The 110043-nt window shown below is 70.4% G+C and carries 117 protein-coding genes and 2 pseudogenes (1 of these 119 only partly in view); 67 read left to right on the forward strand and 52 right to left on the reverse strand.

The window, feature by feature from the left end:
* Positions 1–59 precede the first annotated feature (59 nt).
* From AB0E90_RS23480 to AB0E90_RS23510, 7 genes and pseudogenes are all read right to left on the reverse strand, one after another.
* Positions 60–1130, reverse strand: a complete 1071-nt coding sequence (locus AB0E90_RS23480) for an FAD-dependent monooxygenase (RefSeq protein WP_360409297.1) — start codon at positions 1128–1130, stop codon at positions 60–62.
* A 153-nt stretch (positions 1131–1283) separates the two neighbouring features.
* Positions 1284–1916 carry a helix-turn-helix transcriptional regulator gene (locus AB0E90_RS23485; RefSeq protein ID WP_360409300.1) on the reverse strand — a complete coding sequence of 211 codons (633 nt, stop codon included), beginning with the start codon at positions 1914–1916 and terminating at the stop codon, positions 1284–1286.
* Positions 1917–1959: 43 nt separating this feature from the next.
* Positions 1960–2172: pseudogene (locus AB0E90_RS23490) on the reverse strand (glycoside hydrolase family 15 protein); the annotation flags it as partial.
* 192 nt (positions 2173–2364) lie between these two features.
* A complete protein-coding gene (locus AB0E90_RS23495) occupies positions 2365–2946 on the reverse strand; it encodes a dihydrofolate reductase family protein (RefSeq protein ID WP_360409303.1) in 582 nt (193 codons plus the stop codon).
* A gap of 19 nt (positions 2947–2965) precedes the next feature.
* Entirely contained in the window at positions 2966–3955 is a 990-nt protein-coding gene (gene alc / locus AB0E90_RS23500) for an allantoicase (RefSeq protein ID WP_360409306.1), read from the reverse strand.
* A gap of 3 nt (positions 3956–3958) precedes the next feature.
* Positions 3959–5257 carry an allantoinase AllB gene (gene allB, locus AB0E90_RS23505; RefSeq protein ID WP_360409309.1) on the reverse strand — a complete coding sequence of 433 codons (1299 nt, stop codon included), beginning with the start codon at positions 5255–5257 and terminating at the stop codon, positions 3959–3961.
* Positions 5258–5290: 33 nt separating this feature from the next.
* Positions 5291–6058 carry a transglutaminase family protein gene (locus tag AB0E90_RS23510; protein WP_360409312.1) on the reverse strand — a complete coding sequence of 256 codons (768 nt, stop codon included), beginning with the start codon at positions 6056–6058 and terminating at the stop codon, positions 5291–5293.
* 38 nt (positions 6059–6096) lie between these two features.
* Here AB0E90_RS23510 and AB0E90_RS23515 point away from each other — a divergent pair, with 38 nt between their 5' ends.
* Together AB0E90_RS23515 and AB0E90_RS23520 are read left to right on the forward strand one after the other, a co-directional pair.
* A complete protein-coding gene (locus AB0E90_RS23515; RefSeq protein WP_360409315.1) occupies positions 6097–7200 on the forward strand; it encodes an aminoglycoside phosphotransferase family protein in 1104 nt (367 codons plus the stop codon).
* A gap of 4 nt (positions 7201–7204) precedes the next feature.
* Positions 7205–8284, forward strand: coding sequence for a methyltransferase domain-containing protein (locus tag AB0E90_RS23520; RefSeq protein ID WP_360409318.1), 1080 nt, complete (start codon positions 7205–7207; stop codon positions 8282–8284).
* 32 nt (positions 8285–8316) lie between these two features.
* Here the strand turns inward: AB0E90_RS23520 and AB0E90_RS23525 are convergent, their stop codons facing one another.
* Positions 8317–9870 (reverse strand): phospholipase D-like domain-containing protein, encoded by a 1554-nt coding sequence (locus AB0E90_RS23525; RefSeq protein WP_360409321.1) that lies wholly within the window; start codon positions 9868–9870, stop codon positions 8317–8319.
* A 107-nt stretch (positions 9871–9977) separates the two neighbouring features.
* Between AB0E90_RS23525 and AB0E90_RS23530 the strand changes: the two genes are divergently transcribed.
* Positions 9978–10112, forward strand: a complete 135-nt coding sequence (locus tag AB0E90_RS23530) for a hypothetical protein (protein ID WP_360409324.1) — start codon at positions 9978–9980, stop codon at positions 10110–10112.
* Here the strand turns inward: AB0E90_RS23530 and AB0E90_RS23535 are convergent.
* The 3 genes from AB0E90_RS23535 to AB0E90_RS23545 all read right to left on the reverse strand — a co-directional run bounded on the left by AB0E90_RS23535 (position 10102) and on the right by AB0E90_RS23545 (position 12590).
* On the reverse strand, positions 10102–10785 hold the full coding sequence (locus tag AB0E90_RS23535) for a class I SAM-dependent methyltransferase (RefSeq protein ID WP_360409327.1): 684 nt from the start codon (positions 10783–10785) through the stop codon (positions 10102–10104). The genes AB0E90_RS23530 and AB0E90_RS23535 overlap by 11 nt on opposite strands.
* 43 nt (positions 10786–10828) lie before the next feature.
* Positions 10829–12025 (reverse strand): aminopeptidase, encoded by a 1197-nt coding sequence (locus tag AB0E90_RS23540; RefSeq protein ID WP_360409330.1) that lies wholly within the window; start codon positions 12023–12025, stop codon positions 10829–10831.
* A gap of 103 nt (positions 12026–12128) precedes the next feature.
* Positions 12129–12590 (reverse strand): GNAT family N-acetyltransferase, encoded by a 462-nt coding sequence (locus AB0E90_RS23545; RefSeq protein ID WP_360409333.1) that lies wholly within the window; start codon positions 12588–12590, stop codon positions 12129–12131.
* Between the two features lie 60 nt (positions 12591–12650).
* On the opposite strand from AB0E90_RS23545, the gene AB0E90_RS23550 reads away from it, so the two are divergent.
* From AB0E90_RS23550 to AB0E90_RS23560, 3 genes are read left to right on the forward strand one after another with little or no spacing between them, the layout of a single operon-like run.
* Entirely contained in the window at positions 12651–14069 is a 1419-nt protein-coding gene (locus AB0E90_RS23550) for an alpha/beta hydrolase (protein WP_360409336.1), read from the forward strand.
* Positions 14070–14115: 46 nt separating this feature from the next.
* Positions 14116–14556 (forward strand): MarR family transcriptional regulator, encoded by a 441-nt coding sequence (locus tag AB0E90_RS23555; RefSeq protein ID WP_360409339.1) that lies wholly within the window; start codon positions 14116–14118, stop codon positions 14554–14556.
* 1 nt (position 14557) lies between these two features.
* A complete protein-coding gene (locus tag AB0E90_RS23560; protein ID WP_360409342.1) occupies positions 14558–15526 on the forward strand; it encodes a pirin family protein in 969 nt (322 codons plus the stop codon).
* Here AB0E90_RS23560 and AB0E90_RS23565 read toward each other — a convergent pair.
* Positions 15523–16332 (reverse strand): hypothetical protein, encoded by an 810-nt coding sequence (locus tag AB0E90_RS23565; protein ID WP_360409345.1) that lies wholly within the window; start codon positions 16330–16332, stop codon positions 15523–15525. The genes AB0E90_RS23560 and AB0E90_RS23565 overlap by 4 nt on opposite strands.
* A gap of 212 nt (positions 16333–16544) precedes the next feature.
* Here AB0E90_RS23565 and AB0E90_RS23570 point away from each other — a divergent pair, with 212 nt between their 5' ends.
* Positions 16545–16943, forward strand: a complete 399-nt coding sequence (locus tag AB0E90_RS23570) for a hypothetical protein (RefSeq protein ID WP_360409348.1) — start codon at positions 16545–16547, stop codon at positions 16941–16943.
* Here the strand turns inward: AB0E90_RS23570 and AB0E90_RS23575 are convergent.
* From AB0E90_RS23575 to AB0E90_RS23590, 4 genes are all read right to left on the reverse strand, one after another.
* On the reverse strand, positions 16940–17590 hold the full coding sequence (locus AB0E90_RS23575) for a Clp protease N-terminal domain-containing protein (RefSeq protein WP_360409351.1): 651 nt from the start codon (positions 17588–17590) through the stop codon (positions 16940–16942). The two genes, AB0E90_RS23570 and AB0E90_RS23575, sit on opposite strands and share 4 nt — an antisense overlap.
* A gap of 1 nt (position 17591) precedes the next feature.
* A complete protein-coding gene (locus tag AB0E90_RS23580; protein WP_360409354.1) occupies positions 17592–17828 on the reverse strand; it encodes a helix-turn-helix domain-containing protein in 237 nt (78 codons plus the stop codon).
* A 99-nt stretch (positions 17829–17927) separates the two neighbouring features.
* Positions 17928–18698, reverse strand: coding sequence for a VOC family protein (locus AB0E90_RS23585; protein WP_360409357.1), 771 nt, complete (start codon positions 18696–18698; stop codon positions 17928–17930).
* Positions 18699–18856: 158 nt separating this feature from the next.
* Complete coding sequence (locus tag AB0E90_RS23590; protein ID WP_360409360.1) at positions 18857–21007, reverse strand: SpoIIE family protein phosphatase; 2151 nt, start codon at positions 21005–21007, stop codon at positions 18857–18859.
* A 146-nt stretch (positions 21008–21153) separates the two neighbouring features.
* Here AB0E90_RS23590 and AB0E90_RS23595 point away from each other — a divergent pair, with 146 nt between their 5' ends.
* The 3 genes and pseudogenes from AB0E90_RS23595 to AB0E90_RS23605 all read left to right on the forward strand — a co-directional run bounded on the left by AB0E90_RS23595 (position 21154) and on the right by AB0E90_RS23605 (position 24065).
* Positions 21154–21441 (forward strand): hypothetical protein, encoded by a 288-nt coding sequence (locus AB0E90_RS23595; RefSeq protein WP_360409363.1) that lies wholly within the window; start codon positions 21154–21156, stop codon positions 21439–21441.
* Between the two features lie 470 nt (positions 21442–21911).
* Positions 21912–22629, forward strand: a pseudogene (locus tag AB0E90_RS23600) (hypothetical protein); the annotation flags it as partial.
* An 878-nt stretch (positions 22630–23507) separates the two neighbouring features.
* A complete protein-coding gene (locus tag AB0E90_RS23605; RefSeq protein ID WP_360409366.1) occupies positions 23508–24065 on the forward strand; it encodes a hypothetical protein in 558 nt (185 codons plus the stop codon).
* A 210-nt stretch (positions 24066–24275) separates the two neighbouring features.
* Here AB0E90_RS23605 and AB0E90_RS23610 read toward each other — a convergent pair whose 3' ends face one another.
* Complete coding sequence (locus tag AB0E90_RS23610; RefSeq protein ID WP_360409369.1) at positions 24276–24635, reverse strand: DUF6401 family natural product biosynthesis protein; 360 nt, start codon at positions 24633–24635, stop codon at positions 24276–24278.
* Between the two features lie 91 nt (positions 24636–24726).
* On the opposite strand from AB0E90_RS23610, the gene AB0E90_RS23615 reads away from it, so the two are divergent.
* On the forward strand, positions 24727–25152 hold the full coding sequence (locus AB0E90_RS23615; protein ID WP_360409372.1) for a hypothetical protein: 426 nt from the start codon (positions 24727–24729) through the stop codon (positions 25150–25152).
* A 4-nt stretch (positions 25153–25156) separates the two neighbouring features.
* Here AB0E90_RS23615 and AB0E90_RS23620 read toward each other — a convergent pair whose 3' ends face one another.
* Positions 25157–25357: a hypothetical protein gene (locus AB0E90_RS23620; protein ID WP_360409375.1), complete on the reverse strand. Its 201-nt coding sequence runs from the start codon at positions 25355–25357 to the stop codon at positions 25157–25159.
* A 262-nt stretch (positions 25358–25619) separates the two neighbouring features.
* Here AB0E90_RS23620 and AB0E90_RS23625 point away from each other — a divergent pair, with 262 nt between their 5' ends.
* The gene (locus tag AB0E90_RS23625; protein WP_360409378.1) at positions 25620–26174 is read left to right on the forward strand and encodes a hypothetical protein; all 555 of its coding nucleotides are present in this window, start codon (positions 25620–25622) and stop codon (positions 26172–26174) included.
* On the opposite strand, the gene AB0E90_RS23630 is transcribed toward AB0E90_RS23625, so the two are convergent.
* Entirely contained in the window at positions 26162–26536 is a 375-nt protein-coding gene (locus AB0E90_RS23630) for a DoxX family protein (protein ID WP_360409381.1), read from the reverse strand. The two genes, AB0E90_RS23625 and AB0E90_RS23630, sit on opposite strands and share 13 nt — an antisense overlap.
* Before the next feature lie 99 nt (positions 26537–26635).
* Here AB0E90_RS23630 and AB0E90_RS23635 point away from each other — a divergent pair, with 99 nt between their 5' ends.
* Together AB0E90_RS23635 and AB0E90_RS23640 are read left to right on the forward strand one after the other, a co-directional pair.
* Positions 26636–27136 (forward strand): MarR family transcriptional regulator, encoded by a 501-nt coding sequence (locus tag AB0E90_RS23635; RefSeq protein WP_360409384.1) that lies wholly within the window; start codon positions 26636–26638, stop codon positions 27134–27136.
* Positions 27133–28011 (forward strand): class III extradiol ring-cleavage dioxygenase, encoded by an 879-nt coding sequence (locus AB0E90_RS23640; RefSeq protein ID WP_360409387.1) that lies wholly within the window; start codon positions 27133–27135, stop codon positions 28009–28011. Before AB0E90_RS23635 ends, AB0E90_RS23640 begins: the two co-directional genes overlap by 4 nt.
* A gap of 67 nt (positions 28012–28078) precedes the next feature.
* On the opposite strand, the gene AB0E90_RS23645 is transcribed toward AB0E90_RS23640, so the two are convergent.
* Both AB0E90_RS23645 and AB0E90_RS23650 read right to left on the reverse strand, forming a co-directional pair.
* A complete protein-coding gene (locus AB0E90_RS23645) occupies positions 28079–28261 on the reverse strand; it encodes a hypothetical protein (protein ID WP_360409390.1) in 183 nt (60 codons plus the stop codon).
* Positions 28262–28402: 141 nt separating this feature from the next.
* Positions 28403–28867, reverse strand: a complete 465-nt coding sequence (locus AB0E90_RS23650; RefSeq protein ID WP_360409393.1) for an SRPBCC family protein — start codon at positions 28865–28867, stop codon at positions 28403–28405.
* An 82-nt stretch (positions 28868–28949) separates the two neighbouring features.
* On the opposite strand from AB0E90_RS23650, the gene AB0E90_RS23655 reads away from it, so the two are divergent.
* The 6 genes from AB0E90_RS23655 (at position 28950) to AB0E90_RS23680 (ending at position 35482) form a co-directional block, all read left to right on the forward strand.
* Positions 28950–30530 carry an NAD(P)/FAD-dependent oxidoreductase gene (locus AB0E90_RS23655; protein ID WP_360409396.1) on the forward strand — a complete coding sequence of 527 codons (1581 nt, stop codon included), beginning with the start codon at positions 28950–28952 and terminating at the stop codon, positions 30528–30530.
* A 105-nt stretch (positions 30531–30635) separates the two neighbouring features.
* Entirely contained in the window at positions 30636–31838 is a 1203-nt protein-coding gene (locus AB0E90_RS23660; protein WP_360409399.1) for a glycosyltransferase, read from the forward strand.
* Positions 31839–31919: 81 nt separating this feature from the next.
* On the forward strand, positions 31920–32822 hold the full coding sequence (locus AB0E90_RS23665) for an ABC transporter ATP-binding protein (RefSeq protein WP_360409401.1): 903 nt from the start codon (positions 31920–31922) through the stop codon (positions 32820–32822).
* A 3-nt stretch (positions 32823–32825) separates the two neighbouring features.
* Positions 32826–33563: an ABC transporter permease gene (locus AB0E90_RS23670; RefSeq protein ID WP_360409404.1), complete on the forward strand. Its 738-nt coding sequence runs from the start codon at positions 32826–32828 to the stop codon at positions 33561–33563.
* A 12-nt stretch (positions 33564–33575) separates the two neighbouring features.
* Complete coding sequence (locus tag AB0E90_RS23675; protein WP_360409407.1) at positions 33576–34859, forward strand: sensor histidine kinase; 1284 nt, start codon at positions 33576–33578, stop codon at positions 34857–34859.
* Complete coding sequence (locus AB0E90_RS23680) at positions 34856–35482, forward strand: response regulator transcription factor (protein ID WP_360409410.1); 627 nt, start codon at positions 34856–34858, stop codon at positions 35480–35482. The genes AB0E90_RS23675 and AB0E90_RS23680 overlap by 4 nt, the downstream gene beginning before the upstream one ends.
* A 187-nt stretch (positions 35483–35669) precedes the next feature.
* Here the strand turns inward: AB0E90_RS23680 and AB0E90_RS23685 are convergent, their stop codons facing one another.
* From AB0E90_RS23685 to AB0E90_RS23695, 3 genes are read right to left on the reverse strand one after another with little or no spacing between them, the layout of a single operon-like run.
* On the reverse strand, positions 35670–36083 hold the full coding sequence (locus AB0E90_RS23685) for a VOC family protein (protein WP_360409413.1): 414 nt from the start codon (positions 36081–36083) through the stop codon (positions 35670–35672).
* Positions 36080–36940 carry a helix-turn-helix domain-containing protein gene (locus AB0E90_RS23690; RefSeq protein WP_360409416.1) on the reverse strand — a complete coding sequence of 287 codons (861 nt, stop codon included), beginning with the start codon at positions 36938–36940 and terminating at the stop codon, positions 36080–36082. Before AB0E90_RS23690 ends, AB0E90_RS23685 begins: the two co-directional genes overlap by 4 nt.
* Before the next feature lie 41 nt (positions 36941–36981).
* The gene (locus AB0E90_RS23695; RefSeq protein ID WP_360409419.1) at positions 36982–37485 is read right to left on the reverse strand and encodes a hypothetical protein; all 504 of its coding nucleotides are present in this window, start codon (positions 37483–37485) and stop codon (positions 36982–36984) included.
* Positions 37486–38158: 673 nt separating this feature from the next.
* Here AB0E90_RS23695 and cysK point away from each other — a divergent pair.
* The 4 genes from cysK to AB0E90_RS23715 all read left to right on the forward strand — a co-directional run bounded on the left by cysK (position 38159) and on the right by AB0E90_RS23715 (position 42789).
* Entirely contained in the window at positions 38159–38941 is a 783-nt protein-coding gene (gene cysK, locus AB0E90_RS23700; RefSeq protein ID WP_360409422.1) for a cysteine synthase A, read from the forward strand.
* A 295-nt stretch (positions 38942–39236) separates the two neighbouring features.
* Positions 39237–39845: a class I SAM-dependent methyltransferase gene (locus tag AB0E90_RS23705; RefSeq protein ID WP_360409425.1), complete on the forward strand. Its 609-nt coding sequence runs from the start codon at positions 39237–39239 to the stop codon at positions 39843–39845.
* Between the two features lie 374 nt (positions 39846–40219).
* Positions 40220–42310, forward strand: a complete 2091-nt coding sequence (locus tag AB0E90_RS23710) for a hypothetical protein (protein WP_360409428.1) — start codon at positions 40220–40222, stop codon at positions 42308–42310.
* A gap of 17 nt (positions 42311–42327) precedes the next feature.
* Positions 42328–42789, forward strand: coding sequence for a hypothetical protein (locus tag AB0E90_RS23715; RefSeq protein ID WP_360409431.1), 462 nt, complete (start codon positions 42328–42330; stop codon positions 42787–42789).
* A 1-nt stretch (position 42790) separates the two neighbouring features.
* On the opposite strand, the gene AB0E90_RS23720 is transcribed toward AB0E90_RS23715, so the two are convergent.
* Both AB0E90_RS23720 and AB0E90_RS23725 read right to left on the reverse strand, forming a co-directional pair.
* Complete coding sequence (locus tag AB0E90_RS23720) at positions 42791–44428, reverse strand: RecQ family ATP-dependent DNA helicase (RefSeq protein ID WP_360409434.1); 1638 nt, start codon at positions 44426–44428, stop codon at positions 42791–42793.
* Positions 44429–44468: 40 nt separating this feature from the next.
* Positions 44469–44600, reverse strand: a complete 132-nt coding sequence (locus AB0E90_RS23725) for a hypothetical protein (RefSeq protein WP_275407494.1) — start codon at positions 44598–44600, stop codon at positions 44469–44471.
* A 135-nt stretch (positions 44601–44735) separates the two neighbouring features.
* Here AB0E90_RS23725 and AB0E90_RS23730 point away from each other — a divergent pair, with 135 nt between their 5' ends.
* On the forward strand, positions 44736–46256 hold the full coding sequence (locus tag AB0E90_RS23730; RefSeq protein ID WP_360409437.1) for a glycoside hydrolase family 3 N-terminal domain-containing protein: 1521 nt from the start codon (positions 44736–44738) through the stop codon (positions 46254–46256).
* 24 nt (positions 46257–46280) lie between these two features.
* Here AB0E90_RS23730 and AB0E90_RS23735 read toward each other — a convergent pair whose 3' ends face one another.
* Entirely contained in the window at positions 46281–46565 is a 285-nt protein-coding gene (locus tag AB0E90_RS23735; protein ID WP_360409440.1) for a GNAT family N-acetyltransferase, read from the reverse strand.
* Positions 46566–46604: 39 nt separating this feature from the next.
* Between AB0E90_RS23735 and AB0E90_RS23740 the strand changes: the two genes are divergently transcribed.
* The 7 genes from AB0E90_RS23740 (at position 46605) to AB0E90_RS23770 (ending at position 50617) form a co-directional block, all read left to right on the forward strand.
* A complete protein-coding gene (locus tag AB0E90_RS23740; protein ID WP_360410143.1) occupies positions 46605–46934 on the forward strand; it encodes a hypothetical protein in 330 nt (109 codons plus the stop codon).
* Positions 46935–46972: 38 nt separating this feature from the next.
* Positions 46973–47797, forward strand: coding sequence for a DUF1206 domain-containing protein (locus tag AB0E90_RS23745; RefSeq protein ID WP_360409443.1), 825 nt, complete (start codon positions 46973–46975; stop codon positions 47795–47797).
* A 93-nt stretch (positions 47798–47890) separates the two neighbouring features.
* The gene (locus tag AB0E90_RS23750) at positions 47891–49060 is read left to right on the forward strand and encodes a mechanosensitive ion channel family protein (RefSeq protein WP_360409446.1); all 1170 of its coding nucleotides are present in this window, start codon (positions 47891–47893) and stop codon (positions 49058–49060) included.
* Between the two features lie 72 nt (positions 49061–49132).
* A complete protein-coding gene (locus AB0E90_RS23755) occupies positions 49133–49558 on the forward strand; it encodes a phage holin family protein (protein ID WP_360409449.1) in 426 nt (141 codons plus the stop codon).
* Positions 49555–49824: a DUF3618 domain-containing protein gene (locus AB0E90_RS23760; protein ID WP_360409452.1), complete on the forward strand. Its 270-nt coding sequence runs from the start codon at positions 49555–49557 to the stop codon at positions 49822–49824. Before AB0E90_RS23755 ends, AB0E90_RS23760 begins: the two co-directional genes overlap by 4 nt.
* Complete coding sequence (locus AB0E90_RS23765; RefSeq protein ID WP_360409455.1) at positions 49821–50090, forward strand: DUF4235 domain-containing protein; 270 nt, start codon at positions 49821–49823, stop codon at positions 50088–50090. Before AB0E90_RS23760 ends, AB0E90_RS23765 begins: the two co-directional genes overlap by 4 nt.
* Before the next feature lie 323 nt (positions 50091–50413).
* Complete coding sequence (locus tag AB0E90_RS23770; RefSeq protein WP_030440218.1) at positions 50414–50617, forward strand: cold-shock protein; 204 nt, start codon at positions 50414–50416, stop codon at positions 50615–50617.
* A 123-nt stretch (positions 50618–50740) separates the two neighbouring features.
* On the opposite strand, the gene AB0E90_RS23775 is transcribed toward AB0E90_RS23770, so the two are convergent.
* On the reverse strand, positions 50741–50971 hold the full coding sequence (locus tag AB0E90_RS23775) for a hypothetical protein (RefSeq protein WP_360409459.1): 231 nt from the start codon (positions 50969–50971) through the stop codon (positions 50741–50743).
* Positions 50965–51957 carry an aldo/keto reductase gene (locus tag AB0E90_RS23780; RefSeq protein WP_360409461.1) on the reverse strand — a complete coding sequence of 331 codons (993 nt, stop codon included), beginning with the start codon at positions 51955–51957 and terminating at the stop codon, positions 50965–50967. The genes AB0E90_RS23775 and AB0E90_RS23780 overlap by 7 nt, the downstream gene beginning before the upstream one ends.
* Before the next feature lie 75 nt (positions 51958–52032).
* On the opposite strand from AB0E90_RS23780, the gene AB0E90_RS23785 reads away from it, so the two are divergent.
* Both AB0E90_RS23785 and AB0E90_RS23790 read left to right on the forward strand, forming a co-directional pair.
* Entirely contained in the window at positions 52033–52794 is a 762-nt protein-coding gene (locus AB0E90_RS23785; RefSeq protein WP_360409464.1) for a trans-aconitate 2-methyltransferase, read from the forward strand.
* Positions 52795–52807: 13 nt separating this feature from the next.
* Positions 52808–53833 (forward strand): adenosine deaminase, encoded by a 1026-nt coding sequence (locus AB0E90_RS23790; protein WP_360409467.1) that lies wholly within the window; start codon positions 52808–52810, stop codon positions 53831–53833.
* On the opposite strand, the gene AB0E90_RS23795 is transcribed toward AB0E90_RS23790, so the two are convergent.
* From AB0E90_RS23795 to AB0E90_RS23810, 4 genes are all read right to left on the reverse strand, one after another.
* On the reverse strand, positions 53818–53970 hold the full coding sequence (locus AB0E90_RS23795) for a hypothetical protein (protein WP_360409470.1): 153 nt from the start codon (positions 53968–53970) through the stop codon (positions 53818–53820). The two genes, AB0E90_RS23790 and AB0E90_RS23795, sit on opposite strands and share 16 nt — an antisense overlap.
* A 17-nt stretch (positions 53971–53987) precedes the next feature.
* Positions 53988–56102: an RICIN domain-containing protein gene (locus AB0E90_RS23800; protein WP_360409473.1), complete on the reverse strand. Its 2115-nt coding sequence runs from the start codon at positions 56100–56102 to the stop codon at positions 53988–53990.
* Between the two features lie 219 nt (positions 56103–56321).
* The gene (locus AB0E90_RS23805; RefSeq protein ID WP_360409476.1) at positions 56322–57617 is read right to left on the reverse strand and encodes a HAMP domain-containing sensor histidine kinase; all 1296 of its coding nucleotides are present in this window, start codon (positions 57615–57617) and stop codon (positions 56322–56324) included.
* 104 nt (positions 57618–57721) lie between these two features.
* On the reverse strand, positions 57722–58411 hold the full coding sequence (locus tag AB0E90_RS23810) for a response regulator transcription factor (protein WP_360409479.1): 690 nt from the start codon (positions 58409–58411) through the stop codon (positions 57722–57724).
* Positions 58412–58507: 96 nt separating this feature from the next.
* Between AB0E90_RS23810 and AB0E90_RS23815 the strand changes: the two genes are divergently transcribed.
* Both AB0E90_RS23815 and AB0E90_RS23820 read left to right on the forward strand, forming a co-directional pair.
* Complete coding sequence (locus AB0E90_RS23815; protein ID WP_360409482.1) at positions 58508–59404, forward strand: ADP-ribosylglycohydrolase family protein; 897 nt, start codon at positions 58508–58510, stop codon at positions 59402–59404.
* An 82-nt stretch (positions 59405–59486) separates the two neighbouring features.
* Positions 59487–59942: an HIT domain-containing protein gene (locus AB0E90_RS23820; protein WP_360410145.1), complete on the forward strand. Its 456-nt coding sequence runs from the start codon at positions 59487–59489 to the stop codon at positions 59940–59942.
* On the opposite strand, the gene AB0E90_RS23825 is transcribed toward AB0E90_RS23820, so the two are convergent.
* Positions 59911–60483 (reverse strand): TetR/AcrR family transcriptional regulator, encoded by a 573-nt coding sequence (locus tag AB0E90_RS23825; protein WP_360409485.1) that lies wholly within the window; start codon positions 60481–60483, stop codon positions 59911–59913. The two genes, AB0E90_RS23820 and AB0E90_RS23825, sit on opposite strands and share 32 nt — an antisense overlap.
* Positions 60484–60537: 54 nt before the next feature.
* Between AB0E90_RS23825 and AB0E90_RS23830 the strand changes: the two genes are divergently transcribed.
* Positions 60538–61707, forward strand: coding sequence for an FAD-dependent monooxygenase (locus AB0E90_RS23830; protein WP_360409488.1), 1170 nt, complete (start codon positions 60538–60540; stop codon positions 61705–61707).
* Here the strand turns inward: AB0E90_RS23830 and AB0E90_RS23835 are convergent, their stop codons facing one another.
* Positions 61708–63867, reverse strand: coding sequence for an elongation factor G-like protein EF-G2 (locus tag AB0E90_RS23835; protein WP_360409491.1), 2160 nt, complete (start codon positions 63865–63867; stop codon positions 61708–61710).
* Between the two features lie 194 nt (positions 63868–64061).
* Here AB0E90_RS23835 and pgsA point away from each other — a divergent pair, with 194 nt between their 5' ends.
* Genes pgsA through AB0E90_RS23855 form a run of 4 tightly spaced genes read left to right on the forward strand, consistent with a single transcriptional unit; the run spans position 64062 to position 67289 of the window.
* Positions 64062–64703: a phosphatidylinositol phosphate synthase gene (pgsA, locus tag AB0E90_RS23840; RefSeq protein ID WP_360409494.1), complete on the forward strand. Its 642-nt coding sequence runs from the start codon at positions 64062–64064 to the stop codon at positions 64701–64703.
* Entirely contained in the window at positions 64700–65563 is an 864-nt protein-coding gene (locus AB0E90_RS23845) for a phosphatidylinositol mannoside acyltransferase (protein WP_360409497.1), read from the forward strand. The genes pgsA and AB0E90_RS23845 overlap by 4 nt, the downstream gene beginning before the upstream one ends.
* Before the next feature lie 9 nt (positions 65564–65572).
* Positions 65573–66727, forward strand: coding sequence for a glycosyltransferase family 4 protein (locus tag AB0E90_RS23850; RefSeq protein ID WP_360409500.1), 1155 nt, complete (start codon positions 65573–65575; stop codon positions 66725–66727).
* Between the two features lie 25 nt (positions 66728–66752).
* Positions 66753–67289, forward strand: coding sequence for a hypothetical protein (locus tag AB0E90_RS23855; protein ID WP_360409503.1), 537 nt, complete (start codon positions 66753–66755; stop codon positions 67287–67289).
* Position 67290: 1 nt separating this feature from the next.
* Here the strand turns inward: AB0E90_RS23855 and pdxS are convergent, their stop codons facing one another.
* The 3 genes from pdxS to AB0E90_RS23870 all read right to left on the reverse strand — a co-directional run bounded on the left by pdxS (position 67291) and on the right by AB0E90_RS23870 (position 69241).
* Complete coding sequence (gene pdxS, locus AB0E90_RS23860; protein ID WP_360409506.1) at positions 67291–68190, reverse strand: pyridoxal 5'-phosphate synthase lyase subunit PdxS; 900 nt, start codon at positions 68188–68190, stop codon at positions 67291–67293.
* 203 nt (positions 68191–68393) lie between these two features.
* The gene (locus tag AB0E90_RS23865; RefSeq protein WP_360409509.1) at positions 68394–68825 is read right to left on the reverse strand and encodes a VOC family protein; all 432 of its coding nucleotides are present in this window, start codon (positions 68823–68825) and stop codon (positions 68394–68396) included.
* Positions 68822–69241, reverse strand: a complete 420-nt coding sequence (locus AB0E90_RS23870; protein ID WP_360409512.1) for an AraC family transcriptional regulator — start codon at positions 69239–69241, stop codon at positions 68822–68824. Before AB0E90_RS23870 ends, AB0E90_RS23865 begins: the two co-directional genes overlap by 4 nt.
* 23 nt (positions 69242–69264) lie before the next feature.
* Here AB0E90_RS23870 and pdxT point away from each other — a divergent pair, with 23 nt between their 5' ends.
* From pdxT to AB0E90_RS23885, 3 genes are all read left to right on the forward strand, one after another.
* Positions 69265–69870, forward strand: a complete 606-nt coding sequence (pdxT, locus tag AB0E90_RS23875) for a pyridoxal 5'-phosphate synthase glutaminase subunit PdxT (protein WP_360409515.1) — start codon at positions 69265–69267, stop codon at positions 69868–69870.
* 16 nt (positions 69871–69886) lie between these two features.
* Positions 69887–70639, forward strand: a complete 753-nt coding sequence (locus AB0E90_RS23880; RefSeq protein ID WP_360409518.1) for a YebC/PmpR family DNA-binding transcriptional regulator — start codon at positions 69887–69889, stop codon at positions 70637–70639.
* A 187-nt stretch (positions 70640–70826) separates the two neighbouring features.
* Positions 70827–71384, forward strand: a complete 558-nt coding sequence (locus AB0E90_RS23885; RefSeq protein WP_360409521.1) for a Uma2 family endonuclease — start codon at positions 70827–70829, stop codon at positions 71382–71384.
* A 78-nt stretch (positions 71385–71462) separates the two neighbouring features.
* Here AB0E90_RS23885 and AB0E90_RS23890 read toward each other — a convergent pair whose 3' ends face one another.
* A complete protein-coding gene (locus AB0E90_RS23890) occupies positions 71463–71996 on the reverse strand; it encodes a hypothetical protein (protein ID WP_360409524.1) in 534 nt (177 codons plus the stop codon).
* A gap of 110 nt (positions 71997–72106) precedes the next feature.
* Here AB0E90_RS23890 and ruvC point away from each other — a divergent pair, with 110 nt between their 5' ends.
* The 8 genes from ruvC (at position 72107) to AB0E90_RS23930 (ending at position 81284) form a co-directional block, all read left to right on the forward strand.
* Positions 72107–72643: a crossover junction endodeoxyribonuclease RuvC gene (ruvC, locus tag AB0E90_RS23895; protein ID WP_360409527.1), complete on the forward strand. Its 537-nt coding sequence runs from the start codon at positions 72107–72109 to the stop codon at positions 72641–72643.
* Complete coding sequence (gene ruvA / locus AB0E90_RS23900; RefSeq protein ID WP_360409530.1) at positions 72640–73242, forward strand: Holliday junction branch migration protein RuvA; 603 nt, start codon at positions 72640–72642, stop codon at positions 73240–73242. The genes ruvC and ruvA overlap by 4 nt, the downstream gene beginning before the upstream one ends.
* Complete coding sequence (ruvB, locus tag AB0E90_RS23905; RefSeq protein WP_360409533.1) at positions 73239–74270, forward strand: Holliday junction branch migration DNA helicase RuvB; 1032 nt, start codon at positions 73239–73241, stop codon at positions 74268–74270. Before ruvA ends, ruvB begins: the two co-directional genes overlap by 4 nt.
* Positions 74271–74413: 143 nt before the next feature.
* The gene (gene yajC / locus AB0E90_RS23910; RefSeq protein WP_360409536.1) at positions 74414–74821 is read left to right on the forward strand and encodes a preprotein translocase subunit YajC; all 408 of its coding nucleotides are present in this window, start codon (positions 74414–74416) and stop codon (positions 74819–74821) included.
* Between the two features lie 152 nt (positions 74822–74973).
* Complete coding sequence (gene secD, locus AB0E90_RS23915; protein ID WP_360409539.1) at positions 74974–76848, forward strand: protein translocase subunit SecD; 1875 nt, start codon at positions 74974–74976, stop codon at positions 76846–76848.
* A gap of 1 nt (position 76849) precedes the next feature.
* Positions 76850–78052, forward strand: a complete 1203-nt coding sequence (secF, locus tag AB0E90_RS23920) for a protein translocase subunit SecF (protein WP_360409542.1) — start codon at positions 76850–76852, stop codon at positions 78050–78052.
* A 61-nt stretch (positions 78053–78113) separates the two neighbouring features.
* Positions 78114–78668: an adenine phosphoribosyltransferase gene (locus tag AB0E90_RS23925; RefSeq protein ID WP_360409545.1), complete on the forward strand. Its 555-nt coding sequence runs from the start codon at positions 78114–78116 to the stop codon at positions 78666–78668.
* 177 nt (positions 78669–78845) lie between these two features.
* Positions 78846–81284 (forward strand): bifunctional (p)ppGpp synthetase/guanosine-3',5'-bis(diphosphate) 3'-pyrophosphohydrolase, encoded by a 2439-nt coding sequence (locus AB0E90_RS23930; protein WP_360409548.1) that lies wholly within the window; start codon positions 78846–78848, stop codon positions 81282–81284.
* Positions 81285–82005: 721 nt separating this feature from the next.
* On the opposite strand, the gene AB0E90_RS23935 is transcribed toward AB0E90_RS23930, so the two are convergent.
* Positions 82006–82833, reverse strand: a complete 828-nt coding sequence (locus tag AB0E90_RS23935; RefSeq protein ID WP_360409551.1) for a peptidylprolyl isomerase — start codon at positions 82831–82833, stop codon at positions 82006–82008.
* Between the two features lie 33 nt (positions 82834–82866).
* Positions 82867–83721, reverse strand: coding sequence for a peptidylprolyl isomerase (locus AB0E90_RS23940; protein ID WP_360409555.1), 855 nt, complete (start codon positions 83719–83721; stop codon positions 82867–82869).
* A gap of 132 nt (positions 83722–83853) precedes the next feature.
* Between AB0E90_RS23940 and AB0E90_RS23945 the strand changes: the two genes are divergently transcribed.
* On the forward strand, positions 83854–84537 hold the full coding sequence (locus AB0E90_RS23945) for an MBL fold metallo-hydrolase (RefSeq protein ID WP_360409557.1): 684 nt from the start codon (positions 83854–83856) through the stop codon (positions 84535–84537).
* Positions 84538–84560: 23 nt separating this feature from the next.
* A complete protein-coding gene (hisS, locus tag AB0E90_RS23950) occupies positions 84561–85871 on the forward strand; it encodes a histidine--tRNA ligase (RefSeq protein ID WP_360409560.1) in 1311 nt (436 codons plus the stop codon).
* On the opposite strand, the gene AB0E90_RS23955 is transcribed toward hisS, so the two are convergent.
* Positions 85849–87027 (reverse strand): serine hydrolase domain-containing protein, encoded by a 1179-nt coding sequence (locus AB0E90_RS23955; RefSeq protein WP_360409563.1) that lies wholly within the window; start codon positions 87025–87027, stop codon positions 85849–85851. The two genes, hisS and AB0E90_RS23955, sit on opposite strands and share 23 nt — an antisense overlap.
* A gap of 136 nt (positions 87028–87163) precedes the next feature.
* Between AB0E90_RS23955 and AB0E90_RS23960 the strand changes: the two genes are divergently transcribed.
* From AB0E90_RS23960 to AB0E90_RS23970, 3 genes are all read left to right on the forward strand, one after another.
* A complete protein-coding gene (locus tag AB0E90_RS23960; RefSeq protein ID WP_360410148.1) occupies positions 87164–88105 on the forward strand; it encodes an acyl-ACP desaturase in 942 nt (313 codons plus the stop codon).
* Positions 88106–88230: 125 nt separating this feature from the next.
* The gene (locus AB0E90_RS23965) at positions 88231–88578 is read left to right on the forward strand and encodes a cupin domain-containing protein (RefSeq protein ID WP_360409566.1); all 348 of its coding nucleotides are present in this window, start codon (positions 88231–88233) and stop codon (positions 88576–88578) included.
* 29 nt (positions 88579–88607) lie between these two features.
* Positions 88608–89159 carry a cadmium resistance transporter gene (locus AB0E90_RS23970; RefSeq protein ID WP_360409569.1) on the forward strand — a complete coding sequence of 184 codons (552 nt, stop codon included), beginning with the start codon at positions 88608–88610 and terminating at the stop codon, positions 89157–89159.
* Between the two features lie 80 nt (positions 89160–89239).
* On the opposite strand, the gene AB0E90_RS23975 is transcribed toward AB0E90_RS23970, so the two are convergent.
* Positions 89240–89743, reverse strand: a complete 504-nt coding sequence (locus tag AB0E90_RS23975; protein WP_360410151.1) for a PaaI family thioesterase — start codon at positions 89741–89743, stop codon at positions 89240–89242.
* A gap of 55 nt (positions 89744–89798) precedes the next feature.
* Between AB0E90_RS23975 and AB0E90_RS23980 the strand changes: the two genes are divergently transcribed.
* The 7 genes from AB0E90_RS23980 (at position 89799) to AB0E90_RS24010 (ending at position 99540) form a co-directional block, all read left to right on the forward strand.
* Positions 89799–90281, forward strand: a complete 483-nt coding sequence (locus tag AB0E90_RS23980; protein WP_360409572.1) for a helix-turn-helix domain-containing protein — start codon at positions 89799–89801, stop codon at positions 90279–90281.
* Between the two features lie 9 nt (positions 90282–90290).
* Entirely contained in the window at positions 90291–91865 is a 1575-nt protein-coding gene (locus AB0E90_RS23985; RefSeq protein WP_360409575.1) for an MFS transporter, read from the forward strand.
* Positions 91866–91935: 70 nt separating this feature from the next.
* Positions 91936–92733 carry a cyanophycinase gene (locus tag AB0E90_RS23990; RefSeq protein ID WP_360409578.1) on the forward strand — a complete coding sequence of 266 codons (798 nt, stop codon included), beginning with the start codon at positions 91936–91938 and terminating at the stop codon, positions 92731–92733.
* Positions 92730–95528, forward strand: coding sequence for a cyanophycin synthetase (cphA, locus tag AB0E90_RS23995; protein ID WP_360409581.1), 2799 nt, complete (start codon positions 92730–92732; stop codon positions 95526–95528). Before AB0E90_RS23990 ends, cphA begins: the two co-directional genes overlap by 4 nt.
* 496 nt (positions 95529–96024) lie before the next feature.
* The gene (locus AB0E90_RS24000; protein WP_360409584.1) at positions 96025–98028 is read left to right on the forward strand and encodes a serine/threonine-protein kinase; all 2004 of its coding nucleotides are present in this window, start codon (positions 96025–96027) and stop codon (positions 98026–98028) included.
* A 236-nt stretch (positions 98029–98264) separates the two neighbouring features.
* A complete protein-coding gene (locus AB0E90_RS24005; protein WP_360409587.1) occupies positions 98265–98513 on the forward strand; it encodes a hypothetical protein in 249 nt (82 codons plus the stop codon).
* Positions 98514–98634: 121 nt separating this feature from the next.
* Complete coding sequence (locus AB0E90_RS24010; RefSeq protein WP_360409590.1) at positions 98635–99540, forward strand: sigma-70 family RNA polymerase sigma factor; 906 nt, start codon at positions 98635–98637, stop codon at positions 99538–99540.
* A gap of 190 nt (positions 99541–99730) precedes the next feature.
* On the opposite strand, the gene AB0E90_RS24015 is transcribed toward AB0E90_RS24010, so the two are convergent.
* From AB0E90_RS24015 to AB0E90_RS24040, 6 genes are all read right to left on the reverse strand, one after another.
* On the reverse strand, positions 99731–100495 hold the full coding sequence (locus AB0E90_RS24015; protein ID WP_360409593.1) for an urease accessory protein UreD: 765 nt from the start codon (positions 100493–100495) through the stop codon (positions 99731–99733).
* Positions 100495–101166, reverse strand: a complete 672-nt coding sequence (ureG, locus tag AB0E90_RS24020) for an urease accessory protein UreG (RefSeq protein WP_360410153.1) — start codon at positions 101164–101166, stop codon at positions 100495–100497. Before ureG ends, AB0E90_RS24015 begins: the two co-directional genes overlap by 1 nt.
* An 85-nt stretch (positions 101167–101251) precedes the next feature.
* Complete coding sequence (locus AB0E90_RS24025; protein ID WP_360409596.1) at positions 101252–101899, reverse strand: urease accessory UreF family protein; 648 nt, start codon at positions 101897–101899, stop codon at positions 101252–101254.
* Positions 101899–103617 carry an urease subunit alpha gene (locus AB0E90_RS24030; protein ID WP_360409599.1) on the reverse strand — a complete coding sequence of 573 codons (1719 nt, stop codon included), beginning with the start codon at positions 103615–103617 and terminating at the stop codon, positions 101899–101901. Before AB0E90_RS24030 ends, AB0E90_RS24025 begins: the two co-directional genes overlap by 1 nt.
* Entirely contained in the window at positions 103614–103988 is a 375-nt protein-coding gene (locus AB0E90_RS24035; RefSeq protein WP_360409602.1) for an urease subunit beta, read from the reverse strand. Before AB0E90_RS24035 ends, AB0E90_RS24030 begins: the two co-directional genes overlap by 4 nt.
* Positions 103985–104287 (reverse strand): urease subunit gamma, encoded by a 303-nt coding sequence (locus AB0E90_RS24040; protein WP_360409605.1) that lies wholly within the window; start codon positions 104285–104287, stop codon positions 103985–103987. The genes AB0E90_RS24035 and AB0E90_RS24040 overlap by 4 nt, the downstream gene beginning before the upstream one ends.
* 203 nt (positions 104288–104490) lie before the next feature.
* Here AB0E90_RS24040 and AB0E90_RS24045 point away from each other — a divergent pair, with 203 nt between their 5' ends.
* Both AB0E90_RS24045 and AB0E90_RS24050 read left to right on the forward strand, forming a co-directional pair.
* Positions 104491–105618, forward strand: coding sequence for an FAD-dependent monooxygenase (locus AB0E90_RS24045; RefSeq protein WP_360409608.1), 1128 nt, complete (start codon positions 104491–104493; stop codon positions 105616–105618).
* Complete coding sequence (locus tag AB0E90_RS24050; protein WP_360409611.1) at positions 105615–106181, forward strand: TetR/AcrR family transcriptional regulator; 567 nt, start codon at positions 105615–105617, stop codon at positions 106179–106181. The genes AB0E90_RS24045 and AB0E90_RS24050 overlap by 4 nt, the downstream gene beginning before the upstream one ends.
* Here AB0E90_RS24050 and AB0E90_RS24055 read toward each other — a convergent pair.
* Positions 106154–106498, reverse strand: a complete 345-nt coding sequence (locus tag AB0E90_RS24055) for a VOC family protein (protein WP_360409614.1) — start codon at positions 106496–106498, stop codon at positions 106154–106156. The two genes, AB0E90_RS24050 and AB0E90_RS24055, sit on opposite strands and share 28 nt — an antisense overlap.
* 113 nt (positions 106499–106611) lie before the next feature.
* Between AB0E90_RS24055 and AB0E90_RS24060 the strand changes: the two genes are divergently transcribed.
* Positions 106612–107790 (forward strand): hypothetical protein, encoded by a 1179-nt coding sequence (locus AB0E90_RS24060; protein WP_360409617.1) that lies wholly within the window; start codon positions 106612–106614, stop codon positions 107788–107790.
* On the opposite strand, the gene AB0E90_RS24065 is transcribed toward AB0E90_RS24060, so the two are convergent.
* Positions 107698–108621 carry an arylamine N-acetyltransferase gene (locus AB0E90_RS24065; protein ID WP_360409620.1) on the reverse strand — a complete coding sequence of 308 codons (924 nt, stop codon included), beginning with the start codon at positions 108619–108621 and terminating at the stop codon, positions 107698–107700. The genes AB0E90_RS24060 and AB0E90_RS24065 overlap by 93 nt on opposite strands.
* A 108-nt stretch (positions 108622–108729) precedes the next feature.
* Positions 108730–110043, reverse strand: the 3' portion of a protein-coding gene (locus AB0E90_RS24070; protein WP_360409623.1) for a hypothetical protein. It continues 489 nt past the right edge of the window; only the last 1314 of its 1803 coding nucleotides appear in the window; its start codon lies off the right edge, out of view; its stop codon occupies positions 108730–108732.

The following is a 110043-nucleotide window of genomic DNA, read 5'->3' on the forward strand; positions in this document are numbered from 1 at the left end:
GCTCCACGATGGACGGCATCTCAGGCACCCGGACATCCTGCCGAACAACCCCGGCAAGATCAAACCGGCCCGAAACAGCCGACCTGATTAGTTACGATGCCGTTTGTTTTGGCTGCCCTTGCTGCCACTTTTTCTACTCGGCGTCGGCGTAGGCGTTCGTAGGTGGTGAAGGCCGTTTCGGTGTCTTTGAAGTCGCGTAGGCATTGGGCTAGTTGGATGGCGCTTTCGATCGACAAGGAAGCGCCCTGGCCGGAGCTGTTTGACGGGGCGTGCACCGCATCGCCTACCAGGGCCATGCGGCCTCGGTGCCAGCGTGGGACCGGCGGCATGATGTGCAGGGCGCCGTTGACGGTCAGGTCCTCGGTGGGTAGTTGCCGGATCAGGTCGCCGCCCGGTGTGTCCTCGCCGTAGATGTCCAGCAGGGTGTTCTTCCACTGGGTGTTGGGGATTGCTCTGGCCTCGGCGATCGTCAGCGGGGTGTGCGGCAGGTTGATGCCGAACGTGGTGCCGCCGGCCGGTGCGGGGCCGTACAGGTAGAAGCCGCGCTTGCCGAACGTGAAGATCATCGTGCCCGGCTCCTCGGGCACCGGCAGTGGTGATTGGCCCTCGAAGGCCAACATTCCGGTGTATTTCGGGCCGGGGGCGGTCGGGTCGATCAGGCGGCGGACCGTGGAGTGGACGCCGTCGGCGCCGATCAGGATGTCGGCCTGGACCTCGTCGCCGTCGGCGAAGGTCGCGGTCACCCCGCCGGGGCCCTGGACCGCGTTGACCAGGCGTTTGCCGTATTCGATCGGTGCGTCGGCGGCGAGAATGCGGTAGAGGTCGCTGCGGTGGATCACGTGCAGTGGGCCGGCGCCGCGCAGGGCGGGGAGTTCCAGGCGCTTTCCGCCGACGGCCATCACCTGGCGGTGGACCGGCCACGAGACATCAGCGGTGGGCTCGGCGGCGCCGACTATGTCCAGGGCGGCCATGCCGTTCGGGGCGATGGCGATGGTGCCGCCGATGCCGTGTGCGGTGGTGGGATAGCTCTCGTAGACGGTGGCTTCGATGCCGGCCTTGCGTAGGGCCAGCGCCGTGACCGGGCCGGCGATGCCGCCGCCGATGATGGCGACGGTGCGTGGTCGTGCCATGAGGATCCTCCTGGGCAGTGTCGTGCTCGAACCGCCACCGGAACTGACCCCGGTATCCTGAGAATGCCGCCTTCGGACCGGGTCGTGGTTCCCATGCTCGGATCGAGGGTTGATCCCGGTGGTCTGTTGCAGCAGGCCGCCGGGATCGCTTTTTCAAGGGTTTTTGATGCTCTCCTCCGCGAGTCGGAGGATGTCTTCCGGCGCTGTGCCGGTTTCGTGGAACTGCCGCCAGTCGTCGATGCCGGGCAGCGTGCCCGATTCCAGCTCGGCGATCAGCGACCGCATCCAGGCCGCCTCGGCCGTCAACATCGCCCGGTCGTACTCGACCTCGAGCAGGAAGAGGCGCGGGACGTCGTATTCGACGAGGGTGGCGGCAATCGCCTGCCCGACCGCGTCGAGGCGCTGTTGCAGCAGCGTCACGACCTCGTCGGGGGACAGCACCGACATCACCGACAGACCGCTCCGGAAACGGGGGGTCTCCGGTTCGGCCGTCGACAGCAGCTCCCTGGTCCAGTCGAGCAGCTCGGCGCGACCGGTGTCGGTGATGCGGTAGACGGTGCGCTCGGGGCGGCGGCCCTCGCGGACGCTCTCCACCTCGGTGATCAGGTCGTTCTTGGCCAGGTTGCCGACGACGGTGTAGAGCGAGCCCCACTTGATCTGCAGGTCTCGGTCTTTGCCCCAGCCTTTGAGGGCGGAGGCGATCTCGTACGGGTGCATCTGGCGGAACGCGAGGACCGACAGCACGCCGAGCGCCATCGGGTTGCCGACCTTCCGCCGCTTGGCCACCGCGCCCTCCTCGTCCACGAATGCTCGTGGACGAGTATACGACCTACTTCAAGCCCTCCTGAGCCCGCGCTGCGGTCGGCGCGATCGACGAGCTCAGGGTGCGCGCGGTGTCGATCAGCGGCACGTGGCTGAACGCCTGCGGGAAGTTGCCGACCAGCCGGCCGGCGTCCGTGTCGTACTCCTCGGAGAGCAGGCCCACGTCGTTGCGCAGGGCGAGCAGCCGGGCGAACGTCTCCCGGGCGTCGTCGGTGCGGCCCATCGGTCGGGGCGTAGGTCAGCGCACAGAACCAATCGATCGACCCGATCCTCGATCGGGAGAGCCATGCAGTTCCTTTACCCGCTGTAGCCGAACAAAATCAGAACCATGCAGATGTACGGGCGCGGAAACGAACCCGGCACTCGGCCCACCCGGCCGGGCGGGTGGCCGAGGCCGCGGGGGCACATCCGCTTATGACTTGCGGACGTCGTAGGTCAGGTGGGTCACGCCCCGGCCCTGAACGACCGCGGGGTCGGAAAGGCGGATCGGGGCCATTTCGAGGTTGTCGAAGAAGCGGATCCCGTGGCCCAGCAGCACCGGGATCTGCGAGACGACGATCGTGTCGAGGACGCCGGCGTTCAGGAACTGCTGGGTGATCGACGGGGTGGCCACCGCGATGTCGCGGTCGCCGGCCGCGGTGCGCGCCTCGGCCAGAGCCTCGAGCGGGTCGGTGAAGAACGCGGCGCCGTGCTGGTCGTCCGGCACTGAGTGGCTGACCACGAAGACCGGGCAGCCGATCGGGTGCGTTCCGGCCCAGCCGTTGGTGAGGTCGAAGACGCGGCGGCCACAGATCAGCGCGCCGATCGCGCCCGCGAACGCCGGGCGCAGGTGCTCGGCGCTTTCCGGGCTCACCCGGAACGTCATGTGCTCGACCGCCGTGGGCACCGGCACGTCGCCATTGCCGTACCAGCCGAACAGCTCTTCGATTCCGTCCTTCTCATCGGCGATGAAGCCGTCGAGGGACATCGACATTTCCGCGATTACCTTTGTCATGCCCTACGGTCGGAGCGGCCTACCTGGTCTCGACATGGCGGCGGAAGTTTTCTTCGAGAACGGTGCGGTCGGGGCGGCCGATGACGCGCAGCCGGGCCATTCCGCCGTCCGGGAAGATGTCGAGGCGCACGCGGTCGGCGGGGCCGGCCGGGCTCACCGGGAAGCGGTGCGGAGTGTCCGGGTTCAGCGGCGCCTGCGGCAGGATGTCGAACCATTCGCCGCCGGCCAGGGAGCCGCGCACCGAGGCCGCCCCGGGCGCGTTTCCCTTGAAATGGGTGGTGTCCAGGTCGACGAACTCGACCACGGTCGGCGCGGCCAGGGTGATCTCGGCCCAGTCGTTGCCGGTGTCCCGGCGGCGGGACGTCTCCCAGCCCTCGCCCATGTGCCGGGCCAGGCCGGAGCTGAGCATGGCCTGCGGGTGGCCGTAGAACATGTTGCTGCACCCGGTCACCTGGGCGCCGCTGGCAAGCGCGGCCATGTCGAAGACCTCGGGCAGCAGCGACGGGTCGGGCACCACGTCGCCGTGCACGCGGAAGCGGGCCACGCCGCCGTCCGGATGGATGGTGAGGCGCACGTGGGTGAAGCGACGATTGTCGTGCACCGGGAACAGGTTGCGGGTGTCTCCGTCGAGCGCCGACTTTCCCACGATCGGCACCCAGCTGGCGGCCTGCAGCGCGGCGGGGGTGGGATAGCCGTCGACGGCCAGGGCGTCGACCGAGGCGTACGGCGGGTAGTTGCCGACGAAGAACGCGGTGTCGATGTCGACGCCGTGGATGACGCCGGGCGTGCCGAGCCGGACGATCGCCACGTCCTGACCGGGCGTGCGCCGCCGGCGGGTCTCCCAGCCGTCGTAGACCTGGCCCTTGTGGTCGAACGTCCGTGGGCTGAACTTCGGCGGCTCCGGCATCAGCAGATGGTCGGCGGAGACGTAGTACTCGTCGTTGGCGAAGACGACACCGCCGCCGAGGGCCCGGGAAGCGAGGTCGGGCTTGGTGCTGAAGTCCTCCATCGGTCAGTCCTCTCGAGTCAGGAAGCGTCCGCTGTTCTCCGACGAGCCGCGCAGCCAGGTCGTGCGAACCACCCCATGCAAAACCTTGCCCGCGTACGGCGTGACCGGGTTCTTGTGGTGCAGTTGGTGCGGGTCGACGGTGAACGTGGCGTCCGGGTCGAACGCCACCAGGTCGGCGTCCGCACCCACCTCGATGCGGCCCTTGGCGGACAGCCCGACCAGGTCGGCCGGGCGCCGTGCCATCCAGTCCACCACGTCGGCGAGGCCATAACCACGGTCCCGGGCTGCGGTCCAGATCACCGGCAGACCCAGTTGCACCGACGCGATGCCACCCCAGGCGGCCGCGAAGTCGCCGGTGTCCTGCCGCTTCAGCTCGGGCGTGCAGGGCGAGTGGTCGCTGACCACGCAGGTGATCAGCCCGTCGGCAAGCGCCTGCCACAGCTGGTCGGCGTTCGCCGAGTCACGGATGGGCGGGCAGCACTTGAACTCGGTGGCGCCGTCGGGGATGGTGCCGGCGTCCAGGGTCAGGTAGTGCGGACAGGTCTCGGCGGTGACGCGTACACCATCAGCTTTTGCCGCCGCGATCAGCGGAAGCGCGCCGGCCGCCGAGAGATGCAGGATGTGCACCCGCCGGCCGGAGGCGCGGGCCGCCGCGATCGCCGTGGCGATGGCGGCGTGCTCGGCCTCGGCGGGCCGGGAGGCGAGGAAGTCGGCGTACGCCGCGGACGAGGCCGCGTCGTGCAGGTGGCCGGGGTCCTCGGCGTGCACGACGAACAGCGCGTCCACGGCTTCCAGGGCGGTGGCCAGCTCCTCCGCGGAGACCGGCGGGAACTCGGGCACCCCGGAGTCGGCGAGGAACGACTTGAAGCCGAAGACACCGGCCTCGTGCAGGCCGGGCAGATCACCGGAGTTGCCGGGAATCGCGCCACCCCAGAAGCCGACGTCCACGCGGATCTGACCGGTCGCCGCCTTCTGTTTGATCTTCAGGGCATCGACCGAGACGGTCGGCGGCAGGCTGTTCAGCGGCATGTCGATGATCGTGGTCACGCCACCCGCCGCCGCGGCCCGGGTGGCGGTCGCGAACCCCTCCCACTCGGTGCGGCCCGGCTCGTTGACGTGCACGTGCGTGTCGACCAGGCCCGGCAGCAGCGCGAGATCACCGAGATCGACCTGGGAAGCGGCCTCGATCGGGGCGTCGTAGGGGCCGATCGCCACGATCTTCTCGCCCGAGATCGAGACGGCGGCCGGGGCGACCCCGGCCGGGGTGACGACGCGACGGGAGCGCAGCACGAGATCAACCATGCCTCGACCCTAACGGCCGTTGGTTTCAGAAAATCACGTGACGTTGCCGCCCAGCGACACCAGAGCGACGTGATCGTCGATCGGCAGATTGCCGTCGGCCACCGCGGTGACCATCATCTCCGGCATGGTGAGCACGCCCGAGATGGTGGTGGCCAGAGCGGTGTCGGCGGCGTCGCGACCGGTGGCGATGCGGATCAGCGACTGCCGCGGTGCCAGCCGGGTGGCGTCCCAGACCCGCCACTCGCCGTCCAGCGCGGTCTCGACGACCAGGTGGAAGTCCATCGGGGACAGGCCGGGAGCATAGACGGCGGCGACCCGGGCCGGGATGTCGAGCGATCGGCACAGGGTCGCGACCAGGTGGGCGTAGTCGCGGCAGACACCGGCGCCGGACAGCAACGTGTCGATCGCGTCGGTGGTCGGGCCGCTGCTGCCGACGGTGTAGTAGAGGTGGTCGTGCACGTAATCGGTGATCGCCCGCACGGTGGTGGCCGGGTCGCCGGCCCAGCCGAACTGCCGGGCGGCAAAACCGGCGAGCCGGTCGGACGGGCAGTAACGGCTCGGCCGCAGCGCCACGATGCGTTCCAGCTTGGTGACCGGCCCCGGCGCGGGCTGCGGCCCGACCGTGGCGCGGTATTCCACCCGCAGCTTGCCCGGCTCGGCACGCAGATAGTGCTGGCGGCCGGGCAACTCCACCGCCTCGACGGAGAGCGTCTCGGACAGGGGGGACGGCACCGCGATCTGCAGAACCAGTTCGGCCGGTTCGGTCACGTCGAAGCCGAGGAGGCAGGCGATCTCGCTCACGAGCCGCAGGCTATCGGCCGTAGGTTACGGTCTCGGTCGTGACCCGGATCGTGACGCTCGTGCTGGTCGACCCGGCCGGCCGGGTGCTCGGCGCGCTGCCGCCGTTCGAGGCCGCTTTGCCCTGGTGGCAGAACGTGGGCGAGTTCGCCCGCGCGGACCGGCAGGTGCTCCGGCTGCTGCACGGCGACCGCCCGGCCCCGCCCGGTGGGCACGTCACGTATCTGGCCGAGGTCAGTGATCATCGCGGCGACCTTTACCCGGTCGAGGTCGATCTCACTCCCGATCCGCGCCGGGCCGCCTATGCCGAGGTGGGTGGGCCGGCGGCGTCGCTCGCCTGGGCGCGGGAGGTGCTGGGCGGCCCGGCGCCGGCTCACCAGCAGCGCACCTGGAACCTGTCGGCGATCTGGCGGATCGGCGACGACGCCTGGCTCAAGCAGGTGCCGGCGTTCTTCGCGCACGAGCCCGCCGCCATCCGGCTGGTCGACGAGGTCGTGCCCGGCCTGGTTCCGGAGCTGATCGCGGACGGGCCGCAGGGGCGCATGCTGCTCGCGCACATCGAGGGGGAGGACCGCTACGGCGCGGGCGCCGACGTGTGCGACCGGATCGCCGCGGCGCTCCACCCGGTGCAGGTGGAGCTGGCCGGCCGGGTGCCGGCGGTGATCCCGGACGGGCGGCTCGACGCCGAGCGGATCCGGCGGGTGGCCGAGCCGTATTTCGGCCGGTTCGACGGCCTCGAGGAGCTGGTCGACGGGCTCCCGGCGCGGTTCTCGGCGGTCGCCGAGTGCGGGCTCCCGGACACCCTCGTGCACGGCGACCTGCATCCCGGCAACGTGCGGACCGGCCCGGACGGAAAGCTCACGATCATGGACTGGGGTGACTGCACGATCGGCCACCCGGCGTTCGACATCCTGCGACTCACCGAGGGCCTCGATGACCCGGAACCGGTGGTGCGGCAATGGGCGTACCGCTGGGTCAAGAGCCGGCCCGGCGCCGAGCCGATGCGTGCCGCCGAGCTGTTGCGGCCGGTCGCGGCGCTTCGTGCCGCCGTGACCTATTCCGGCTTCCTTGACCGGATCGACCCATCCGAATGGCCCTATCATGCCGCCGACGTGCCGGATCGCCTCGCCGCCGCCCTATCGTGAGGGGATGACAGGCCCGCGGGGCGAGTTTCTCGAGCGGATCCGGCAGGGCGGTGTCGAGCTCTCGCCGGAGCTGGCCGCGGCGTTCGCCCGGGTGCCGCGCGAGGCGTTCGTGCCGGACGGCTTCCAGCGTCGCGACGGCAGCTGGGTGCTGCCGGCCGATCCGGACTTCCTGCCGACCATCTACCACGACGACGTGCTGGTGACCAAGATGGACGGCAAGGTCCCGACGAGCTCGTCGAGCCAGCCGTCGCTGATGGCTCTCATGATCGAGGCCCTCGACGTGCGGCCGGGCCATCGGATTCTCGAGGTGGGCGCGGGGACCGGCTACAACGCCGCCCTCCTCGCTTCGCTCGGGGCGTCGGTCACGAGCATCGACGCGCAGGAGGACGTGGCGGTCCGGGCACGCACGGCGCTGGCCCGGGCCGGAATTGCGGGTGTACGCGTGGAGCACGCCGACGGCTACCCGGGTCGCCCGCGCGAGCGGTTCGACCGGGTGATCGTGACGGTCGGGATCGCCGGGGTCTCGCCGCACTGGCTCGAGCAGCTCGACCCGGACGGGTTCGTGCTGGCCCCGGTGGTGCACGCCGGCACCCACCCGGTGCTGCGGGTGGCCGGGCCGCCGGTGCGGGCCCGGGCGGTCTGCGGGTCCGGCTTCATGCAGGCGTCCGGCCCGCTGAACGCGCCCTTCCCGGACGCGTTCCCGAGCCCGGCCGCGGCGATGGCCGAGCTGACGCCGCACGCCCCGGCCCGTTACGACCCACCGCTGGACGAGTCCACCTACCGCGACCTCTGGTACGCGGCCGGCGCCTGGAACCGCCGCGCCTCGCACGCGGCCATCCCCGGGCGGCGGCAGAGCTGCCTGGCGTTGCTCGACGGCACCCGCTCCGGCGGCGCGGTGGTGCCACCGGACGGCAGCGTCTGGGCCGGTGGCGACGAGGCGGCCGGCTACGGCGCTGCGGCGGCAGCCGTCCTGGACCGGTGGGAGGCCGCGGGCCGGCCACCGATGGGGGCGTGGCGGATCAGCCTGGAGCTGGCCGGCGATCCGCACTCGCCGATCTGGGTGCCGCACCGCTGGCAGATCTGAGCCTGCTCACCACGTGCCCCTTCCGGCTCTGATCACCAGGTGCCCTTGCGCCGGGCGCGCCAGGGGCGGCCGTCCGGGTCGTAGGCCAGGCGGTAGGCGGGCAGGGCCCACATCCGCTGGTACCACGGCATGGTGCCGGTGCGGTGCTCGAAGATGCGGCCGGGCGGGCGTGGCCCGGTGCGGCCGCCGTCCTTCCAGGCCTGCAGGCGGTCGGCGGTCGTGGTCATCGCGCGCACGACGTCGAGCGGGTCGATCAGGCCCTCGTCGTCGTCCCGGTCGAGGTGCTCGCGAGTCAGCGCCAGGCGCAGGTCACGCGGGAAGCGGCGGGCGCCCCACCCGGTCGGGGCCCGTTCGTCGCTGGTCTCGTCGAGGATCGCGCAGGACAGCTCGCTGTCGTGGGTCCACGAGCGGCGGTTGAAGTTGTCGCTGCCGACGCTGCACCACACGTCGTCGATCACGCACACCTTGGCGTGCACGTACACCGGGGTGCCTTCGTGATTTTCCAGGTCGAAGATGTGCACCCGGTCGGGGGCGGTGCGGCGGCAGAGCTCGATCGCCTCCTCGCGGCCGATCTCGTTGGGCGGCAGCGCGAACCGGCCGTCCACGTCGGGGTGCCGGGGCACGACCGCGATCAGGTGCAGCCCGGGGTTGTCCTTGAGCGCCTGGGCGAACAGCTCGGCCACCTCGGTCGACCAAAGGTATTGGTCTTCCAGGTAGATGAGGTGGCGGGCGTTGCGGATGGCCTTGGTGTAGCCGCGGGCGACGGTGCGCTCGCCCTGCGGGGCAAAACCGTACGGTGGCCGCATTGCCGGATATGTCCGTAGAACTTGGACATTCAGCGGCCCGCACTCCGGCGGGTCGGGCGGTTGCGGCGGGAGCTTGTCCGCGTGCTGGTCGGCATGCTTGAGGTAGTCGATGGCGGTGGAGATCGGGCCGTGCTGGTCGAGCGGGACCCGATCGGTCCACCGCTCCCGGAAGCACAGATCGAGCGCGCCGACGACCGGCCCCTGCAAGGCCAGCTGCACGTCGTGCCATGGGGGATTTTTCCCATATGCGGAGGACATCTGCACCGCCTGCGGATCGCCGTGGTGCTCGGCGGTGTCCCGGCGGCTGTGGCACAGGTCGATGCCGCCGGCGAACGCGATGTCCAGCTCGGGGCGCCCCGGATGCCGTAAAACGACCAGTTTCTGGTGGTGTGAACCGCCGCGGCGGACCCGCTGGTCGAGCAGCACCTCGCCGCCGGCCGCGCGGATCTCGTCGCCGAGGTTGCGGTTCTCCTCCTCGCTGTAGGCGAATTTGTCCAGATGAGACCGCCACAGCAGGCCTTTGACCGCTACGCCGCGTTTGGCGGCTGAGGCGAAGAGTTCGGCCACCGTTGGGCCGTTCTCGCGCATCCGTTCATCCGGATCGCCGCGCCAGTCCGTAAAGAAGAGGTAGTCACCCTCGCGGAGGCTTTCCACCTCGGACACCAGCCGGTCAAAATACGTTATTCCGTGAATAAGCGGTTCGGCCGTGTTACCTGTGCACCACGTGGGTATGGACGAGTGCGGGTTGCCGCGCTCCTCCGTATTGAGGAACCAATCCACCGAAAACGCAGTCCCTTCGAGGTCGACGACGCCCTCGACCCTAAGCCGCTTGACGAGTGGATGCACCTTGAAGGGTGCTCCATCGCACTCCCGGGAGGGATCAGTTCATGAGCAGCGAGCCGCTCGCCACGACCCCCGTTGCCTCCGATGTCGCCGACGTTGCCTCCGCCGAGAAGGGGCTGCTCATCGCGCTCCTGCTGATGGTTCTGATGGGCGTGGCAGCGATGCTGTTCATGTTCTGACCGCTCGCACGGAGAGGGCGGTCGGCACCGGGTTGCCGCCCTCGGTGAAGCCGGTCAACTGCAGGCCGGCATCCAGGAACGCCTGCAACAGAGCCGGCAACGGCAGATGCGAGGCGCCGACCCGGTTGCGGACCCCCTTGGTCGTCCATGATGCTTTGGTCCAGTGGCTGTCCAGGTAGCCCGGGCGAATGACCACCGCCTCCGGATCGCTGCGGTCGGCGAAACCGCCGCAGAACGCCGGATGCACCCCGACATGCACGAACACCCCGCCCGGCCGCAGCACCCGGGCGACCTCCCGCAGCACGGCCGGATAATCCGGCATATCGGTATGCACCATCATCGCGACCACCGCGCCGAGCGCGCCGTCGGCAATGGGCAGGCGGGTCGCGTCACCCCGGGCGATCGGCAGGCGCTCCTTCGCGTACGCCAGCATGCGTGCCGAAAGATCGACGCCGATCGGAGCCCAGCCGAGCTCACGCAGCTGAGCGGCGTGCACCCCGGTGCCGCAGCCGATCTCCAGGCAACGCTCGGCGCCGGTGTCCAGGAACTCGGCCCGGCCGAGCAGCTCGGCCAGCGAGGCCTGGATGCCGATCGGGTCGCCGGGCGTCGAGGCCGGCAGGAACTGGTATTCGTACCAGTCGGCGATCTCGTCGTATGCCGCGATAGGTCCCATCAGGTCATGTTGCCGGTTTTCCGGCCGGCGCGCTGCCCCGCACCTACAGCACCCATGCGTCGTCGCGGATGATCTCGACCGTGCCGCCGGGGCCGGTGCCGGTCACCGTCATGCCGTCGCCGCCGATGATCACATCGGTGTGGATGCCCGAGGTGTTCAGGCCCACCTCGGTGCGCTGCTCGGGGGTCATCTTCATGCCGTCCTCGACAGTCCACGGGAAGCTCTGGCCCCACGCCACGTGGCAGCCGGCGTTCTCGTCGTAGAGGGTGTTGTGGAAGACGATGCCGGCCTTCGCGATCCGGCTCTCCCGGTCGACCAGCGACACCTCGCCCAGGTAGCGCGCACCCTCGTCGGTCTCGATCTGGGCGCGGATCACGTCGCCGCCCTCGTCCGCGGACACCTCGCTGATCCGGCCGTCCTTGAACGTCACCCGCAGCCCGGTGATCAGCTGCCCGGCGATCACCATCGGCCGGGTCACCCGGATCACGCCGTCGGCGCGCCGCCGGTCGGGGCTGGTGAACACCTCCTCGGTCGGGAGGTTGGGCAGGTAGGTGATGCCATCCGGGTCGACCAGACCGCCACCGGTCCAGCGCACCCGCGGCGGCAGGCCCACGGTCAGGTCGGTGCTCTCGTCGAGGTAGTGCACCTCGGTCAGCTCCAGCGCGTCGAGCTGCTTGGCCCGGGCGGCCAGCGTCGCCGAGCGGGCCTGCCACGCGGCGGCCGGGTCGGGGGAGTCGAGCCGCATCGCGGTGGTGACCGCCGCCCACAACCGGTCCATATCGGGCTCACCGAAGATCTGCTGGGCCCAGCCCGGGTTCGGCGCGGCCACCAGTGACCAGCGCATGCCGTTGAACAGGGCGTTGCGCCGGGCGCTCACCTCCTCGTGGCGGCGGGCCGCCACCCGGGCCGGGTCGGCGCCGTCGAACAGATGCGGGTCGGGGTCACCGACCAGGCCGATCGACACGACGCCGGTGGTCCGCCATTCCTCGATGCGGGCGAGCGCCCACGGCCGGCTGGCGGAGAGCGCCTCGACCGTGGCGTGGTCGACGCCGGAACGCTGGATCGGGCCGTCGACGAAGTTGACGTCCACCCAGCCCGCGCCGGCCCGGTAGGCGGCCTCGACCACGGCTCGCGCGATCTCCAGATGCGCGGTGTCGCTGTCGATGACCACGCCCTGACCAGGCTGGACGTTTACCCCGGCCCGGACCACCAGGTCCGCGAAGCGCTCGATCTGTCCCATGCCGGAAAGACTAGATCAGCGATGGTGTGCCAATCGCCCCTCGCACGCCGCGAGGGACAAATACGGGCATCTCAAACAGACCATCCGTTTGGTGCGATGGCTGTCACAGTCGCAGGCGCATCGCCGGGTCCGTGGTGCGGGCGAAGCCGAGCGAGCGGTGAAGCGGCTCGCCGTCGGTGGACGCGCGCAGATCGACCTTGTGGATGCCCTGCTGCCGGAACCACTCCAGCAGAGCCGTCATGCACGCTCGGCTGAAACCACGACGGCGCATGTCGGGGTCGGTGGCGACGCTGAAGACGTAGCCGCTGCGGCCGTCCGGGTTGCCCGGGCCGCCGAGCCGGGTCTCGATCGTGCCGAGCACGCAGGCGGCCAGGCCGTCGCCGCCGGGGCGGTCGACGACGAACGCGGTCATCGTCTTCGCGGTGGCCAGCTCATCGAGCAGCGCCTGCCGGGCCGGCTCGCGCCAGTCGTCGGACCAGTGCGGCTGATGCATGCTGCGCAGCAGCACCGCGCGGAGACGGACCAGCTCATCGGCATCCTCGGGACCGGCCTGACGCGCAACCATGGCACGCAACTTAACCAAAGGGGGCAGCGCGGGGCATCGAATTTCCACTACCGTCCCACCATGGTCCGCGGCGTGGGTCTGCTTCCGGCGCTGGTCTGGGGTGTCCTGGCCGGCTTCTGGCGGCCGCGTGGGCCGATCTTCCCGATCGACGCGGTGGCGATCCTGTTGATCAGTGTCGCGGTCGGCGTGTTCGCCGGGCGGTTCACCCGGGCCCGCTGGTCGATCTTCCTCGCGCCGGTTCTCTTCGCGGTGGCCGGCGAGATCACCCGGGTCGGCTTCACCGGGCCGACCGTCGACTATCCGCGGCCCACCTCGCTCGGCCTTCTCGCGCTGATCGTCGGGCGCGGCCTCTACATGTTGCTCGCGCTGCTGCCGATGGCGGTCGGCGCCGCCTACGGAGCTGGCTGGGCGCGTCGTCGCTCGGTTCGGTCGCGGTCGGTGGGCGCGGCGATCGGGCGGGGGATCGGGCGCTTCGTGGCGGTGGTCCTCGCGGCGGTCGTTCTCGTCACCGGGGCGGTGGTCGCGGTTCCGGGGCGGGTCACGGCGATTCCCGGCGGGATCTCCGAATTGGCGTGGGCGGGGAAGCTCGGCCTGATGATCCGGGGAGCCCGCGCCGACGCGCCGGTCCTGCTGTTCGTGCCCGGCGCGCCGGGCGGCTCCGAGCTGGCCGCCATGCGGCAGCGGCTCGCCGCGCTCGAGCAGACGTTCGTGGTGGTGACCATGGACCGGCGCGGTGGTGGCCGATCGTTCGGCGACCTCGACCCGACGCCGACGTTCACCGTCGACGACGAGCGGCGCAACGTGCTCGAGGTGACCGACTATCTGCGATCCCGGTTCCGGCGCGACAAGATCTATCTGGTGGCGCACTCGGGCGGCACGATCGGCGCGACCCTCGCGGTGCAGGACTCGCCCGAGCTGTTCGCCGCCTACGTGGGCGTCGGCCAGGTCGCCAACCCGACCGCCAGCGACCGCACGCAATACGACGACATGCTCGCCCGGGCGCGCTCGGCCGGCGACACCGCGCTGGTCAAACGGCTGACCGAGGTCGGCAAGCCGCCCTACGCGAACATCTACGGCTACGAGCCGATGATCCTCAACGAGGACGCGGTGTACGGGTCGGACAACGGTGACACGCTGCTGGCGAACGCGAAAGCGCCGGAGCTCGGGGTGCTCGACAAGATCCACGTGATCGCCGGGTTCCTGGACTCGTTCGACGCCTATTACCCACGGGTGCGCGATGTCGACTTCCGGACACAGGTGCCCACTCTTGCCGTACCGGTCTATTTTGTGGCCGGGGACCGTGAGGTGCCCGCGCGCGTGCGTGACCTCAATCTGTGGTTCGCGGTGCTGCAGGCGCCGCACAAGGAGATCGTGACCTTGGCGAACGCCGGTCACCGGTCGATGTTCGATCAGCCGGCGGAGTTCGTGACGGTGCTCAAGCGGGTGCTGGCGGATAACCCGGCGTCGCGTACACCGTGACCGAGAGCACTTGTTCTTTCAGATTTGAAAGAGTTAAGTTGTTTGCATGGCCGAACCGCTGAGCGATACCGAACAGCAGGCGTGGCGCACCTTCATCGAGAGCTCGTGGGCGCTGCACACCCACCTCGAGGACGAGCTGCGCGCGACGACCGGCCTCAGCATGAACGATTACCACGTGCTCGTGGTGCTCTCCGAGGCGCCGGGGCGCCGGCTGCGGATGGGCGAGCTGGCCGACCGGCTGGTCTTCTCACCGAGCCGGGTCACCTATCAGATCAACTCGATGGTCAAGCGCGGTCTCGTGCGCAAACAGCCCTGTCCGGAGGACGGCCGCGGCCAAGAAGCTGTCCTCACCGAGGAGGGCATGAGCTCCCTGGTCGAGGCCGCACCGATGCATCTGATCACCGTTCGGGACCGCTTCATCGACCGGCTCGAGCCGGGCGAGCTCGAAGTCATCGCCCGGGTTTTCGAGAAAGTAAGGAAGGCCTGAGATGCCCGCCATCACCGTCGACGACGTTCTGGTTCTGCCCCGGCTGCCGCTCCTCGAGCAGAGCGCCGTGGTCCGTCCGGTCCGGCGCCTCACCACCGCGCCCAGCGGCTACGAGGGCGAGGGCTTCCCGGTGCGCCGGGCCTTCGCCGGGGTGCCGATCAACGAGCTCGACCCGTTCATCCACCTCGACCAGATGGGCGAGGTCGACTACGCGCCGGGCGAGCCCAAGGGCACGCCGTGGCACCCGCACCGCGGCTTCGAGACGGTCACCTACATGATCGACGGGATCATGGACCACCAGGACTCGCTCGGTGGTGGCGGCACCATCACCAACGGCGACACCCAGTGGATGACCGCCGGCCAGGGCATCCTGCACATCGAGGCGCCGCCCGAGCACCTGGTCACCAGCGGCGGTCTGTTCCACGGTCTGCAGCTGTGGGTCAACCTGCCCCGTGCCGCCAAGATGATCACCCCGAAATACCAGGACATCCGCGGCCGCGAGTCGGCGCTGCTCACCTCGCCCGACGGCGGCAGCCTCATCCGCATCATCGCGGGCGAGGTCGCCGGGCACGCCGGCCCCGGTTCCACGTTCACCCCGATCAACCTGGCGCACGTCACCCTGCAGCCCGGCGCCCGGCTCGATCTGCCCTGGCAGCCCGACTACAACGCGCTGGTCTACGTGCTGGCCGGCCGCGGCACGGTCGGCGCCGAGCGCCGGCCGATCCAGATCGGACAGTTGGCCGCGCACGGCGCCGGCGACGCCATCCGGATCGAGGCCGACCCGGCGCAGGACTCGAACATCCCGGCGATGGAGCTGTTCGTGATGGGCGGCCGCCCGATCCGCGAGCCGGTGGCGCACTACGGCCCCTTCGTGATGAACACCCGCGAGGAACTGGCTCAGGCGTTCGAAGACTTCAAGAAGGGTCGCCTGGGCGTCGTCCCGGCCGGCCGGCTGCCCCACACGGACTAACCGTTCAGGAAGCTGTAGCTGGAGGCCGGCAGCTCCTTCACGGTGCCCGCCGGCTTCGTCAGCGCCTTCTGCTCGCCGTAACCGGAGATGGTGAAGGTCCACTTGCCGGCCGCGGTGTCGCCGGCGACCGGGGCGTCGATCTCCAGCTTGGTGATCCGGCCCTGGTCGTCGACCGTTGCGGTGAACGGCAGCTTCGCGGCGGCCGCGCCCATCTGCTTGATGGTGTCCGCGTCCAGGAACGCGTCGGCCGAGGTGACCTTGGTGCCGTCGAGCGTGCCGGTGAAGGTCTTGCCGTCACCCTTCACGTCGGTGACGGCGGGCAGCATCGCGTCGATGTCGACCACGTCCGGGTCGTCCACGTCGATGCCGAGGTCGGTGTCCTTGTCGAGCTTGCTCGAGTCGAAGTGGAACCACGTGTCCGCGCTCTCACCCTCGGCGAGCAGGCTCTTCTTGGTCCCGGTGCTCATCCGCGCCCAGCGGTCCGAGTCGGCGAGCACGATCTCGAACTTCATCTTGATCTGCTCGCTCTCGACGCCGAGCGAGAGCTTCGCGCTCTTGCTGGGCAGGTGCACGAGCCCCGACCCGGACGCGCCGGGCGAGGCGACGGCGAAGGCGTAGTTGCCCGTCTTCAGTTCCTTCGTCGAGGCGAGCAGGGCGGTCTTCGCGTCGGCCGGCGCCGAGGTGGCGGTGGTCGCGCCGGCGCCGTCCGCGCCGGAGGTGTTGGTGGAATCGGCACACCCGGTCAGGCCGAGACCGAGAAGGCCGGCAATCGTGGCCGTGACGACAGTTCCCCGCAGGTTGGTCATGGCGGGGGAGCCTAGATGAATCTCTAAACAGCCGTGGGGCGGGGTTCTACCGTTCTTGGACGGCAGTGTCTTGATCATCACGGGCGACGAACGGCGGGCTCTCCATTATCATCGTCCGGAGTTCGGCCGGGCCGACATCACCCAGGAGGGTGGCCACCTCCTGCGCTTGCCGGCCGGATCCGCATCGACTGTTGGTGCTGTCTGGGGGCGGCATGGCGTACCGGGTTGAGTACAACGGCGAGGACATCGAGCTCGCCACCTTGGAAGCCGCGCTGGACTGCGCCCGCAACGCGATCGCCAACGACGTCGACCGCTTCGACGGGTGGGCGGTCGAGCACGACGAGAACGTCGACGAGTGGTTTGTCCAGGCGGTGCGCAACGGCCGCCGGATCGGGCCGCTCGCCGTGGTCACCGGCCTCGGCAAGGTCGCGCCGGCACCGGTCGTCGAGGAGTGGGAGCGGCGGATCTCGTTCGTCGGCAAGACGCCGGCGGACGCGTTCGCGATGGCCGCCGACTGGCTGGAGCGCCGGCCCGACGTCGAGACCATCGGCGACGTCGGGTGGCACCACACCGCCAGCGGCCATCAGTTGCGTATTTATTACCGGGCTTAAGCGGCCTGGTCTTTCAGGGAGCGCTCCAACTCCGTACGCAAATCGGTGAAGTTGATCTGGTGGTCGGCGAGGATGCGGGCGGCCAGGCCGTTTCCCTCGCGCAGCAGGCCGAGCATGATGTGCTCGGGCGCGATGAAGTTCTGGTGCAGGCGGATCGCCTCGCGCAGGGACAGCTCGAGCAGCTTCTTGGCGCGCGGGGAGAACGGGATGCGGCCGCCCGAGGCGTAGAGCTTGCCGAAGAAACCGCGCTTCTTCGGCGTCGGCCGGGGCAGCCGCAGCGCGCCCGCGCCGAAGCTCTCCTCGATGGCGGCGCGCACCTTGTCGAGGTCGATGCCGATGGCCTTGAGGGCGGCCGTGTCCTCGGCGTCGGCCTCGGCGAACGACAGATCGGGCGGCTCGGTCGTGCCGACCAGTCGGGCTACGTCGCTCTGGGCGGTCTCGGCGTCGAGGCCGTGCTCGCGGAGAAGTCGGGCGACCGTGCCTCCGCGGTCGCTTTCGCCGCTTTTGCTGTCGCTGTCGCTTTTGCCGTCGCGCAGCATCGAGATCAGCACGTGTTCGGTGCCGATGTGCTGGTGGCCGAGTGTGCGTGCCTCCTCCTGAGCGCCGATCACGACGTTGCGCGCGGTAGAGGTGAACCTCTCGAACATGTCAGTCCTCCCGTGGGTCGTGCGCCGGCATGTGCTGCGCGTGCTTCTTGTGGACGCCCTGGCGGGTCACGTCGAGCGCGTCGGCGATCTCCTGCCAGGACCAGCCATTGCGGCGAGCGTTTGCCACCTGCAGATGCTCGAGGCCCTCGAGCAGGCGGCGCAGCGCCACGACCGCTCGCAGGCCGACACGTGGATCGGCACTGCCGGCGGCGGCGGCGAGGTCGGTTGCCTCAGTCATGCTGTCAACTTACGTTGACACCGGCCTTCTGTCAACTTCCGTTGACACAGAAATGGGGCCCGCACTCGACGAGTGCGGGCCCCATTGCTATGCGCTTGGCTAGCCGCCGTATGTCAGCTCCAGACCGGTGATGTCGTTGTAGGCCACCGACAGCTCGACCGGGCGCGGCACCGGCGCGGTGATCGCGAACGTGTTGCCGACCGGGTCGATGATCTCGGCGTACCGCCCGAGGCCCATCTCGACCGGGCCCACCGCCACCCGGCCGCCCAGCCGGGCGACGTTGTCGACCAGGTCGAGACAGTCGGCCACCTGGAACGACGGCTGCCAGCGGAAGTCGTACCGCCCGGTGATCAGCCCGGCCACCGAGTCGTGCGCTTCCGTCAGCCATTCGCCGCTGCCGAACTCGTGCGTCAGCGACCAGCCGAACACCGAACCGTAGAACGCGGTCGGCTGGCTGGCCACGTCGATCAGCAGGTCGGCCCAGGACATCGTGCCCGGCTCGCCGCGCAACTGGGCGCCGGCGAAACCGTTGGCCTGCCACAGGCCGAACACCGTGCCGGCCGAGTCGGAGACGATCGCGCTGCGCGCTCCCGGCCGCTCCTCCGGACGAACGAGCACTCGACCGTACGCCGCCTGGACGCGCTGGATCGTGCCCTCCAGATCGGGTGCGGCCAGGTACGTCAGCCAGCCCGCGGGCCGATCCGGCCGGGCCGGGACGATGCCGGCGATGGCCCGGCCGTCGAGCATGAACCGATTGCCGTCGATATCCCAGCCGAACAGGTCCGCGTAGAACCCGGCCGTACGGGTGGAGTCCGCAGTGGACAGTTCCGCCCAGCAGGGGGTCGATGGCGCAAAGCCTCTGATCCGCATGTCCGCTCCCACGTGGATGACCCGATTTGAATAACGACCTTACGGCACCCAATACGCTTCGTCACTACCCCGGGGTTCAATGTCCGTTTTAGCGCGTGTTTCAGCTACGCAAAGTAGTTGAGCGAAGGTGGGGCGTAACGCGTTCGTAAAGCTACTGATCAGTCCGATGTGGAAGGCAGCAGAATCTCGAACCACACCGTGGAGCCGCGCACCGACGGGTCGGTGCCCCAGGAATCGCTGAGTTCCTCGATCAGGCTCAGCCCCCGGCCCCGGCTGCTCATCGCGTCGGTGTGCGCCCGGATCACGCTGCCCCGGGTGCCGGTGTCGGCCACCGACACCAGCAGCCGCTCGGCGTTCAGGTCGATGTGCACCTGCGCCGGCGTGCCCGCGTGCAGCAGCGCGTTGGTGGTCAGCTCGCTCGTGCACAGGATCGCCGAGCCGATCACCGGATCGGGCACCGACCACTCACGCAGGCGGGTCGTCATCCACTGGCGAACCCGGCTCGGCCCGGTCGGCTCCGCCGCCACCAGCATCGTGGCCGACCGGCTCAACGCCACCGCCCGCTCCACCGCGAGCACCGCGACGTCGTCGTCGGTCGAGCCCGGCACCGCGGCCGTGGCGATCGAGCAGAGGTTTCGCGGATCGCCGCTGGACGCGGCCGCAGCCACCGCGACCAGCGCGTCCAACCCCTCGTTGAGGGCCTGGCCGCGCCGCTCCACCACGCCGTCACTGAACATCAGGATCGAGTCGCCCGGATCGAGGCGCACCTGCCCGGTCTGCCACCGGCCACCCAGGCCCAGCGGCGCGCCCGGCGGCACCTTGACCAGCTCGGCCGTCGGCGGCTCGCCGGCCAGCCCGGCCCGGCGCAGCACCGGCGGCGGATGACCCGCACTCGCCATCGTGATCGTGCCGGTGGCCGGATCGAGCACGCCGTAGACGACGGTTACGAAGATCTCCTCGTTGCGCGACTCGGCGCCCAGCGAGCCGACCAGCCGGTCGAGGCCGGCCAGCACCCCCGGCGGGTCGGCGTCGGTCAGCGCGAGCGCCCGCAACGCGGCCCGGACCTGACCCATCACCGCGGCGGCCCGTACGTCGTGACCGGCCACGTCGCCGAGCACCATGGCGAGCCGGCCGTCGGCGAGCCGGAACGCGTCGTAGAAGTCGCCGCCGGCCGCGTTGCCGTCCACGCCCACGTCGTAACGTGCCGCGATGCGGAACCGCTCCAGCTCGGGCAGGTGCTCCGGCAGCATGCTGCGCTGCAACAACTGGGCGGTGCCATGCTGCGCCTCGAACCGGCGGGCCCGCTCGGCCGCCTGCGCGACCAGTTGGGCCGCCGCGTTGAGCAGCGCACGCTCGGCGGGCAGCCAGGTGTGCGCAGCGCGGTAACCGATGCTCAGGGCGCCGTTCAGCGACGCAGTGCGCAGCGGCAGCACCGCCAGAGCGCGGATGCGCTGCTCGTGCCGGTCGGCCGCGACCGCCCGCAACGGCTCACCGTCGGGCACGAACGACGGCCGGCCCGACCGGGCCGCCGCCACCAGCGGAGCACGCGCGTCGTCGGCCAGCCGTTTCCACACCGGGGGCAGCCGCTCGTCGGCCTCGTCGAGCATCTCGCCGCGGATGCGCCGCACCGAGCGGAACGCGTTGCCGTCGTCGACGGCGAAGACACAGTGGTCGACGTCGAACGAGGCCATCGCATAACCCAGCACGACCCGGGCCACGTCGTCGATGGTCAGCGCGACCGCCAGCCGGGAGGTCAGCTCGCCGAGATTTTGCAGGCGGCGGGTCACCTGGGTGGTCTCGGCGGCCACCGTGAGGACACCCGCCCGCCGCCCGCGCGAGTCATGCACGATCGAATGGCCGCGGGTGAAGAACGCCTGCTCCGGGCGGGCGCCCTCGGCGCGCACCACGGTCAGCTGCGTCTCCGGCTCGAGGAACGGCTGGCCGCTGCGGAAGACATCCTCGATCACGCCGCCCAGGCCGGCCGACCGCCAGGCCTCGCCGAACGCCTCGGCGGCCGGGGTGCCGAGCGCGGCCGGATGAAGGGTGCCGATCAGATCCGCATAAGCATCGTTGTAGATCAGCACGAAGCTCTCGCCGAAGCAGAAAGCCATCGGCATCGGGGAGACCAGCACCAGGCCGACGATGGCGGCGACCGCCGGATCCCAGCGGTCACGCGGGCCCAGCGGGGTGTCCTCCCACGGGAAATCGCGGACCAGGTCGGCGAGGCCGGCGTGGGCAGACGGCATCGCACCCAGCTGCGAGGGCAGCGTGGGCAGATGCGAAGGGCTCACCCCACCCGTCCCGGCCATGCCCAAAAGCGTAGCCCGACTCGGCCATTCGGACGATGCCCCGCCGTCCGTCCGTCCGATTCTTGACGGCACGGGTAGGTGCGGTTTGTCCTCGGACACGGGCTGAGCTTGGCAAACGCATGTTTCGCTCACGTAAGGTCGCGGCCGTGACCGACGCGGAACCCTTGATCGACCTGTCCGCGCCCCGTCATTACGAGCAGGTGACCCCACGCGGGCGCCGCCGCCGCCGAGCCGCGATCGTCCTCGTGGCCGCGGCGGCCCTGGTCGTCACCGGCGGCGCGGGGTACGCCGTGGTGCAGCGCGCCGCGTCGCCGGAGATCGTGCCGGCGGTCGCTCCCGCGGCCCAGCCGTCCGGCTCAGCCGGCGCCCCGGTCGCCCCCGGCGGCCGCCCGTCACCGGGCCTCGACCCGATCAGGGCCTCGCCCGCCGATTGATCCCGGCCTCCACCTCCTCCCGGGTGCCTTCGCGGGCTGCGCCCTCCCGGGTGCCTTCGCGGGCTGCGCCCTCCCGGGTGCCTTCGCGGGCTGCGCCCTCCCGGGCGGCGCTCTTCTCGTGCTTTGCCTTTCTCCCGGGCGGGTTTTGCCTCTCTCCATTTGGAGGGCTTTACCTTCCCCCTGGGGGAGGGCCCAGACTCCTTGGCATGAGCCTTCCCGATGTCGCCGGCGCGTCCGTTCTCCTGGTCTGGCCTGATCGCTCCCTCGCGTGCGGAGCTCGCGGCCTTGTGTGCGGAGCTCGCGGCCTTGTGTGCGGAGCGAGCCGCTCGCGATCGCGCGGTCCGGATTGATGCTGTTCCCGGGCCGGACTCCGTCCGGAGGACCCGGTGCCTCGGCGGGCGGATTCGCTCGTTTCGTCCTATGGTCGCAATGCCGGTGAGGTGCCGGTCCGCCATAGAACCAGGGAGCGCATGATGACCGGGAACGGGCTGGGCCAAGGGCTCAGCGACATGTGGCGATCGGTGCTGTTGTTCCTGCCCGCCGCGCTGGCGTTCATCGTCATCCTGCTGGTCGGCTACGTGATCGCGCGGCTGCTGCGCACCGTGGTGGCCAAGGGGCTGCGCAAGGCCGGCTTCGACCGGGCGGTGTCCCGAGGAGCGGTGGGGCGCGCCCTGCAAGGCGCCAAGATCAGCGCCACCGACCTGTGCGCGCGGATCGTGTTCTGGGCGGTGATCCTCTTCGCGCTGCAGCTGGCCTTCGGCCTATGGGGGCCCAACCCGGTCAGCGACCTGCTCACCGGCTTGATCGCATGGCTGCCCCGAGCTCTTGTGGCGATCGTGATCGTGGTGGTGGCCGCGGCCATCGCCGGTGCGGTCCATGATCTGACCGTCAGTGCGCTGGGCGGCCTCGCCTACGGGCGGGTGCTGGCCCGTGCGGTGGCCATAGTGATCGTCGCGCTCGGCGTGATCGCGGCGCTCGACCAGGTGGAGATCGCCACGTCGGTGACGCAGCCGCTGCTGATCGCGGTGCTCGCCACGGTCGCCGGGGTGGTGATCGTCGGCGTCGGCGGCGGACTGGTCCGGCCCATGCAGCAGCGGTGGGACACGTGGCTGGAGCGGGCCGGGACGGAGTCGTCGGCCATCCGCGAGCACGCGAAGGCCTACGCGGAAGAGCGACGTGTCGCGGAGGAAGCCCGCAAGGCGGAAGAGGCCCGCGCCGAGGAGGCCCGCAAGGCCGAGGAAGCTCGGCTCGCCCGGGTCGAAGAGGTGCGCAAGGCCGAGGAGAAGCGGGTCGAGGAAGCACGGCGGGCGCAGGAGGCTTGGCAGGCCGAGGAGACCCGGCTCGCCGAGGAGCGGGAGCGGGCACAGGAAGCTCGCCGCGCCGAGGAAGCCCGCCGCGAGACGGACCGCATGGCCGCGACGACCCAGCCGGTGCGCGCGACGGACCGCGCGACTGCTGCGGACCGGGCGGCGGAGACGCAGCTGGTCCGCGACCCGGACCGGGCCGCCGACCCGACCGAGACGCAGGTGATTCGGGGCGGGGACCACCCGGCTGACGGTGCGGAGACGCAGGTGGTCCGTGCGGCAGGCGCGGACGAGACGCAGGTGGTTCGCGATGCTGGCCACGCGACTGCCGCGGAGGACACGCAGGTAGTCCGCGATGCGGGCCACGCGGCTGCCGCGGAGGAGACGCAGGCAGTCCGCGCGGCTGGCTCGGAGGAGACACAGGCGGTCCGGGACCCGGACCGGGCGGCTGATGCGGTGGACACGCAGGTGGTCCGAGATGCGGACCGGGCTGCCGACTCGACCGAGACGCAGGTAATTCGGGGTGCGGATCGGGAAGCTGCCACGCGGGCGGGCGCCGCCGATGAGGCGGAGGGCCCCTCTCGGGCGAACCTCGCCGCTGCGACTGACGGTGCTGCGACTGACGCCGCTCTGCCGGACGGTGCTCCGTCGGAGGGCGCTGCGTCGGAGGGCGCTGCGTCGGAGGGCGCTGCGGCGGAGGGCGCTGCGGCGGCTGATCGAACGCCGGCTGATGATGCCGCTCGGGGGGATGCGGATGCTCGGGTGGAGGCTGAGGCCGCGGCTACCCGGGCGGCGGATGAGGAGCGCATCGCGGAGGCGCGAGCGGAGGCTGCGCGGCGGGCCGCTGAGGCCGCTGCCAAGCGGAGCGTGCGGCCGGAGCCGGGTGCTCCGCCGGAGGAGACACAGCTCATCCCGCCGCCGCGGCGGGGGATGTCGGACACCACGGTCGACCTGGAGCCGGTGGATGATCGTCCGCATCTGATCCCGGGCTTCGACCGGGATGACGACGACTCGGACAGCACCACGGTGATCACGACGGGGACTGCCGACACCACCATCATCGACCCGGGGCCGAACGACACCCTGGTGATCGGCAGCGGCACCGAAGCGACGCGGACGATCCCGTCTCCGGACGACGATTTGGCCGCGGACGACGACTCCGCTGCGAACAACTACTCGGCCGCGGACGACGACTCGGCCGCGGACGACGACTCGGCTGCGGACAGCGACTCGGCTGCGGACAGCGACTCGGCTGCGGGCGATGGCCCGGGCGGGACCGTTCCGCTGAGGCGTGGCCGCCGGAAGCCACCACCGGCCTGACGGTGGTCTAAGTGAGCTGGCCGAGGTGACGGTGGCCTGACCCGGGCGGGATCCGAGGTGTGATGGCGGTCGGGTGCTCACGGCGTACGTCAAGCGGGATTTGATCTTTGGTTGGCGGTTTGGAAATAGGAGTGGGGCCGGCGCCAGGAGAACCTGGCGCCGGCCCCGGTGTGACGGAAAGCCTGTCGCGGTGTGGCTGGTGTGGTTGGGTCAGTTGGACGGCGGGAGCGTGCGGGCGAGTGCACACACCGCCAGCAGGCGCTGCATGACCCAGTCGTTGGCCGACCAGTCGATGATCGGGCCGACCGGCGGGCGCCAGCCGTGGGTGAAGGCGGCGTCGCGGACGCCCTCGGCGTAGGCGGCGAGGAGGACCGCGGTCAGCGGGCGTGTGTCAGCCGAGAGGCTGTCACGGACCCCGGCGGCGTGCTGGTCGACGACAGCCATCAGACCCGGGTTGGTGTCGGCGGCGTCGAGGCCGCTGACTCCCACGGTGTCGTGAAGCTCGGCGAGGCAGGCGTAGGCGGAACGGAGGGCAGCACGGGCGGCGGCGCCGCTGAACAGGCCATTCATGAGGAGAAAGTTACGGAGCTTCGGGTATGGAACGGTTCTCCATAACGGTGCAGCTCGGTTGACGCGGAATTGATGACGAAGGAGGCGGGGGATGCAGGAGGGGCCGGATGAGGCGCACCAGCGGCCGGACGGGCTCGACGACCTGACGGTGCAGGCGCTGGGGAAGCTGAGCGAGGCGCTCGAGACGACCGAGCGGGTGCGTGGGCACCTCTACGCGATGCACCAGCTCACCGGCACGGCCGACTTTCAGCTCGACGAGGCGGTGTCGCTGTTCATGCAGGCCGGCCGCGAGGATTGGGCGGTGCGAATCCAGCGGGAGCTCATCGGGCGCAACGTGACGCCCGGCCACTGGACGTTCCAGCTGGTCGAGGAGTATGACGACACGTATTGGTCGGAGCTACGCGCGGTGGAGAAGGCGGCCCGGGACGAGTTGGCCGAAGGCCGCCGTCATCTCTACGAAGCGGAGCTGAAGGAGCGCCGGCGCACCCACGGCCGCCCGGGCCACGAGGCCCGATAGCTGGTTATTCGACCGGCACCGGACGGCGGCGCTGCGCGTCGTCGGCGAGGATCACGGTCGCCACGACTCCGGCAACCACGACGGCGAAGAGCCAGGACGCATCGGCCACGAGCTTGGCGGCCAGGGGCGCCTGGAAGGCAGCCAACAGGAAACCGACCCATGCAAGGCGGCGCTGGCGTTCGGACAGGAAACCGGCAGATCGCATTCGGACAGTCTGTCTCGATCGGGACGGATCGCCGTCACCCGTTCGGCCGATTCTCCGTTGTCCGATGGTGCCCCTTACCTTGCGTCCATGCGGCTCAACGGTTCGCCTCATCGTCGCATTATTGCTGCTCAGCGCGTTGGCCGGATGCTCGACCCGGGAATCGGGTCCGACCCGGCCCGTTCCCGGGGCCGAACATGTCGCCGCCGGAGCCTTGCTGGGTCGTACCGGGGGCTTCCTGACCGTCCGGGACGCCGCCTCGCGCGTGCAAGTGGTCCTGGCGACGCTGCCCGGACTGCTCTACCGGATCACCACGCCGGCCGGCTCCGGCCTGACGCCGCGGGTCACCGGCGCCGGCGGCCGCCTCGTCGCGTCGCTGCTGCCGTCCGGCGGGGACGGCCCCGACGAGGTGCGGATCGTGCTGAACCGGGAGGTCCGCTGGCAGATCAGCCTGCCGGCCGGGGCCGGCGAGCAGCAGTTGGACCTGCGTCGGGGCCGGGTGTCCCGGGTCGATCTGGGCGCGTCCGGCCTGGTCGAGCTGCGGTTGCCGGCACCGGACGCGACCGTGCCGATCACGCTGAGCGGCGGAGTGGGCAGCGTGCTGGTGACCGCCGAGCCCGGCACCCCGCTGCGAGTGCAACTCGATCAGGGCGCCGGCTCCTGGCTGGGCGGGGCTTCCGCCCCACCCGGAACGGTCTGGCAGGCGGCGGGCTGGCCTTCGACCCGGCAGAGGTACGGGATCAGGGCGCGTTCGACGATCGGCGCCTTCACCTTGCGTACGTCGTTGTCGAGCGAGCCTCCGAATTCTCAGAACGAGTAGGGCCCGAAACGCCCCCAGACCACGACGGCGGCCAGGATCAGCAGGACCACGTTGGCGGCGGCCATCGGGTTCTCCCGGCGGCGGGCGTGCACCACGATCGCGCCGATCATCACGATGACCAGGCCCAGCGCGGCCAGCGGCACCAGGATCGGGGCGATGTCTAGAGCGGCCGGCAGGATCAGCCCGATCGCGGCGAGCACCTCGGACGCACCGATCAGCTTGATCATGCCCGGGCTGTAGTCGGTGGCCCAGCCCATCCCGGACGCGACCAGTTTCTCCTTGGGCTGCAGCAGCTTCATCGCTCCGGCGAGAAGGAAAGCGACGGCAAGGATCCCCGCGATGATCCACAAGACGACGTTCACGAAGCCCTCCATGAGTTAAAGAATGAAGCGAACCGTACGCGTCGATCACTTCATGGCGCAAGTGAAAGTCAGTTCAAGCGTTAAGCTAGACTGAGCCGCATGGAGAGCGAACCGCGCTGGCTGGACGCCGACGAGCAGGAGACGTGGATGGCTCTGGCCGGCGTCCTGATGCGCCTGCCCGGCGCTCTGGATGCTCAGTTGCAGCGCGACGCCGGCCTCACCCACTTCGAATACCTGGTGATTTCCGGCCTGTCGATGGTTCCCGGTCGCACGATGCGGATGAGCGAGCTCGCCGCCGTCGCCGAGGGTTCCCTGCCCCGGCTGTCCCAGGTCGTCACCCGCCTGGAGAAGCGCGGCTGGGTGCGGCGCACCCCCGATCCGAGCGACGGCCGTTACACCCTCGCGATCCTCACCGACGAAGGCTGGGCGAAGGTCGTCGCCACCGCCCCCGGCCATGTCGCCGCCGTCCGCCAGTTCGTCTTCGACCCGCTCACCAAGGCGCAGCAGCGCCAGTTGGGTGAGATCGGCCGGCGCGTGATGCGGGTGGTCGCCCCCGACGAGCCCTGCCCACCCCGCTCACCTCGAGAGGCCACCCCATGAGTTCGATCTTCGACCCCGCGATCCCGGCCGGCGCGTACGACGAGTTCCTGGCGGAGGCCCTGCCCGCGGCCCGCGCCCAGCGTTCGTGGACGCCGGCGGACGGGCCGATGCCGGCGCTGTATTTGAGCCACGGCGCCCCGCCGCTGTTCGACGACGGCCCGTGGCTGCGCCAGCTGTTCGCCTGGTCCCGGTCGATGCCGAAGCCGCGAAACATCCTGATCGTTTCCGCGCACTGGGAGAGCGCCCCGCTCATGTTGTCGTCGCCCGCGGCGCACACCCCGCTGGTCTACGACTTCGGTGGCTTCCACCCGCGTTACTACGAGATGACCTACGACACCCCCGCCGCGGCGGGCCTGGCCGCCCGGGTCGCCGCGGCGATGCCCGATGCCGAGCCGGTCCATCAACACCCGAGGCGCGGTCTGGACCATGGCGCGTGGGTCCCGCTGATGGCGATGTACCCGCTGGCCGACGTGCCGGTGCTGCAGCTCAGCATGCCCACCCACGACCCGGATCGCTTGCTGGCGATCGGCGCCCGGCTGCGTTCGCTGCGCGAGGAGGGCACCCTGGTGATCGGCTCCGGCTTCATGACCCACGGGCTGCCGTTCATGACGAGGGAGATGCTGCAGGGCGCCGTGCCGTCCTGGTCGTCGGACTTCGACGCGTGGGTGGCCGACGCCCTGACCAGGGGAGATGTCGATGCCTTGGCCACCTACCAGCGGGCGCCCGGCATGCCGTTCGCGCACCCGACCCCCGACCACTACCTGCCGTTGTTCGTCACCCTGGGCGCAGCCACGAACCCGGAGTCGCCGGTGAAGACCGCCATCGACGGCTACATGATGGGGTTCGCCAAGCGGTCGTTCCAGACGATCGGCTGACCCCGGACACGCCACCGGCCGATCACAGGGGCCGGAAGCCCGGTGATCGGCCGGTGTGGCAGTGCCGTCAGTTCGGGCCGGTGTGACCCGTTGTGCTGGGCGCTTCGTCGTCGGTCGGCTCGGTGCCCGTCTCGTTGTCCGACGGGTCGTTCTGGCCGTCGGTGTCCCAGGTCGCCATCGCCTTGTCGAGCTCGGTGAGCGGCAGTTTCTGCTCGTCGCGCCAGGTGCCGTCGTCTGTCGGATGCGTCATGTCGTCAAGCTACCCCCGCCGGGGCCCGGCCAATCCGCCCGGCCTGCGTCGCCGGGGCGGTCAATCCGCAGGGCCTGCGTCGCCGGGGCCGGTCACTCCGCTCGGCAGCCGGGTCGTTGCCCGACTGCCGAGCGGGGCTGCCTAGATTCCGGGGCGGTCGACCTGGCCGCGCCAGGCGCCGGTCTCCGCGCCGCCGCGGTTCTCGATGAACTCCTTGAACCGCCGCAGGTCGGCCTTCACCCGGTGATCGACGACGCCCAGCGCCGCGCCGGCCTTCTCGACGGCGCCCTCCGGCTCGAAGTCCATCTGGACAGTGATCCGGGTGTGCGTGTCGTCGAGACGGTGGAAGGTCGCCACGCCCGCCTGCTTCTCGCCCTCGGTGGCCTTCCAGGCCACCCGCTCGTCGGGGAGCTGCTCGGTGATCTCGGCGTCGAACTCGCGCTTCACGCCGCCGATCTCGGTCTTCCAATGCATGTGGGTCTCGTCGAGCTGGCGAATCTCCCGGACGCCGTCCATGAACCGGGGGAACTCTTCGAACTGGGTCCACTGGTTGTACGCAGTGCGCACGGGTACCTCAACGTCAACGGACTCGGTCACGGTACTCACGGTGCGTCCTCCCTGTTGTATTTCCCCGTGGTGCTATTCAGGACGTGCCCGGGTGATCGAGTGCTAAACGAGACGAGGGCTGATGGATATCGCCGATGCGATCGTGGTGGGCGCCGGGCACAACGGCCTCGTCGCCGCCAACCTGCTGGCTGATGCCGGTTGGTCGGTGCTGGTCGTCGAGGCCACGCCGAGCCCCGGCGGCGCTGTGCGGTCCGGATTTGTCACCGCCCCCGGGTATCTGAGCGACCTGTTCAGTTCGTTCTATCCGCTCGGTGTCGCCTCCCCGGTGCTCCGCGAGCTGGACCTGGACCTCGAATGGCGGCACGCCCCCGACGTCTTCACCCACCTCCTCCCGGACGGGCGGGCCGCGACCGTCAACCGGGACATCTCGATCACCATGGCGTCGATGGAGCAGTTCGCGCCCGGTGACGGCGAACGCTGGCAGAGCGCTTACCAGGAGTGGCGCGGACTGTCCGCGCCACTGCTGGACGCGGTGCTCCGGCCGTTCCCGCCGGTGCGGGCCGGCGCCGAGCTGCTCAGCCGGCTGAAGATCCCGGGCGCGCTGCGGATGGCGCGGAGGCTGATGCTGCCGGCACGGCAACTGGGCTCCGAACTCTTCCGCGGCGAAGGGGCGACACTCGCGCTGGCCGGCTGCGCGCTGCACACCGACCTCTCGCCGGACGACGCCGGCGGCGGGGTCTACGGCTGGCTTCTCGCCATGCTCGGGCAGCAGGTCGGCTGGCCGGTTCCGGCCGGCGGCGCGCAGCGCATCACCGACGCGCTGGTGGACCGGCTGACCGAACGCGGCGGCGAGATCGTCTACGGCCAGCCGGTGGAGCGGGTGCTGATCGCCCGGGGGCACGCGATGGGCGTGCGCACCGCCGGTGGCCGGGATCTGCGGGCCCGTCGCGCGGTGCTCGCCGACGTGCCCGCGCCCGCGCTCTATCTGGACCTGGTGGGGGAGCGGTGGCTGCCAACCCGCATGGTCGACGACCTCGAGCACTTCCGCTGGGACGGCGCCACGCTCAAGATCGACTGGGCGGTGCGGGAGAAGATCCCGTGGCGGAACCCGGCGGCGGCCGGCGCCGGAACCGTGCACCTCGGCGCCGACCTCAATGGGCTGACCCATTACGCCGCCGAGCTGGCCACCGGGGCAGTGCCGCGGAAGCCGTTCCTGCTGTTCGGGCAGATGAGCACGGCCGACCCGCGCCACTCGCCGCCGGGCACCGAGTCGGCCTGGGCCTACACCCACCTGCCGCACCGGGAGCACTGGGACGCCGGCGAGATCGACGAACACGTCGCGCGCATGGAGGCGGTGGTCGAGGAACACGCGCCCGGCTTCGGCGCCCTGGTCGCGGGCCGCAACGTGTTCTCCCCGGCCGGTTTGGAGAGCGCGGACCCGTCGCTGGTGGGTGGCGCGCTCGGCGGCGGCACCGCAGCGGTCTTCCAGCAGCTCTTCCTGCGGCCGGTGCCCGGGCTGGGCCGGGCCGACACCCCGGTCGACCGGCTGTTCCTGGCGAGCTCGTCGGCGCATCCGGGCGGCGGCGTGCACGGCGCGCCGGGCGCCAACGCGGCCCGCGCCGCTCTCGCCCGGGACCGCCGGGTCGCCGGCCAGGTCTACCGCGCGGCGATCGGCGCGGCGCACCGAGCCGTACTGGGCTGACCTGGCAGGTAGGCTGCTTGATGCCGGTCCGGCCGGCCACCGATGTTTACCGATTCGGGCTAGGGGCAACTGCACCGCGTACCGCAGCTCGACCGGAGGGACCACGTGCGCATCGCGATGATTTCCGAGCACGCCAGCCCCCTGGGTGATGGCGGCCAGCAGACCCACGTCGCCGATCTGTCGGCCGCCTTGGCCGAACTCGGCCACGATGTGCGGGTCTATACCCGCCGTGACGACCCGGTGGTGGCTGACGAGGTCACCACGCCGGGCGGCATCCGGGTGGTGCATGTGCCCGCCGGCCCGGCCCACGTCGTGCCGCCCGACCTCCTCCTGCCGTACATGGGGGAGTTCGCCCGGTGGCTCGAGGACCGGTGGCGGGAGACCGACTGGGTGCCCGACATCGTGCACGCCCACTTCTGGACCAGCGGCCTGGCCGCGGTGACCGCGGCCCGTCAGCGTGGCATCCCGGTGGTGCAGTCGTTCCACGAGCTTGGCGAGATCGAGGCCGCCGACGACGGCAAGCCGTCGCGTTCCGGTTACGAGCGTGCGCTCGGCCGGGCCGTGGACCGGGTGGTCGCGCAGTCTCAGGACGAGCTTCGCGGACTGGTGCGCATCGGAGTGCCCCGAGCACAGCTCACAGTTGTGCCGGCCGGGGTGGACAGCATCCGCTTCTCGCCGGAGGGCCCGACCGCCGAGCGTGACTCGGGACGACCCCGCATCCTGTCGGTCGGCACGCTCGTCGAGCGCAAGGGCTTCGGCGATGTCATCCAGGCCATGCGCTGGGTGCCCGACGCCGAGGTCGTCGTCGTGGGCGGCCCGTCCGCTGACGCGCTGCCCACCGACCCGGGCGCCCGCAAGCTGCGTGCCCTCGCCGAGCGGCTGCAGGTCTCCGACCGGCTCCGGCTGGTCGGCCGGGTCCCGTTCAAGGACATGCCCGGGTGGTACCGCTCGGCCGACGTGCTGGTGGCCGCGCCCTGGCAGGAAGACCTGGAAGCGTCGGCGCTGGAGGCGATGGCCTGCGGCGTGCCGATCGTCGGCACCGCGGTGGGTGGTCTCACCGAGACGGTTGTCGACGGGCTCACCGGCGACCTCGTGCCGGCCCGGGACCCACGGGCCCTCGGTGGTGCGCTGCGCCGGCTGGTCAACGACAAGGTGCGTCGCTTCGCCTACGCCACCGCCGCGCTCGACCGCGCCCGTCAGGCCTACTCGTGGAAGCGCGTTGCCTCCCAGGTCGGCTCGGTCTATTCCGCCGTTGCCGGCCTGCGCCGTGGCACCAGCAGCGAGGCCGCCAACGAGGCGGTGGCGTAATCCCCCATCCACCAGTTGGTGGATGGGAACGCTCGCTCGGCGGTCGATTCGGCGGCGGCGCATACCTGTGACGCTCGATGTATGGCAGTCATCGAGGTCCAGAACCTGCGGAAGTATTACGGTGACACGGTCGCGGTGCGGGACGTCTCGTTCACCGTCGAGCGTGGCGAGATCTTCGGCATCCTCGGCCCGAACGGCGCCGGCAAGACCACCACGGTCGAATGCGTGGCCGGGCTGCGCACGCCCGACGACGGCACGATCACGGTGCTCGGCCGCGAGCCGCGCGACCCGGAGCTGCGCCGGCTCGTCGGTGTGCAGCTCCAGGAGAGCCAGCTTCCGGAGAAACTCACTGTCCGCGAGGCGCTCGAGCTCTACAGCGCCTTCTATCCCGAACCGGCCGACTGGCGGGCACTCGCCCGCGAGCTCGGGCTGACCGAACGGCTCGGCGCCCGGTACGCGAAACTTTCCGGCGGCCAGAAGCAGCGGCTCTCCATCGCCCTGGCCCTGATCGGCAACCCGCGGATCGCGATCCTCGACGAGCTGACCACCGGCCTCGACCCGCAGGCCCGCCGCGACACCTGGGACCTGATCGAGTCGATCCGGGACACCGGCGTCACGATCGTGCTGGTCACCCATTTCATGGAGGAAGCCGAGCGGCTCTGCGACCGGATCGCGGTCATCGACCGCGGCAAGGTGGCTGCCCTCGACACCCCGGCCGGCCTGATCGCCGGGATCGCCGTCGAGCAGCGGCTCCGCTTCCGCCCGTCGACGCCGGTCGACGACACACTGCTCACCGCCCTCGACGAGGTGCGCGAGGTGCGTCACCACGGCGGTCAGCTCGAAGTCATCGGCGCCGGCAACCTGCTCCACGCGGTCACCTCGGTGCTCGCCACCCACCAGATCATCGCCAACGACCTGCGGATCGAGCAGGCCAGCCTGGACGACGCCTTCGTCCGGCTGACCGGCCGGAACGAGACGGAGTAGCCCATGCGCGTCTTTCGCAAGCTGACCATGACCGAGCTGCGGCTGCTCGTGCGAGAGCCGGTGTCCGCCTTCTTCTCGTTCCTCTTCCCGACGATCCTGGTGGTGATCCTGGGCAGCATCCCGAGTTTCCGGACGCCGTCGGACGACCTCGGCGGCGGCCGGGTGATCGACCTCTACATCGGTATCGCGGCCCTGCTGACCCTGGCCATGCTCGGGCTCCAGGTCGTGCCGATGGTCCTCGCCACCTATCGGGAGGGCATCCTCCGCCGGCTGGCCACCACACCGGTGCGCCCGATCCTGCTGCTCGCCGCGCAGCTGGCCGCCGCGCTGATTGTCGCGGTGGTCTCCACCTCGCTGGCGATCGCGGTCGGCCGGATCGCCTTCGACGTGGCGCTGCCGTCCCAGTTCGCCGGCTTCGTGCTCGCCTATCTGCTCTCGGCACTGGGCGTCTTTGCGATCGGGTTGTTCATCGCGGCGCTGGCGCCCACCGGGAAGGCCGGCAATTCGATCGGCACGCTGTTGTTCTTCCCGTCGATGTTCTTCGCCGGGCTGTGGACGCCGCGCGAGGTGTTCCCGGAGGTTCTGAAGCGAGTCAGCGACTTCACCCCGCTGGGCGCCGGCGAGCGGGCTGTGCACGAGGCGATGACGGGTCACTGGCCCAACGCGCTGTCGGCTACCGTGCTGGTGGGTTACCTGGTCGTCTTCGGAGTGGCCGCCGCACGGCTGTTCCGCTGGTCCTGAGGGGTGACGCAGATGACGGATCTCGCGGCGGTGACGCGGCTGGAACTGTGGCGGCGCCGACTGGACCGATGGCTGACCTTCGTGCCGTACGGCGCGCTGGCCTGCTCCACGGTGCTCGCGCCGATCACTGCTTCCGCCGGTGCTCCGCATAAGTCCTACCTGCTGATCGCCGTCCTCGTGACCGTCACTGCGCTCTGCATGCTCTGGTGGATCACCCTGCACCCGGCCTGGGAGCGCGACCGCCGCCGGATGACGCTCTTCTTCATCGGCCAGGTGGTCCTGATCTATCTGCTGGTCTGGGCCAGCCCGCTGTTCGGGTTCTTCGCCTGGACCGGCTATCTCTTCACCGCATATGCCCTGCGCGGTCGCCTCCGTCGCATGATCGGCGGCACGGCTGTCGCCTTCGCCACGGCCGTCTCCCAGGCCGGCGGCTTCCAGGTGGTCGACGACCCGCGCTCGTGGGGTTACTTCTCGGTGGTCCTGCTCTTCAACCTGGTGATCGCGAACGCCATGACGTTTCTCGCCACCATGTCCGACGAGCAGTCCGAGAAGCGGGCCGAGATGATCGAGCAGCTCGCCGAGACGAACGCGCGGCTCGAGGAGGCGCTGCGGGAGAACGAGGGACTGCACGCTCAGCTGCTGGCGCAGGCTCGTGAGGCCGGCGTGCACGACGAACGTCAGCGGATGGCCGGCGAGATTCATGACGTGCTCGCCCAAGGGCTCACCGGCATCGTCACCCAGCTCGAGGCGGCCGACGCGGCGGCCGGCAGCCCGGCCGCCTGGCGTCGCCATCTCGAGGCGGCCAAGGGTCTCGCCCGGGACAGCCTCACCGAGGCCCGCCGCTCCGTGCAGGCGCTGCGCCCGCAGACCCTGGAGGCCTCCGCCCTGCCCGAGGCGATCGGCGAGGTCGTCGCCGGCTGGTCGGACCGGCACGGCGTGCGCGCCGATCTGATCACCACCGGGACACCACGACCACTGCTGCCCGAGATCGAGACGACGTTGCTGCGCACCGCCCAGGAGGCCCTGGCCAACGTGGCCCGGCACGCCGCTGCCGGGCGGGTCGGACTCACCCTGTCGTACATGGAAGATGTCGTCACGCTCGACGTGCGCGACGACGGCGCCGGTTTCGACCCGGCCGCGCCGCGGGAGATGTCGGCCGAAGGCGGTTTCGGGCTGGCGGCCATGCGCGAGCGGCTGCTGCGGATCGCGGGAAAGCTCGAGGTCGAGTCGGAACCGGGGGCCGGGACGGCGGTGTCGGCCTGCGTGCCGGCGATCACGATCGGCGTCGCCGCGTGATCGGGCTGCTCATCGTCGACGATCACCCGGTGGTGCGCGACGGACTGCGCGGCATGTTCGCCGGGGACGAGCGCTTCGAGGTGCTCGGCGAGGCGGGCAACGGCCGGGAGGCGCTGGCCGTCGCCCGGGCGGTCTCGCCGGACGTGGTGCTGATGGACCTGCGGATGCCGGAGATGGACGGGGTCAGTGCCATCCTGGCGTTGCGCGAACAGGGCTCGACCGCGCGGGTGCTGGTGCTCACCACTTACGACACCGACCGGGATGTGCTCCCCGCGATCAAGGCGGGAGCCACCGGTTACCTCCTTAAGGACACGCCCCGCGAAGAGCTCTTCCGGGCGGTCACCGCGGCGCACCGTGGCGAGTCGGTGCTGTCGCCGGCGGTGGCCGGCCGGCTTATGGGTTCGCTGCGCTCGCCGGCCAAGGAGCCCCTCAGCCAGCGGGAGATCGAGGTGCTCACGCTCATTGCGCGGGGCAACAGCAACCGGGAGGCGGCCTCGCGGCTTTTCATCAGCGAGGCGACGGTCAAGACCCACCTGCTTCACGCCTATGCCAAATTGGGCGTGCGCGATCGTGCGGCGGCCGTGGCCGCCGCCTTCGAACAGGGTCTGCTGCGCAACGATTGACATCGGCCCACTGTGGACCGGCCGGGTTCGGCCGCGCATCCGACCAGGGTCGGAAACTACTGTAGACCGTGGTCTGATGCGCGCCGCGTGCCGGCCGCGGCAGGATTCTCGCCATGAACATCGACCACAGCCTTACGCCACCGATTCCCACCACATGCAGCCCCACCTGCGCCGATAGAGCTGGCGATCAGCGGGTGCGCGGCTCGCCGCGGTAGGTGCCGAACGACCAGAGGTTGCCCTCCGGGTCGCGGGCCGCGAACTCCTGAGAGCCGTAATCGGTGCCCTGCGGCGGCCGGGTGATCTCGGCCCCGGCCCCGACGGCCCGCTTATGTAGGGCCTCCACGTCGTCGGTCACGACGTAGGCGCCGAAGGTGCCGGGCTGCAGGGCCCACTGGTCGTCGGGGCCGCGGTGGGCGGAGCCCAGCATGATCCCGCCACCGGCCGGCCACGACAACTGGGCGTGATCGACCCGGTCGCCCTCGCCATAGACGACGGTTTCCTCGAAGCCGAAGGCGTCGACCAGGAAACGAATCAGCGCGCGGGCGTCGTTGGCCCGCAGCGTGGGCCACACCTGCGGTGGCGGTGTCTGCAAATCGGTCATGGCTCGATCCTCGCCGAGCCGGGCGCCGATGGCTTGGACGAAAGCGAACTCATCGCCTCGACGAGACCGAGCTCGTCGGCCAGCCAGCGGGAGGGGGTGCAACCGGCGAAGGCCCGGAACTCGCGGGCCAGGTGTGACTGGTCGGCGTAGCCGTGGCCGGCGGCGATGTCGGCGAGCCGGGTGTCTGTCCGCAGCGCGCGGCGGGCGCGGTCGAAGCGGGCCACCCGCGCGGCTTCCTTTGGGCGCAGGCCGATCTCGGCGCGGAAGCGGTCGGTCAGGTAACGGGCGCTCCAGCCGATCTCGTCGGCCACGACGGTGACCGGCGTGCTGCCGCCAAGAAGACGGCGGCAGGCGTGCACCACCTCCGGCGCCACGCCGGTGGGCAGCGGTCGCAACCGGCGAAGCAGCACCTCGTCGAGCGCGGCGAACCGGGCGGGCCACGAGGGTGCGGCGCAGAGGCGTTCGCGAATCTCGGCCACCAGCGGCGCACCGAGCACGGAGGCGGCGTCGAGGTCGGTGCCGGCCAGTTCGGCGGCGGGCAGCCCGAACAGGGCACGGCAGCCCAGCGGCCGCAGTGCCACCTGCACCCCGGACTGGTGTCCGGGGTGGGTGATGACGGCGGGAGTGAGGTGCAGCCCGCCGATCAGCGAGTCGTAACTGCCGGGGGTTTGGCGTGGATCCGGATGGACGGCCACCTCCAGCGGGTCGTCCATGGTGAAGACGAGAGTGAGGTAGGGCGATGGCAGACCTCGGTGGGTCGCGGGCGCGAGACCGCTTTGCCGGTAGCCGGAGTAGAAGCCGACGTAGGAGCGCAGCGCGGCCGACGGCCGTGCCTGCGCGTACTCGTCCACGCCCATACGCCGAGCTTAGGGCCTGTTCTGCCGATCTCGCGGTGCCGCTAGTCGGCGAGCGCCTTGGCCAGATCGTCGCGGAAAGCGCGCTCGTCGTCGGTCACCGGTTCGGCGCCGATGCCCAGCACGCCGCCGGTGCTGGCCGCGCCGACCACGGATTCGGCGATCTCGACCAGCCAGTGCTTGTAGGTCTCCGCGTCGGCCTGCTCAGCCTTCGCGGTGAGCAGGGCGTTCGCCTCGGCGGCCCGGCCGAGCACGTCCTCGACGTAGGCGATCGGGTCGGATGGCTCGATCACCGGCGGTTCCTCGCCCAGCTCGGGGTCGCCGACCTCGGAAACCAGCTGGGTGGCGACCGCCGCGACCAGCGGGCTCGCCGACGCGCGGGCGTCCGAGATCACGTCGATGCCGGCCTCGGTCTCGGCGCGGGTCTTGCGGGCGCTGTCCGGGGTGGCGGAACTGGCCGCCGTGAGCACCGACTGCGGCAGGCCCACCAGCAGCCCCCATTCGGCGTCGGTGAAGCCCAGCTTGGAGTACAGCGGTTCGTCGGTCACGAATCGATCCTCACGTTCGGTTATCAGCGGGGCGAGCCTCCTCCTTACCCGCACCCAGCGTGGATCATCCACGAGTCACCACGAACGTGCCACGAGGGGGACCTTCGGCCCTGCGCGCGAGGGATTCGGCCGGGCTACCGTCCTGGTCATGAGCAAGCTGGCCGGTTACGCGTTCGCCGTGCCGATGACCGGCGCACACGTTCGGCGGGTGTTCGACGAGCGGTGTTGATCGAAAGACGATCAGCCAATCCGCGAAAAAAGGACATCCCCGTGCTGGACGACATGCGCGCCATCTATCGGCGCGACCCGGCGCTGTTCGGCATCCGTGCCGCCGAGGTCCTGCTCTGTCCCGGCCTATGGGCGGTCTGGGGCCACCGCCTCGCACACCGCCTCCACCGCTGGGGACTGCCGCTGGTCCCCCGGGTGATCTCCCAGATCATGCGGTTTCTGACCGGGATCGAGATCCACCCCGGCGCCGTCGTCGGCAGACGCCTCTTCATCGACCACGGCGCCGGGGTCGTCATCGGCGACGACGTGACCATCTATCACCAGGTCACGCTGGGACCCCGCTGGTGCGGCTTGCTCGCTTCGAGCCGGAGCTGCCCGCCCGGCTGGTCGCAAAACTGGAATCGGCCAATCCTGGCGGCAGCGTCAAGGACGCATCGCACTCGCCATGATCGAGGCCGCCGAGGCGACCGGGGAACTCCGCCCGGGCGGCGAGATCGTCGAGGCGACCAGCGGAAACGCCGGCATCGGCCTGGCTCTGGTGGCCGCCGCGAGGGGCTACCGGCTGACGCTGACCATGCCGGAGAGCATGACCGTCGAACGTCGTGCGCTGCTGGCGGCCTACGGCGCCGAGCTCGTCCTGACACCGGTGGCGGAGGGCATGCGCGGCGCGGTCACGCGGGCTCTGGAGATCGCCGACGAATGCAGGGCGTACCTGCCACGCCAGTTCGACAACCCGGCCAACCCCGACATCCACCGCCGCACCACCGCCCTGGAGATCTGGAACGACACGGACGGCGAGGTCGGCCTGCTGGTCGCCGGGGCCGGCACGGGCGGCACCGTCACCGGAGCCGGGCAAATTCTCAAAGACAAGAACCCCGAGATCCAGGTGTACGCCGTGGAGCCGGCCGAGTCCCCGGTCCTTTCCGGCGGCGCTCCCGGCCCGCACGGTATCCAGGGCCTCGGCCCCGGGTTCGTTCCGGAAGTGCTCGACCCCACCGTCTATGACGGCATCGTGCGGGTCGACGTCGAGCAGGCCCGCGCGGCCGCCCGCAAACTGGCCCGCACCGAGGGCATCCTGGCCGGCGTGTCCAGTGGCGCCGCGCTGCACGCCGCCACCGAGCTGGCCCGCCGCCCGGAGCACCCCGGCAAGCTCATCGTCGTCGTGCTGCCCGACACCGGCGAGCGTTACCTGAGCACACCCTTGTTCACGACGCCCGCCGACTCCTGACGGGGAAGACTGGGCCGGAATGCCGGAGCCGGGCGGTTGGGCTGGGATGACTGGGGCGGTCGGCGGGTCCTGGCGGCTGGGCTGGAATGGGTGGGGCGGTCTGCGGGGCCTGACGGCTGGGCCGGATGACGCAGCCGCGCGACTGGGCCCACTCGACTGGGCCTGGAGGCTGGGCCTGGAGGCTGGGCCTGGAGGCTGGGCCTGGAGGCTGGGCCTGGAGGCTGGGCCTGGAGGCTGGGCCTGGAGGCTGGGGCCGGGCGGCTGGGTTGGGCTGGGTGACACGATGGGAGAGCTGATGAGTAACGGCACTGAGCAGGACAATCTGTGGCTGCGCATGATCGCGGAGAATCCGGGTCACTCGAAGTGGTACATCCAGCGGTTCCGGGACATGGCCGCCCGCGGCGACGATCTGGCCGGCGAGGCTCGCATGATCGACGCGATGGTGCCGCGCGGCAGTCGCATTCTCGACGCTGGATGCGGCGCCGGCCGGGTCGGTGGCTTTTTGTCGGCGGCCGGCCATCGGGTCACCGGCGTCGACCTCGACCCGGAGCTGATTGCCGCCGCCGGCGCCGATCATCCCGGGGCTACCTGGCTGGTCGGTGATCTTGCCGAGTTGAAGCTGGAGGGGCCGGGTTTCGACGTGATCGTCTGCGCCGGAAACGTGATGACGTTTCTGGCCCCGGCCACCCGGCTTGAGGTCCTGCACCGTTTCGCCGCCCACCTGGCCGACGGCGGCCGGGCCGCGATCGGGTTCGGGGCCGGCCGTGGGTACGAGTTCCACGATTTCTTCGAGGACGCGGCGGCCGCCGGCCTGCGCCCCGAGGTGCTGTTCAGCACGTGGGACCTGCGTTCGTTCCGTCCCGGTGCCGACTTCCTGGTGGCTCTGCTCGCCCGCGACCAATGACTCCGGGTGCTCGGCTGATGATGGGGGAGGATCTGGGCGCCGTTCGGCCGGGCCGACTTCGCCGATTGACCAGAAACGTCCACCGTGGCCTTACGTGTCCTCGCCAAGGGTGGCCCCGGGCCGGTTGACCGCGGACAATCAGACGACCACGCCCTGCATCGGAAGGCCATCCGCCGACATGACCGAGGTCGCGATCTCGCCGGCCGCCGTGACCCTCCGCTGCCCGGTGTGCGGCACGCGGACTGGTTCGTTCAAGCCGGTCATTCGCCCTGCGACCTGGCCCGTCGCCGCTCATGGCTGATTCCCCGCCTCGGACTGACACTCCGCCGCCGCCCAAGCCGCCGGAGCAGCAGTCGCCGAAGCCGAGCCCGGAGATGCAGCAGCGGCTGGACAAGTTTCGCGCGCAGAAGGAAGCGAAGCAGGACGCCGGCCAGTACGTCGATCACCGCGCGGCGAAAGCGGAGAACCTTGCAGCCCGCGAGGCCCGCACCGGCGACAGTGCCAGCGCCCGGCAGAACTCCGAGGCCGCTCGGCAGAGCCCCGGCACCGGTCGGCAGACTCCCGAGGTCGGCCGGCAGGCTCCCGAGACCGCTCGGCAGGCTCCCGAGACCGCTCGGCAGGCTCCCGAGACCGCTCGGCAGGCTCCCGAGACCGCTCGGCAGGCTCCCGAGACCGCTCGGCATGACCCCGGCACCGGCCGCCAGGCCCCCGAAGTCGGCAGGCAGAATCCGGACACCGGCCGCCAGCCCTCCGAGGCCGGCCGCCAGCCCTCCGAGGCCGGCCGCCAGAACGCCGAGACCGCGCGGCGAGAGCCTGATGGATTGCGCCCGACTCCGGAGTTCCAGCAGAAACTGGATACCTTCCGCGAGCAGAAGGAGGCCAGGCAGGACGCCGGTCAGTATGCCGATCACCGCACCGCGAAGGCCGACAACCTGAACCACAACAGCGCCGCCCGCAACGAGTCCCCAGCCGGGCCGAAATCGGAAGCTGGGCCCAAGGCGGAGGCCGCGGTGACGCAGCCGAAGCAAGTCGACGGCGGGGCGCGCCAGGAGCGCATCGAACCTGCGGCCCAGCCGCATCGGACGGACGGTGCGACCGCGCCGCAACAGCGGACCGGCGATACGCCGGGGCGACCGACCGAGGTGCCGGGCGCTAACCGCACGAGTGAGCCGCGGGGTTTGGCGCCGACTCCGGAGTTTCAGCAGAAGCTGGATGACTTCCGTGCACAGAAGGAAGCTCGGCAGGACGCCGGTCAGGCCGTCGATCACCGTGATGCGAAGGCCGACAACCAGGCGGCCCGCACGGAGGGGCCGCAGCCGCGGGCCGGCGACACGCCGCAGCGATCGACCGACGTGCCAGGCGCAAATCGCACGAGTGAGCCGCGGGGTTTGGAGCCGACGCCGGAGTTTCAGCAGAAGCTGGATGACTTCCGTGCGCAGAAGGAAGCTCGGCAGGACGCCGGCCAGGCCGTCGATCACCGCGATGCGAAGGCCGACAACCAGGCGGCCCGGATCGGGGACGCGGCCTCGCCGGAGCAGGAGGCGGACCGCAGCTGGGCCGCCGACCAGGTCACCCCGCGGCAGGCAACGCCCCGATCGGGCGACGATCAGAATGTCCCGCGGCCGAACGATACGTCGCGCGAGGGCTCAGCCACGGGGGATGGCGAAAACAAGGAAACATCCGAGGGCGCGGATGGCGCCGGCAAACCGCCGAAGGGCCGGGACGCGACCGGTGCCGGCTCGAACGACAACGACGGCGACGGCGACAACGACGGCGACGGCGACGGCGACGGCGATGGCGACGGCGGGTCGAGCGACGACGGCGGCTCCAACGGGGAGGGCGGTGCGAAGGGCCCGGACGACAAGTACGTCGGACCGGAACGCCGGCAGGGGGAGGACCCGGACTTTGACCCGGCCGCGGAGCGGCGTCGGCAACCCGACCGGGACGAACAGCCGCGGACCGATGACAACCCGCCCCGACCGGGTGATGAGGGCTTTGATCCGGGTGAGCACCGTGGTGAGTTGCGCGGTGAGTTCCGGCCGGGCGTTCATGACCCGGACGGGCTGTTCAGCGAGAAGGAGCGCCGCATCGCCGACCGGCTCGGGCAGGACGACGCGTCGGTGCACCCCCGGGAGAGGGACGACACGGTCGAGGGTAAGAAGAACCCGGACGCCATGGTCCGGTTGTCGCCGGACGATCCCGGTACAGTGACCGAGTTCAAGACCCTCGACAAGGCCAACAGCAACACCGTCCGGCGCAACGTGCTCGAGGCGGGGGCGCAGGTGCACCCGTACGGGGGTGGCAACGCCGTCATCGACGGGCGCGACGTCAACCTGAGCGAGGCGGACGCTCGCCGTGGATATGCCCGGGCCGTCGGTCAGGCCCGGGAGAAGAATCAGCCGATGCCGGACCAAGTCAAGATCATCCTTGGCGACGGTTCGATCATCGACTTCCCGGAGGACTAGACCGGAGGATCAGTTCAGTGTCCCGTTCGACGCACATCTTCCTGGCCACCGACCTGGCGCCGCGTGCGGCGGCCGACCGGCTGGCGGAAGCTTTGGGCACCCACGCCACCGACCGGGACGGCGACGTCTACGTCGCGGTCCAGCTCGGCGACGCCCAGGTCGGGGGTGAGGTCGCCGTCAACACGTACGGGGCCCCTCCGGACCCGGAGCCCGACGAGATCTCGGTGCTCGACGGTTACCCGGTGGCGTACGAAATCCGTCGTGTCCCGGCCGACGAGGAAGCGACCCTCGCCGCCGCCCGTCAGGTTTTCGACACGCTCGTGGAGCGGCTGAAGTGGCCGGTCCTGCTGGTCGACAACCTGGCCGTCCTGGTCGCCGCGTGGAACCCGGCCGAAGGGCGCACCGACTTCCCGTCCGGCACCTCGGCGGACGCCGACGACGAGGCCGAGTGGAGCCGGTACGCCATCGACGCGCACTGAGTCACTCACCCACGAGCAGCCCTTGCTCCACGACGACCGGAACGCTGAGGGTCTTGTAGCCGACCGAGTCGAACAGCACGGTCATCCGCTGCTCCTCGTAGCCCATCACGGTGCCGGCGCCCCACTCCGGGTGCTTCACCTTGCTGTGCACGGCGAACGGCTCGTCGGCCGACTTGGCGGCGACCTCGGCGGCCAGGCCGTTGGCGCAGTTGTCGCAGTGGCCGCAGGGCTTCTTCAACTCCTCGCCGAAGTAGGCGAGCAGGGTCTGGCTGCGGCAGCCGGTGGCCTGGGCGAAGCCGCGCATCATGTCGGTGCGGGAGCGCGTGACCACCTGCTGCCGTTCGTACTCCTTGATGGCCAGTGCCGCCGCGGCCGCCGGCAGCGGGGCGAAGAGCGGGACCGTAGTCTTGTTTCCGCTCCCGGGCACCGCGGCGCCGATCTGTTCCAGCAGGCCCAGGTAGGACCCAAGCTTGCGCGGGCCGAGACCGGTCGTCTCTTTGAGCGCCGTCTTGGTCTGCGGGCCGGCACGCAGCGCCGCGGCCAGCTCGCGCAGTTCGACCTCGTCGGGTGAGCCGCCGGAGAAGAAGCGCTGAATGGCCTCGTCCTCCGAGCGCCACAGCAGCATGGCGTGGGCCTGCTCGCCGTCGCGGCCGGAGCGGCCGATCTCCTGGAAGTAGCTGTCCGGGGAGTCGGGCAGGGCGACGTGCGCGACCCAGCGGATGTTGGCCTTGTCGATGCCCATGCCGAAGGCCGACGTGGCGACCATGATGTCGATCTTGTCGGCGGTGAAGGCCTCGTGGCGTTCCTCGCGCATGCCACCGGCCATGCCACCGTGGTAGTAGGTGGCGTGGTATCCGGAATTCACCAACTGTGCGGCCAGTTCCTCGGCGGCGCGCCGGGTGGCGACGTAGATGATGCCCGGCCGCGACGTGGCGTCGATCAGCTGGGTGAGACGGCGCCAGCGATAATCCTCGTCGGGGCAGTAGGCGACCTCGAGAAACAGGTTGCGCCGGTCCAGGCCGGACACGTGGATCTCGGGGTTGCGCAGGCCGAGGCGCTCGATGATGTCGTCGCGGACGGGCGGCGAGGCGGTGGCGGTCAGCGCCAGGACCGGCGGGCGGCCCATCTCCTTGATCATCTCGCCGAGCGCCAGGAAGTCCGGCCGGAAGTCGTGGCCCCAGGCGGAGATGCAGTGCGCCTCGTCGACGGCGATCAGGCCGGGCTTCAAATCCCGCACCTCGGCCAGCCGCTCCGGGTCGCTGAGCTGCTCGGGCGTGATGAACAGGAACTCGGCCCGGCCCTCGCGGATCTCCTTGATCGCCTCGCGCTGCTGGTGCGGCGTCTCGGCAGAGCTGACCCGGACCGCCCGGATCTTCGGGTCGTTGCGCTCGTTGAGCGCGGCGATCTGGTCCTGCTGCAGGGCGAGCAGCGGGGAGATCACCACGGTCGGGCCGGGCAGCAGGACGGCCGGGATCTGGTAGATCGCCGACTTTCCGGCGCCGGTGGGCAGCACGACCAGGGCGTCGTTGCGGCGCAGCACGGCGCGCATCGGCTTGAACTGGCCGGGGCGCAGCGAGGGCCAGCCGAACTGCTGCCGGGCGACGCGGCGGAGGCGGGGTCCGTAGACGGGAAGCTTCATCGAGCGCCCAGTGTGCCCCGCCAATGTTGCGGCGAAACGACTATTTCTTGCCGCCGAACATCCGGCGGATCGCCCAGAGAAGGAAGAGCGCAGCAAGAGCCACACCAAGGAGGCGTACGGCGTGAACCTCGGACCAGTCGACGCCCGAACCAGCGGCCAGTGGAGTCAGCACGTTAGGCATGTTAACGACTCTCAACTAATAGGAAGGTTTGTTGACTAAATCGACGAGCGAGTGTGACCATAGTTCGGCACAATCGGGGGCGCGCGGTTATTGGCGCGACGACAACAGGCGGAGGTACGGGGGCCCATGCCCAAGCAAGGTGAATTGGCGAAGCTTGCGGCCGCGGTGCTTCAGCCCGGCTTCGTCGGCACCACCGCACCCGACTGGGTCCGCCGGTGGCTCGGCGAGGGTCTCGGCGGCGTGGCGCTGTTCGCCCGCAACGTGGAGAGTCCGGCGCAGGTGGCGGCCCTGACCGCGCAGTTGCGCGCCGAACGGTCCGACGTGATCGTGGCGATCGACGAGGAGGCCGGTGACGTCACCCGCTTCGAGTCCCGGCACGGCAGCTCCCGCCCGGGCAACCTGGCGCTCGGCGCGATCGACGACGCCAAGCTGACCGAGGCGGTCGCCCGCGATCTGGGCTACGAGCTGGCCCGCGCCGGCATCACGCTGGACTACGCCCCGGACACCGACGTCAACAGCAACCCCGACAACCCGGTGATTGGCGTACGGGCATTCGGCGCCGAACCGCAGCTGGTCGCGCGCCATTCGGCCGCGTTCGTCCGGGGTATTCAGGACGCCGGCGTGGCCGCCTGTGCCAAGCACTTCCCCGGCCACGGCGACACCAGCGTCGACTCGCACCACGACGTGCCGCTGATCGACCGCAGCCGGGCCGAGCTGGAGGCCTGTGAGCTGCTGCCGTTCCGGGCCGCCATCGAGGCGGGCGTGCAGGTCGTGATGACCGGCCACCTGCTGGTCCCGGCGTTCGACCCGGAGCTGCCGGCCACGCTCAGCCGGCGCATTCTCACCGGCCTCCTCCGGGAAGAGCTCGGCTTCGACGGCCTGATCGTCACCGACGGCATCGAGATGCAGGGCGTGGCCCGCAAGTACGGCCTGGCCGGCGCGACCGTGCGGGCGATCGCGGCCGGCGCCGATGCGATCTGCGTGGGCGGTGGCCTCGCCGGCGAGGAGACCGCAATCGAGCTGCGCGACGCGATCATGGCCGCGGTGGAAAGTGGCGCGCTGCCGGCCGAGCGGCTCTACGACGCCGCGTCCCGGGTGCAGCGGCTGGCCGGCTGGACGACCGGGGCCCGCAAGCTCGTCGACGTCGCCGGCCACACCTGGCCGGACGGCTCGGCGGTCGGATTCGAGGCGGCCCGCCGCGCGGTCCGGGTCGTCGGCGCCGCGCTGCCGATCGATGGTTCGGCGCACGTGGTCGAGTTCGCGGCGGCGCGCAACATCGCGGTCGGCGAGGAGACGCCGTGGGGCCTGAGCACGCCGCTGGACGACCTGCTGCCCGGCACCACCTCGATCCGGCTCACCGAGAACTACCTGACCGGGCTGACCGATCCGGCGGCGACGGTGCTCGCCGGCGCCGACGGCCGCGCGCTCGTGCTGGTGGTCCGCGACCTGCACCGGCACGCCTGGCTGGCCGAGGTGATCACCGCGGTGGTGGCCCGCCGGCCGGACGCGATCGTGGTCGAGATGGGCGTGCCGGTGACGGTGCTCGGCGGGGTGCACATCGCCACCTACGGGGCGACCCGTGCGCTCGGCAAGGCCGCCGCCGAGCTGATCGCCGGCAGCCCGGTGCCCGCGCCGATAGCGGCGTAACTAGGCCGTGTTTCAAAGAACGGCTTAGGCGACGACGATGTCGTCGTAGCCCGGGTGCTCCTGCACGTAGCGGGCGAAGAACGGGCAGAGCGGCACGACCTTGGCGCCGCGGGAACGGAGCAGGTCCAGCGTGCGCTGGGCCAGCTCGTTGCCCAGGCCCTGGCCGCGGAACTGCGGGTTCACCTCGCTGTGGGTGACCACGACGGCGTCCTCCCGCAGGCGGTAGACGGCGAGTCCGGCCACCGCGCCGTCGACCAGCAGCTCGAACCGGTGCTGCGATGCGTTGTCACGTACCTCGATGTCGCTCACGATCCCAACTTTAGGGTCGCGCGGGACCCGTACCCTCGAATCGTGCTCAAGCCCACCCGGCGCGTCGCCGCCGCTCTCAGCTCGGCCGCTCTCGGCCTCGCGTTCCTGTCCGGTTGCAGCAGTGACAACGTCAACTGCGGCATCGATCAGTGCACCGTGACCATCGACCGCGAGGTGAACGCGAGCGCCAGCGTGCTCGGCGTCGAGGCGAAATTCGTCAGCGCCGACGCCAACACGGTCACCCTGGATGTCGCGGGGGAGCAGATCACCCTGACCAAGGGGCAGCAGGCGGTGCAGGTCGCCGGCCTGGCGGTGTCACTCGACAGCGTCACCGGTGACACCGTCAGTTTCCAGGTGGCACGTAACTGAAGGTTTGTCACCCGGAGCTCACTGGGCACTGTGGGGGCATGTCCTCCGCCACGTCGAACGTCAAACACACCGCATCGCGGGCCGCCGACAGCAAGCCGCTGGAGATGGTGGCCCGGGCCGGCTTCGTCGGTTACGGCATCGTCCATCTGATTTTCGCGTGGATCGCCGTCCAGGTCGCCTTCGGCGGCTCCAATCAGGAGAGCGACCAGTCGGGCGCGCTCCAGAGCTTGGCCGGCAACGGCTTCGGCAAGGCGCTCCTGGTCCTGATCGCGATCGGCATGGTCGGTCTCGCGATCTGGCAGGGCTTCGAGGCCGCGATCGGGGAGAGCGGCCCGCAGGACAAGACCGCGATCGCCGAACGCGTCGTCTCCGGCGTCCGCGCCATCCTCTACCTCACGCTGGCCTGGTACGCGGTCAACGTGCTGCGCGGCGCGAACTCGTCGATGGCGCAGAACCAGCAGAACAAGTCGGCGGGCATCATGGCCCACTCCGGCGGCCGCTGGCTGGTCGGTTTCGTCGGACTGGTCGTGATCGGCGTCGGGATCGGCATTGCCGTCTACGGGTACCAGAAGAAGTTCACGAAGCACCTCAAGATGGAACAGATGGCTGCTTCGGTGCGAAAGACGACGGTCCGGCTCGGGGTGGGCGGTTACCTGGCCAAGGGCACCGCGTACACCATCGCCGGCATCCTGGTCGTCGTCGCCGCCGTCACCTATGACCCGGACAAGGCCCGTGGCCTGGACGCCGCGCTCAAGACCCTGGCCGGCCACCCGTGGGGCGTCTGGCTGCTCGCCCTGATCGGCCTCGGCATCGCCGCCTTCGGTGTCTACTGCTTCGCACAGGCCAAATACCGGAAAGTGTGAGCCGACACCCAACTCCCCGGTAGAGGGTTGCGAACAGGGCCAGGGCGGGCAATCTGGATCGCTGGTCCCCCTCGCTATCGGAGGAGATGACAAGTGCCCCATGTGTTGACCGCAGTACTGGTGGTGGCGGCGTCGACCGGCGCCGCGATCGTCCTCGTCGAGTTCGTGCACTGGATGCTGGCCCGGATGGGCCGCCGTTCGGAGCTCTCGGCTGACCTGGCCCGCACCGCTCACCATCCGTTCCTGGCGACGGTCACCGTTTTCGCGATCCAGCAGGCCATCCGGGCCGCAGCCGGGGAGTTCCCCGGCCGCGGCCCGGTGCTGCATCTGCTGGTGATCCTGTTCATCGCCGGGTTCGCCTGGCTGGTCGCCGCGCTGGTGCTGGTGCTGGAGGACGCCGCGCTGGCCCGCTGGCGCACCGATGTGCCGGACAACCTGAAACGCCGCCGCTTCAAGACCCAGTTGGTGATCCTCCGCCGGCTCACGGTGGCCACGATCGTGGTGCTCACCCTGGGCGTGGTGCTGATGACCTTCCCGGGCATCCGGGCGCTCGGCGCCAGCGTGCTGGCTTCGGCCGGTCTGGTCAGCGTGGTGGCGGCGCTGGCCGCGCAGAGCACTCTAGGCAACGTCTTCGCCGGCCTGCAGCTCGCGTTCAGCGACGCGGTCCGGGTGGACGACGTGGTGGTGGTCGAGGGCGAGTGGGGGCGGATCGAGGAGCTCACGCTGACCTACGTGGCCGTGCAGATCTGGGACGACCGCCGGCTTCTGCTGCCCACGTCCCACTTCACCACCAAGCCGTTCCAGAACTGGACCCGGACCGGGTCGGCCGTGCTGGGCACGGCCGAGCTCGACGTCGACTGGGCCACCGACATCGAACCGCTGCGGGCTGAGCTGCGCGCGGTCTGCGAGGGTTCGCAGCTGTGGGACGGCCGGGTGTGCGTGCTCCAGGTGACCGATGCGGTGGGCGGCCTGGTCCGGCTGCGCGCGCTGGTCTCCGCCGCTGACGCGGGCGCGCTGTTCGACCTGCGCTGCCTGGTACGCGAGCGCCTCGTCACCTATGTCTGGCAGCACCAGCGGGCGAGCATCCCGCGGTTCCGTGCCGATCTGCAGCAGCCGGGTTCCGCGCCGCTGCGGCCGGCCCCCCATTCCGAGCCGGACGGCGATGCGCCGAGCGACGGCCGGGTGTTCTCCGGCGGCAACGACGGAGAGTCCCGGGGGAGCCAGTTCACCGGCCCGGAGGAGCCCTTGGTCACCCAGCGCTGACACCTTTTAACCAAGAGGATTGACTAGCTGTTGATCAGGGCATAGGACCGGGTGGAGGGAAAGGGGTGCACGATGGCCGATGTCCTGAACGGCCGCCCGGTCGCGGAGCAATCAACCGCGGAACTGGTGCAGCGGGCAAGCGAGCAGGTCTCCCGTCTGGTTCGTGACGAGATAGCACTGGCCAAGGCCGAGCTCGCCGAGAAGGGCAAGCATGCGGGTATCGGGATCGGCCTGTTCGGCACCGGTGGTGTGCTGGCGATGTATGGCGTCGGCGCCGCCATCGCCACTCTGATCATTGTTTTCGACCTCTTCCTGCCGCTCTGGCTGGCCGCCCTGATCTGGACGGTCGCTCTGTTCCTGATCGCCGGCGTGCTGGCCCTGATCGGCAAGAGCCAGGTCACCAAGGCGGTGCCGCCGGAACCGAAGGCCGCGATCGCCAGCGTCAAGGCGGATGTGGACGAGGTAAAGCACGCCATGAAGGATCGAGGCCGGGCGTGACCGCTGAGGAAACCGCTCCGCCGCCGAAGCCGTCGATCGACGAGCTGCGGGCGGAGATCAAGCAGACCCGCGCCGAACTGGGTGAGACCGTGCAGGCCCTGGCGGCCAAGGCGGACGTGAAGGCCCGTGCGAAGGACCAGGTGGAGATCGCCAAGGTCCGGGCGCGGGAGGCGGTGGCCACCTCGCCGGTGCCGCTCCCGCTGGTGCTGGCCGGCGTGGTGGCGATCGTGGGGATCATTCTGGTGGTGCGCGGGAGGAAGCGTTGAGCAAGGTAGGAAAGATCGCGTACAAGCCGGTGGGCATCCTGCTGGGCGTCGGGGCCGGTGCGATCGCCGGCTTCGCGTTCAAGGAGGTCTGGAAGATCGCGACCGGGGACGACGACGCCCCGAACGCGACCGATGAGGACCGTGGATGGGTCGAGATCCTCGCGGCGGCCGCGCTGCAGGGCGCGATCTTCGCGCTCGTGAAGGCGGCCGTCGATCGCGGAGGCGCCTCGAGCGTTCGCAAACTTACTGGTCGATGGCCTGATTAAGGCCCTACTGCCGGGTTCGGCCCGCCACCTCGCGAGAGCGAGGTGGCGGGCCTTTTCCGTATCAGCAGACGTTTATCCGATGGGGTCCGGGGGCAGCTTTCGGGCCACTTTTTCGGTACAGTGTGGCCAGTTTTTGCGTACGTGGTTTGCTGCTTCCGCCAAGACCACGGGATGCCGGCCGATAAGGCGTCGACCGGTGTCACCGAGTCGCGTCGGAATGGGACGTCCTCTGGAATGTCCGCCTCAACGGCGCCGCTGCTCGAAAACGGTCAACGGCCCGAGCTTAGGAACGAGGGCCGGCATTTTCAGAGGGAGAGTTCAGCATGGCGCAAGGAACCGTGAAGTGGTTCAACGCGGACAAGGGCTTCGGCTTCATCACCGTTGATGGCGGGGGTGCAGACGTGTTCGTCCACTTCTCGGCCATCCAGATGAGCGGTTACCGCAGTCTGGAAGAGAACCAGCGGGTCGAGTTCGAGATCGCCCAGGGCCAGAAGGGCCCGCAGGCGGAGCAGGTTCGCCCGCTCTGAGACCACCCATGCCGGTCGTCGTGACCGGCCGCCGACCGCCTGGCGGAGGTCGGCTCGGATCACTCACAAGAAAGCCCCGCGCTCTGCAGAGCGCGGGGCTTTCTTTTGTCTTACCTTTATCGCTTATCTCTTTGATCGAGATCGGACACGCGCACCGATCCCTACCAGGATCAGTCCGAACAGGGCAAGGGCGCCGCCAACGAATGTCCAGGGATCTTTACCGCTCATCTTGCTGTCGGTGAGAATGTCGAGGCCCTGAAGTGTCCATAGCCCGCCGAGGAAGATGGCAAGGACGCCGATCACCATCGGCAACCACCCTTTGAGGGTGGGGCCGGATGCCGGTTCGTTCACCATTTGTCATGCACCTGCGGACGGATCAGCTCGTCGTAAACGGCGGTGACGGCCGCGAGCGACTCGGCCGGTAGTGGCGCAAGGCCGGCCGCCGCCGCATTGCCCTCTGCCTGTGAAGAATTGCGGGCGCCGGGAATGGCGACCGTGACTCCCGGCTGGTCGAGGATCCAGCGCAGTGCGAACTGCGCCATCGTCGCGCCGGCCGGAACCAGCGGCCGCAGCCGGCGCACCGCCTCGAGCCCGATCGCGAAGTCGACCCCGGAGAACGTCTCGCCGACGTCGAACGCCGCGCCCTGCCGGTTGTAGTTGCGGTGGTCGTCGGCCGCGAACGTGGTGTTCTCGTCATAACGGCCGGAGAGCAGCCCGCTGGCGAGCGGGACGCGCGCGATGATGCCCACGCCTGCCTCCTCCGCGGCCGGCAGCACCCGCTCGAGCGGCTTGAGCCGGAGCGCGTTGAGAATGATCTGGACGCTGGCGGTGCCGGGGCGGGCGATGGCGGCGAGGGCCTCGTCGACCTTCTCGACGCTCACCCCGTACGCCCTGATCCGCTTTTCCTCGACGAGGGTGTCGAGGGCGTCGTAGACCTCGCCTGCGGAGAACACCGGGGTCGGCGGGCAGTGCAGCTGGACCAGGTCGAGCGTGTCCACGCCGAGGTTGGCGCGGGAGCGGTCGGTCCACGCCCGGAAGTTGTCGAGTGTGTAGTTGCCGACCTCCTGCGCCATCCGCCGGCCCATCTTGGTGGCGACGGTCAGCTGTGGCCCGTCCGCAGACTGAAAACGCTTGATGAACGAGCCGATGATCTGCTCGCTGCGCCCGTCGCCGTAGACGTCGGCGGTGTCGATGAAGGTGACGCCCGAGTCGACCGCCGCCTGCAGGGTCGCGTGGGCGTCGGCCTCGCTCACGTCGCCCCAGTCGGCGCCGAGTTGCCAGGCGCCGAGACCGATGACGCCGACGGTGCGGCCCAACCTCGAAAAGGTGCGATTTTCCACGGCCGAAGACTACCGCTTACTCTGATATCTTCTTGCAAGACGTACGTACGGTTTGCAGCGCAGGAGGTTACGACGATGTGGGATCCGACCGTGTACCGCCGTTTCGGCGCCGAGCGCTCCCGTCCGTTCTTCGATCTGACCAGCCGGATCGACGCATCGCGCCCGCGCGCCGTGGTCGACCTCGGCTGCGGCCCGGGGGAGCTGACGCTGACCCTCGCGCAGCGGTGGCCGGAAGCGCGGGTCACCGGCATCGACTCGTCCGCCGAGATGATCGACAAGGCGGTCGCGCACGGCGGGCCGGCCTGGTTCCAGGTCGGCGACGTGCGCGACTGGAAGCCCGGCCCCGACGTCGACGTGCTGGTCACCAACGCCACCCTGCAGTGGGTCGACGGCCATCGCGAGCTGCTCGCCGGCTGGGCCGCCGAGCTGCCGCCCGGCGCGTGGCTCGCCATGCAGGTTCCCGGCAACTTCGACGCGCCCTCGCACCGGCTGCTGCGGCAGATCGCCGCGACCTACGACGTCGCGCACGTGACCCGGGAGGCGCCGGTCGACGACCCGTCCGGTTACGCGGATCTGCTGCTCGCCACCGGCGCCCAGGTCGACGCGTGGGAGACCACCTATCTGCACCTGCTGCCCGACGACGGCGCGGAGCATCCGGTCCTGCGCTGGATGGAAGGGACGGCGTTGCGGCCCGTCAAGGCCGCCCTGGACGAGAATGCGTGGCAGGGCTTCCGCGCCGACCTGGAACGGGAGCTGACCGCCGCCTATCCGGCGGCACACGGACACGTCGCGTTCCCGTTCCGCCGCATCTTCGTGGTGGCCCGGACCGCTTTATAGGGGGAAACCGCAGATGACCGACCTGACCTCGTTCATCGCCGGGCTGCCGAAGGCCGAGCTGCACGTGCACCACGTCGGCTCGGCGTCGCCGCGGATCGTGGCCGAGCTGGCCGCCCGGCACGAGGGCCGGTCGCCGGTGCCGGCCGACCCGGCCGCGCTGGCCGACTACTTCGCGTTCACCGACTTCGCACACTTCATCGAGGTCTACCTGACCGTCGTCGACCTGATCCGCGACGACCAGGACATCCGGATGCTGACCTACGAGGTGGCCCGCGAGCTGGCCCGCCAGCAGGTCCGTTACGCCGAGCTGACCATCACGCCGTACTCCAGCGTGAAGCGGGGCATCGCGGCCAAGGCGTTCTGCGACGCGATCGAGGACGCCCGCCGGGGCGCCGCCGCCGACTTCGGCATCGAGCTGCGCTGGTGCTTCGACATCCCGGGCGAGGCCGGCCTGCCTGCCGCCGAGGAGACGCTGCGGATCGCGCTCGAGGAGAGGCCCGACGGCCTGATCAGTTTCGGGCTCGGTGGCCCGGAGATCGGTGTGCCGCGGGCGCAGTTCAAGCCGTACTTCGACCAGGCGCGGGCGGCCGGCCTGCGCAGCGTGCCGCATGCCGGCGAGACGACCGGGCCGGAGACGATCTGGTCGGCGCTGCGCGACCTCGGCGCCGAGCGGATCGGGCACGGCATCTCGGCGGTCCGAGACGAGGCGCTGCTCGCCCACCTCGCCGAGCACCGGATTCCGCTGGAGATCAGCCCGACGTCCAATGTGCGCACCCGGGCGGTCGCCACGATCGACGAGCACCCGCTACCGACGCTCGTCGAAAAAGGTGTGCTGTTCAGCATCAACTCCGACGACCCGCCGATGTTCGGCACGACCCTCGAGGAGGAGTACGCGGTGGCGGCCCGGCTGCTCGACCTCGACGAGCGGGGCGTGGCCGGGCTGGCCAAGGCCGCGGTCGATCAGAGCTTCCTGTCCCCGGCCGGGAAGAAAGCCCTGATCGCCGAGATCGACGCCTACTCGGGTCAGAGCCTGGCGTAAAGCGGGTCCTGCCAGACCGCGAGCACCACGATGATGCCGATGGTGAGGATCGCGATCCAGCGGATCAGACGTCGTTTGTTGAATCGGGCCGGGCCCTCGTCGGGCTCGGTCTGCTGCCTTTCCAGGGTGTCGCGCATCTCGCCGTCGCCTCCGGTCAGTCGGGTACCGCTGTCCAGCTCTGGTGGCGCTGTCCGTTGCCGTTCTGGAGCACCAGCACCCGGTGCGCGCCGAAACGTTGCTCTCCCACCCCCGCCACCAGGTCGCCGACCGCGGTGCGCAGGGTGAAGCCATAATCCGAGGCCTGCAGTTTCCAGCGGGCCCCGTCGTCCGTGCCGCAGTCGCCCTGCACCAGCGGGGCGCCGGCGACCGGGTTGCCGTCCATCGGCACCACACACTTGCCGGTGGCCCGGGAGACCAGGGAGTAGGCGCCGTCGCCGCCCGGCACCAACTGCCACTGCTGCTGGGCGTTGCCGTCCGACTCGGCCAGCGTCAGCGGCGTGCCGCTCGCGGTGCGGGCCGCGTAAAGATCGGCGGCGCCGCCGGTCAGCGCGTTGGTCAGGGTGAACCAGGTGTTCTGGGCCGGCCGGGCGGCCGGCGCGGTCTCGGCCGTCGCCTTCGCCGCGTAGGCCGCCCCGGACTTGATCGTCACCGGGTATTTCGCGTCGGGCTTGAGACCGATCAGCCGGGCCCGGGTCGCCTTCGTGGTGGCGATCGGCTTGTCGCCGACCCACACCTCGTATGTCGCGGTTGGTGACGCCGCGCTCCAGGTCAGCCGCACCGAGCTGCTGTCCGCGTCGCGGATCTCCAGCACGGCCTGGACCGGCGCCTGGGCGATCGCATTGGCGGCCGGCTCGGCCTTGGCCCCCACCGGCTCGGTCGAGGCGCCGGGCACGACGGCGTCACCGCCGGGCGGCGCTGAGCTCGGCGGGGCGTCGCCGCCGGCGTCCGCCGGCGCGCTGGCCGACACGCTCGGCGCCGGCGCGGCCGGCGTCGTGCTCGGTGACGAGGTGGGCTCGGGCGCGCCGACCGCGTCCGGGATGTCGTCGCCGCCGTCGCTGCGCAGCAGGAACTCGCTGGTCGCGATGTTCCAATTGTTGGCGAGGTAGCTGTCCGGCTTCGGGTTGGTGCTGAAATAGTCGTCGTGACCGCAGTCGAGGCGGTTCTCGTGCTTCTTCGGGCAGACCTCGCGCACCGCCTTGCCGGAGCGGTCCTTGCCGCACAGCAGGTCGTAATCGTCCAGACAGCCGCCCGCGCCGCTGGAGTTGGGCGTGTCGATCAGCACCGCGCCCAGCGTCTGGGTCAGCTCGCGGGCCGCCATCACCGAGCTCCAGCAGCCGGCGTCGACCCGCCCGTACGACGGGCCGCCGTTGTTGCGGTTGCCCAGGCCCGCCCGGCGGTCGGCGATGAAGGTCGAGATGCCGCAGTAGACGTTGGCGTCCGCGAACATCAGGTATTTGCGGTCGTTGCGGTTGTAACCGAGCGTCTGCAGCGCCTTGACGCTGAGCGCGAACGAGGTGAGCGCCGACGACGGCAGCTGCACCTCGGCCACGTCGACCCGGCACTGCGGGGTGGTGACGAAGCGGACGTGCCGGGACCCGCCGGTCTCGGCCGCGCTCTCGTCGAAGATCTGGTCGACCCCGGCGGTCCAGGTGCGGATCGAGCCGAGGAAGTCGGTGTAGCGCGACGGGGTGCCGAACTCGTGCAGGTAGAGCACCTGGACGCGCTTGCCGCTGCGCCCGTCAGCCTCGCAGGCCACCTGGCTCGGGCCGATGATGAAGTCGGCGTCACCGGGGGCGGCGTCCGGGATCAGTGCCGGCGCGTCCGCGGTGAGGGCGCTGCCGCCCTGGTCGCGGACGATCTCCGCGTCGGTCGGCACGGTGGCCGACTCCAGGGTCGGCATGATCGGCTCGGGCGCCTTCGAGGTCACCGGGGTGACGTCGCGGCGCACCGACAGGCCGGCCGGCGCCGGGTCGGGCCCGACCGTGCAGGTCTGCTCGTCCAGCTGATAGGTGCCCGCGCAGATCGCATCCGCCTGGGCGGTCTGCAGTCCCTCGTAGACCAGCCCCTGGCCGGGGTCGTCCTCGGGCACCGCGGCCAGCTTCAGCTGGGACGAGTCGTCGCCGGAGACACTTTCCACCACGCTCGGACCGACCACGCCGCCGACGCCGAGCAGGGCAAGGCCCAGGCCCACCGGCAGCAGCCGGTGGCTCCACGGACGCGGCCCCCGGCGATGCCCGCGGAGGGCGAACGGCCGGTGCTGGGTCGACAAATCGTCTCCTTGCCTGGCGGGTGCGCGGTGGGAGGTGGTTATGGGGTTACCACCTCTCACCGCGCGCTGGCTCCGCCGGTTCGTTTCGCGGGGACGAATTGCGGGCTCCGAACCGGAGAGCCGGATGGGATCGGTGGGAAGACTGCCAGCCCGGATGCGCGAGCGGAATGCCTTTAATCCATTTCTAAGCAACTGTTGCACCGTCTTGCGTAATCGGGCTCACTCGGGCCTGCCCGGTCGGTTCGTGCGTTCCCGGGCGAGTCGGCCGACCAGGCCGAATCGGCTGGCCTGTTTCGGGGCGGCGTCGGCGTCGGCCAGCAGCATCACCACGCTGGCGCCGCCCAGGGCCGCGCGGTCGAGGCTGACCGAGCCGCCGGTGGACTGGGCCGCCCGCCGGGCGATGTCGAGCCCGAGGCCGGTCGAACCCTGGTTGCTCTGGCCACGCTGCATCGCCTTCTCCGGGTCGGGGATGCCGGACCCCGCATCGTCGACACGGACGGCCACCCAGCCGTCACGGCGGGAGATGCCCACCTCGAACGCGGTGCCCTGCGGTGTGTAGCGGAAGACATTACCGAGAATCGCGTCGAGCGCGGCAGCCAGTTCGGCGCGGGCGACCGGAACCGGGATCCGCATCTGCGCGCCGATCACCTTGTACTGCCGGTTCTGGTCGCCGGCTAGCGCCGACCAGAACGTCATCCGTTCGCGCACGACCTCGCTGGCGTCACACAGACCGTCCTTGGCGGTGTCCGCGACCTGCGCCGCGACCGCCTGCCGGGTGGTGTTGATCAGATCGTTGACCTCGCCCTCGAGGGTCACGATCGCGGTCCGGATGCGCCGGATCCCGCGCCGGCGGTCCAGCTCGGCCTGATCGAACATGCCGACCTGGGTGTCGTCCGGGTCGAGCGCCTCGGCGTCCAGCCGCAGGGCGGTCAGCGGCGTGCGCAGCCGGTGCGACAGGTCGGCGACGAACTCGCGCTCGTCGGTGCGGGCGGTGACCAGGCGGTCGGCCATCCGGTTGAACGCGTACCCGGCCTCGGCCAGCTCGCGCGGGCCGGACGGCTGGATGCGGACGCCCAGGTCACCGTCGCCGACCTTGAGCGCGGCCTGCACCAGGTTGCGGGCCGAGTTGACCGCGCCCCGGGCCAGCCGGTCGACGACGAACACCGAGCCGGTGATCAGGCCCAGCGCGATGCCGAGAAGCAGCAGCCAGTCGCGGCCGGTATTGCCCTTGAGCAGGGCCGCCGGCACGAAGGTCTCGACCACCGAGGTCTTTCCGGCCACGGTCACCGGCTCGAGGCGAACCACTCCGTCGGAGATGTCGATGGTGCGGATGTCGCCGCTGTCGGCCGTGCGCTGCACCTCGGCCGCGCTGACCCGGCCCGGCACGTTGACGCCGGCCGGATGCACCACCGCGTTGCTGCCCGCCGCGGTCACCGCGGCGGCGAGGGCCTTCTTGTCGGCGCCGGCCGCGATCGCGCCGGCCACCGTGGCACTGCTGCGCTCGGCCACCGCCATGGTCTCGTCGCGGTGGTCGGAGCGCAGCTCCCAGCCGAGCGGGATCAGGAAGGCGAGGGCGGCGACGGCCGTGGTGGCCGCGGTGATCGCGGCCAGCCGGGACCTCAGTCCGGCGCCACCAACCGGAATCCGACCCCCCGCACGGTGCGCAGGTAGCGCGGCTTCGCCGCGGATTCGCCCAGTTTCCGCCTCAGCCAGTACAGGTGGACGTCGATCGTCTGGTCCTCGCCGACCGATGGCTGTCGCCATACCTCCTCCAACAGCTCACGACGGGAGACCACCCGGCCCGGTCGGGCCGCGAGGTATGCCAGCAGGTCGAATTCCTTGCGGGTCAGGGCCAGCACCTGGTCACCCAGGGTGGCACTGCGCTCGCCGATGTCCACCCGGAGCTCGCCGACCTCGTGCACGGCGGGCTGGGCGGTGCGACTGGCCCGGCCCACCCGGCGCAGCACCGTGGAGATGCGCGCGTCGAGGTGGGCGCCGGTGAACGGCTTGACCATGTAATCGTCGGCGCCGGCGCGCAGCAGCCGGACCACGGTCTGCTCGTCGTCACGGGCGGTGGCGATGATGATCGGGACATCGGTGATGCCGCGCAGCATGCGCAGGGCGTCGGAACCGTCCAGATCGGGGAGTCCGAGGTCGAGGACCACGAGGTCGGGGGTCTCGGCGGCGACCCGGCGCAGCGCGTCCAGCGCGGTGCCGACGGCGTGCACGGCGTGGCCCCGATCGGTCAAGGATCGCAGCATCGCGCCACGCACGACGTGATCGTCCTCGACGAGCAACACCGTGGCCATGCAGAGACCGTAGCGCCAAGCGCGAGCCGCGCCTAACCGGTGATTGAGGGACACCCTTCGATCACGCAGAGTGGTCGAATACCATCCGATGTGCCGATGTCGTTCACCCTCTTTCCCGGTACAAGGCTGGCTCTCGCGCTCGAGAGCCTGGCCGGTCTCAGCGTGGGTGACGCGCTCGGAGCGCAGCATTTCGCGCGCCGGGTCGACCTGACTGATCCGCCGCCGGCCCCGTGGGAGTGGACCGACGACACCGAGGAAGCGTGTTGCCTGGTCGCGGTGCTCGCCGAGGGTGACTTCGATCGGGACGCGTTCGCCGAGCTCCTCGGGCGCCATCACGATCCCTATCGAGGCTATGGTCCCGGCGCGGTGGTGATGCTGCGAGCCATCCGCGAGGGGCTGCCGTGGCCGATCGCCTCGGCGTCGGCCTTCGACGGCCAGGGCTCCTCGGGCAACGGCGCGGCCATGCGGGCCGCACCCCTCGGGGCCTGGCATGCCGATTCCCTCGCCCATGCGGCCGCTCAGGGCGCGCGAGCGGCGGAGGTCACGCACGCGCATGCGGAGGGGATTGCCGGGGGAGTGGCCGTCACGGTCGCGGCCGCGGTTGCGGCCGCCGGCCGGCTCGACGGTCAGCGACCGTCGTTGCTGGGTGCGGTCGCTGCGCACACGCCCTCCGGGCATGTCCGGGACGGGGTGCTCCGGGCGACTCGCCTGCGGTCAATTCCCGAGGCGGCGCACGAGTTGGGCAACGGCGCCCGGGCGATGGCGCAGGACTCCGTGCCGTTCGCGATCTGGGTCGCCGACCGGTTCCTCGACGACTATCCGGCGGCGATCGCGGCCTGCATCGAAGCCGGTGGGGACGTCGACACGACGTGCGCGATGGCCGGTGGAATCATCGCCGCGTACACCGGTCTCGACGGCATCCCGCCGGCCTGGCGCTCGGCCCGGGAACCGTTGCCCGGTTGGCTGTCGGCGGCGACAGCCGCGGGCGAATGAGAATAGTCTGCTGAGCGTGACCGAGCAGCGGATCGAGACCGGCGAACCCGACGGCCTGGAGCGCCTGTGGACGCCGCACCGGATGCCCTACATCACCGGCGCGGACCGCCCCGAGGGCTGCGCGTTCTGCCTGGCGCCCGACGTGCCCGAGGCGGAGAGCCTGATGGTGGCGCGCGGCGAGCTCGTCTATGCGGTGCTCAACCTCTATCCGTACAACCCGGGGCATGTGTTGATCTGCCCTTACCGGCACGTGGCCGACTACACCGAGCTCACCGAGGAGGAGACGGTCGAGGTGGCCGCGTTCACCCGGCGGGCGATGCGGGTGATCCGCACGGTGAGCCGCCCGCACGGCTTCAACCTGGGGATGAACCAGGGTTCGGTGGCCGGGGCCGGCATCGCCGCCCATCTCCACCAGCACGTGGTGCCGCGGTGGGGTGGCGACGGCAACTTCATGCCGGTGGTCGGCCGCACCAAGGTGCTGCCTCAACTGCTCGGCGACACCCGGCTCATGCTGTCGAAGGCGTGGACAGCGCTCTGATACCGGCCACGATCTCCTCCGCGGTGGGCGCGGTGGCCGGGTCGGCCAGCCACTGGGTCAGCACCCCGGACATCAGCGCCATCTGCATCGAGCCGATCGTGCGCACGGTCTCGCCGGTCAGCTGATCCTCCGGCGTGCCGGTCAGCAGCGCCGCCATGCCCCGGCGGCCCTGCTCGATCCCGTCGGCCAGCTGTTCGCGCAGTTGCGGGCTGTGCTCGGCCTGGATCAGCACCTCGACGCTGGCCAGCCACAACGCGCGGTACTCGGTGATCGAGCGGATGATGCGGCGCCAGAAGCCGACCATCGAGTCCTCGCCGTCGAGGCTCGGGCCGGTGAGCGCGGTGAAGACGGCGTCGCCCCAGTCCTCCATGGCGCTGATCATCGCGGTGGTCATCAGCGCCTCGGTGGAACCGTAGTGGTAGCCGATCGAGCCGAGGTTGGTCCCGGAGATCGCCACGATGTCGCGCGCCTTCGTCCGGGCGTAGCCCTTCTCGAGCAGCGCCTTCTTGGCCCCGGCCAGCAGATCTTCCTTGTGCCCCACGAGCTTCACCTTAACTTCTATACAAACGTGTAAGACGTTTGTATAGTAACTCCCATGACGACCCAACGGGTACTGATCTCCGGAGCCGGCGTGGCCGGTCCCGCCCTGGCGCTGGGCCTGCGCCGTCGCGGTTTCGACGTGACGATCGTGGAGCGCGCGCCGTCGCTGCGCGAAGGCGGTTACAAGGTGGACATTCGCGGCGCCGGCACCGAGGTGCTCAAGCGCCTCGGCGTCTACGACACCTGCCGCGCCCTCGACTGCGGGATGAAGCAGATCACCTACGTTCGCCCCGATGGCCGGCCCATCGCCACCCTCCCGGCCAGCCTTCTGATGGGCCGGCGCGGCGACGACATCGAGCTCATGCGGGGCGACATCGGCCAGGTCATGTATGACGCGACGGCCGCCGACGTGGAATACGTGTTCGGCGACTCGATCACCGGTCTTCGGTCCGACGACGAGGGGGTGGACGTGACGTTCGAGCGGGGGGCGGCACGTCGCTTCGACTACGTCATCGGCGCCGACGGCCTGCACTCGAACACTCGGCGGCTCGCGTTCGGCGAGGTCGAGCCGGTCCACCTGGGGGCGTATATCTCGATCTTCACCGTCCCCAACCACCTCGGCATCGACCGCGACGAGCTGATGTTCTCCCGGCCCGGGCGACTGGTCTTCGCGTACGCCATGGGCAGCGACCAGCCCGCCAGGGTCGGCATGACCTTCGCGTCGCCGCCGGTCGGTTACGACCGGCGCGACGTCGCTTCGCAGAAAGCTCAGGTCAAGGCCGCGTTCCAGGGTCTCGGCTGGGAGACCGACCGCTTCCTCGCCTCGATCGACGCGGCCGACGACTTCTACTTCGACTCGATGAGCCAGATCGAGATGCCGTCCTGGTCGGCCGGGCGCGTGGTGCTGCTCGGCGACGCCGCGCACTGCCCATCGCCGGCCTCCGGCCAGGGCACAAGCATGGCTCTGGTGGGTGCCTACCTGCTGGCTGAGCGTCTGGGCACGCCGGGCGGAATTGAGGAGTACGAGCGGAGCATGCGCCCGTTCGTCGAGAAGAACATGGCGTTCGGCCGCAAGATGGCGAAGGACATGGTGCCGGGCGGCCGCTTCCAGATCGCCTTCCGCAATTACGGCATGCGGACCCTGAAGTACCACCCGCGCAAGGAGCAGGTGATCGACAAGGTCCTGGCGCCGATGCACGAGGCGGCCAACGCCATCGCGCTGTGACTACTTGGTGGCGTGCTCCTTGCGCACGGCCTCGGTGAGGTGGGCGGGCATCGGCTCGTGCCGGATGTAGGTGCGGGTGAAGGTGCCCGAGCCGGACGACAGGGCGCGCAGCTCCACCGCGTACCGGATCAGTTCGGTGGCCGGCACCTCGGCCCGCACCAGGCTGTGCGTGCCGTCCGGCTCGGATTCCGAGCCGAGCGGCCGCCCCCGGCGGCCGGAGAGATCGCTCATCACCGCCCCCACATACATCTCCGGGACCCGGACGGCGATCTCGTCGATCGGCTCGAGGAGCGTCACCTCACCGGCGGCGGCGGCCTCGCGGAGGGCGAGGGCGCCGGCGGTCTGGAACGCGGCATCCGACGAGTCGACGCTGTGCGCCTTGCCGTCGAACAGCGTCACCCGCAGGTCGACCACCGGGTAACCGGAGACCAGGCCGCGTTCCAGCTGGGAGCGCACGCCCTTCTCCACCGAGGGGATGTAGTTGTGCGGCACCGCGCCGCCCACCACCCGGTCGACGAACTCGAAGCCCGAACCGCGCGGCAGTGGCTCGACCTCGATGTGGCAGACCGCGTACTGGCCGTGGCCGCCGGACTGCTTGACGTGCCGGCCGTGACCCTTCGCGGTCGCCCCGAAGGTCTCTCGCAGCGGCACCTTCACCGGCTCGGTGTCCAGCTCGACGCCGCCCGAGCGCAGCCGATCGAGCACCACGTCCGCGTGCGACTCGCCCATCGTCCAGAGCACCAGCTGGTGGGTCTCGACGTTGCGCTCCAGGCGCAGGGTCGGATCGCCGGCGACGAGCCGGGCGAGGTTTTTCGCGAGAGCGTCCTCGTCGGAGCGGGTTTTGGCCACCACCGCGATCGGCAGCAGCGGCTCCGGCATCGTCCACGGCTCCATGAGCAGCGGGTTGTCCTTGCCGGAGAGCGTGTCGCCGGTCTCGGCGCTGCCCGACTTGGTGATCGCGCAGATGTCTCCGGCGATGCAGAACGGCACCTCGCGCAGCTGCGCGCCCAGCGGGGAGTAGATGTGCGCGACCCGCTCGTCGGCGTCGTGGTCGGGGTGGCCGCGCTCGACCATGCCGTGCCCGGAGACGTGCAGCACCTGCTCCGGCTTGAGCGTGCCGGAGAACACCCGGACCAGCGAGACCCGGCCCACGTGCCGGTCGATCGTGGTCTTGACCACCTCGGCGACCAGCGGGCCGTCGGGGTCACAGGTCAGCGGCCGGCGCGGCGAGCCGTCTACGCCGGTGACCACCGGCAGGTCGTGCTCCAGCGGCGTCGGAGCGGCCGTGACCAGGCCGTCGAGCAGCGCATCGAGGCCCACGGCGGTGGCCGCGCAGACCGGGATGACCGGGTAGAAGTTGCCCTTCGCGACCGCTTTCTCCAGGTCGGCCAGCACGGTGTCGGTGGAGACCAGCTCGCCGCTCAGGTAGCGGTCCATGAGGGTCTCGTCCTCGCTCTCCGCGATGATCCCCTCGATGAGCGTGTTTCGGTCGTCGGCGATCGGGTTGAGATGCTCCGGCTCGGCCTCGCCGACCCGCGGCGGATAGCCCTCGGAATAGTCGAGCACGCGCAGCGTGACCAGGCCGATCAGGCCGGCCACCGAGTGGCCGTCGTCGTCGAGCATCGGCTGGTAGGTCGGCATCACGTTCTCGCCGAACGCCTCCTGGCAGTCCTGGAGGGTGCCGTCGTAGTCGGCCCGGGGGTGGTCGAGCCGGGTGATCGCGACCGCGCGGGGCATGCCGACCGAGGCGCATTCCTCCCAGAGGGCGATGGTCGCGTCGTCGATGCCGTCGACCGCCGAGACGACGAAGAGCGCGGCGTCCGCGGCCCGCAGGCCGGCGCGCAGCTCCCCGACGAAGTCGGCGTAACCGGGGGTGTCCAGCAGATTGACCTTCACGCCCTGGTGCACGACCGGGGCGCAGGCCAGCGCGACCGAGCGCTGCTGGCGGACCGCGGCCGGGTCGTGGTCGGACACCGTGGTGCCGTCGGTCACCGTGCCCGCCCGCGGAATCGCCCCGGTGGCGGCGAGCAGGGCTTCGACCAGAGTGGTCTTGCCCGAGCCCGAATGACCCACCAGCACCACGTTGCGGACTCTGCCGGGCTCGGTCACCACCGGCGCCGTCGCGCCGTTGAGCCCCATCTGCGAGGTCTTCTGCGCCATCGCCGGTCGCTCCCGTCGTTTCGAGACTGTTACGCCGCTGTTCCTGAATCCCACACCCGCTGCTGCGGCGATCGCAACCCTTTGTAGCGACCTCGGGTCTTTGGTCCTTTATCAAGGCGGTGCAGATGACGATACGGCCACTGACGGAGCGGATTGCACCGTCCCTGCCTGGTCGCCGATAAGGTGGTACGGCCATGGCAAAGATCGTCAGTGTTCCCGCGCGTGCCGTCATGTCGCACGTAGTCAATCCGACCGCCCGTTTCCTGCTCAAGATCGGCATCTCGCCGAACGCCGTCACCATCGCCGGCACCGTCGGCGTGCTCGGTGGCGCGTGGCTGGGCGCCAACGGCCGCCTGTTCTGGGGCACCGTGGTCGTCACCGCGTTCGCGCTGACCGACCTGCTCGACGGCACGATGGCCCGGATGCTGGGCGGCAACAAGAAGTTCGGCGCCCTGCTCGACTCGTCGATGGACCGGATCGCCGACGGCGCGGTCTTCGGCGCGGTCGTCTATTACATGGCCGGCCAGCACAATCCGTACGGTGGGACGGTCGCCGCGCTGGTCGCGCTGGCCGCCGGCCAGGTGGTGTCGTATGTGAAGGCGCGCGCCCAGAGCCTCGGCCTGAACGCCGACGTCGGCATCGCCGAGCGGTTCGAACGGCTGGCCATCCTCGGCGTCGGCGGCCTGCTGGGCAGCCTCGGGCTCGAGTGGGGGCTGCCGGCCGCCCTGTGGGTGATCGGCGCGCTCGCGGTGATCACCGCCTTCCAGCGGCTGATCCACGCGGCCCGCACCGAGCCCTCGCCGGTTTCGCCTACCCCTGCCGAGCCGGCTGCATGAAGGATCGGCTGACCGAGCTCGGGTTCGTGGCCGGCTGGCGGCTCGTCCGGATGATGCCGCTGCCGGCGGCGCGGGCTCTGTTCACCGCGGCGGCCGACCGGGCGTACCGGAAGAACGGGCCCGGCACCCAGCGCCTGCGCCGCAACCTGCAGCAGGTCGAGCCGGGCATTTCCGACACGGTGGTCCGGGACGGGCTCCGCTCGTACGCCCGCTACTGGCTCGAGGCCTTCCGGCTGCCGTCGCAGACCAGGCAGCAGTTCCTGGACGGCTTCGGGATCTCGGCGGAGCAGTACGACTGGCTCCGCAAGGACGTCGCCGACGGCAAGGGCGTGGTGCTCGCGCTGCCGCACGTCGGCAACTGGGACGCGGCCGCGGCCTGGGTGGTCTCCAACGGCTGGTCGATGGTCACGGTCGCCGAGCGACTCAAGCCGGAAGCGGTGTACAGGCAGTTCGTGGCGTACCGGGAGAAGCTCGGGATGGAGGTCATCCCGCTCACCGGCGGCGAGCGGCCGCCGCTCGACGCGCTCGCCGATCGCCTCGGCCAGGGCTGGCTGGCCTGCCTGCTCGGCGATCGCGACCTGTCCCGCAGCGGGGTCGAGGTGTCGTTCTTCGGCGGCCGCACCCGGATGCCGGCCGGCCCGGCGATCCTGGCGATCCGGACCGGCGCCCCGCTCTACGCGGTGGATCTCTCCTTCACGCCGACGCAGACCTACGCGGTGCTGCGCCGGATCGTTCCGCCGACCGACGGCCCGCTGGACGCCCGGGTCAAGGCGACCACGCAGATGCTGGCCGACGCGTACGCGGAGGGCATCGCCGACCATCCGCAGGACTGGCACATGCTGCAGAAACTGTGGCTGTAGGAGGGCATCGTGCGGATCGGGATCGTTTCGCCCTATTCCTTCGACGTGCCCGGCGGCGTGCAGAACCACATCATGGATCTCTCCGAGGCGCTGATCACCCTCGGCCACGAGGTCAGCGTGCTGGCGCCGGCCGACGAGGACGCCGACCTGCCGCCGTACGTCGTGCCGGCCGGCCGGGCGGTCCCGTTCCCCTACAACGGGTCGGTCGCCCGGATCGCGTTCGGGCCGGTGTCCACCGCCCGGGTGCGGCGCTGGCTGAACCGGGGCAACTTCGACGTGCTGCACGTGCACGAGCCGCTGGCCCTCTCGCTGTCGATGCTGGCCGTCCTCTCCGCCCGCGGGCCGGTCGTCGCCACGTTCCACACCGCGATGACCCGGTCACGGGCGCTGTCGGTCGCCCAGGGCCTGCTCCAGCTCGTGATCGAGAAGATCACCGCGCGGATCGCGGTCAGCGAGCTGGCCCGCAAGGTGCAGGTCGAGCACCTCGGCGGGGGAGCGGTGGAGATCCCGAACGGGGTGGCGGTGGCGAAGTTCGCCTCGGCCCGGCCGATGGACGGCTGGCCGGGCAGCGGCGGCACGCTCGGCTTCCTCGGCCGGTTCACCGAGCCGCGCAAGGGCTTCGACATCCTGCGGGCGGCGTTCGTCCCGCTGGCTCAGGCGCGGCCGGATCTGCGACTTCTGGTGGCCGGGCCGGGAGATCGCGACGATCTCTATGCCGAGTTCCCGGCTTCCCTGCACGATCGGGTGACATTCCTCGGTTTGGTGTCAGAAGCGGACAAAGCTCGCATGCTACGCAGCGTGGATGTCTACGTCGCGCCCAACACCGGCGGCGAGAGCTTCGGGATGATCCTCACCGAGGCGATGGCGGCCGGCACTGCGATCGCCGCCAGCGACCTCGACGCGTTCCGCCGGGTGCTCGACGGCGGCCGGGCCGGGGCGCTCTTCCCCACCGGCGACGCCGACGCGCTCACCCAGCTGCTGGGCGAACTGCTCGACGACCCGGCCCGCCGCTCCACGCTGATCGCCGCGGGGCACACCGCCGTCGCCGCCTTCGACTGGACCAGCGTCGCGCAGCGGGTCCTCGAGGTCTACGCCGCCGCGATCGAGGCCACCGACGGGCGCGTCTTCGACGAAGAGTGGTCGGAACCACGGTCGGCCACCTGACCGTTCGTCATCCCGGGGAACTACGATGCCCGGCATGTGGTGGGTGCTGGGGGTGGTCGCGTTCGTCGTTCTGCTCGCCACCTACCTCGGCTGGACGGCCCACCGGGTGGAGCGGGTGCACGTGCGCGCCCAGTCCGCCGAGCGGGCCCTCGACGCCCACCTGCTGCGCCGGGCCGCCGCCGCCGCGGTGGTCGCCGAGGAGGAGGACAACGTCGAGCTCTACGCCTCCGCGCGGCTGGCTCTCGACGCCGACCCCGACGAGCGCGAGCAGGCCGAGAACGACCTCACCCGCCAGTTGCACACGGCCGCGCCGTTCGGGCCCGGCCTGCCCGAACGCCAGCTTCTCGCGGCGAGCCGGCGGGTGATGCTGGCCCGCCAGGTGCACACCGATCAGGTCCGCGACGCGCTGACCGCCCGCCATCGCCCACTGGTGCGGGCGCTCGGTCTGGCGCGGCGTTACCCCCGCCCGCAGTACTTCGACATCGAGGACCCGGCGCTGCCCGAGCGGGCGATCGAGGTGCCGTCGCCGGCCACCCCGACCGCCCCGCTCGAGTCCGTCTGACCTACCAGCCGCGCTCGGCGAGCCGGTGCGGCTGCGGGATGTCGTCGACGTTGATGCCGACCATGGCCTCACCCAGGCCGCGCGACACCTTGGCGATCACGTCCGGGTCGTCGTGGAACGTGACGGCCTTGACGATCGCGGCGGCCCGCTGCGCCGGGTTGCCCGACTTGAAGATGCCGGAGCCGACGAACACGCCCTCGGCGCCGAGCTGCATCATCATCGCCGCGTCGGCCGGGGTCGCGATGCCGCCCGCGGTGAACAGCACGACCGGCAGCTTGCCCGCCTCGGCGATCTCCTTGACCAGGTCGTACGGCGCCTGCAGCTCCTTCGCGGCGACGAACAACTCGTCCTCCGGCAGGGTCTGCAGCCGGCGGATCTCCTGCCGGATCTTGCGCATGTGGGTCGTCGCGTTGGACACGTCGCCGGTGCCCGCCTCGCCCTTCGAGCGGATCATCGCAGCGCCCTCGGTGATCCGCCGCAGCGCCTCACCCAGGTTGGTGGCGCCGCACACGAACGGCACCGTGAACTGCCACTTGTCGATGTGGTTGGCGTAGTCGGCCGGGGTCAGCACCTCGGACTCGTCGACGTAGTCGACGCCGAGCGACTGCAGCACCTGGGCCTCGACGAAGTGCCCGATGCGGGCCTTGGCCATCACCGGGATGGACACGGCGCTGATGATGCCGTCGACCATGTCCGGGTCCGACATGCGGGAGACGCCACCCTGGGCGCGGATGTCGGCCGGCACACGCTCGAGCGCCATGACGGCCACGGCTCCGGCGTCCTCGGCGATCTTCGCCTGCTCGGGCGTGACAACATCCATGATCACGCCGCCCTTGAGCATCTCCGCCATGCCGCGCTTGACGCGCGCGGTCCCGACGGCGGGCTGGTTATCGGTAGACATGGTGTATCGGCTCCTCAAGCGGGGTTTTCGGTAATACGGATCGTACGCACGAAGACACCCCCGACCGATGGCCAATCGACCCCCCGGTGGCCTGCGCCTGAGGGTTTTCGGCCCGGCGAACCCGATTGCAACCGTTTGGCAGATTCAGGAGGCCACCCTGCCCTTCGTCCCGAAAGCGGCAGCCTGCGGCGCGCTGACCGTCTTCAGAATTTCGCGAGGTCGGCCGGGGTGAAGGCCTTCGGCTCGACCAGGGTCAGCCAGTTCCCGGTGTTGTCGCGCATGACGGCTTCTACTCCGTACGGGCGGTCCGCCGGTTCCTGAATGAACGCGACCCCGGCCGCCGACAGTTCGGCGAAGGTCTGGCGGCAGTCGTCGACCTTGAGCCCCAGGCCGCCCATCTGCCCCGACTCCAACTGACCGCGAACGAAGCCGGCGGCCTCGGGGGAGAGCGGCGGGCCCGGCGTCATCAGGGTCACCTCGATCTCCGGCTGGGCCGGATGGGCGATCGTCACCCAGCGGAAATCGCCCATCGTGGCGTCCACCCGTGCCTCGAAGCCCAGGTGGCGGACGTAGAAGTCACGGGTGGCGCTCTGGTCCAGGCAGTAGACGGTGACCAGCGAGATGTTCTGAATCATGCCCCGACGCTAGGCCCGTCCGGCCCGCCTGCGCTTCTTCCGGATTGCGGTATCACCCCGCGCATGAAGAGATGGCAGCCCGGAATCAGGTGCGCCTGGTCGGCCCAGCGACGCTGATAGGCGGCCGGGCTCTCGCCGACCAGCTCGCTGAATCGGGACGAGAACGAACCCAGCGACGTGTAGCCGACGATCATGCAGACCTCGGTGACGCTGAGGTTCGCGTACCGCAAGAGGTCCTGCGCCCGCGCGATCCGGCGCTGCGAGAGATAGCTGATGGGGGTCTGGCCGTAGGCCGCGCGGAATGCGCGGACCAAGTGGAACCGCGACATTCCGGCCATGACGGCGAGCCGGCTCAGCGTGATCGGCTCGGCATGGTGTCGATCGAGATGGTCCCGAACCCTGCGGATGGCGAACACTCACAGACCCTAAGCTGGGACGGATGAACATCGGAGTGCTGGCCCTGCAGGGCGATGTCCGGGAACATCTCGCCGCCCTCGCCGAGAGTGATGTGCTGGCCCGGCCGATCCGGCGGCCGGAGGAGCTCGCTGACGTCGAGGCGCTGGTGCTTCCCGGCGGCGAGTCGACGGCCATCAGCAACCTGGCGGTGTCGTTCGGGCTGCTCGACCCGATTCGCAAGCGGATCGCCGACGGGATGCCGGTCTACGGGTCCTGCGCCGGCATGATCATGCTGGCCGCGAACGTGCTGGACGGGCGGCCCGACCAGGAATCGTTCCAGGGGATCGAGATGACCGTGCGGCGCAACGCGTTCGGGCGGCAGGTCGACTCGTTCGAGGCGGCGGTGACGATCGACGACATTGCGGGCGAAGATTTTCACGCGGTCTTCATCCGGGCGCCATGGGTCGAAGAGGTCGGCGACGACGTGCGAGTGTTGGGGCGCGTCAAGGATGGGCCGGCCGCCGGTAGGATTGTCGCCGTTCGGCAGGGGAACCTGCTCGCCACGGCTTTCCACCCGGAGCTTACCGGAGACCTGCGCGTCCACCGGTACTTCGTCGAGATGGTCCGCCAGGCCGCAGACGCACGGTAGATCACGGAGGTTTTGCATGTCTGGCCACTCCAAATGGGCGACGACGAAGCACAAGAAGGCCGCCATCGACGCCAAGCGCGGCAAGATGTTCGCCAAGCTCATCAAGAACATCGAGGTCGCGGCGCGCACCGGCGGTGGTGATCCGAGTGGCAACCCCACGCTCTTCGACGCCATCCAGAAGGCGAAGAAGAGTTCCGTCCCCAACGACAACATCAGCAACGCGGTCAAGCGCGGCTCCGGCCTGGAGGCCGGCGGCGCCGACTGGCAGACGATCATGTACGAGGGGTACGGCCCGAACGGCGTAGCCATCCTGATCGAGTGCCTCACCGACAACCGCAACCGCGCCGCCACCGAGGTGCGCACCGCCCTGACCCGCAACGGCGGCACGTTCGCCGACGCCGGCAGCGTGTCCTACCTGTTCAACCGCAAGGGCGTGTTCATCGTCCCGAAGGGCGTGAGCAGCGAGGACGACCTGATGCTGGCCGTCCTCGACGCCGGCGCCGAGGAGATCAACGACCTGGGCGACTCGTTCGAGGTGGTCAGCGAGCCGACCGACCTGCCGGCGGTCCGCACGGCCCTGCAGGAGGCCGGCATCGAGTACGACTCGGCCGAGTCCTCCCTGGTCCCGACGATGACGGTGCCGGTCGACGAGGAAGCAGCCCGCAAGGTCTTCAAGCTGATCGACGCCCTCGAGGACTGCGACGACGTCCAGAACATCTTCGCGAACTTCGACGTCAGCGACGAGGTCATGGCCGCTATTGACGCGTGATGCCTGAGGTTCTCGGACGGGGCCGGTGCTGAATGCATCGGCCCCGTCCGTATATCTGAAGTCGTGTCCGGGCATCAGGTTCCGGGCAGGCGATACTTGTGTCACAGCCATGGCGGTGTGCGCGCGACAGAGGTTGACTAGTGACATCTGGTCTGGTGACCAGCAGGGTGAAGGGGTGTTGGCCACTATGCCGAGCATCAATCTGCCGCCCATCGAGGACCTCGATGTCGATGACCTTGCTTCCCTGCCCGAGGGATATCGCTACGAGCTGCACAACGGAAGTCTTGTCATCATGACGCCGTCCATCTACTGGCATAAGTGGATGGCCCGGCGTCTCGTGGACATGCTTTGCGCGGCCGGCCTCGAGGCTCTCCAGGACACCGGCGTTCGTGGCGAGCGGCCACGCGACAACCGCATTCCTGACGTCGGTGTGCTGACCGGCGATCTCGCCACTGTGGCTGAGGACGCAAATCTCCCGGGCTCGGCTTTCCAGCTAGTGGCGGAGATCGTTTCGGAGAACTCGATGAATGGCGAGTACACCGACAAAGCCCAGTGGTACGCGGAGCGCGGCATCCCCGAGTACTGGATTGTCGACCGGACGCCGGAACGTGCGCGCGACGACGGGTTGGTGCACCTTCACCGTCTGGCGCTCTCGGGCGCCGCCGCGCCGGCCTACGTTCGCGAGCGCACTGTCCGGCTCTCCGAGCTCGAGGCGGAGTTCAAAGCGAAGAATGAGAGTCTGTGAAACTCGCAACTTCGACGTCAGCGACGAGGTGTTCTGCGGTTGAAGCAGCGACGGATCGGTGAGGCGTCCCGGACCGACCTAATACGTGCTGGATAGCCAGGACATGTACTGGATCATGCCGCCTACCAGGAGGATGCCCGTTGCGGCCAGGCGGCCAATGCGGTGCCACTCGGACTTTCGGTAGGCCTTTACCCACGCTATGCCGGCGTCGGCCATCGAGGCGGTGGCGCTCCGTGCCGTACTCGGCAGGATCGTGGCCTTTCGTAACGCCAAGCTGGTCCGGCTCGATGGGGCCGCCGGCAGGTAGATCTGGGTGCGCAGCACGCGGATGTCGACCTCGTAGATCTGTTCGTCGCGCCACTGCTTGGTGCGGTGAGCCAGGCGCCTCTCCAGGTAGGCCGTCGCGGTGTCCTTGCCCGCGAGGCGGCCCCACCAGTAGAGGCGGCGCCAGTGGCCGGCCACGTCGGTGAGCACGTCCATGTAGAGGTGCGCGGCCTCGAAGTCGCCGCCGACCAGGCGGTCCGTCTCGTGGCGCAGGGCGGCCAGGTGGCCGGTAACGAAGGTGACGAACTCCGGTGGCGGGTCGTCGTCCATCGGCGGAACCAGATACATGGCTACCCCCAAAGCCTCGCGCACCCATCGTCGGAGCGTGTCGGTGCCGGGCGCAAGAGGGTTGCGTATTAGGGTGTCGAACACACGTACGTGAGGCAGGGGAGGTCCGTGTGCGCGTGCTCGGCGTCGACCCGGGGCTGACCCGGTGCGGGGTCGGTGTGGTCGATGGCGTGCCCGGCCGGCAATGCAAGCTGATCGGCTACTACGTGATCTACAGCGAACCCGACGAGGACATCTCGCTCCGGCTGCTGCATCTGGACCAGTCGCTGGCTGATCTGGTGGCCGAGCACAAGCCCGACAGCGTGGCCGTCGAGCGAGTGTTTTCCCAGCACAACGTGCGGACGGTGATGGGCACGGCGCAGGCCAGCGGCGTCGCGATCCTGGCCGGTGCGCGGGCCGGGCTGCCGGTGCAGACCTATACGCCGAGTGAGGTCAAGGCGGCCGTGACCGGCTCCGGCACGGCGGGCAAGGCGCAGGTGACCAGCATGGTCACCCGGCTGCTGGGGCTCGACGCGCCGCCGAAACCGGCCGATGCCGCCGACGCGCTCGCCCTCGCCATCTGCCACATCTGGCGTGGCGGGACCAAGGCGCGGATCGAGGCGGCGAAGGCAAAAGCCATGAAGAGCATGCGAGGAGCCCGACGATGATCGCGAGTGTGCGCGGCGTGGTGGCCGCGATCCTGCCGGACAGCGCGGTCGTCGAGGTGGGCGGCGTGGGCATGCAGGTGATGTGCGCGCCGGGCACGCTGGCCGGCCTGAAGGCCGGTGTCGAGTGCCGGCTGGCGACCAGCCTCGTGGTCCGGGAAGACTCGCTCACGCTGTACGGCTTCGCCGACGACGACGAGAAGCAGTTGTTCGAGCTGCTCCAGACCGCGAACGGGGTCGGCCCCCGGCTGGCCCAGGCGGTGCTGGCCGTGCACACCCCCGACGTGGTGCGCCGCGCGATCGCCGGCGCCGACCTGGCCACGCTCACCCGGGTGCCGGGCGTCGGCAAGAAGGGCGCCGAGAAGATGGTGATCGAGCTGCGCGACCGGATCGGCCCGATGCCGACGGCCGACGGCGCCCCGGCCGGCATGCTGCGCGGCGACTGGCAGGAGCAGGTGCGCCAGGGCGTGCTCGCGCTCGGCTGGACAGTGGCGCAGGCCGATCAGGCGGTGACCGCGGTCGCCGAGTCGATCGACGGCGAGGTGCCGTCGGTGCCGATCCTGCTCCGGCAGGCGATCCGGTTGCTGGGCAAGACTCGATGAGCGAGCTGGTCTCACCCGATGCCGGCGACGAGGAACTGGACGCCGAGGCGAGCGTCCGCCCGCGCCGGCTGGCCGAGTTCATCGCCCAGCACCGGGTTCGCGACCAGCTGGAACTGCTGCTGAAGGGTGCGATGGGCCGGGGCACGCCGCCCGACCACATTCTTTTGTCCGGCCCGCCGGGTTTGGGAAAGACGACGCTGGCCAACATCGTGGCGGCCGAGCTGGGCACCAGCATCCGGACGACGAGCGGCCCGGTGATCGAGCGGTCCGGCGATCTGGCCGCGATCCTCACCAGCCTCGCGCCGGGCGACGTGCTGTTCATCGACGAGATCCACCGGATCGCGAAGCCGGCCGAGGAGTTGCTCTACTCGGCGATGGAGGATTTCCGGGTCGACGTGATCGTGGGCAAGGGGCCGGGCGCGACCGCGATTCCGATCGACGTCGAGCCGTTCACTCTTGTGGGGGCCACGACACGCGCGGGACTACTTTCCGGTCCGATGCGAGATCGGTTCGGTTTCGTCGCGCATCTCGACTTCTACTCATCGGCCGATCTGGACTCTCTGCTGCACCGTTCGGCCCGGATTCTCGGGGTGCCGATCACGGCCGAGGGGGCGACGGAGATCGCCGGCCGCTCACGCGGCACGCCGCGTATCGCCAACCGCCTGCTGCGCCGGGTGCGAGATTATGCCGAGGTGCGGGCGGACGGGGTGGTCACCGAGGAAACCGCCCGCGAGGCCCTCAAGGTGTACGACGTGGACGCGCTCGGCCTGGACCGGCTGGACCGGGCCGTGCTGCGGGCGCTGATCGACTCGTTCCGGGGCGGCCCGGTCGGCCTGTCCACTCTTGCCGTGGCGGTCGGTGAGCAGTCCGACACGGTCGAGGAGGTCTGCGAGCCGTTCCTGGTGCGGGCCGGCCTGCTCGCGCGCACTCCGCGGGGCCGGGTGGCAACCGAGTCGGGCTGGCTGCATCTGGGCCGAACGCCCCCGTCGGGGGTGGCGCAGGGTGATCTGTTCGCCCGAGACGCCTGAAATCCGCTCGTAATGTGAACGTGATGTGTGCCGCATTCGGACTTCCCAGGTTGACCGATTAGACTCGCCGCGGTTCAACCGGGATGTGCATATCGCCCCGACGCGCCCATGTCGCGCTTCGGTGGCCTACGGAAGGCTTTCTAGTGGTTCACGCAGCAGCCGAGGGTGGCGCAGGCGGAAGCGGCTTCACAACGATCCTGTTCCTCCTTCTGCTCTTCGGTGTCGTCTATTTCCTGATGATCCGCCCGCAGCAGAAGCGTCGCCGCGAGGCGCAGACGATGCAGAACACGCTGGGTCCGGGCGACCAGATCGTGACCATCGGCGGCCTTCATGGCACAGTGGTAACCATCGATAGTGATCTGGCTACGCTGGAGGTCGCTCCCGGTGTCGTGGTGACGTTTGCCCGTCCGGCCATCGCTCGCGTGCTTCCGAAGGCCGAGCCCGTCGTTGAGACGGATGAGGATGTGCCGGTGGAAGACGAGCCGGTCGTCATCGAGGAGCCGGTGGCCGACGTCGACGACACGATCGCCGACAAGAGCAAGAAAGACTGAACAAAGCTTTCGAACCGGCCCGCGGCGCAGCCAGCCGTCGGGCCGATTCGTCCGGCCGCAGAACGGCCACTGCAATCTGATCGGCGCCGCCAGGGGAGCGGCCGACACGCACAGGGAGACCGAACGCCGTGGCACGACCACCACAGGGACAGATGCATCCCGGACGCCAACTTGGCGTGCTCGGCCTGGTCTTCGTCGTCCTGTATCTGCTTGTGTTCTTCGCCGGTGGCGCGAAGGGCAATTTCGCCGATCGACTCCACCCGAAGCTGGGTCTGGACCTCGTCGGCGGCACCCAGGCCACCTATATCGCGTCCGTGCAGGGCGGGCAGGACCCGTCGACGCAGAGCATGGAGCAGGCGCGGAACATCATCGAGAACCGCGTCAACGCGCTCGGTGTGTCCGAGGCCGAGGTCGTCATCCAGGGCAAGCGCAACATCGTGGTCTCGCTCGCCGGCAAGTCCGACGACCAGCTGAAAGACCTCGCGACGGCCGCCCAGATGCGTTTCCGCCTGCTGACCGGCGTGACCGGTGACGTCGCCGAGGCGGCGCTGAACCCGTCGACCGCGTCGCCGTCCGCCGCTGCTTCGGTGGCCCCGTCGGCCAGCACCTCGGCCAAGCCGACGGGCAGCGCGAGCGCCCCCGCGGTGAACGCCACGCCGTCGACCGGTGGCCAGGGTGGTGGCGAGGTCGTGAAGGCGCCGAGCCCGAGCTCGACGCCGAGCCCGACCGTCACCGCGACCCCCGACGCCGACAGCACCGTTCCGGTGCCCGGCCAGGAGGAGGTCACGGCCGCCGACGTGCAGAAGAAGATCGGCGCGGCGGTCTGGACCGCCGCGCAGAAGCTGACCGCGCCGGTCGACCTGTCGGCCGACCCGAAGGCCGGGCTGAACTACACCGGCTTCGGCAAGCTGAGCGGCCCCGAGGTCAACGCGCTGACGCCGGACATGCAGTTCAACATCCCGACGATCAGCTGCACCCAGCTGAACAACCGGCCCAACGGCGCGATCGACGACGTGAAGTCGAAGGTCGTCGCCTGCTACAACGGCGCCAAGATCATGCTGGACAAGGCCTCGGTGGTCGGTGACGACATCTCCAAGGCCTCGGCGCAGCTCGACCAGCAGAACGGTCAGTGGGTCGTCTCGCTCGACTTCAAGAGCGAGGGCCAGACCAAATGGACGGCCCTGACGCGTACGGCGTTCAACGCCACCACGACCGACCCCTGCTACACCGCCGCCCAGGCGTTGTATTCGAGCATCGAGCACTGCGCGGTCGCGGTGGTCCTCGACAAGAACGTCATCTCGGCGCCGCAGATCCAGGGCGTGCTCACCAGCACCTCGCAGATCACCGGGCAGTTCGACGCGGTCTCCGCCAAGCAGCTGGCCGACCAGCTGAACTTCGGCGCGATCCCGGTCACCTTCACCTCCGGCCCGGCGCAGACCGTCTCCGCGACGCTGGGCATCCAGCAGCTCAAGGCGGGCCTGCTGGCCGCCGCGATCGGCATGCTCCTGGTGGCGATCTACGCGTTCTTCTACTACCGCCTGCTCGGCTCGGTCATCTTCCTGAGCCTGATCCTGTCCGGTCTGCTGACCTTCGGCGCCCTGGTCTTCCTCGGCCGCACGATGGGCTTCACTCTGACGCTGGCCGGCATCGCCGGTTTCATCGTGTCACTGGGTGTGGCCGCAGACTCGTTCGTCATCTACTTCGAACGACTGAAGGACGAGATCCACGAGGGCAGGACTCCACGCTCCGCGGTGCCCCGGGCCTGGGCCCGAGCCCGCCGTACGATCATCTCGGCCAACACGATCACGATCATGGCCGCGGTGGTGCTCTACATCGTCTCGGTCGGCGCCGTGCAGGGCTTCGCGTTCGCGCTGGGTCTGTCCACCGTGCTCGACCTGCTCGTGGTGTTCCTCTTCCGGCACCCGATCATGACGATGTTCGCGAACACCAAGGCGTTCCTGTCGCCGCGGGTGAGCGGTCTCGGCCGCGTCCTGCGTCGCGCCCAGACCGATGTCAAGGAGGCCTGAGATGGCCGGTACCGGTTTCGCCAACCGCCTTTACCAGGGCGAAGCGAACGTCAACATCGTCGGCCGCCGTAAAACCTGGTTCATCGTCGCGGCCGTGCTGGTGCTGATCTCGATCGGCAGCTTCGTGTTCAAGCAGTTCGAGCTGGGCATCGAGTTTGCCGGTGGCACGTCGTTCAGCGTGCCGGCCAAGACCACCAGCGGCCAGGCTCTGACCCAGGACGAGGTCTCCCAGGCGGTCGACCGCGCGATCAAGTCGGTCGACTCGGGCGCCACGATCGGTGCCGCGCAGAAGGTCGACAGCGTCGGCAGCGCGGAGAGCTACTACACCGTCCGGGCCTCGGATCTGAGCGCCGCCCAGGCCGAGACGGCCAAGACGGCCGTCGTCGCCGACCTCGGCGTCAAGGCCGACGACGTCAGCGACGACCGGGTGTCGGCGGCGTGGGGCGGGCAGGTGACCAGGCAGGCCATCTACGGTCTGATCATCTTCCTGATCCTGGTCACGGCGTACCTGATCATCCGGTTCGAATGGCGGATGGCGGTGGCCGCGCTCTCCTCGCTGCTGCTCGACCTGATCCTCACCGCCGGCGTCTATTCGCTGGTCGGCTTCGAGGTCACGCCGTCCACGGTGATCGGCTTCCTGACGATCCTCGGTTATTCGCTGTACGACGTGGTGGTGGTGTTCGACAAGGTTCAGGAGAACACCCGCGGCATCACGGCGAGCAGCACCCGGACGTATTCGGAAGCGACGAACCTCGCGGTCAACCAGACCCTGATGCGTTCGATCAACACCGGTCTGGTGGCGCTGCTGCCGGTCGGCGGTCTGCTCTTCATCGGCGCCGGCCTGCTCGGCGCGGGCACGCTGAAGGACCTCGGCCTGGTGCTCTTCGTCGGCATGGGCTTCGGTGTCATCTCCTCGATCATGTTCGCGGCCCCGGTGCTGAGCGCGCTCAAGGACCAGGAGCCGAAGATCAAGGCGCACACCGCGCGGGTGCTGGCCCGGCGGGCCTCGGCCCGCTCCGGCGACGTGGCGCCGCGGGCCGAGCGTCAGCGCACGCCGAACGCCACCGAGTCGGACGAGGCCCCGGCGCTGGCCGGCACCTCGCCGCGCCCGGGCGCCCGCCCGACGGCGAAGCGGAACACCAACCGCAGCGGCCGTCCCGGCGGCGCCGGCAACCGCCCGAGCGGCGGCACCAAGCGCCGCTGATCCCACCTCGCGCGAAGGCCCGTCGTCCCGGAAGGGGCGGCGGGCCTTTAAGCTTTCCGCCGTGACTGAGACTCCGCGCGGCGACAGCGGTCCCGAACTTGCTTCCGTGGTCCTGGCCGGCACGGTCGACGTGCCCGACTTCCCGAAGCCGGGCATCGTCTTCAAGGACCTGATGCCGCTGTTCGCCGACGGCGCCGCGTTCCGCCGGGTGGTGGACGGCCTCGTCGAGCACTACGGACGGCACTCCTTCGACGTGGTGGCCGGGGTGGAGGCGCGCGGCTTCGTGGTGGCCGCCGCGATCGCGTACGCGACCGGCACCGGCGTGGTCCCGGTGCGCAAGGCAGGCAAGCTTCCCCGCAAGGCCCTGTCGGCCACGTACGAGCTCGAATACGGCGAGGCCACCCTCGAGGTGCACGAGGACGCTTTCATCGCCGGACAGCGCGTCCTGGTGGTCGACGACGTGCTCGCCACCGGTGGCACGGCCGGCGCCGCACTGGATCTGGTCGAGCGGGCCGGTGGCACGGTCGTGGGCTTCGCGGTGCTGATGGAGCTGGCGTTCCTGAAGGGCCGGGAGCGCCTCAGCCCCCGTACGCTGCACGCGCTGTTGACCGTTTGATCCGACTTCGTCCGCTGGATACCCGCTCTTTCGGAGGTTCGGCCGGGGCATCCGGGAAGTCTGTGCGGGTAGGATGGCGTTCCTAAGCAGGTGACCAACAGCAGGGGCTCTGGGATGAGCGAGCTTCACCGCCCGACGGTGACCCGCGAGGTTTCTTCCGATGGTGTGAGGAGTCCGGTGTCCAGCGACGTCGCACCTTCGGCGGAGGGCACGGTGCAGCCGGCCGACAACGAGGCCGGCTCGTCCGACTCGGCCGCCGAGGTGACCTCGCCCCGCCCGGCCGTGCCGGTGGCGGACCCCGAGGCCACCCAGCCGATGCCGCCCGGCGAAGAGGCGACCACCGGCTTCGGCGGTCTGGCCGGCGCCCCCACCGGGCGACGTGTCCGGGCCCGTTTGGCCCGCTTCAACGCGCCGTGGCAGAGCACGCAGGTCAGCGAGGTGCTCGAGCCGCTGATCGCGACGCACCGGGCCAGCCACCCCAAGGCCGACGGCCGCCAGTTGCAGCGCGCCTTCGACGTGGCCGCGCGCTGGCACTCGGGTCAATACCGCAAGTCCGGCGACCCCTACATCACGCACCCGCTGGCCGTGGCGACGATCCTGGCCAACCTCGGCATGGACACCACCACCCTGGTCGCGGCGCTGCTGCACGACACGATCGAGGACACCGACTACTCCCTCGATTCGATGAAGACCGACTTCGGCCCCGAGGTGGCGCTGCTGGTCGACGGCGTGACCAAGCTCGACCGGGTCAAGCTCGGTGACGCGGCCAAGGCCGAGACGATCCGCAAGATGGTCGTGGCGATGGCGAAAGACCCGCGGGTCCTGGTCATCAAGCTGGCCGACCGGCTGCACAACATGCGCACCCTGACCTTCCTGCCCCGCCCCAAGCAGGAGCAGAAGGCCAAGGAAACGCTGGAGATCCTGGCCCCGCTGGCCCACCGCCTCGGTATGAACACGATCAAGTGGGAGCTGGAAGACCTCGCCTTCGGCACGCTGTTCCCGAAGCGGTTCGAGGAGATCAACCGGCTGATCGGTGAGCACCAGCCGCAGCGGGAGGCGCTGCTGCGCCAGGTGACCAACCGGGTCGGCCTCGATCTCAAGTCGGCGAAGATCAAGGCCGAGGTGACCGGCCGCCCCAAGCACCTCTACTCGATCTACCAGAAGATGATCGTGCGGGGCCGCGACTTCAACGACATCTACGACCTGGTCGGCGTGCGCATCCTGGTCGACACGGTCCGCGACTGCTATGCCGCGCTGGGCGTCATCCACGCGAACTGGCAGCCGGTGCCGGGCCGGTTCAAGGACTACATCGCGATGCCGAAGTTCAACATGTACCAGTCGTTGCACACGACGGTCATCGGCCCGACCGGCAAGCCGGTCGAGATGCAGATCCGCACGTTCGCGATGCACCGTACGGCGGAGTTCGGCATCGCCGCCCACTGGAAGTACAAGGAGCAGAAGGGCGCGACGATTGTCGGCCCGCCGGCGCACATCGACGAGATGACCTGGCTGCGGCAGTTGCTCGACTGGCAGCGCGAGGCGAGCGACCCGTCCGAGTTCCTCGACGCGTTGCGCTTCGACCTCTCCAGCCAGGAGGTCTACGTCTTCACGCCCAAGGGCGACGTGATCCCGCTGCCCACGGGTTCCACCCCGGTCGACTTCGCGTACGCGGTGCACACCCAGGTCGGGCACAAGTGCATCGGCGCGCGGGTCAACGGCAAGCTGGTGCCGCTCGAGTCGACGCTGTCCAACGGCGACGTCATCGAGATCTTCACGTCGAAGTCGGCCACGGCCGGCCCGACGCAGGATTGGCTCGGCTTCGTCAAGAGCCCCCGCGCCCGCACCAAGATCCGGCAGTTCTTCAACAAGGAACGCCGCGAGGAAGCGATCGAGGACGGCAAGGAAGCGATCGTCAAGGCGATGCGCAAGCAGGGCCTGCCCCTGCAGCGCATGCTGACCAGCGAAAATCTGACGACGATCGCGCGTGACCTGCATCTGGCCGACGTCGCCTCGCTCTACGCGGCGGTGGGGGAGAGCACGGTCTCGGCCCAGTCGGTGGTGCAGAAGCTGGTGGCCGGCTTCGGGGGCGAGGAAGGCGCGGTCGAGGACATCGCCGAGACCGCCGTCGCGACCCGCCCGCCGCGCAACCGCAGCACCGCGCAAGATCCCGGCGTGGTGGTCAAGGGCGTCAGCGACGTGTGGGTCAAGCTGGCCCGCTGCTGCACCCCGGTGCCCGGCGACGTGGTGTTCGGCTTCGTCACCCGCTCCGGCGGGGTGAGCGTGCACCGGGAAGACTGCGCCAACGCGGAAGATCTGCGCGACCAGCTGGAACGCGTGGTCGAGGTGAGCTGGAAGCCGACGAGCGCGTCGACGTTCCTGGTGGCGATCCAGGTGGAGGCGCTCGACCGGCACAAGCTGCTGGCCGACGTGACCCGGGTGCTGTCCGAGGAGCGGGTCAACATCCTGTCGGCGACGGTGACCACGACCCGCGACCGGGTGGCGGTCAGCCGGTTCACGTTCGAGATGGCCGATCCTAAGCATCTCGGCCATCTGGTGGCCGCGGTCCGCAAGGTCGACGGGGTGTTTGACGCCTATCGGGTCACGTCTGGGGCCTGACCCTTCTTGCGCTGGGACGGTTGGGGGCCGGGGTGACCAGGCTGGGCGGTAAAGCATCTAGGCCCTGCCTGGTCACCCCGGCCCCCAACCTTGCATGGAGACAACTGGCGGCCAGGGAACGGGTCACTCGCCGCTCACTGCGTCGGCGGGCGGCGGTCCCCTGACGGGCGGTGGTCTGGCTTCCGCGCCGTGGGGACGGCAGGGGATCAACTTGGGCAGGCCGGGCTGGGTGGTGGGTCGTGCGAACGAACCGTGCCGCTTGCGGCCGAATTCGCGGCGCCGCCTACGGCGGGAGGATGGTTGGGGTGGGGCTGCGGTTGATTTGGGACGGGCTTCTCCGCGCACGCCGGTGGATGTGTTGACTTTGAACCCGTCGTCGTCCCCCGCCCGGTGATTTGTCGGCGTTGTGAACGCGCAAGCTGGAAAAGCTGTGGGCCAAACCCCACCCGCCACCGCATCGGTTTGCCCTGCGCCTGCGTAAGCGGCGCGGTTCGTTCGCACGACCCACCACTCAGCCCGGCCTGCCCGACCGACTCCGCTTGCCTTGCCACCGCGCGGAAGCCAGATCACTGTGCAAAAGGGGATCACGCAGCTCAGCCACGCAGTGAGCGGCGAGTGACCCGTTCCCTGGCCGTCAGTTGTTCCCCCGCAATCGTCCCAGCGCACGAAGCACGAAAGGCCGAGACCCAAGGGGCCCCGGCCTTTCGGTAAAACTGATGACTCAGGACATCGTGAGTGCCTTGATGTCGAGTTCCTTCTTCGGGTGGCCGCCGCCGGCCGACGCCTTGAACGCTTCGTCGTCGCCCGCCTTGACCACGTCCTTGACCACGTCGAGGCCGGTCGTGATCGTGCCGAGCAGCGTGTAGCTCGCCGGGAGCTGCGTGTCCTCCGAGCAGATGAAGAACTGGCTGCCGGTGCTGCCCGCCTGGCCGGTGTTGGCCATCGCGATCGAGCCCGCCGGGTAGGGCTTGTTGGTGTCGGTCGGGAGGTTCTCCTCGGCCATGGTGTAGCTCGGGCCGCCCTGGCCGTCGGTGTCGCGGTAGCCCTTGCCGGTGGCGAACGGGTCACCGCACTGCAGCACCTTGAAGCTCGCCTCGTTGACCAGGCGGTGGCACTTGGTGTTGTCCCAGAACTTCTTGCTCGCGAGGTAGCTGAAGCTCGCCGCGGTGCACGGGACCTTGGACTTGTCCAGCGTGGCCACGATGTTGCCGAGGTTGGTGGCCATGGTCAGCGTCGCGGTGCCGGTGTTGGGCGCGGTGGCCGGCGGGGTGCCGACGTCCTTGACCTTGCCGCCGCCGGCGTCCGGCGTCCAGGTGCAGGCGACCGAGCCGGCCGGGACGGTGCTCGCCGCCGAGGTGCTCTTCTTGTCGTCGTTCTTGAACGGGTTGACGATGAAGAACACGACACCGGCAACGACCACGACGGCGATTGCCGACCCGATGATCGCCTGCCGCTGGCGCCGCTTGCGGGCGGCCAGAGCGCGTTCCGCCATCTCCTTCTCGAGCCGGGCCCGCGCCGCCGCGCGCTGCCGGTCCTTGATCGACGACACGGTGTTCCTCCTGCTGTGTTCGGCCTGGGGGATCTAAGACTGTGCGCTCGCCGACGGAGCCGCGGAGGCAGCGGCATCGCCGAAGGTGAGCGTCTTGATGGTGATCTTGGTGGTGGGCTTGATCTTGTCGCCGGCCGCGTCCGCAGCGGTGGGGATCTTGCTGATCTTCGTCACCGTGTCCATGCCACCGGAGACGGTGCCGACGATCGGGTACTCCGGGCTGGCCGGCGAGTAGTCCTTGAAGAAGATCAGGAACTGGCTGCCGTTGGTGCCGGGCGGGTTGCCGATCAGCGCGACCGTGCCCGCCGGGTAGAGCACCGTCTTGGCCGCCGTGCCGCTGCTCGGCGACGGGTCCGGCACGGCTGGGGTGTTCTCGCTGTACACGCTGTACGTCGGGCCGCCCAGCCCGGTGCCGCTGGGGTCACCGCAGCGGATCGCGCCGTACGTCGTGATCTCGTGGCACGTCGTGTTGTCGAAGAACTTCTTGGACGCGAGGTATCGAAGGTCCTCGGTGCCGCACGGCGCCTTCTCCTGGTCCATCGCGACCACGATCGGCGTGCCCTGATCGGTGCTGACGGTCATCGTGTCGGTGCCGAGCGTCGGAATGTCCGTGGTGGGCGGAGTGCCGACCTCTTTGAGGTTGGTGTTCGTCGTCGCGCTCTGCGGCGTCCACGCGCACACGTCCTGGGCGGCGGTGTCGTCCTTGGAGTCGGAGTCGAACGCGCCCCCGACCCAGGCCACACCCGCGACGATCAGCAGGACCGCGGCGCCCGCGCCGAGACCGGCATAGAGACGCCGCCTGCGCCGCTCCTTGACGGCCTGCCGCGCCCTCTGCCGATCGAGCTTCGCCCGCGCCAGCTTGCGCTGCCGGTCCCTGCTGGAAGCCACCGAATGCTGCCCTTCCTCAATGCTCCAAGTCACACGCCCGCAAGAGTGTACGGGTACCTCCTGAGAAAGTGGTGTGCCCCCGCCCGGCTAGGCTCGTTACGATTCGCACCAGATTTTCAGAGAGGGTGTGTCGTGCTCATCACCGGCGTAGAGGCGGAAGCCTTCGGCACCAATTGCTATGTGGTGGCCGCCGGTCCCGGCGAGCAGTGCCTGATCGTCGACCCCGGTGTCGGGGTGATCGACGAACTCGACGAGGTGCTCGCGAAGCACCGGCTGCACCCGGCCGCGGTGCTGCTGACGCACGGGCATTTCGACCACACGTTCTCGGTCGCGCCGGTCTGCGGCGCGCGCGGCATCACGGCCTACGTGCACCCCGCCGACCTGGAGATGCTGGCCGACCCGGGCAAGGGCCTGGGCGCGGACATCTCCCAGCTGTTCGGTGGCCGGCTCACCTACACCGAGCCCGACGACGTCGCCGAGCTCACCGACGGCGCGGTGATGAGCCTGGCCGGCATCGAGATCACGGTCGACCACGCGCCCGGCCATACCGGCGGGTCGGTGCTGTTCCGCCTGCCCGGGGACGACTCGCCGCTGTGCCTTTCCGGCGACGTCCTCTTCGCGGGATCCATCGGACGCACCGACCTGCCGGGCGGCAGCACCGACACGATGATGACCAGCCTGCGGGACAAGATCCTGCCGCTGGCCGATGAGACTGTCGTGCTGCCCGGCCACGGACCGGCCACCACCATCGGCCGTGAGCGCGCGACCAACCCGTACCTGCGTGAGTTGATCGCTGCGCCCGGCCGCGGACTCTAGTTCGGTTTTTAGGAGTAGAAGCAGTGCCAATCTCAGGCTTTCCCGAATGGCTGCCTGCTCAGCGAATCATCGAGCAGCGCGTCGTCGACCGTATTCGGTCGACCTTTGAGCTTTACGGTTTCGCCCCCCTCGAGACGCGCTCGGTCGAGCCTCTCGAGACCCTTCTGAGCAAAGGAGAGACCTCGAAGGAGGTCTATCTGCTGCACCGTCTCCAGGGTTCGGAGACGGAAAGTGACGATCAGCTCGGTCTGCACTTCGACCTGACCGTGCCGTTCGCTCGCTTCGTCGTGGAAAATGCCGGCAAGCTGCAGTTCCCGTTCCGCCGCTACCAGATCCAGAAGGTGTGGCGGGGCGAGCGCCCGCAGGAGGGCCGCTACCGCGAGTTCCTCCAGGCCGACATCGACGTGGTCAACCGCGACTCGCTGCCGTTCCACTACGACACCGAGATGCCGCTGGTCATCGGCGACGCGCTGAGCGGCCTGCCGATCCCGCAGGCGCGCATCCTGGTCAACAACCGCAAGGTCTGCGAGGGCTTCTACCGCGGTCTCGGTCTCACCGACACCGACCAGGTGCTGCGCACCGTCGACAAGCTCGACAAGATCGGCCCGGCGAAGGTGGCGGCGCTGCTCGTCGAGACGGCCGGCGCCACCGAGGCGCAGGCCGCGGCCTGCCTCGAGCTGGCCGCGATCTCGGCCGAGGACGGCTCCTTCGTGGACGCGGTCCGCAAGCTCGGCGTCAGCGACCCGCTGCTCGACGAGGGGCTCGAGGAACTCGTCCGGGTCGTCGAGACCGCCCGGGAGCACGCGCCCGGCCTCGTCGCCGCCGAGCTGAAGATCGCCCGTGGCCTCGACTACTACACCGGCACGGTGTACGAGACCCAGCTGCGCGGCTACGAGCGGTTCGGGTCGGTCTGCTCCGGCGGGCGTTACGACAACCTGGCGTCCTCGGGCAAGGAGCGCTTCCCCGGCGTCGGCATCTCGATCGGGGTGTCGCGCATGCTCGGCGTGCTGTTCGGCCGGCAGGCGCTCACGGTGTCCCGGTCGGTGCCCACCGCGGTCCTGGTCGCCCTGCCCAACGAGGACCAGCGGGTCGCCTGCGACCGGATCGCCGCCGCCCTGCGGCGCCGCGGCATCCCCACCGAGGTGGCGCCGACGGCGGCGAAGTTCGGCAAGCAGATCCAGTACGCCGACCGGCGCGGCATTCCGTACGTGTGGTTCCCGGGTGAGCCGGACACGGTGAAGGACATCCGCTCCGGGGAGCAGGTCGACGCCACCGGCTGGGAGCCGGCGGCCGCCGACCTGCACCCGGTCGTCAGCGGCGCAGAGCCTCAATAGTCGGCAAGCGCAGCGGTGCGGCTTTCAGCTGAGGCTGGGAGCCGCACAACGCGGTGAGCAGGAAGCCGGCCACCGCCTCGTCGATCGCCGGGCTGTCGTAGAACGCCATGCTCTGCGCGTAGGTCACCTGGCGCTGCCCGTCCGGGCTGTGCCAGGAGATCGTCTGGTGCCCGACCGTTCCGCCGTCGTGCCCCCAGAACCGCCCGCACGGCAGGTCGACCCAGTACAGCCCGAGTCCGTACCCGCCGGCCGCCGGCTCCTGCGGGATCTCGGCCACGGTGTCCTGCATGGCCGCCAGCTGCGCCGGCCGCAGCAGCCGCCCGGTCAGCAGCGCCCGGTAGAACACGTCGAGGTCACGTGCCGTCGACACGATCTCACCGGCGGCCCAGCCCCAGGACATGTTGTAGAGCGTGAAGTCCTTGAGCGTCCCGTCGGTCCACGGCACGTAGGCGTGCATGTGCGGCCCGCGGATCCGCGGGTCCGCCCCCTCGAAGTAGGTGCCGGTCAGCCCGAGCGGCCGCAGCACCCGGCGGCTGACCTCGGACTCGTAACTGTGGCCGGTGACCCGTTCGATGATCAGCCCGGCCAGGATGTAGTTGGTGTTCGAGTACGACCAGGCCGCGCCGGGTGCGTTGGTCGAGCCGGCGCCGGTCCCGAGGCGTACGAGCTGCTCGGGGGTGTAGGTCGTTTGGCCCATGGTGATCAGGTCGTCCGGCGTCTTGATGATCGCGGTGTCGTAGTCGCCGATCCCGCTGGTGTGCTGCAACAGCATCCGCACCGTCACCTGGCGCGACAGGTCGGCGGAGAGCAGGCCGGGCGGCAGATAGCGGCCGATCGGGGCGTCCAGCGCCACCCGGCGCTCGCCCACCAGCTGCAGCATGGTGGTGGCCACGAAGGTCTTGGTGATGCTGCCCACCCGGTGCCGCATCCCGTCCCGCACCGGCGCGCCGGTGGCGACATCGGCGACGCCGGCGACCGGGGTCCAGGTGCGTCGGCCGTCACGCACCTCGGCGAACGCGCCCGGCATCCCGGCCGCGTGCACCGCGTCAAGCTGTTCCTGCAGGGTGCCGCCGTAGGAATCGGCCGCCACGGCCGGCGCCGCCGGCCCTCCTACTATCGCGAAAATGGTCAGAACGGTCAGGGCGCGTCGCAACACTGCTGCCTCCCGGGTCGTTTGAGCCATCTATGATGGTCGACGCGTGCCACCGAGAGTCGGCTGTGAATCGGGTAGGGCGTTCCGATACCGGCCGGTAAGAGGTTACGGTTGCGTAAGTTACGTAACCGTAGGAGTAATCGTGGACCAAACAGCCCTGCTCATCGAGCTGGAACCCGTGGTGGCCGCCAACCTCGACCGGCACCTGTCGCTGGCCAAGGAGTGGTTTCCGCACGAGTACGTGCCGTGGAGCGAGGGCCGCACGTTCGACGGCCTCCTGAACGGCGAGCCCTGGCTGGAGACCGACTCCCCGATCCCCGACGTGGCCCGCACCGCGCTGATCGTCAACCTCCTCACCGAGGACAACCTGCCCTCCTACCACCACGAGATCGCCACGCTGTTCGGCCGCGACGGCGCGTGGGGCAACTGGGTGCACCGCTGGACCGCCGAGGAGGGCCGGCACGGCATCGCCCTGCGCGACTACCTGACGGTCACGCGCGCCGTCGACCCGATCGCGCTGGAGCGCGCCCGGATGACCCACATGCAGGCGGGCTACGCCAACGACCACCCCGACGAGATGATGCATTCGATCGCCTACGTCGCGTTCCAGGAGCTGGCGACCCGCATCTCGCACCGCAACACCGGCAAGGCCACCGGCGACCCGATCGCTGAGCAGTTGCTGGCCCGGGTGGCGGCCGACGAAAACCTGCACATGGTCTTCTACCGCAACCTGCTGGCGGCGGCGTTCGACCTCGACCCCGACCACGCGATGCGCGCGGTGGCCGACGTGGTGGCCGGCTTCCAGATGCCCGGCGCCAACATCGAGGGCTTCCAGCGCAAGGCCCTGTCGATCGCCCTGGCCGGCATCTACGACCTGCGCCAGCACCGCGACGAGGTGCTCCAGCCGGTCCTGCGCCAGTGGGACGTCTTCAACCGCACCGGCCTGACGGCCGACGGCGAGAAGGCCCGCGACGAACTCGCCGTCCACATGGACAACCTGGACGATCAGGCATCCCGCTTCGAGGAAAAGCGCGAGGCCCGCCGGCAACGGCTCAACCGCCAGGAAGAAGTACGGGGATAGCCCAGGCCCCGCAGTCAGGGAAACGCTGAGCGCCCGCGCACGGCCGTCCCCGGCCGCCGGCCCGGCCGTGGTGTTGCGCTCAACCCGGGGTTGCGGGGCGGACCGGGCTCGGTCACTGTGCCGGGGTGGAGATCTTTTCGTTTGAGGTGTCGGCAGGGCGGGCGGTCGACGCGTACGGCAGCGTGGGGCTGACCGCGCAGAAGCTGGTTCGGGGCGAGGCGGTGCACGTCACGGTGCTTCATGTGGCGGCGGGTGGCCGGGTGGGGCGGCATCCGGCGCCGGTGGACCAGCTCTTCATCGTCACTGCCGGGCGCGGTGCGGTGCAGGCCGGCGACGGTGACTGGCAGCCGGTCGGCGCCGGGCAGGCGGTTGTCTGGCGGGCCGGCGCCGAGCATGCCACCCGGGCCGACGAGGACATCACCGCCGTGGTCGTCGAGATGGAAGACATGCCGCTGGCCCGGACGGTCGCGTGAATCTGGCTCTGCTTGCCCAGGCGGCCGGTATGTTCGCCGTCACCAATATCGACGACCTACTGATTCTGGCCGTTTTCTTCGGGCGGGCCGGCCGGGACCGCCGCGCGGAGTGGCGCATTGTCGCCGGCCAATACCTGGGATTTCTGGGGATTCTGGCGGTTTCGGTGGCCGGCGGCCTGGGCGCGGGGCTGCTGCCGGCGAAGGTGATTCCCTATCTGGGTCTGCTGCCGCTGGCGATCGGCCTGAAAGCAGGCTGGCAGGTGTGGCGCGACCGCGATAAGCCCGACTCGGACGAGGAGCCCGCGGCCACGGCGCCGGGGCCGCTGCAGGTGGCCGCCGTGACGTTCGCCAACGGCGGCGACAACATCGGCGTCTATGTGCCGGTCTTCGCCGTCGCCGGGGTCGCCGGCATGGTGGGGTACGCCTCGGTGTTCCTGGTCGGTGTCGCCGTCTGGTGTGGCGCCGGCTGGTTCCTGGCCACCCGGGCGCCGGTTGCCGCCGCGCTCGCCCGCTGGGGCCACCTGATCCTGCCGGTGGTTCTCGTCGCTATCGGTCTGCTGATCCTCGCCGGAGGGTTTTGAGGAGGGCCGGTGGCCGGGGACGGCCGTGACCGGCCGCCCAGCTTTTCCTTGGGGGCGGGACTCGTGCTGTCCCCGTACTGTCAAGAAGGCATTTCGAAGATCAGGCAACTGCTGGTGGCGTGGGCCAGCAGTTTGCCGGCGGAATCCGTCAGGCGGGCCTCGGCCAGGGCGGTTCGGCGGCCCTGCTGGAGCACCGTGCCTTTGCAGGTGATGCGGCCGCTCGCGATGGTTACCGGGCGGAGGAATTTCACATTCAGGTCGAGGCTGGTGTAGCCGATGCCGATCGGCAGGGTGCTGTGCACCGAGCAGCCGGTCGCGGTGTCGAGAAGCGTGGAAATGACGCCGCCGTGCATCGTGCCGAGCGGGTTGTAATGGAATTCCTGCGGGTCCAGATGCACGGTTACCGCACCCTTTTCGACCTCCATGCCGGCCATGTCGATCAGCCGCATGATCGGTGGGGCCGGCAGTTCGCCCTTGGCCATCGCCGAAAGCAGGTCGAAACCGTTGCGGCGGCCGATCAGATCGGCGTGCACCGCCGGGTCGTCCCAATCGAACGTGCGGGTGCGATCCTGGGTCTGGGTCATGGACGCAGCCTCGCCCGGCTTGCTGCGTCTGTCAAGCAGACCTAGCCTGGCTGTCATGAATCCCACTGCCGCTCCCGAGGCCCTCAGCTGGTCGATCGACGGATGCACGATCGGGCGGGCGATGGACGTGCTCGGCGAGAAGTGGACCATCGTGGTGCTGCGCGAGGTCTTCAACGGGGTGCGGCGCTTCGACGACATGCGGGTGCGCACCGGGGTGCCGCGGCAGGTCCTCGCGAACCGGCTGGCCACGATGGTCGAGAGCGGGGTGCTGCGCCGCGAGCCGTACCGGGAGCCGGGCGCCCGGGTGCGGCAGGAGTACCGGCTGACCCAGAAGGGCCTCGACCTCTATCCGGTGCTGATCGCGCTGCTGGCTTGGGGCAACCGTTACCTGGCCGATCCGCAGGGGCCGCCGCTGGAGTTCGCGCACCGGGACTGCGGGGCCGAGGTGCACGCCGAGATCCACTGCGGCGCCGGGCATCGCCTCGACGACGTGCGGGAGGTCGTCCCCCGTCCGGGGCCGGGCGCGTCGCGCCGGTAAATTCCGGCAGTGACCTCGCCCTGGGCGCCGCTGCGCCAACCCGTGTTCCGCGTCCTGTGGGTGGCGGTGCTGGCCGGCAACGTCGGCACCTGGATGCAGACGGTCGGCGCCCAATGGCTGGTCGTGCACGAGCGTGACGCGGCCACCTGGGTGAGCCTCGTGCAGACCGTGACGATGCTGCCGGTGCTGCTGCTGGCACTGCCGTCGGGCGCGCTCGCCGACCGGTTCGACCGGCGGCGGCTGCTGCTGACCACGCAGGTGGCGCTGTTCGCGGTCGCCTCGGCGCTGACCGTGCTCACCGCGGCCGATCTGATGCCGCCGCCGCTGCTGCTCGTCTTCACCTTCCTGCTCGGCGTCGGGCAGGCGCTGACCCTGCCGGCCTGGCAGGCGGTGATCCCCGAGGTGGTGTCGCGGGACGAGTTGCCGTCGGCGTCGGCGCTCGGGGCGGTCAACACCAACCTGGCCCGGTCGGCGGGGCCGGCGGTGGCCGGTCTGCTGGTTGCACACGTCGGGTCGGCCGCCGTGTTCGGGCTCAACGCCCTGTCGTTCGCGGTCTTCGCGGTCGCCCTCGGGTGGTGGCGCCGGCCGGCGCAGGTGCCGGACTCGCATCCGGAGCATCTGGGCTCGGCGCTGCGGGCCGGCGGGCGGTATGTGCGGTACTCGCCGACCGTACGGCTGCTGCTTCTGCGGGTGGTGCTTTTTGTCCTGCCCGGCAGTGTGGTCTGGGGGCTGCTGCCGCTCGTCGCCCACCAGGAGCTCGGGATGGGCGCGAGCGGCTACGGCATTCTGCTGGCCGCGCTCGGGATCGGCGCGATCGCCGGCGCACTTCTGATGCCGCGAATTCGGGAGCTGCTCAGCCCTGACCAGCTGATCGTCGCGGCTGGCATCGTCTACGGCGGGGCGTTGGTGGTGGTCGCGCTGGTGCCCGACCGGTTCGCGGTGACGGCTGTGCTCGTCGCGGCCGGGCTGGCCTGGATGGCGCTGGTCTCCCGGATGAATGCGACGCTGCAGCTGTTCCTGCCGAACTGGGTGCGGGCCCGCGGCTTCGGCATCTACCAGGTCGTGTTCGCGGGCGGCCAGGCCCTGGGCGCGTTCGCCTGGGGGCAGGTCACCTCGCTGTTCAGCCTGAAGGTCGCCTATCTCGCGGCGGCCGTGGTGATGCTGGCCGGCACGGCGACCGTGGTGTGGTGGCCGGTGCGCGAGGTGGACGGCACCGACCGCTCGCCGGCGATCTACTGGGCCGAGCCGCACCTGATGCTGGAGCCGCATCTGGGCGAGGGGCCGGTGCTGGTCACGGCGGTCTACCAGGTGGACGAGGCGAACGCGGACGCGTTCCGGGCGGCGATGGAGCAGCTGCGCGGGTCACGGCAGCGGACCGGCGCGACGCGGTGGGGGCTGTTCCGCGACGGCGAGGACCCGGCGAAGTTCGTCGAGATCTATCAGGTGCCGACGTGGGCCGAGCATCTGCGCCAGCACGAGGGCCGGTTGACCCAGCGGGACGAGAGCGTCGAGGAGCGGGCGGTGGCGCTCGCCCGCGGACCGGCCGAGGTCACTCATCTGCTGCCCGCGGACTACCAGCATTAGGCGGATGTTTCGTATTTGTTCCGTTTAACCTCAGTGATGGCTGCTGCATCGAGCCCGCTGAGGAGGGACTGTGTCGAGTCACGGCCGTCTCCTGATCATCGGCGGTGCGGCATCCTTCGGACTGCTCGCCCGATTTGTCGCATTGGCCGGCGGGCCGGCGGCACGGATCGTCGTGATCGCCACCGCGTCGGCGGCGCCGGCCGACGCCGAGGCCGAACACCTCAAGGCGTTCACCGCCCTCGGCGCGGGTGAGGTCGTGCCGTTGCGGCTGACCACCCGGGCCGAGGCCAACCGGCACCAGCCGGCGTTGCAGGAAGCCACCGGAATCTTCTTCACCGGCGGCGACCAGGAACGGATCACGTCGGTGATCGGCGGAACCGCCACCGACTCGCTGTTGCAGACCCTGGTGGCCGCCGGCGACGTCGTTCTGGCCGGCACCAGCGCGGGCGCGGCCGTCATGTCCGGCACGATGATCGCCGAGGGGGACGCGCCCGGCGTCAGTCGCGCCAGCGTGCGCACCGCCCCCGGCCTGGAGTTCCTCCCCGGCGTGCTGATCGACCAGCACTTCGCCGAGCGCGGCCGGGTCAACCGGCTGCTCAGCGCGGTCGCGCTCTACCCGCACGAGCTGGGCCTCGGCATCGACGAGGACACCGCCATCCTCACCGACGGCGACCGCTTCGAGGTGCTGGGCAGCGGCGCGGTCACCGTCGTCGACGCCGGCGCCGCCACCGACATCCGGGTGCCTGCCCGGGGCCCGATCACGCTGGCCGGGGCACGCATCCACGTGCTGCCCGCCGGCCACACCTTCCACCTCACGGGACGCCGGCCGGTCGTCGACGCACCCGCGGCCGAACGGGGAGTCGCATGAAGATCGAAAGCCTGCGCCGCCTACGCGGACCCAACGTCTATCTGTCCCGCCCGGCCGTGGTGGCCCGGCTCCGGCTCGACGACCTGGCCGGCACCGAGACGTCCGACGTCACCGGCTTCCCGGAGCGGCTGCTGCGGGCGCTCCCCGGCCTCGCTGACCACCACTGCGCGGCCGGCGCACCGGGCGGGTTCGTCAGCCGGCTGCGTGGCGGCACCTACTTCGGGCACGTCACCGAGCACGTCTGCCTGGAGCTGTCCCAGTTGATCGGGCGGGACGTCAGCTTCGGCCGGACGCTCTCGACCGGCGAGCCCGGCGTTTATCAGCTGATCCTGGAATGCCCGGTGGACGAGCCGGTGTGCTCGAAGGTGCCGGTCGAACTGCTCGCTGTTGCCGTCGACCTGGTCGCCGAGATCGTCGAGGGCCGCTCGTTGTCGAGCGTCGCGCTGGCCACAGCGGGCGCCGGTGTGCCGGAGATGCAGCATGGCTCGGTCCCGGCCCGGCTCGCCTCGCTGGCCGCCCTGGCGGAACGCGAAGCCAGCGGGCCCAGCACGCGGGCGATCATCGCGGCCGCGCGCCGGCGGGGCATCCCGGTCGAGCGCTGCGGCGACCTCAGCCTGGTGCGGCTCGGCTGGGGCAACCGGCGGCGGCTGGCCTGGGCGGCGATGAGCGACCGCACCAGCGGCGTCGGCATCGACATCGCCGGCGACAAGGAGATCACCCGGCGACTGCTGGGCGAGGCCGGTGTGCCGATCCCGGCGGGCGGCTCGGCGGCCACGGCGGCCGAGGCGGCGCGGCTCTTCGCCGACCTGGGCGGACCGGTCGTGATCAAACCCCGGCAGGGCCGGCACGGCGACCGGGTCACCCTCGGCGTGGAGACCGGGGCGGAGACGGCGTACGCGTTCGCCGCCGCCGGCGAGGATGTGGTCATCGAGCGGCAACTGGGCGGCCGCGACTACCGGGTGCTGGTGGTGGCGGGCGAGGTGGTGGCCGCGGCCGAGCGGATCGCCGCACACGTCGTCGGCGACGGCCGCAGCACGATCGCCGAGCTGGTCGACCGCACCAACACCGATCCGCGCCGGGGCGCCGGCCACTCCCGGGTCCTCACCCGGATCACGGTGGACGACACGGTCCTGCGCGTCCTCGAGCGCAAGGGGCACACGCTGGCCTTCGTGCCGGCCGCCGGGCGGCAGGTGTGGCTGCGCGAGACCACCAACCTGTCCACCGGCGGCACCAGCCACGACGTCACCGACCGGGTGCACCCCGACGTGATCCGGCTCTGCCTGCGGGTGGCCGGGCTGGTCGGCCTGGACATCTGCGGCATCGACCTGCGGCTGCCGGACATCTCCGAACCGCTCGCCCCGGTCCGCGACGGCGACGAGGTCACCGGCGGGGTGATCGAGGTGAACGCGGTGCCCGGCCTGCGCATGCACCTGGCGCCGGTGCGCGGCCGCGCGCACGACGTCGGCGACGCGATCGTGCGGGCGATGTTCCCGGCCGGCTCCGACGGGCGTATCCCGGCCGCCGCGGTGACCGGCACCAACGGCAAGACGACGGTGGCCCGGCTGACCGCGCATCTGCTCGCCGACACCGGCAAGAGGATCGGGCTCACCACCACCGACGGGGTCAGCATCGACGGCCGGGAGATCTTCCGGGCCGACGCGACCGGGCCGCTGTCGGCGCAGATGGTCCTCGGCGACCCCGGCGTGCAGGCCGCGGTCCTGGAGACGGCGCGCGGCGGGCTGCTCAAGCGTGGCCTCGGATACGACTGGTCGGACGTCGGCGTGATCACCAACATCACCGCCGACCACCTCGGGCAGGACGGGCTCGACACGATCGAGGATCTCGCGCACGTGAAGGCCTTGGTCGCCGAGCGGGTGCGGGACGGCGGCACGCTCGTGCTCAACGCGGACGACCCGTGGGTGCGGTCGCTGGCCGACCGGCCGCGGGTGCGCGCCGACCGCAAGCGGATCGTCTGGTTCGGGCTCGACCCGCGGCAGCCGGTCGTGGTCGAGCATCTCGCCAAGGGCGCAACCGCCTATCTGGTCCAGGAGGGCTGGCTGGTGCAGGCGACCGGGGCGCGGCGAACACCGCTGGTGCGTCTGGCCGACCTGCCCGGGGCGTACGGCGGAGCCGCACCGCACGCCGCCGCGAACGCCCTGGCCGCGGCCGCCGCCGCCCGGGCCCTCGGGGCCGGCCAGGAGTCGGTGGCGCGCCGCCTCGCCGACTTCGACCCGGCGGTGGCCAACCCGGGCCGCGCCACCCTGCTGCGAATCGGCGACGTGGCCGTCTTCGTCGACTACGCGCACAACCCGGCCGCCCTCGCCGCCACGCTGCGCACCCTGCATCGGCTGTGGGGCGCCGACCGCTGCGTGGCCGCGGTGACCCTGCCCGGCGACCGGCGCGACGACCTGCTCGCGGCCTGCGCCCAGGTCGTCGCGGACGGGGTCGGCCGGGCGGTGCTCTACGACGACGAGGACCTGCGCGGCCGCGAGCCGGGGGAGGTGTCCGCGCTAGTCGAGCGGGAGATGCGGGCCCGGCGGCCGAAGCTGCTGTCGATGCGGGAGGACGGCTACCGGGAGGCGATCACCTCGGCGGTGCGGCTGGCCCGGCCGGGGGAGGTCGTGCTGGTGCTCTACGAGAAGCTGGCGCCGGTGCTCAAGCTGCTTTCCGAGCTCGGCGCGGTGCGGGCCGGGGACATGCCGGTGCCGGCCGGGATGCCGCTGCCGACGACGCCGGCGCCGGGCGCGATGCCGTCGCCCGCCCGTGACCTGGTCCGGGGCGTTCTGCTGGGGTAGCGGAGGGACCGTCGGTACCGGAAACTGTCTGAACAGCGGAGGGGATCACCCGATCAGATGGGGTTGCACAGCTAGATCCTTCAACCTTTGTCACAAGGCGAGTAATTAAAGATCATCTCTCGGTGACTGTCGACAATTCGATCTGTGACGGGTTGGCGACAGCTAGTGGACACATCCGGTGTGGACGTTCAGAAAGATGGACTAGCGAACCTTCCGACTTTTCACGAAAAATCAGATTTTTCCTGGGAAAAGCGGCGGTGATGCAGTCCAAGATCCGACTTTCGGGGAGGGTGGCCCTACCCCCACGGGTGGCATAGGTCGGGAAACGGACGGTAACGAGCCGCAGGTAGACGGCGGTGTTGAGCGCTCGTGGTAAAGGCCGATCGTGGGCTAACATCTCGCCGTCGATGGGGAACACCTGAGAGGGTGCGGCCCCGACGTCGAGAAGCATGGCGGTGCATCTCGGCGTTACTTCGGAGCGCGCATGTGGGGGCACATGAGCACGACGGACCTGCCCGGAGCGAGCCTGCTGGCCGATAGATATCGGTTGGTGGAGCGGCTCGGTGCCGGCGGGATGTCAGTGGTGTGGCGAGGCTTCGACGAAGTCCTCGGACGCCTGGTCGCGGTCAAAGTCCTGCCGCCGTCCACCAGCACGGACCCGGCTTTCCGGCGCCGGCTGCGGGCCGAGGCCCAGGCCGCCGCCCGACTCAGCCATCCCAACATTACGAATGTCTACGACTACGGCGAAGCGGTCACCGTCGATGGTGAGCCGGTTCCCTACGTCGTCATGGAACTTATTGACGGCGAGTCGCTCGCCGCCGTTCTTGCCCGGGCTCGCCGGCTGCCGTGGCAGCACGCGGTCCGGATCTCCGCCGAGGTGGCCGCCGCGCTGGCGGCCGCGCACTCGCGCGGCATCGTGCACCGTGACGTCACCCCGGCGAACGTGATGCTCACCCAGACCGGGGCCAAGGTTGTCGATTTCGGCATCTCGGCCCTGATCGGGGAAAACGACATCGACCCGGACGGCAGCCTGCTCGGCACGCCGGCCTACCTCGCGCCCGAGCGGCTCGAGGGCGGCCAGGTCAGCCCGGCCACCGACGTCTACGCGGTCGGCCTGCTGATCTACCGCACGCTGATCGGTCAGCTGCCGTGGGATGTCGGCACCACCACCGCGCTGCTGCGCGCGCACCAATATGTCGAGCCCGACCCGCTCCCGCCGGTCGAGGGTCTGCCGCCCGCGGTCGCCGCGCTCATCGGCCGCTGCCTGGAGAAGCGCCCGTCCGACCGGCCGTCGAGCGCCGAGCTGGCGCACGTGCTGGCCGGCATCGCGGCGGGCGCGCCCGGCGTGGCCCGTGGCTACGTGCCCGACTGGGCGGAGAACGGCGAGGACACCACGATCCTGCCGAGCCAGCGGTCGTACTCGGAAGTGATCCAGCGCGAGCAGATCCCGCCCGCCTCGACACCGCACGCCGAGGAGCCGCCGGTTCGCAACAGCCGGTTCGCGGCGCTGCGCTCCGGTCCGGTCGTGATGAGCGCGGCCGCCGCGGGCGCGTCCCTGCGCCCGGCCGCCGGTGGCATCGAGCCGCCGAACGAGCCGCCGGCCATCGTCGGCGGCGGCAACGCGGGCAAGGGCCGTAACAATGCGGCGCAGAAGCACACCCGCCGGGTGCTGGTCGTGGCTGGCACTGTGCTGCTGCTCGGCCTCGGCACCTACGGCTGGAGCCTGGCCAGCGGCACGAGCCACGACGGAAGCTCGGCCAACCCGACGCCCAGCGTCGTGCCGGCCACCGGCAAGTGCGTGGTGAGCTACGCGGTGCAGACCGACGCGAACCACACGTTCACGGCCAATCTGACGGTGGCCAACCGCAACAACACCACGCCGTTCGACGCGTGGAAGCTGTGGTTCATCCTGCCCGGCGACCAGATCATGGCCGGCCACGGCGCGAAGCAGCCGGTGGAGCAGGTCGACCACACGGTGACGGTGAGTTCGGCGGCGCCGCTCGGCGCGCTGAAGACGGTTACCGTGCCGCTGGCCGGCAACTACTCGGCGAACAACACCGCGCCGCTGGCCTTCATGCTCAACGGCCAGACCTGCGAGACGTTCGTGTCGTCCGCGCCCGGCGAGCCGGCCCACCAGGTCGAGCACCTGTCCGACGGCACTGCCCGGTTGGTCCCGACGCCGTCGAGCACCAACCCTCTCCCGGGCATCACGCTCCTTCCGAACAACGGCGTCAAGGTCACGCCGACCACGCCGGCCAGCTCGGCGAAGCCGAGCGTGTCCGTCAGTGTCAGCGTCAGCCCGTCCGTCAGCACGAGCCCGAGCACCAGCAGCACTCCCAAGCCGGAGCCGCCGAAGAGCGCGTCGCCCTCGCCGAGCAACTCGATCGAGAGCGTCGAGAGCACGGAGCCGTCGACGCCGGTGGCCACCACGACGTCTGCGGTCCCGCCGGCGTCGACGGATCTCTGCGCTTTGGATCCCGCCGACCCGTCCTGCGGTTGAACAGGCAACGCGTTTCCGATCGGTCGTCCGGGGAAAAAACTATCCGCCGGGCGGCCGATCGCCGCGTTAGGGTGAAAGCGATGTAAGCAGGCACTTCTGGAGCGATCCGCCGCGATTCGCGTGCCTGGCGACCGATGCGACACCCGACCCGGCGTGGCAGCCGTCCGCTGTCGCCCGCGCGGGACAGAATCGCTCCAGCGGGGCCAACAAGAGGTCGTACATCGGGGAGTTTCGACATGATCAGCATCGTGAAGGATCTGGCCGCTGAGGCGCTGTTCGTCTCCAGCATCCAGCCATCCGACAGCCCTACCAACAAGACGGTGGAGCAGGCTGTCACAGCAATGATCCTGCTGCACGGAAGTGACGGCTGTGCCGCCGAGGTGGCCACCGAGTTCGGTGACCACCCGTACTGCGCGGTCCGCCGCATGCACTGGGTGCACGAGGAGCTCACGGGCGTCGTCGCGCCCGCCCCCGTGCTTACCTGAGCTTTTCTCGCAAAAAGCACCATAAAAGCAACCGAGTTCGGCCTCCGCTGCACCTTTCGGTGGCCAAGGTTCTCCTCGTCAGCCGGTTTCACCAACCGGATGTATGAGCGAGGAGGACCACGTGACAACCACGACCGAACTCCCCGCCACCATCGGCAGCACGATCCACGACGCGCCGTCCGCGCGGGACATCGAGGACCTGGTCCGCGAACACATGCCGATGGTTGGCCACTTGGTCCGGGAACTTCTCAACCGGGTCCCGGGCCACGTCCATTCGGACGACCTGTCCTCAGCCGGCTTCGCGGCCCTGCTGGGCGCGGCCCGGTCGTTCGACGTGACTCGGGGCATTCCCTTCCACCGTTTCGCCGCGGTCCGCATTCGCGGCGCGCTCCTGGACGAACTGCGCGGCCAGGACTGGGCGAGCCGTTCGGTCCGGGCCCGGGCCCGGCGCACGTCGGCGGCCCGCCAGGAGCTGACCGCTGCGATGGGCCGCACGCCCACGGATGCCGAGGTGGCCGAATACCTCGGCATCGGCGTGGCCGAGCTGGCGACGGTGGAGGACGACGTGCAGAAGGCGGCGCTGCTGAGTCTGCAGGGCTTCCCGACGGGCGCCGCCGAGGAGATGGTGCCGGAGCTGTCCGAGGGACCGGAGGACCTGCTTCTCAAGCGGGAACGTCTGGGCTACCTGCATCAGGCCATCCAGGCCCTGCCGGAACGCCTGCGCCTGGTGGTGACCGAGTCGTTCCTGCAGGAACAGCCACTGAGCGACGTCGCGGCCCGCCTGGGCGTGACCGAGTCCCGCATCTCCCAGCTGCGCACCGAGGCGCTGCAGCTGCTCCGGGAGGGCCTGAACAGCTCCCTGGCGCCGGAACTGCTGACGGTGGCGGCCGGCGGCCCGCGGACCCGCAAGGGTTGTCTGCAGCGCCGCCGATCGGAATATTTCGCCCGGGTCGCCCAGCAGGGCAATCTGCACACCCGGCTGGCCCTGACCGACGCCCACGGCGTTCCGATCGCGGTCGCGGCCTGAATCGCGCGAACGGGGGCGGCGCGAGCCGCCCCCTAAAACCCGGCGGTGGTTACGCTCACCGGCTTCCGGCAAGCTCCGCACACGGCTTCGCCGGCAGATGTACGCGGGTAGGCCACCCCCAACCGCATCAAGCCCGTCCCTGCCTCGGAGCAACCGCGGGCCGCCCCCTTCCGGGCCCGCCAGACGCCGCTCAGGCCGCCAACGGCGCTCCGGCCGCCACCGGTACGGGCTCGGCCACCACCGGCGCACACAGCGGATCCAAGGCCGCCTGCACCTGCCGGATGTCCGCCCCGACGGCGGTCGCCAGCACTCCCGGCCCGGCCAGCGGCATCAGCGCGGCGCCCGGCGAGGCGGTCAGCGTCCCCGGCAGGCCCGGCACCGCCACCACCGTGCCCACAGCCCGCCCGGAACCGAGCACGGCGGCGCCGTCCCAGCCGTCGGCGTGCCGGCCCACCCCGAGGGCGTGCCGGTAGAGCGTGCGCCCGCCGTACCGGATCGTGGTGTCCAGCCGGGCATCGCCGGACGGCTCGGCGTGCCGGCCGCAGACCAGGTCGTCCCGCCAGAGCAGCTCGCCGCCCTCGGCGACCTCGACCACCGTCTCGGTGTAGTGGTCGCAGCCGGCGGCGGCGATCAGCGGCTCCGGCAGCCACCGCAGCGTGCCGGCCACCGACGCGTGGATGGTGAGGCGGGAGGCCGGGCCCGGCCGTCCCGGCAGAGCCAGTTGCGCGGCCACACTGCGTACCGTGAGGTCCGCGCCCACACCCACGGTGACCTCCAGCCGCAGGTCGTCACCGCGCAGCGGCCCGGCCGCACCACCCACCAGGTGCACCGTCAAGCCACCGCCGGAGCGGCCGCCGGTGCGGCGCAGCAGCAGCGGCGATTCGCCGCGCAGAACGGTGAGCCGGGTGCCGCCGCGACCGTCCGCCTCGGCGACGACCTGCGCGAGGGCTCGCATCAGACGGCCGGCACCCGAGCCGCCACCAGGGCGCGGATCCAGTCGGCGACGGCGGTGCCGTGGCGGTCCTCGACCAGCGACAGGAACACGGTGGGCAGCTCGCCCCGGCGATGCCGGGCGTCGTGCTCCATCACCGACAGGTCGGCCCCGACCATCGGGGCGAGGTCGGTCTTGTTGATCACCAGAAGGTCGGCGGCGGTGACGCCGGGACCGCCCTTGCGCGGCACCTTGTCGCCACCGGCCACGTCGACCACGAAGATCTGCTTGTCGATCAGGCCCTTGCTGAAGGTCGCGGTCAGGTTGTCGCCGCCGCTCTCCACCAGCACCAGGTCCAGCGGGCCGAGTGTGTCCTCGAGTTCCTCGACCGCGTCCAGGTTGGCCGAGATGTCGTCGCGGATGGCGGTGTGCGGGCAGCACCCGGTCTCGACCGCGCGGATCCGCTCGGCCGGCAGCACCCCGTTGCGCAGCAGGAAGTCGGCGTCCTCGGTGGTGTAGATGTCGTTGGTGACGACGGCCAGCCGCAGCTCCGTGCCGAGCGCCCGGCACAGGGCGGCGACCAGCGCGGTCTTGCCCGAGCCGACCGGCCCGCCGATGCCGACCCGCAGCGCGCGCGGCCCGGCGCCGAGCGGCGTATGGGGGTCGACGCCCGGGTCGGGGTGGGTGTGCGGCACCTCGTCGGGCTCGTGGGTGTGCGGGGCGACGTAGTTCTCGCTCGGTCGCGGCCAGGCTCCGCCGGTCGGCTCACCGTGTTCGTGGTCAGGATGCAAAGAGACGCACCTCCCAGGTGGCGTGATGCTCGGCGCCGATGTCGAGCAGGGGAGAACCCGAGGCCGGCAGATCGTCGACCGGGTCGTCGGACCGGCGCGCGGCCTCGGCCGCGATCCGGTCACATTCGGGAGCGAGCCGGGCCAGCAGCCCGTGCACCGCATAGGGGTCGAGCCCGAGCAGCCGCACCGCGGCGCTGGCGGACCCGGTGGTGGTGCCGTGCGCGGCAGTGATGGCGGCCTCGTGCGGCCCCAGCCCGGCGCCCGCCGCGAGCAGCCCCAGCGCCACCGGCTGATGCATGTCCCGCGGCACCGGCACCGGCGTCGGCCACATCGATCGGCCGGCGCGCAACAGCGCCCGGCCCTGGGCGCGCGAGGCCTTACGCAGCGCGGGGGAGGGCGTGCGGGCGTCGAGCCCGTCGTCCAGCAGCGCCCACTCGGCCGGCCGGCGGCAGGCGGCCGCGGCGAACGCGGCCGCGACCAGGCCGCCGGTGGCGAGCTTGCCGCGCAGGAAGCCGAACACGTCGTCGAGGTCGCGCACCCGGCCGGCCGAGACCTGGGCCTCGAGCCCGCCGGAGTGGGCGTGACCGCCGGCCGGCAGCCGCCCGTCGGCGAGCACCAGCAATGTCGCGAGACTCATCAGAACAGGAAGTAACGCTGTGCCATCGGCAGGCTGGTGACCGGATCGGGTTCCACGACCTCACCGTCGATACGCACGGTGAAGGTGTCCGGCTCGACCTCGATGCGCGGCGTGGCGTCGTTGAGCGGCATGTCGGCCTTGCCCACCTGCCGGGTGTCGTCGACCGCCGCGAAGGCGCGCTTCACGCCGATCCGGTCGCCGAGCAGCGCGTCGATCGCGGCCGGCGCGACGAAGGCGAGTGAGGTCTGGGCCGGCACCGCGCCGTACGCCCCGAACATCCGCCGGGGCAGCATCGGCTGCGGGGTGGGGATGGAGGCGTTCGCGTCGCCCATCTGTGCCAGCGCGATCATGCCGCCCTTGATGACCAGGGCGGGCCGCACCCCGAAGAACGCCGGGTCCCACAGCACCAGGTCGGCGAGCTTCCCGACCTCGACCGAACCGACCTGCGACGCCATGCCGTGCGCCACCGCCGGGCAGATCGTGTATTTCGCGACATAGCGTTTCGCGCGGTTGTTGTCCGCCGCGCCGTCGCCGGCCAGGGCGCCCCGGCGGGCCTTCATCACGTGCGCGGTCTGCCAGGTGCGCATCACGACCTCGCCGACCCGGCCCATCGCCTGCGAGTCCGAGCCGATCATCGAGATCGCGCCCAGGTCGTGCAGCACGTCCTCGGCGGCCATGGTGGACGGCCGGATCCGGCTCTCCGCGAAGGCCAGGTCCTCCGGCACCGACGAGTTCAGGTGGTGGCAGACCATCAGCATGTCGAGGTGCTCGGACAACGTGTTCCGGGTGTACGGCCGGGTCGGGTTGGTCGACGACGGCAGCACGTTCGGGTGCGAGGCGACCGTGATGATGTCCGGCGCGTGCCCGCCGCCGGCGCCCTCGGTGTGATACGCGTGAATGGACCGCCCGGCGATCGCCCGCAGCGTCTCCTCGACGAAGCCGGCCTCGTTCAGCGTGTCGGTGTGGATGTTGACCTGCACCCCGGAGGCGTCCGCGACCTTCAGGCAGGCGTCGATGACCGCGGGCGTGGTGCCCCAGTCCTCGTGCAGCTTGAAACCGCCCGCCCCGCCGCGCAGCTGCTCCCACATCGACTCCTCCGACATGGTGTTGCCCTTGCCGAGCAGCAGCACGTTGACCGGGTGGACGTCGATGGCTTCCAGCATCCGCGCGAGATGCCAGGCGTTCGGCGTGACGGTGGTGGCTTTCGTGCCCTCGGCCGGCCCGGTGCCGCCGCCGATGATCGACGTGATGCCGGTGGCCAGGGCGGTGTCCAGAATGGTGGGGCTGATCAGGTGCACGTGGCTGTCGATCGCGCCGGCCGTGAGGATCTTGCCGTTGCCGGCGATGATCTCGGTGCCCGGCCCGATCACCAGGTCGGGGTGCACGCCGTTCATCGTGTCCGGGTTGCCGGCCTTGCCGATCCCGACGATCCGGCCGTCGCGCAGGCCCACGTCGGCCTTGATGATGCCCCAGTGGTCGAGGATGACGGCGCCGGTGATCACGGTGTCCGGAGTGCCCTCGGCGCGGGTGGCGCGAGACTGTCCCATCGACTCGCGAATGACCTTGCCGCCGCCGAAGACGACCTCGTCGCCCGGCTCTGGACCGGCGCTGCGGTCCTCCTCGACCTCGATCAGCAGGTTCGTGTCGGCCAGCCGGATCCGGTCGCCGGTGGTCGGTCCGTAGAGGGCGGCGTACCGCCCGCGGTCGAGTGTGGTCATCGCGGGCTGCCGTTCTCGGGTTCGGTGGGTTCGGCCGCGGGCGCCGGCGCTTCCGGGACAACTCCGTCGAGCGATCCACCGGCCAGGCCGCGCAGGCCCGGCACGATCCGGTTGCCCTGCAGCGCGACCAGATCGACGTCGCGCGGCATGCCCGGCTCGAACCGCACCGACGTGCCGGCCGGCACCGCGAGGCGGTAACCCCAGGCGGCGGCCCGGTCGAACTCGAGCGCCGCGTTCGACTCGGCGAAGTGGAAGTGCGAGCCGACCTGCACCGGCCGGTCCCCGGTGTTACGCACCGTCAGCGACAGCACCTCGCGGCCCGGGTTGATCTCAATGGACCCCTCACCCAGGATGACCTCGCCCGGGATCATGCGATCGGCCCGTGCACGGTGACGAGCTTGGTCCCGTCCGGAAAGGTCGCCTCGACCTGCACCTCGACCAGCATCTCGGGCACGCCCTCCATGACGTCGTCGCGGGTCAGCACGCGCCGCCCGGCGTCCATCAGGTCGGCCACGGTGCGCCCGTCGCGCGCACCCTCCAACAGGAACGCCGTGATGATCGCGGTCGCCTCTGGATGGTTGAGCTTGAGCCCACGCTCTTGCCGTCGCCGGGCCACGTCGGCCGCGACATGGATCAGCAAGCGTTCCTGCTCGTGCTGGCTGAGGAACAAACGAGCCTCCCTGATTCGCCGAAATGCTCGCAGCCGGAAGTTTCCCATGTGTTACCGGACCTCTATCTCAACACGGAACCCATGACCGGCCGGCAAAACCCTCAGAACCCACCGCCCAGCGTTGCCAACAAGTGTTTGCCAACAAGCGTTGGCATCGACTACCTTGTTGCCAACAGTTGTTGGCAAACAGGGAGGGCAGCTCGATGGAGACAGATGTGCTGATCGCCGGGGCCGGCCCGGTCGGGCTCACACTGGCCGCCGCACTCACCACCCGCGGCGTCGGCGTGACCGTCGTCGACCGCGCCGCCGCCGGCACGAACACGTCCCGCGCGGCCGTCATCCACGCCCGCACCCTCGAGGTGCTCGACGAGCTGGGCGTCACGAAGGAGCTGGTGGAGCGGGGGGTGATCGTGCCCCGATTCACGGTGCGTGACCGCGATCGGGCGCTCGTGAGCATCGACTTCGACGGGTTGCCCACGCCGTACCCGTACACCGTGATGTTGCCGCAGAGCGAGACCGAGGAGATCCTCGCCGGACGCCTCGCCCAGCTCGGGGTTTCCGTTCGCCGTCAGGCGGAGGTCACCGGTGTCCGGCAGGACGACGGCGGCGTGACGGCCGATCTTGCCGGGGGTGACACCGTTCGCGCCCGGTACCTGGTCGGCGCCGACGGCATGCACAGCACCGTGCGTGAGCTCAGCGGCATCGGCTTCCGCGGCGATCGTTACGCGCAGTCCTTCGTGCTGGCCGACGTGCGGATGGACTGGGAGCTGCCCGGCGCGGAGGTGCAGCTGTTCTTCGCGCCGGCCGGGCTGGTCGTGGTCGCGCCGCTGCCCGGCGGCCGGCATCGCATCGTCGCCACCCTCGACGAAGCGCCCGAGCAGCCGACGGCCGCCGACGTGCAGGCCCTGCTCGACGTGCGCGGCCCGGCGCGGTCGCCGGCCCGCGTCCGGGAGATCATGTGGAGCTCGCGTTTCCGGGTGCATCACCGGCTCGCCGACCACTACCGCGCCGGGCGGATCTTCCTGGCCGGCGACGCCGCCCACGTGCACAGCCCGGCCGGCGGCCAGGGCATGAACACCGGCATCCAGGACGCGATCGAGCTGGCCGCCGTGCTCGCCGACGGCAGTGACCTCGACCGTTACGAGCGGACCCGGCGCCCGGTCGCGGCCGGGGTGGTGGCGTTCACCGATCGGATGACCCGGATGGCCACGCTGCGCCAGGGTCCGCTGATCGCCGCCCGCAACACCGTCCTCCCGCTGGCCGGCCGGGTCCCGGCGGTCCGGCGGCGGCTCGCGATGCGGCTGTCCGGGCTGTCTACGATCTCGGCATGACCTCGGCCGTGCGCAGATCCGACGCCACCCGGGCGGCGATCCTCGTCGCCGCCCGCGAGCGGTTCGCGAGCGACGGCTACGAGCGGGCCACCATCCGCGCGATCGCCGCCGACGCCGCCATCGACCCGTCCATGGTGATGCGTTACTACGGCAACAAGGAGAAGCTGTTCGCGGCGGCGGCCGAGTTCGACCTGCAGCTGCCCGACGCGGCGTCGATCCCGGCCGGGGAGCTGGGCGCCACCCTGGCCCGCCACTTCCTGCGGCGCTGGGAGGTCGACGAGACGCTGACCGCGCTGCTGCGCGCGGCAGCCACCAACGAGGCAGCCGCCGACCGCATGCGTGAGCTGTTCGGCGGTCAGCTGCTGCCGCTGGCCGAGGCCGCCTGTCCCGATCCGGCCGACGCGCCGCGGCGGGCCGGCCTGGTCGCCAGCCAGATGCTCGGGCTCGCCCTGTGCCGGTTCGTGCTGCGCCTGCCCCCGGTGGTGGCGATGACTCCCGACGAGGCCGCCGATTGGGTGGGCCCGACCATCCAGCGCTATCTGACTGCGGCCACCAGCTCATAGATGTTGCCGTCCGGGCCGCGGAAGTGTTGCCAGCTCTCGCCCGGCTCGCCGACGATCTCCACCCCCGCGGCCCGTAGCTCGGCCACTGCCGCCGGCAGGTCCCGCACCGCGAACCCGGCCACCGGCCCGGTGTCGAACACGTCCTTGCCGCTCTGTTCGCCGAACACCTCGACCTGCGATCCGTTCGGCAGTGTGAACACCCAGAACCCGTCGGACGCGTACGTCTCACGCAGCCCGAGCACGTCCCGATAGAAGCCGACGAGGGCCTCGGAGCGGTCGGTTCGGGTGCCCAGCCAGCCCAGTCCAGTTATCTCCATGACTTGATCCGACTACGTGAACCTTGGTTCAGGTCAACCCCCCGGTGCCTTTCGTCCGTAGTGAAGGCCGAGGAAGCACGCCGAACGGCGGCGCATCCCACCCAGGAGGAACGATGACGCCCCACCCGCCCGGCGAGGACCCGCCGGAGCCCGACGACGTCTTCGACTACGCCGACCACGTCCAAGAGGACTTCGGCGCGGCCCCACCCCCCGCCTCTGACGAGCAATTTCAGGGCGAACGGCCCGGTGCCGAGCAGTACGCCACCGGCGAATACCCGGTGGAGCGTTATCCGGTGGCCGGGCCGCTGGCGCAGAACTACCCGGCGGAGACGCACCTCGACGACGAGCCGACGGGGGAGTGGCCCGGGCCGGCCGACGAGGACACCGACCCGGTGGGCTTCGAGCCGGTCGACGCCCGCGACTATTCGCCGGCCACCGTCCCGTTCGAGCACTACCCGCTGGCCGAGACGTATCTCACCGCCGAGGACCACCAGCTCGACCTGCCCGGGTGGGGTCCGCCCGCCGAGGAACGGGTTTCGCGGGTGCGGCGTCACCGGCGGCCACTGCTCGTCGCCGGCGTCGTCCTGTTCCTGGCCGGAATGGCGGCGGCGATCCTGATCGCCCCGCGCTGGGGCGACGACCCGGAACGGACCGAGGCGGTCGGCCGGAACGGGGCCAGCGGCGACTCGGCCAGCGGTCCGGTGAGTGGGCGCACCGCGGCGGTGTTCGAGCTGGTCGACGGCGCCGCGTCGGTGCAGGTGCGGGCCGGCGACCTGGGCGACGACCTCTATCGGATCACCACCCCGGCGGGCAGCGGCGTGACCCCGCGGGCGGAGGAGGACGACAGCGGGGTCCGGCTGCACCTGGCGGCCGGCGTGCACGGCGGTCCGTCGGAGGTGACGATCGTGCTGAACCGCTCGGTGCGATGGACGCTGTGGATGGACGGCGGCACCGCGCAGACCAAGGTGGACATGACCGGCGCCGAGGTGGACGGGGTCGAGCTGCACGGCGGCGCCAGCCGCATCGACCTGACCCTGCCCGCGCCGACCACCCTGGTCCCGGTGCGGATGACCGGCGGCGTCGACCAGTGGCTGCTGCACCTGGCCGGCGGCACCGCACCGGTGCGGGTGCAGGTGCAGTCCGGGGCGGGCGCGATCACCCTGGACGGCGCCACGCACCGGGGCATCGCCCCCGGCCAGTCATTCACCGCCAACGGCTGGGACGCCGCCGGCATCGGCTTCGACGTGCAGGCCGTCGCCGGCCTGGCCGCCCTGACCGTCACCGAGGGCTGACCACCGCTCGTGCGCCGCGACGAGTCGCGGCCAGAGCCGGTCCCGGTCGGCGTCGTCGAGAGTGATTCCGAAGACGTCGGCCAGGGCCGCGAAATAGTCGTCCCGCCGCTCCAGCGTGACCCGCCGCTGGTCGTCCCCGACCCGGGTGAGCACCAGCCCGCGCACGACGTCGGTCCCACCGGCATCGCGCCGCTGCACGGTGGCAACACGCACGAACCCGGACTCGGGCGAGGTGGAGAGCTCCTGATGCCGCTCGGCGAAGGCCGGCATCTCGACGCTCCCGCTCCGGAAATCCATCCCGAGAAACCCACCACGCGGATCATGCTCGAACCGCCACCCGCCGGGCTCGACGACTGACCGCGACAGGCGGTAGGTGAACGGCCCTTGCCGGTATTCGCCTTCAACGAGCGGCAGAGGCTCGTAGATCCCGTCCCCCATGCCCAGGTCGACCAGCCATTCCCCGCCCGGCGCCTCATCGGAGGGCAGCCCGGACACGGTGAGCACGAGATGGTTCCCGGTGGCCCCGGCCGTCAGCCCCGCGTTGCCCTGCACCCCGCCGTAGTGCCGGGTGACGGCATAGCCAAGCTCCCGAAGCAGCTCGGAGAAGGCCCCGTTGAGGTGAAAGCAGTAACCCCCACGCCCGTGCAGAATCCGCCCGATCGAATCGCCGGGCTCAACCGTGGTGGCCCGCCCGAGCCAGATTTCCAGACATTCGTAGGGCACCCGCTCAGCGTGAGCCCGGTGAAGAGCCTTGAGCCCATCAACACTGGGCCGCTCCCGCCCCACCCCAAGCCGCCGCAAATATCCGGAGAAGTCAATGGCCGCACCCACCCGCTCAACCCTAATCGAGCATCGATCGGCATCCCAAACTCCTCTCCTCGGGGATGCCGATCATGCTATATGCCTAGTTGGGCAGCGACTAGTTCTGATGGGCAGTGATCAGGCGGGGGCGGTGATTTTGTTGCCTACCAGGGCCAGGTTTTGGATTGCGGCCAGGCCGTAGAGGGCCGTGGTGTTTGTTGACACCCATGTCGCCGCGTCGGTTGGCGTCAGGGTTGAGGTCACGTGTTCGCTCTTCCACGGGAGGGTGGGGGCGTAGCCGTCGCCGGTGTAGAAGTCTTTCCAGGCTCGGGTGGTCAGGTCGGGGCTGTTCAGGCGCACTGCGGCGTAGGCCGTCAGGCGGGCGTGGCCCTGGCGGAGGATCAAGTTGCCGAAGGAGGCGCCGCACTCGGCGGTCTGCTCGGCGGCGGTGGCGTTGAACAGGCGGCAGTACTGCAGCCATGCGGCCTCGAAAGCCGGCATGTCCACCAGGTCGATCACCTCGGCGCAGATCTCCACCTGGCCGAACATGGCGCTCAGGTGGGAGACGCTCACCGTTTTCGCGGTGACCGGGGCGAAGCGGCCGGTGTCCAGGTCGTAGAGGCCGCTGCCGGTGACGAAGCCGTTCGGCATCGCGGCGATCGTCTCCATCGTGCCGAGCAGCTTGGCCTTGGCCAGGGCGGCGGACGGGCCGCGGCGTTCCCACTCGGTCAGCCAGGCGGCGGCCAGGCCGCTCCAGTCGGTGCCGAGGCCGATCGACAGGGCGTGCGGGTCGGGGGTGTAGGGCTCGGTGCGGATCTTGCGGAGCGGGTCGAGGACCAGGAACGTCTGGTCCGAGTCGACCAGTTCCGACAGCAGGTCGCCGGTGCGTTCGTCGGCGGTCAGGAAGTAGTAGATGCGGCGGTAGACGGCGGTGCTGATGCGCTGCTGCTTGGCGCTGTCGGCCCAATGCTGCACGCCGTGCCGGGTGCCGAGGCCGGCCCATTTGCCCAGGTGGTAGACGTCGACCTCGCCGGTGTGCCGGGTCATCGCCTCGGCGAAGCGGAAGATGTCGGCGCGGCCGGAGCGCAGGAAGGCATACCAGAGCCACAGGTCGGGGGAGAGCTCCGAGTTGTCCCAGGCGTAGCCACCGACGTCGTAGCGCCAGACCAGGCGGTCCTCGTCGAAGGTGTGCATGATGTCGCCGTAGTCCCAGAACCCGTACCAGTGGCGCTGGTCGACCTGACGCCGGTAGAAGTCGAACAAGAAGTCCAATTTGTCCTCGATGGAGGCCTTCAGCGGGTCGGTGCGGTCGACCGGCGCGAACAGGCCGCCGAAGACACGCGCCGACACCAGCTGCGAGACCGGGTTGATCAGCTGCGGCGGCGTGCGGACCTGGTCGGCCATCGCGCCCAAGGTGGCGGCGGAGGGCGTCGCGGCCAGCGCCCACAGGGT

It is taken from the genome of Actinoplanes sp. NPDC026619 (assembly GCF_040638295.1).
GTDB lineage: Bacteria > Actinomycetota > Actinomycetes > Mycobacteriales > Micromonosporaceae > Actinoplanes.

Excerpts from the sequence above, each read along its gene's own strand:
- AB0E90_RS23835 (WP_360409491.1), bottom strand. The coding sequence starts at position 63,867 with ATGGCGCAGAAGACCTCGCAGATGGGGCTCAACGGCGCGACGGCGCCG.
- cphA (WP_360409581.1), top strand. The coding sequence starts at position 92,730 with ATGAAGATCGAAAGCCTGCGCCGCCTACGCGGACCCAACGTCTATCTG.
- AB0E90_RS23745 (WP_360409443.1), top strand. The coding sequence starts at position 46,973 with ATGTCCTCCGCCACGTCGAACGTCAAACACACCGCATCGCGGGCCGCC.
- AB0E90_RS23615 (WP_360409372.1), top strand. The coding sequence starts at position 24,727 with ATGCAGGAGGGGCCGGATGAGGCGCACCAGCGGCCGGACGGGCTCGAC.
- AB0E90_RS23480 (WP_360409297.1), bottom strand. The coding sequence starts at position 1,130 with ATGGCACGACCACGCACCGTCGCCATCATCGGCGGCGGCATCGCCGGC.
- AB0E90_RS23855 (WP_360409503.1), top strand. The coding sequence starts at position 66,753 with ATGCCCGGCATGTGGTGGGTGCTGGGGGTGGTCGCGTTCGTCGTTCTG.
- AB0E90_RS23830 (WP_360409488.1), top strand. The coding sequence starts at position 60,538 with ATGACGACCCAACGGGTACTGATCTCCGGAGCCGGCGTGGCCGGTCCC.
- pgsA (WP_360409494.1), top strand. The coding sequence starts at position 64,062 with ATGGCAAAGATCGTCAGTGTTCCCGCGCGTGCCGTCATGTCGCACGTA.
- AB0E90_RS23550 (WP_360409336.1), top strand. The coding sequence starts at position 12,651 with ATGGTCCGCGGCGTGGGTCTGCTTCCGGCGCTGGTCTGGGGTGTCCTG.
- AB0E90_RS23805 (WP_360409476.1), bottom strand. The coding sequence starts at position 57,617 with ATGGCGGTGGCCGAGCGCAGCAGTGCCACGGTGGCCGGCGCGATCGCG.
- AB0E90_RS23610 (WP_360409369.1), bottom strand. The coding sequence starts at position 24,635 with ATGAATGGCCTGTTCAGCGGCGCCGCCGCCCGTGCTGCCCTCCGTTCC.
- AB0E90_RS23675 (WP_360409407.1), top strand. The coding sequence starts at position 33,576 with ATGACGGATCTCGCGGCGGTGACGCGGCTGGAACTGTGGCGGCGCCGA.
- AB0E90_RS23665 (WP_360409401.1), top strand. The coding sequence starts at position 31,920 with ATGGCAGTCATCGAGGTCCAGAACCTGCGGAAGTATTACGGTGACACG.
- AB0E90_RS24025 (WP_360409596.1), bottom strand. The coding sequence starts at position 101,899 with ATGAGTCTCGCGACATTGCTGGTGCTCGCCGACGGGCGGCTGCCGGCC.
- AB0E90_RS23635 (WP_360409384.1), top strand. The coding sequence starts at position 26,636 with ATGGAGAGCGAACCGCGCTGGCTGGACGCCGACGAGCAGGAGACGTGG.
- AB0E90_RS23535 (WP_360409327.1), bottom strand. The coding sequence starts at position 10,785 with ATGGGACCTATCGCGGCATACGACGAGATCGCCGACTGGTACGAATAC.
- AB0E90_RS24030 (WP_360409599.1), bottom strand. The coding sequence starts at position 103,617 with ATGACCACACTCGACCGCGGGCGGTACGCCGCCCTCTACGGACCGACC.
- AB0E90_RS23655 (WP_360409396.1), top strand. The coding sequence starts at position 28,950 with ATGGATATCGCCGATGCGATCGTGGTGGGCGCCGGGCACAACGGCCTC.
- AB0E90_RS23710 (WP_360409428.1), top strand. The coding sequence starts at position 40,220 with ATGCAGCAGCGGCTGGACAAGTTTCGCGCGCAGAAGGAAGCGAAGCAG.
- AB0E90_RS23575 (WP_360409351.1), bottom strand. The coding sequence starts at position 17,590 with ATGTTCGAGAGGTTCACCTCTACCGCGCGCAACGTCGTGATCGGCGCT.
- AB0E90_RS23885 (WP_360409521.1), top strand. The coding sequence starts at position 70,827 with ATGCCGAGCATCAATCTGCCGCCCATCGAGGACCTCGATGTCGATGAC.
- AB0E90_RS23705 (WP_360409425.1), top strand. The coding sequence starts at position 39,237 with ATGAGTAACGGCACTGAGCAGGACAATCTGTGGCTGCGCATGATCGCG.
- AB0E90_RS23520 (WP_360409318.1), top strand. The coding sequence starts at position 7,205 with ATGACAGGCCCGCGGGGCGAGTTTCTCGAGCGGATCCGGCAGGGCGGT.
- AB0E90_RS23785 (WP_360409464.1), top strand. The coding sequence starts at position 52,033 with ATGTGGGATCCGACCGTGTACCGCCGTTTCGGCGCCGAGCGCTCCCGT.
- AB0E90_RS23795 (WP_360409470.1), bottom strand. The coding sequence starts at position 53,970 with ATGCGCGACACCCTGGAAAGGCAGCAGACCGAGCCCGACGAGGGCCCG.
- AB0E90_RS23980 (WP_360409572.1), top strand. The coding sequence starts at position 89,799 with ATGAATCCCACTGCCGCTCCCGAGGCCCTCAGCTGGTCGATCGACGGA.
- ruvA (WP_360409530.1), top strand. The coding sequence starts at position 72,640 with ATGATCGCGAGTGTGCGCGGCGTGGTGGCCGCGATCCTGCCGGACAGC.
- cysK (WP_360409422.1), top strand. The coding sequence starts at position 38,159 with ATGATCGAGGCCGCCGAGGCGACCGGGGAACTCCGCCCGGGCGGCGAG.
- AB0E90_RS24005 (WP_360409587.1), top strand. The coding sequence starts at position 98,265 with ATGATCAGCATCGTGAAGGATCTGGCCGCTGAGGCGCTGTTCGTCTCC.
- pdxS (WP_360409506.1), bottom strand. The coding sequence starts at position 68,190 with ATGTCTACCGATAACCAGCCCGCCGTCGGGACCGCGCGCGTCAAGCGC.
- alc (WP_360409306.1), bottom strand. The coding sequence starts at position 3,955 with ATGGAGGACTTCAGCACCAAGCCCGACCTCGCTTCCCGGGCCCTCGGC.
- AB0E90_RS23890 (WP_360409524.1), bottom strand. The coding sequence starts at position 71,996 with ATGTATCTGGTTCCGCCGATGGACGACGACCCGCCACCGGAGTTCGTC.
- AB0E90_RS23645 (WP_360409390.1), bottom strand. The coding sequence starts at position 28,261 with ATGACGCATCCGACAGACGACGGCACCTGGCGCGACGAGCAGAAACTG.
- AB0E90_RS23590 (WP_360409360.1), bottom strand. The coding sequence starts at position 21,007 with ATGGCCGGGACGGGTGGGGTGAGCCCTTCGCATCTGCCCACGCTGCCC.
- AB0E90_RS23720 (WP_360409434.1), bottom strand. The coding sequence starts at position 44,428 with ATGAAGCTTCCCGTCTACGGACCCCGCCTCCGCCGCGTCGCCCGGCAG.
- AB0E90_RS23565 (WP_360409345.1), bottom strand. The coding sequence starts at position 16,332 with ATGACCAACCTGCGGGGAACTGTCGTCACGGCCACGATTGCCGGCCTT.
- AB0E90_RS23970 (WP_360409569.1), top strand. The coding sequence starts at position 88,608 with ATGTTCGCCGTCACCAATATCGACGACCTACTGATTCTGGCCGTTTTC.
- AB0E90_RS23495 (WP_360409303.1), bottom strand. The coding sequence starts at position 2,946 with ATGACAAAGGTAATCGCGGAAATGTCGATGTCCCTCGACGGCTTCATC.
- AB0E90_RS23570 (WP_360409348.1), top strand. The coding sequence starts at position 16,545 with ATGGCGTACCGGGTTGAGTACAACGGCGAGGACATCGAGCTCGCCACC.
- AB0E90_RS23730 (WP_360409437.1), top strand. The coding sequence starts at position 44,736 with ATGCCCAAGCAAGGTGAATTGGCGAAGCTTGCGGCCGCGGTGCTTCAG.
- AB0E90_RS24045 (WP_360409608.1), top strand. The coding sequence starts at position 104,491 with ATGGAGACAGATGTGCTGATCGCCGGGGCCGGCCCGGTCGGGCTCACA.
- AB0E90_RS23810 (WP_360409479.1), bottom strand. The coding sequence starts at position 58,411 with ATGGCCACGGTGTTGCTCGTCGAGGACGATCACGTCGTGCGTGGCGCG.
- AB0E90_RS23865 (WP_360409509.1), bottom strand. The coding sequence starts at position 68,825 with ATGATTCAGAACATCTCGCTGGTCACCGTCTACTGCCTGGACCAGAGC.
- AB0E90_RS23775 (WP_360409459.1), bottom strand. The coding sequence starts at position 50,971 with ATGGTGAACGAACCGGCATCCGGCCCCACCCTCAAAGGGTGGTTGCCG.
- AB0E90_RS24035 (WP_360409602.1), bottom strand. The coding sequence starts at position 103,988 with ATGATCCCGGGCGAGGTCATCCTGGGTGAGGGGTCCATTGAGATCAAC.
- AB0E90_RS23560 (WP_360409342.1), top strand. The coding sequence starts at position 14,558 with ATGCCCGCCATCACCGTCGACGACGTTCTGGTTCTGCCCCGGCTGCCG.
- AB0E90_RS23845 (WP_360409497.1), top strand. The coding sequence starts at position 64,700 with ATGAAGGATCGGCTGACCGAGCTCGGGTTCGTGGCCGGCTGGCGGCTC.
- AB0E90_RS24050 (WP_360409611.1), top strand. The coding sequence starts at position 105,615 with ATGACCTCGGCCGTGCGCAGATCCGACGCCACCCGGGCGGCGATCCTC.
- AB0E90_RS24015 (WP_360409593.1), bottom strand. The coding sequence starts at position 100,495 with ATGCGAGCCCTCGCGCAGGTCGTCGCCGAGGCGGACGGTCGCGGCGGC.
- AB0E90_RS23790 (WP_360409467.1), top strand. The coding sequence starts at position 52,808 with ATGACCGACCTGACCTCGTTCATCGCCGGGCTGCCGAAGGCCGAGCTG.
- ruvB (WP_360409533.1), top strand. The coding sequence starts at position 73,239 with ATGAGCGAGCTGGTCTCACCCGATGCCGGCGACGAGGAACTGGACGCC.
- AB0E90_RS23545 (WP_360409333.1), bottom strand. The coding sequence starts at position 12,590 with ATGGTTGCGCGTCAGGCCGGTCCCGAGGATGCCGATGAGCTGGTCCGT.
- AB0E90_RS23685 (WP_360409413.1), bottom strand. The coding sequence starts at position 36,083 with ATGACCGATTTGCAGACACCGCCACCGCAGGTGTGGCCCACGCTGCGG.
- secD (WP_360409539.1), top strand. The coding sequence starts at position 74,974 with ATGCATCCCGGACGCCAACTTGGCGTGCTCGGCCTGGTCTTCGTCGTC.
- AB0E90_RS23755 (WP_360409449.1), top strand. The coding sequence starts at position 49,133 with ATGGCCGATGTCCTGAACGGCCGCCCGGTCGCGGAGCAATCAACCGCG.
- AB0E90_RS23880 (WP_360409518.1), top strand. The coding sequence starts at position 69,887 with ATGTCTGGCCACTCCAAATGGGCGACGACGAAGCACAAGAAGGCCGCC.
- AB0E90_RS23670 (WP_360409404.1), top strand. The coding sequence starts at position 32,826 with ATGCGCGTCTTTCGCAAGCTGACCATGACCGAGCTGCGGCTGCTCGTG.
- AB0E90_RS23530 (WP_360409324.1), top strand. The coding sequence starts at position 9,978 with ATGAGCAGCGAGCCGCTCGCCACGACCCCCGTTGCCTCCGATGTCGCC.
- AB0E90_RS23770 (WP_030440218.1), top strand. The coding sequence starts at position 50,414 with ATGGCGCAAGGAACCGTGAAGTGGTTCAACGCGGACAAGGGCTTCGGC.
- AB0E90_RS23620 (WP_360409375.1), bottom strand. The coding sequence starts at position 25,357 with ATGCGATCTGCCGGTTTCCTGTCCGAACGCCAGCGCCGCCTTGCATGG.
- AB0E90_RS23555 (WP_360409339.1), top strand. The coding sequence starts at position 14,116 with ATGGCCGAACCGCTGAGCGATACCGAACAGCAGGCGTGGCGCACCTTC.
- AB0E90_RS23975 (WP_360410151.1), bottom strand. The coding sequence starts at position 89,743 with ATGACCCAGACCCAGGATCGCACCCGCACGTTCGATTGGGACGACCCG.
- AB0E90_RS24055 (WP_360409614.1), bottom strand. The coding sequence starts at position 106,498 with ATGGAGATAACTGGACTGGGCTGGCTGGGCACCCGAACCGACCGCTCC.
- pdxT (WP_360409515.1), top strand. The coding sequence starts at position 69,265 with ATGAACATCGGAGTGCTGGCCCTGCAGGGCGATGTCCGGGAACATCTC.
- allB (WP_360409309.1), bottom strand. The coding sequence starts at position 5,257 with ATGGTTGATCTCGTGCTGCGCTCCCGTCGCGTCGTCACCCCGGCCGGG.
- secF (WP_360409542.1), top strand. The coding sequence starts at position 76,850 with ATGGCCGGTACCGGTTTCGCCAACCGCCTTTACCAGGGCGAAGCGAAC.
- AB0E90_RS23540 (WP_360409330.1), bottom strand. The coding sequence starts at position 12,025 with ATGGGACAGATCGAGCGCTTCGCGGACCTGGTGGTCCGGGCCGGGGTA.
- AB0E90_RS23640 (WP_360409387.1), top strand. The coding sequence starts at position 27,133 with ATGAGTTCGATCTTCGACCCCGCGATCCCGGCCGGCGCGTACGACGAG.
- AB0E90_RS24000 (WP_360409584.1), top strand. The coding sequence starts at position 96,025 with ATGAGCACGACGGACCTGCCCGGAGCGAGCCTGCTGGCCGATAGATAT.
- AB0E90_RS23690 (WP_360409416.1), bottom strand. The coding sequence starts at position 36,940 with ATGGGCGTGGACGAGTACGCGCAGGCACGGCCGTCGGCCGCGCTGCGC.
- AB0E90_RS23585 (WP_360409357.1), bottom strand. The coding sequence starts at position 18,698 with ATGCGGATCAGAGGCTTTGCGCCATCGACCCCCTGCTGGGCGGAACTG.
- AB0E90_RS23580 (WP_360409354.1), bottom strand. The coding sequence starts at position 17,828 with ATGACTGAGGCAACCGACCTCGCCGCCGCCGCCGGCAGTGCCGATCCA.
- AB0E90_RS23815 (WP_360409482.1), top strand. The coding sequence starts at position 58,508 with ATGTCGTTCACCCTCTTTCCCGGTACAAGGCTGGCTCTCGCGCTCGAG.
- AB0E90_RS24060 (WP_360409617.1), top strand. The coding sequence starts at position 106,612 with ATGACGCCCCACCCGCCCGGCGAGGACCCGCCGGAGCCCGACGACGTC.
- AB0E90_RS23820 (WP_360410145.1), top strand. The coding sequence starts at position 59,487 with ATGCCCTACATCACCGGCGCGGACCGCCCCGAGGGCTGCGCGTTCTGC.